Origin of the sequence: Dankookia sp. GCM10030260, from assembly GCF_042666655.1 — a bacterium.
Taxonomy (GTDB): domain Bacteria; phylum Pseudomonadota; class Alphaproteobacteria; order Acetobacterales; family Acetobacteraceae; genus Paracraurococcus.
On the sequence record NZ_JBHTDE010000003.1, the window covers coordinates 228,189 to 340,328 of the forward strand.

The 112,140-nt window shown below is 73.1% G+C and carries 99 protein-coding genes (1 of these 99 cut by a window edge); 49 read left to right on the forward strand and 50 right to left on the reverse strand.

The annotated features are described in order from the left end of the window. The 4 genes from aroB to ACFQS7_RS12640 form a co-directional block, all read left to right on the forward strand. On the forward strand, positions 1–1,628 hold the 3' portion of the coding sequence (gene aroB / locus ACFQS7_RS12625) for a 3-dehydroquinate synthase (RefSeq protein ID WP_380067430.1). Its footprint begins 148 nt before the window's first position; only the last 1,628 of its 1,776 coding nucleotides appear in the window; its start codon lies beyond the left edge, outside the window; its stop codon occupies positions 1,626–1,628. 66 nt (positions 1,629–1,694) lie between these two features. After that, positions 1,695–3,599 carry a primary-amine oxidase gene (locus ACFQS7_RS12630; protein WP_380067431.1) on the forward strand — a complete coding sequence of 635 codons (1,905 nt, stop codon included), beginning with the start codon at positions 1,695–1,697 and terminating at the stop codon, positions 3,597–3,599. 119 nt (positions 3,600–3,718) lie between these two features. Next, a complete protein-coding gene (locus ACFQS7_RS12635) occupies positions 3,719–5,710 on the forward strand; it encodes an HWE histidine kinase domain-containing protein (protein WP_380067432.1) in 1,992 nt (663 codons plus the stop codon). Positions 5,711–5,961: 251 nt separating this feature from the next. Further along, a complete protein-coding gene (locus ACFQS7_RS12640; RefSeq protein WP_380067433.1) occupies positions 5,962–8,034 on the forward strand; it encodes an HWE histidine kinase domain-containing protein in 2,073 nt (690 codons plus the stop codon). Between the two features lie 121 nt (positions 8,035–8,155). Here the strand turns inward: ACFQS7_RS12640 and ACFQS7_RS12645 are convergent, their stop codons facing one another. Then, entirely contained in the window at positions 8,156–9,931 is a 1,776-nt protein-coding gene (locus ACFQS7_RS12645) for a PAS domain-containing protein (RefSeq protein WP_380067434.1), read from the reverse strand. 293 nt (positions 9,932–10,224) lie between these two features. On the opposite strand from ACFQS7_RS12645, the gene ACFQS7_RS12650 reads away from it, so the two are divergent. Then, positions 10,225–10,839: a DUF2889 domain-containing protein gene (locus ACFQS7_RS12650; RefSeq protein ID WP_380067435.1), complete on the forward strand. Its 615-nt coding sequence runs from the start codon at positions 10,225–10,227 to the stop codon at positions 10,837–10,839. A gap of 135 nt (positions 10,840–10,974) precedes the next feature. Here ACFQS7_RS12650 and ACFQS7_RS12655 read toward each other — a convergent pair whose 3' ends face one another. After that, a complete protein-coding gene (locus tag ACFQS7_RS12655; protein WP_380067436.1) occupies positions 10,975–12,096 on the reverse strand; it encodes an anhydro-N-acetylmuramic acid kinase in 1,122 nt (373 codons plus the stop codon). A gap of 69 nt (positions 12,097–12,165) precedes the next feature. Between ACFQS7_RS12655 and tyrS the strand changes: the two genes are divergently transcribed. Next, positions 12,166–13,413: a tyrosine--tRNA ligase gene (tyrS, locus tag ACFQS7_RS12660; protein ID WP_380067437.1), complete on the forward strand. Its 1,248-nt coding sequence runs from the start codon at positions 12,166–12,168 to the stop codon at positions 13,411–13,413. A gap of 105 nt (positions 13,414–13,518) precedes the next feature. Here tyrS and ACFQS7_RS12665 read toward each other — a convergent pair whose 3' ends face one another. Further along, positions 13,519–17,115, reverse strand: a complete 3,597-nt coding sequence (locus tag ACFQS7_RS12665) for an AsmA-like C-terminal region-containing protein (RefSeq protein WP_380067438.1) — start codon at positions 17,113–17,115, stop codon at positions 13,519–13,521. Positions 17,116–17,132: 17 nt separating this feature from the next. Between ACFQS7_RS12665 and ACFQS7_RS12670 the strand changes: the two genes are divergently transcribed. Both ACFQS7_RS12670 and bcp read left to right on the forward strand, forming a co-directional pair. After that, positions 17,133–20,126, forward strand: a complete 2,994-nt coding sequence (locus tag ACFQS7_RS12670) for a bifunctional [glutamine synthetase] adenylyltransferase/[glutamine synthetase]-adenylyl-L-tyrosine phosphorylase (RefSeq protein WP_380067439.1) — start codon at positions 17,133–17,135, stop codon at positions 20,124–20,126. After that, on the forward strand, positions 20,123–20,599 hold the full coding sequence (gene bcp, locus ACFQS7_RS12675; protein ID WP_380067440.1) for a thioredoxin-dependent thiol peroxidase: 477 nt from the start codon (positions 20,123–20,125) through the stop codon (positions 20,597–20,599). The genes ACFQS7_RS12670 and bcp overlap by 4 nt, the downstream gene beginning before the upstream one ends. A gap of 12 nt (positions 20,600–20,611) precedes the next feature. On the opposite strand, the gene ACFQS7_RS12680 is transcribed toward bcp, so the two are convergent. The 3 genes from ACFQS7_RS12680 to ACFQS7_RS12690 are packed head-to-tail and all read right to left on the reverse strand — an operon-like array spanning position 20,612 to position 24,476. After that, positions 20,612–22,195: a M48 family metalloprotease gene (locus ACFQS7_RS12680; protein WP_380067441.1), complete on the reverse strand. Its 1,584-nt coding sequence runs from the start codon at positions 22,193–22,195 to the stop codon at positions 20,612–20,614. Continuing rightward, the gene (locus ACFQS7_RS12685; protein WP_380067442.1) at positions 22,192–22,560 is read right to left on the reverse strand and encodes a hypothetical protein; all 369 of its coding nucleotides are present in this window, start codon (positions 22,558–22,560) and stop codon (positions 22,192–22,194) included. Before ACFQS7_RS12685 ends, ACFQS7_RS12680 begins: the two co-directional genes overlap by 4 nt. Before the next feature lie 11 nt (positions 22,561–22,571). Beyond that, positions 22,572–24,476 (reverse strand): CHASE2 domain-containing protein, encoded by a 1,905-nt coding sequence (locus ACFQS7_RS12690; protein ID WP_380067443.1) that lies wholly within the window; start codon positions 24,474–24,476, stop codon positions 22,572–22,574. Positions 24,477–24,824: 348 nt separating this feature from the next. Here ACFQS7_RS12690 and ACFQS7_RS12695 point away from each other — a divergent pair, with 348 nt between their 5' ends. After that, on the forward strand, positions 24,825–25,034 hold the full coding sequence (locus ACFQS7_RS12695; protein ID WP_380067444.1) for a hypothetical protein: 210 nt from the start codon (positions 24,825–24,827) through the stop codon (positions 25,032–25,034). Between the two features lie 393 nt (positions 25,035–25,427). Here the strand turns inward: ACFQS7_RS12695 and ACFQS7_RS12700 are convergent, their stop codons facing one another. The 3 genes from ACFQS7_RS12700 to ACFQS7_RS12710 form a co-directional block, all read right to left on the reverse strand. Further along, positions 25,428–25,736: a hypothetical protein gene (locus tag ACFQS7_RS12700; RefSeq protein WP_380067445.1), complete on the reverse strand. Its 309-nt coding sequence runs from the start codon at positions 25,734–25,736 to the stop codon at positions 25,428–25,430. A gap of 31 nt (positions 25,737–25,767) precedes the next feature. Next, entirely contained in the window at positions 25,768–25,986 is a 219-nt protein-coding gene (locus tag ACFQS7_RS12705) for a DUF3126 family protein (RefSeq protein ID WP_380067446.1), read from the reverse strand. Positions 25,987–26,088: 102 nt separating this feature from the next. Then, the gene (locus tag ACFQS7_RS12710; protein ID WP_380067447.1) at positions 26,089–26,370 is read right to left on the reverse strand and encodes a BolA family protein; all 282 of its coding nucleotides are present in this window, start codon (positions 26,368–26,370) and stop codon (positions 26,089–26,091) included. 105 nt (positions 26,371–26,475) lie between these two features. Here ACFQS7_RS12710 and ACFQS7_RS12715 point away from each other — a divergent pair, with 105 nt between their 5' ends. The 8 genes from ACFQS7_RS12715 (at position 26,476) to ACFQS7_RS12750 (ending at position 37,105) form a co-directional block, all read left to right on the forward strand. Beyond that, positions 26,476–27,090 carry a J domain-containing protein gene (locus ACFQS7_RS12715; protein ID WP_380067448.1) on the forward strand — a complete coding sequence of 205 codons (615 nt, stop codon included), beginning with the start codon at positions 26,476–26,478 and terminating at the stop codon, positions 27,088–27,090. A 98-nt stretch (positions 27,091–27,188) separates the two neighbouring features. Next, positions 27,189–28,199: a cobaltochelatase subunit CobS gene (gene cobS, locus ACFQS7_RS12720; RefSeq protein ID WP_380067449.1), complete on the forward strand. Its 1,011-nt coding sequence runs from the start codon at positions 27,189–27,191 to the stop codon at positions 28,197–28,199. A gap of 129 nt (positions 28,200–28,328) precedes the next feature. Beyond that, a complete protein-coding gene (gene cobT / locus ACFQS7_RS12725) occupies positions 28,329–30,197 on the forward strand; it encodes a cobaltochelatase subunit CobT (protein ID WP_380067450.1) in 1,869 nt (622 codons plus the stop codon). 7 nt (positions 30,198–30,204) lie between these two features. Continuing rightward, entirely contained in the window at positions 30,205–31,194 is a 990-nt protein-coding gene (locus ACFQS7_RS12730; protein ID WP_380067451.1) for an esterase-like activity of phytase family protein, read from the forward strand. A gap of 273 nt (positions 31,195–31,467) precedes the next feature. Beyond that, complete coding sequence (locus tag ACFQS7_RS12735) at positions 31,468–31,608, forward strand: hypothetical protein (protein WP_380067452.1); 141 nt, start codon at positions 31,468–31,470, stop codon at positions 31,606–31,608. A gap of 18 nt (positions 31,609–31,626) precedes the next feature. Continuing rightward, positions 31,627–34,101 carry a nitrite reductase large subunit NirB gene (gene nirB, locus ACFQS7_RS12740; protein WP_380067453.1) on the forward strand — a complete coding sequence of 825 codons (2,475 nt, stop codon included), beginning with the start codon at positions 31,627–31,629 and terminating at the stop codon, positions 34,099–34,101. 14 nt (positions 34,102–34,115) lie between these two features. After that, complete coding sequence (gene nirD, locus ACFQS7_RS12745; protein WP_380067454.1) at positions 34,116–34,448, forward strand: nitrite reductase small subunit NirD; 333 nt, start codon at positions 34,116–34,118, stop codon at positions 34,446–34,448. Beyond that, positions 34,445–37,105: a molybdopterin-dependent oxidoreductase gene (locus tag ACFQS7_RS12750; RefSeq protein ID WP_380067455.1), complete on the forward strand. Its 2,661-nt coding sequence runs from the start codon at positions 34,445–34,447 to the stop codon at positions 37,103–37,105. Before nirD ends, ACFQS7_RS12750 begins: the two co-directional genes overlap by 4 nt. Positions 37,106–37,331: 226 nt before the next feature. On the opposite strand, the gene ACFQS7_RS12755 is transcribed toward ACFQS7_RS12750, so the two are convergent. Further along, positions 37,332–38,315: a Bug family tripartite tricarboxylate transporter substrate binding protein gene (locus ACFQS7_RS12755; RefSeq protein ID WP_380067456.1), complete on the reverse strand. Its 984-nt coding sequence runs from the start codon at positions 38,313–38,315 to the stop codon at positions 37,332–37,334. A 128-nt stretch (positions 38,316–38,443) separates the two neighbouring features. Here ACFQS7_RS12755 and ACFQS7_RS12760 point away from each other — a divergent pair, with 128 nt between their 5' ends. Both ACFQS7_RS12760 and ACFQS7_RS12765 read left to right on the forward strand, forming a co-directional pair. Continuing rightward, positions 38,444–39,769, forward strand: coding sequence for an MmgE/PrpD family protein (locus ACFQS7_RS12760; RefSeq protein WP_380067457.1), 1,326 nt, complete (start codon positions 38,444–38,446; stop codon positions 39,767–39,769). Between the two features lie 37 nt (positions 39,770–39,806). Next, the gene (locus ACFQS7_RS12765) at positions 39,807–40,574 is read left to right on the forward strand and encodes a hypothetical protein (RefSeq protein ID WP_380067458.1); all 768 of its coding nucleotides are present in this window, start codon (positions 39,807–39,809) and stop codon (positions 40,572–40,574) included. 106 nt (positions 40,575–40,680) lie between these two features. On the opposite strand, the gene ACFQS7_RS12770 is transcribed toward ACFQS7_RS12765, so the two are convergent. From ACFQS7_RS12770 to ACFQS7_RS12780, 3 genes are all read right to left on the reverse strand, one after another. Beyond that, the gene (locus tag ACFQS7_RS12770) at positions 40,681–41,313 is read right to left on the reverse strand and encodes a flavin reductase family protein (protein WP_380067459.1); all 633 of its coding nucleotides are present in this window, start codon (positions 41,311–41,313) and stop codon (positions 40,681–40,683) included. Between the two features lie 29 nt (positions 41,314–41,342). Beyond that, positions 41,343–41,753 carry a group II truncated hemoglobin gene (locus tag ACFQS7_RS12775; RefSeq protein WP_380067460.1) on the reverse strand — a complete coding sequence of 137 codons (411 nt, stop codon included), beginning with the start codon at positions 41,751–41,753 and terminating at the stop codon, positions 41,343–41,345. 99 nt (positions 41,754–41,852) lie between these two features. After that, a complete protein-coding gene (locus ACFQS7_RS12780; protein WP_380067461.1) occupies positions 41,853–43,067 on the reverse strand; it encodes an MFS transporter in 1,215 nt (404 codons plus the stop codon). A 149-nt stretch (positions 43,068–43,216) separates the two neighbouring features. Between ACFQS7_RS12780 and ACFQS7_RS12785 the strand changes: the two genes are divergently transcribed. From ACFQS7_RS12785 to ACFQS7_RS12815, 7 genes are all read left to right on the forward strand, one after another. Continuing rightward, positions 43,217–44,482 (forward strand): glutamate-5-semialdehyde dehydrogenase, encoded by a 1,266-nt coding sequence (locus tag ACFQS7_RS12785; RefSeq protein ID WP_380067462.1) that lies wholly within the window; start codon positions 43,217–43,219, stop codon positions 44,480–44,482. Positions 44,483–44,549: 67 nt separating this feature from the next. Further along, positions 44,550–45,194: a nicotinate-nucleotide adenylyltransferase gene (locus ACFQS7_RS12790; RefSeq protein ID WP_380068014.1), complete on the forward strand. Its 645-nt coding sequence runs from the start codon at positions 44,550–44,552 to the stop codon at positions 45,192–45,194. A gap of 96 nt (positions 45,195–45,290) precedes the next feature. Continuing rightward, positions 45,291–46,352 carry a ribosome silencing factor gene (gene rsfS, locus ACFQS7_RS12795; protein ID WP_380067463.1) on the forward strand — a complete coding sequence of 354 codons (1,062 nt, stop codon included), beginning with the start codon at positions 45,291–45,293 and terminating at the stop codon, positions 46,350–46,352. 61 nt (positions 46,353–46,413) lie between these two features. Continuing rightward, positions 46,414–46,857, forward strand: a complete 444-nt coding sequence (locus tag ACFQS7_RS12800) for a 23S rRNA (pseudouridine(1915)-N(3))-methyltransferase RlmH (RefSeq protein WP_380068015.1) — start codon at positions 46,414–46,416, stop codon at positions 46,855–46,857. Between the two features lie 98 nt (positions 46,858–46,955). Further along, positions 46,956–47,636 carry an NnrU family protein gene (locus tag ACFQS7_RS12805; protein ID WP_380067464.1) on the forward strand — a complete coding sequence of 227 codons (681 nt, stop codon included), beginning with the start codon at positions 46,956–46,958 and terminating at the stop codon, positions 47,634–47,636. A gap of 265 nt (positions 47,637–47,901) precedes the next feature. Continuing rightward, positions 47,902–48,654 (forward strand): DUF4410 domain-containing protein, encoded by a 753-nt coding sequence (locus tag ACFQS7_RS12810; RefSeq protein WP_380067465.1) that lies wholly within the window; start codon positions 47,902–47,904, stop codon positions 48,652–48,654. A 94-nt stretch (positions 48,655–48,748) separates the two neighbouring features. After that, complete coding sequence (locus ACFQS7_RS12815) at positions 48,749–49,672, forward strand: manganese catalase family protein (RefSeq protein ID WP_380067466.1); 924 nt, start codon at positions 48,749–48,751, stop codon at positions 49,670–49,672. Between the two features lie 130 nt (positions 49,673–49,802). Here ACFQS7_RS12815 and ACFQS7_RS12820 read toward each other — a convergent pair whose 3' ends face one another. The 5 genes from ACFQS7_RS12820 to ACFQS7_RS12840 form a co-directional block, all read right to left on the reverse strand. After that, positions 49,803–50,627 (reverse strand): ABC transporter permease, encoded by an 825-nt coding sequence (locus ACFQS7_RS12820; RefSeq protein ID WP_380067467.1) that lies wholly within the window; start codon positions 50,625–50,627, stop codon positions 49,803–49,805. Continuing rightward, positions 50,627–51,565, reverse strand: a complete 939-nt coding sequence (locus ACFQS7_RS12825) for an ABC transporter permease (protein ID WP_380067468.1) — start codon at positions 51,563–51,565, stop codon at positions 50,627–50,629. Before ACFQS7_RS12825 ends, ACFQS7_RS12820 begins: the two co-directional genes overlap by 1 nt. A gap of 147 nt (positions 51,566–51,712) precedes the next feature. After that, a complete protein-coding gene (lspA, locus tag ACFQS7_RS12830; protein ID WP_380067469.1) occupies positions 51,713–52,237 on the reverse strand; it encodes a signal peptidase II in 525 nt (174 codons plus the stop codon). Next, a complete protein-coding gene (gene ileS, locus ACFQS7_RS12835; protein WP_380067470.1) occupies positions 52,234–55,047 on the reverse strand; it encodes an isoleucine--tRNA ligase in 2,814 nt (937 codons plus the stop codon). The genes lspA and ileS overlap by 4 nt, the downstream gene beginning before the upstream one ends. Before the next feature lie 193 nt (positions 55,048–55,240). After that, positions 55,241–55,858 carry a hypothetical protein gene (locus ACFQS7_RS12840; RefSeq protein WP_380067471.1) on the reverse strand — a complete coding sequence of 206 codons (618 nt, stop codon included), beginning with the start codon at positions 55,856–55,858 and terminating at the stop codon, positions 55,241–55,243. Positions 55,859–56,591: 733 nt separating this feature from the next. Between ACFQS7_RS12840 and rph the strand changes: the two genes are divergently transcribed. The 4 genes from rph (at position 56,592) to ACFQS7_RS12860 (ending at position 59,849) form a co-directional block, all read left to right on the forward strand. Continuing rightward, positions 56,592–57,314: a ribonuclease PH gene (gene rph, locus ACFQS7_RS12845; RefSeq protein ID WP_380067472.1), complete on the forward strand. Its 723-nt coding sequence runs from the start codon at positions 56,592–56,594 to the stop codon at positions 57,312–57,314. After that, the gene (locus tag ACFQS7_RS12850; RefSeq protein ID WP_380067473.1) at positions 57,314–57,931 is read left to right on the forward strand and encodes a non-canonical purine NTP pyrophosphatase; all 618 of its coding nucleotides are present in this window, start codon (positions 57,314–57,316) and stop codon (positions 57,929–57,931) included. The genes rph and ACFQS7_RS12850 overlap by 1 nt, the downstream gene beginning before the upstream one ends. Before the next feature lie 75 nt (positions 57,932–58,006). Then, a complete protein-coding gene (locus ACFQS7_RS12855; RefSeq protein WP_380067474.1) occupies positions 58,007–59,137 on the forward strand; it encodes an endonuclease/exonuclease/phosphatase family protein in 1,131 nt (376 codons plus the stop codon). Between the two features lies 1 nt (position 59,138). Beyond that, positions 59,139–59,849, forward strand: a complete 711-nt coding sequence (locus tag ACFQS7_RS12860) for a hypothetical protein (protein ID WP_380067475.1) — start codon at positions 59,139–59,141, stop codon at positions 59,847–59,849. Positions 59,850–59,872: 23 nt separating this feature from the next. Here the strand turns inward: ACFQS7_RS12860 and ACFQS7_RS12865 are convergent, their stop codons facing one another. Then, the gene (locus ACFQS7_RS12865) at positions 59,873–60,247 is read right to left on the reverse strand and encodes a hypothetical protein (RefSeq protein WP_380067476.1); all 375 of its coding nucleotides are present in this window, start codon (positions 60,245–60,247) and stop codon (positions 59,873–59,875) included. Between the two features lie 89 nt (positions 60,248–60,336). Here ACFQS7_RS12865 and murJ point away from each other — a divergent pair, with 89 nt between their 5' ends. Then, positions 60,337–61,941 (forward strand): murein biosynthesis integral membrane protein MurJ, encoded by a 1,605-nt coding sequence (murJ, locus tag ACFQS7_RS12870; RefSeq protein ID WP_380067477.1) that lies wholly within the window; start codon positions 60,337–60,339, stop codon positions 61,939–61,941. A gap of 60 nt (positions 61,942–62,001) precedes the next feature. Next, positions 62,002–63,003 carry a tryptophan--tRNA ligase gene (gene trpS / locus ACFQS7_RS12875; RefSeq protein ID WP_380068016.1) on the forward strand — a complete coding sequence of 334 codons (1,002 nt, stop codon included), beginning with the start codon at positions 62,002–62,004 and terminating at the stop codon, positions 63,001–63,003. A gap of 148 nt (positions 63,004–63,151) precedes the next feature. Here trpS and ACFQS7_RS12880 read toward each other — a convergent pair whose 3' ends face one another. The 15 genes from ACFQS7_RS12880 to ACFQS7_RS12950 form a co-directional block, all read right to left on the reverse strand. After that, positions 63,152–64,135: a DUF808 domain-containing protein gene (locus tag ACFQS7_RS12880; RefSeq protein ID WP_380067478.1), complete on the reverse strand. Its 984-nt coding sequence runs from the start codon at positions 64,133–64,135 to the stop codon at positions 63,152–63,154. A 90-nt stretch (positions 64,136–64,225) separates the two neighbouring features. Further along, positions 64,226–64,957: a M48 family metallopeptidase gene (locus tag ACFQS7_RS12885; RefSeq protein ID WP_380067479.1), complete on the reverse strand. Its 732-nt coding sequence runs from the start codon at positions 64,955–64,957 to the stop codon at positions 64,226–64,228. A gap of 172 nt (positions 64,958–65,129) precedes the next feature. Beyond that, positions 65,130–65,471, reverse strand: coding sequence for a cupin domain-containing protein (locus ACFQS7_RS12890; protein WP_380067480.1), 342 nt, complete (start codon positions 65,469–65,471; stop codon positions 65,130–65,132). Next, entirely contained in the window at positions 65,468–66,406 is a 939-nt protein-coding gene (locus tag ACFQS7_RS12895; RefSeq protein WP_380067481.1) for a dihydrodipicolinate synthase family protein, read from the reverse strand. The genes ACFQS7_RS12890 and ACFQS7_RS12895 overlap by 4 nt, the downstream gene beginning before the upstream one ends. After that, entirely contained in the window at positions 66,403–66,906 is a 504-nt protein-coding gene (locus tag ACFQS7_RS12900) for a YcgN family cysteine cluster protein (protein ID WP_380067482.1), read from the reverse strand. Before ACFQS7_RS12900 ends, ACFQS7_RS12895 begins: the two co-directional genes overlap by 4 nt. Positions 66,907–67,052: 146 nt before the next feature. After that, entirely contained in the window at positions 67,053–67,754 is a 702-nt protein-coding gene (locus tag ACFQS7_RS12905) for a lipid-binding SYLF domain-containing protein (RefSeq protein WP_380067483.1), read from the reverse strand. Then, a complete protein-coding gene (locus ACFQS7_RS12910) occupies positions 67,754–68,569 on the reverse strand; it encodes a lipid-binding SYLF domain-containing protein (RefSeq protein WP_380067484.1) in 816 nt (271 codons plus the stop codon). Before ACFQS7_RS12910 ends, ACFQS7_RS12905 begins: the two co-directional genes overlap by 1 nt. A 152-nt stretch (positions 68,570–68,721) precedes the next feature. Then, positions 68,722–69,360, reverse strand: a complete 639-nt coding sequence (locus ACFQS7_RS12915; protein ID WP_380067485.1) for a histidine phosphatase family protein — start codon at positions 69,358–69,360, stop codon at positions 68,722–68,724. Positions 69,361–69,531: 171 nt separating this feature from the next. Next, entirely contained in the window at positions 69,532–70,380 is an 849-nt protein-coding gene (locus tag ACFQS7_RS12920) for a peptidase (protein WP_380067486.1), read from the reverse strand. Between the two features lie 63 nt (positions 70,381–70,443). Then, complete coding sequence (locus ACFQS7_RS12925) at positions 70,444–71,367, reverse strand: allantoinase PuuE (RefSeq protein WP_380067487.1); 924 nt, start codon at positions 71,365–71,367, stop codon at positions 70,444–70,446. Continuing rightward, positions 71,367–71,840 carry an ureidoglycolate lyase gene (locus ACFQS7_RS12930; protein WP_380067488.1) on the reverse strand — a complete coding sequence of 158 codons (474 nt, stop codon included), beginning with the start codon at positions 71,838–71,840 and terminating at the stop codon, positions 71,367–71,369. The genes ACFQS7_RS12925 and ACFQS7_RS12930 overlap by 1 nt, the downstream gene beginning before the upstream one ends. A gap of 2 nt (positions 71,841–71,842) precedes the next feature. Then, a complete protein-coding gene (locus tag ACFQS7_RS12935) occupies positions 71,843–72,664 on the reverse strand; it encodes an ABC transporter permease (RefSeq protein WP_380067489.1) in 822 nt (273 codons plus the stop codon). Beyond that, positions 72,657–73,544, reverse strand: coding sequence for an ABC transporter permease (locus tag ACFQS7_RS12940; RefSeq protein ID WP_380067490.1), 888 nt, complete (start codon positions 73,542–73,544; stop codon positions 72,657–72,659). The genes ACFQS7_RS12935 and ACFQS7_RS12940 overlap by 8 nt, the downstream gene beginning before the upstream one ends. Further along, entirely contained in the window at positions 73,541–74,563 is a 1,023-nt protein-coding gene (locus ACFQS7_RS12945) for an extracellular solute-binding protein (protein WP_380067491.1), read from the reverse strand. Before ACFQS7_RS12945 ends, ACFQS7_RS12940 begins: the two co-directional genes overlap by 4 nt. Positions 74,564–74,565: 2 nt before the next feature. Beyond that, positions 74,566–75,672 (reverse strand): ABC transporter ATP-binding protein, encoded by a 1,107-nt coding sequence (locus tag ACFQS7_RS12950; protein WP_380067492.1) that lies wholly within the window; start codon positions 75,670–75,672, stop codon positions 74,566–74,568. 161 nt (positions 75,673–75,833) lie between these two features. Here ACFQS7_RS12950 and ACFQS7_RS12955 point away from each other — a divergent pair, with 161 nt between their 5' ends. From ACFQS7_RS12955 to ACFQS7_RS12990, 8 genes are all read left to right on the forward strand, one after another. Further along, positions 75,834–76,691 (forward strand): urease accessory protein UreD, encoded by an 858-nt coding sequence (locus ACFQS7_RS12955; protein ID WP_380067493.1) that lies wholly within the window; start codon positions 75,834–75,836, stop codon positions 76,689–76,691. A gap of 42 nt (positions 76,692–76,733) precedes the next feature. After that, positions 76,734–77,036, forward strand: coding sequence for an urease subunit gamma (locus ACFQS7_RS12960; RefSeq protein WP_380067494.1), 303 nt, complete (start codon positions 76,734–76,736; stop codon positions 77,034–77,036). A 61-nt stretch (positions 77,037–77,097) separates the two neighbouring features. Further along, positions 77,098–77,403, forward strand: coding sequence for an urease subunit beta (locus tag ACFQS7_RS12965; RefSeq protein ID WP_380067495.1), 306 nt, complete (start codon positions 77,098–77,100; stop codon positions 77,401–77,403). Then, positions 77,403–79,115 carry an urease subunit alpha gene (gene ureC / locus ACFQS7_RS12970; protein ID WP_380067496.1) on the forward strand — a complete coding sequence of 571 codons (1,713 nt, stop codon included), beginning with the start codon at positions 77,403–77,405 and terminating at the stop codon, positions 79,113–79,115. Before ACFQS7_RS12965 ends, ureC begins: the two co-directional genes overlap by 1 nt. Next, positions 79,115–79,621, forward strand: coding sequence for an urease accessory protein UreE (locus ACFQS7_RS12975; protein ID WP_380067497.1), 507 nt, complete (start codon positions 79,115–79,117; stop codon positions 79,619–79,621). Before ureC ends, ACFQS7_RS12975 begins: the two co-directional genes overlap by 1 nt. Continuing rightward, a complete protein-coding gene (locus ACFQS7_RS12980; protein ID WP_380067498.1) occupies positions 79,599–80,297 on the forward strand; it encodes an urease accessory protein UreF in 699 nt (232 codons plus the stop codon). The genes ACFQS7_RS12975 and ACFQS7_RS12980 overlap by 23 nt, the downstream gene beginning before the upstream one ends. Beyond that, on the forward strand, positions 80,294–80,917 hold the full coding sequence (gene ureG, locus ACFQS7_RS12985; RefSeq protein WP_380067499.1) for an urease accessory protein UreG: 624 nt from the start codon (positions 80,294–80,296) through the stop codon (positions 80,915–80,917). The genes ACFQS7_RS12980 and ureG overlap by 4 nt, the downstream gene beginning before the upstream one ends. Further along, on the forward strand, positions 80,917–81,453 hold the full coding sequence (locus ACFQS7_RS12990; RefSeq protein ID WP_380067500.1) for a HupE/UreJ family protein: 537 nt from the start codon (positions 80,917–80,919) through the stop codon (positions 81,451–81,453). The genes ureG and ACFQS7_RS12990 overlap by 1 nt, the downstream gene beginning before the upstream one ends. A 33-nt stretch (positions 81,454–81,486) precedes the next feature. Here the strand turns inward: ACFQS7_RS12990 and cynS are convergent, their stop codons facing one another. The 9 genes from cynS to ACFQS7_RS13035 all read right to left on the reverse strand — a co-directional run bounded on the left by cynS (position 81,487) and on the right by ACFQS7_RS13035 (position 91,138). Then, positions 81,487–81,969 (reverse strand): cyanase, encoded by a 483-nt coding sequence (gene cynS / locus ACFQS7_RS12995; protein ID WP_380067501.1) that lies wholly within the window; start codon positions 81,967–81,969, stop codon positions 81,487–81,489. 33 nt (positions 81,970–82,002) lie between these two features. Further along, positions 82,003–82,860, reverse strand: a complete 858-nt coding sequence (locus ACFQS7_RS13000) for an ABC transporter ATP-binding protein (RefSeq protein ID WP_380067502.1) — start codon at positions 82,858–82,860, stop codon at positions 82,003–82,005. Continuing rightward, positions 82,857–83,705, reverse strand: coding sequence for a nitrate ABC transporter permease (gene ntrB, locus ACFQS7_RS13005; protein WP_380067503.1), 849 nt, complete (start codon positions 83,703–83,705; stop codon positions 82,857–82,859). The genes ACFQS7_RS13000 and ntrB overlap by 4 nt, the downstream gene beginning before the upstream one ends. 4 nt (positions 83,706–83,709) lie before the next feature. Further along, entirely contained in the window at positions 83,710–85,071 is a 1,362-nt protein-coding gene (locus ACFQS7_RS13010) for a CmpA/NrtA family ABC transporter substrate-binding protein (RefSeq protein ID WP_380067504.1), read from the reverse strand. A gap of 166 nt (positions 85,072–85,237) precedes the next feature. Beyond that, positions 85,238–85,675 (reverse strand): acyl-CoA thioesterase, encoded by a 438-nt coding sequence (locus tag ACFQS7_RS13015; protein ID WP_380067505.1) that lies wholly within the window; start codon positions 85,673–85,675, stop codon positions 85,238–85,240. Between the two features lie 69 nt (positions 85,676–85,744). Then, complete coding sequence (locus tag ACFQS7_RS13020; protein WP_380067506.1) at positions 85,745–86,452, reverse strand: ribonuclease activity regulator RraA; 708 nt, start codon at positions 86,450–86,452, stop codon at positions 85,745–85,747. 99 nt (positions 86,453–86,551) lie between these two features. After that, complete coding sequence (locus ACFQS7_RS13025) at positions 86,552–87,058, reverse strand: gluconokinase (RefSeq protein WP_380067507.1); 507 nt, start codon at positions 87,056–87,058, stop codon at positions 86,552–86,554. After that, a complete protein-coding gene (gene gnd / locus ACFQS7_RS13030) occupies positions 87,055–88,032 on the reverse strand; it encodes a phosphogluconate dehydrogenase (NAD(+)-dependent, decarboxylating) (protein WP_380067508.1) in 978 nt (325 codons plus the stop codon). The genes ACFQS7_RS13025 and gnd overlap by 4 nt, the downstream gene beginning before the upstream one ends. Before the next feature lie 178 nt (positions 88,033–88,210). Then, a complete protein-coding gene (locus ACFQS7_RS13035; RefSeq protein ID WP_380067509.1) occupies positions 88,211–91,138 on the reverse strand; it encodes an FAD-dependent oxidoreductase in 2,928 nt (975 codons plus the stop codon). Positions 91,139–91,148: 10 nt separating this feature from the next. On the opposite strand from ACFQS7_RS13035, the gene dapA reads away from it, so the two are divergent. From dapA to xdhB, 5 genes are all read left to right on the forward strand, one after another. Next, entirely contained in the window at positions 91,149–92,072 is a 924-nt protein-coding gene (gene dapA / locus ACFQS7_RS13040) for a 4-hydroxy-tetrahydrodipicolinate synthase (protein WP_380067510.1), read from the forward strand. Between the two features lie 17 nt (positions 92,073–92,089). Continuing rightward, positions 92,090–92,920: an ABC transporter substrate-binding protein gene (locus ACFQS7_RS13045; RefSeq protein ID WP_380067511.1), complete on the forward strand. Its 831-nt coding sequence runs from the start codon at positions 92,090–92,092 to the stop codon at positions 92,918–92,920. 9 nt (positions 92,921–92,929) lie between these two features. Continuing rightward, on the forward strand, positions 92,930–93,619 hold the full coding sequence (locus ACFQS7_RS13050) for an amino acid ABC transporter permease (protein WP_380067512.1): 690 nt from the start codon (positions 92,930–92,932) through the stop codon (positions 93,617–93,619). A gap of 78 nt (positions 93,620–93,697) precedes the next feature. Then, positions 93,698–95,086 carry a xanthine dehydrogenase small subunit gene (locus ACFQS7_RS13055; protein WP_380067513.1) on the forward strand — a complete coding sequence of 463 codons (1,389 nt, stop codon included), beginning with the start codon at positions 93,698–93,700 and terminating at the stop codon, positions 95,084–95,086. Next, positions 95,083–97,362 carry a xanthine dehydrogenase molybdopterin binding subunit gene (gene xdhB / locus ACFQS7_RS13060; RefSeq protein ID WP_380067514.1) on the forward strand — a complete coding sequence of 760 codons (2,280 nt, stop codon included), beginning with the start codon at positions 95,083–95,085 and terminating at the stop codon, positions 97,360–97,362. The genes ACFQS7_RS13055 and xdhB overlap by 4 nt, the downstream gene beginning before the upstream one ends. Positions 97,363–97,524: 162 nt before the next feature. On the opposite strand, the gene ACFQS7_RS13065 is transcribed toward xdhB, so the two are convergent. The 3 genes from ACFQS7_RS13065 to mutS form a co-directional block, all read right to left on the reverse strand. Beyond that, positions 97,525–97,839 carry a hypothetical protein gene (locus tag ACFQS7_RS13065; RefSeq protein WP_380067515.1) on the reverse strand — a complete coding sequence of 105 codons (315 nt, stop codon included), beginning with the start codon at positions 97,837–97,839 and terminating at the stop codon, positions 97,525–97,527. 107 nt (positions 97,840–97,946) lie between these two features. Then, complete coding sequence (locus tag ACFQS7_RS13070; protein WP_380067516.1) at positions 97,947–100,772, reverse strand: [protein-PII] uridylyltransferase; 2,826 nt, start codon at positions 100,770–100,772, stop codon at positions 97,947–97,949. A gap of 20 nt (positions 100,773–100,792) precedes the next feature. Continuing rightward, on the reverse strand, positions 100,793–103,450 hold the full coding sequence (gene mutS, locus ACFQS7_RS13075) for a DNA mismatch repair protein MutS (protein ID WP_380067517.1): 2,658 nt from the start codon (positions 103,448–103,450) through the stop codon (positions 100,793–100,795). 217 nt (positions 103,451–103,667) lie between these two features. Between mutS and ACFQS7_RS13080 the strand changes: the two genes are divergently transcribed. From ACFQS7_RS13080 to ACFQS7_RS13095, 4 genes are all read left to right on the forward strand, one after another. Then, complete coding sequence (locus ACFQS7_RS13080; protein ID WP_380067518.1) at positions 103,668–105,980, forward strand: NADP-dependent malic enzyme; 2,313 nt, start codon at positions 103,668–103,670, stop codon at positions 105,978–105,980. Between the two features lie 114 nt (positions 105,981–106,094). Beyond that, positions 106,095–106,622: a DUF488 family protein gene (locus tag ACFQS7_RS13085; protein WP_380067519.1), complete on the forward strand. Its 528-nt coding sequence runs from the start codon at positions 106,095–106,097 to the stop codon at positions 106,620–106,622. A gap of 14 nt (positions 106,623–106,636) precedes the next feature. After that, a complete protein-coding gene (locus ACFQS7_RS13090) occupies positions 106,637–106,930 on the forward strand; it encodes a hypothetical protein (protein ID WP_380067520.1) in 294 nt (97 codons plus the stop codon). 384 nt (positions 106,931–107,314) lie between these two features. Continuing rightward, a complete protein-coding gene (locus tag ACFQS7_RS13095; RefSeq protein WP_380067521.1) occupies positions 107,315–108,265 on the forward strand; it encodes an FkbM family methyltransferase in 951 nt (316 codons plus the stop codon). A 147-nt stretch (positions 108,266–108,412) separates the two neighbouring features. On the opposite strand, the gene ACFQS7_RS13100 is transcribed toward ACFQS7_RS13095, so the two are convergent. The 4 genes from ACFQS7_RS13100 to ACFQS7_RS13115 all read right to left on the reverse strand — a co-directional run bounded on the left by ACFQS7_RS13100 (position 108,413) and on the right by ACFQS7_RS13115 (position 112,086). Then, positions 108,413–109,405, reverse strand: coding sequence for an SAM-dependent methyltransferase (locus tag ACFQS7_RS13100; RefSeq protein ID WP_380067522.1), 993 nt, complete (start codon positions 109,403–109,405; stop codon positions 108,413–108,415). Next, positions 109,405–110,388: a Bug family tripartite tricarboxylate transporter substrate binding protein gene (locus ACFQS7_RS13105; RefSeq protein WP_380067523.1), complete on the reverse strand. Its 984-nt coding sequence runs from the start codon at positions 110,386–110,388 to the stop codon at positions 109,405–109,407. Before ACFQS7_RS13105 ends, ACFQS7_RS13100 begins: the two co-directional genes overlap by 1 nt. A gap of 52 nt (positions 110,389–110,440) precedes the next feature. Then, on the reverse strand, positions 110,441–111,352 hold the full coding sequence (locus tag ACFQS7_RS13110; RefSeq protein WP_380067524.1) for an AEC family transporter: 912 nt from the start codon (positions 111,350–111,352) through the stop codon (positions 110,441–110,443). A 173-nt stretch (positions 111,353–111,525) separates the two neighbouring features. Next, positions 111,526–112,086: a hypothetical protein gene (locus ACFQS7_RS13115; RefSeq protein ID WP_380067525.1), complete on the reverse strand. Its 561-nt coding sequence runs from the start codon at positions 112,084–112,086 to the stop codon at positions 111,526–111,528. Positions 112,087–112,140: the final 54 nt, after the last annotated feature.

Below are 112,140 nucleotides of genomic sequence, written 5' to 3' on the forward strand. Positions count from 1 at the left end.
GCAGCGTCGTGCTCGTCGGCATGCCGGGGTCGGGCAAGTCCTCGATCGGCCGGCGGCTGGCGCTGCGGCTGGGCCTGCCCTTCCTGGATGCGGATACCGAGATCGAGGCCGCGGCCGGCCTGCCGATCACCGAGATCTTCTCCCGCTACGGCGAGCCGCATTTCCGCGACGGGGAACGCCGGGTGATCACCCGGCTGCTGGCCGGCCCGCCGGTGGTGCTGGCGACCGGCGGCGGCGCCTTCGCCGATGACCGCACCCGGGCGGCGATCCGCCGGTCGGGCGCCATCTCGCTCTGGCTGCGCTGCCGGCTGCCGGTGCTGATGCGCCGCGTCGCCGGGCGCGACCATCGGCCGATGTTCCTGAACGCCGATCCCGCGGAGGTGCTCCAGCGGCTGATGACGGCGCGCCATCCCCTCTATGCCGAGGCCGATCTCGTGATCCAGTGCACCGATGAAAGCCCGGATTCCACCACGCGCCGGGTGCAGGAGGCGCTGCAGGGCTGGACGCCGCCGGCCCGGCTGCCGGTGACGCTGGGCGAGCGCAGCTACGACATCGTGGTCGGCGAGGGCCTGCTGGAACGCGCCGGCGCCCTGCTGGCCCCGGTGCTGCCGGCGCGGCGGGTGGTGGTGGTGACGGACGAGAACGTCGCGCCGCTGCATTTGCCGGCGCTGCGGGCGGGGCTGGAGGAGGCGGGCTTCGCCACGCTGGCCGAGATCATCGTCCCGGCCGGCGAGGCGAGCAAGGATTTCGCCGTCCTGCAATCGGTGCTGGAGCAGATGCTGGGCGCCGGCGCCGACCGCCGCACCACGGTGGTGGCGCTGGGCGGCGGCGTGGTCGGCGACCTGGCCGGCTTCGCCGCATCGGTCGCGCTGCGCGGCCTGCCCTTCGTGCAGGTGCCGACCAGCCTGCTGGCGCAGGTGGACAGCAGCGTCGGCGGCAAGACGGGGATCAACCTGTCGCTCGGCAAGAACCTGGTCGGCGCCTTCCACCAGCCGCGCATCGTGCTGGCCGACATGGCGACGCTGCGCACCCTGCCGCCGCGCGAATTGCGCGCCGGCTACGGCGAGGTCGCCAAGCACGGGCTGCTGTCGGGCGAGACGCTGTGGCGCTGGTGCGAGGCGCATGGCGCGGCGCTGGTCGCCGGCGACGCCGCGGCCCAGGCGCATGCCGTGCTGGAAAGCTGCCGGCTGAAATCCGCGGTGGTGGCGGGCGACGAGCGCGAGGAGAGCGCCGAGGGCGGCCGCGCCCTGCTCAACCTCGGCCATACCTTCGGCCATGCGCTGGAATCCGAAAGCGGCTATGGCGGGCTGGTCCTGCACGGCGAGGCGGTGGGCGTCGGGCTCGGCCTGGCCGCGGCGCTGTCGGCCCGGCTCGGCCAGTGCAGCCAGGAATTGCCGGGGCGGGTGATCTCTCATCTCGAGGCCTGCGGCATGCCGGCCCGCATCCGCGACCTGCCGCGGAAATATTCGACCGCGGCGCTGCTGGGGCGGATGCGCAAGGACAAGAAGGTGCGCGACGGCGCCCTGCGCTTCGTCCTGCTGCGCGGCCCGGGCGAGGCCTTCACCGCCGGCGACGTGCCGGTGGCGCTGGTCGAGAGCCTGCTGCGCGACGAGGGGGCGGAGGCCTGAGCGGCCTTACCCGGCGCCCGGCAACCGCGTAGCCTCCCGCCCGATCCTTCGCGCGAGAGCCCCCGCATGACCGCCACCCACCCGCTCGACCCGCTGACCCCCGACGAGATCCGCCAGGCCGCCGCCCTGGTGCGCGGCGCGCACGACCTCGGCGCGGGGATGCTGTTCGAGACCATCTCGCTCGACGAGCCGTCGAAGGACATCGTCGGCGGCTTCCGCCCGGGCGATCCCATCCCCCGCCGCGCCTTCGTCTGCGCCTTCGACCGCACCGACGGCCGGGTCTTCGAGGCGCGGCTCGACCTCGTCGCCGGCACGGTGCTCGACTGGCGGCACATCCCCGGCGTCCGCCCGCGCATCCTGCTCGACGACGTCCTGCTGGTCGGCCGCGTGGCGCGGGCCGATCCGCGCTTCGTCGCCGCCCTGGCGAAGCGTGGCATCACCGATATCGACAAGGTCCAGGTGGACCCCTGGTCGGCCGGCAATTACGGCCTGCCGGACGAGGTGGGGCGGCGCATCTCGCACACCTTCTGCTGGTACCGCTCCTCCCCCGACGACAACGGCTATGCGCATCCGATCGAGGGGCTCTGCGCGGTCATCGACCTCGACCGCGCCGAGGTGCTGCGGATCGACGACTATGGCGCGGCGGAAGTCCCGATGACGGACCGCAACTACGCCGCCAAGTTCCGGACCGAGTTCCGCGACGACATCAGGCCGCTGGAGATCATCCAGTCGGCCGGCTCCAGCTTCACGGTGGAGGGCAACGAGGTCGCCTGGCAGAAATGGCGCTTCCGCGTCGGCTTCAACGCCCGCGAGGGCCTGGTGCTGCACGCCCTGGGCTACGAGGATGCCGGAAGGCTGCGCCCCGTGCTGCACCGCGCCGCGCTGTCCGAGATGGTGGTGCCCTACGCCCATCCCGGCGGCGGCCATTTCCGCAAGAACGCCTTCGACGTCGGCGAGTACGGCATCGGCGTGCTGGCGAATTCGCTGACTCTGGGCTGCGACTGCCTCGGCGTCATCCGCTACTTCGACGCCTGGCTGGCCGACAGCAAGGGCGATCCCTACTGCATCAAGAGCGCGGTCTGCCTGCACGAGGAGGACCACGGCATCCTCTGGAAGCACACCGACCTCTTCACCGGCAAGGTCGAGGTGCGCCGCGCGCGACGGCTGGTCGTCTCCTCGATCTCGACCATCGGCAACTACGAATACGGCTCCTTCTGGTACCTGCACCAGGACGGCTCGATCCATTTCGAGATGAAGGCGACGGGCATCATGAACACCGCCGCGCTGCTGCCGGGCGAGGCACCGCGCTTCGGCAGCATCGTCTCGCCCGGCGTCCAGGCCCACTACCACCAGCACGTCTTCTGCATGCGGCTCGACCTGGACGTGGACGGCACCGCCAACCGGGTGGTCGAGGTCGATACCGTCGCCTTGCCGGAAGGCGAGGAGAACCCGCACGGCAACGCCTTCACCCTGGCCGAGACGGTGCTGGCCAGCGAGCTCGGCGCCCGGCGCAACGTCGACTTCGCCGCCGCCCGCGGCTGGCGGATCGAGAGCACGGCGGCGCGCAACGCGCTCGGCCAGCCGACCGCCTACCGGCTCGCGGTGCAGAACCCGCTGCCCACCTTCTCCCGGCCCGAGGCCAGCGTCACCCGCCGCGCCGCCTTCATGACGAAGCAGCTCTGGGTGACGGCCTTCGACCCGGAGGAGATGCACGCCGCCGGCCGCTACCCGAACCAGAGCAGCGGCGGCGACGGGCTGCCGGCCTGGACCGCCGCCGACCGGCCGCTCGACGGCGCCGACCTGGTCGTCTGGCACAGCTTCGGCCTGCACCACATCCCCCGCCCGGAGGACTTCCCGGTACAGCCGGTCATAACCTCCGGCTTCGCGCTGCACCCGGAAGGGTTCTTCGCCGAGAACCCGGCGCTCGACGTGCCGCCGGCCCGCAGCGCAATGAGTTGCTGTGTGGATTGATCGGCAGCGGCAAGACCCTGGCAAGCCTGCGGCCCGACCTTGTGGCCGCCGGCGACCTGTCGAATCCGTGTTTTGCCGTGGCGTTGACGCGCTGCTGCCGGCCAGCATCTAGGGTTGGTATGGCCGATACGATTCCGGAGCATCTTGGTACAAGTCGTACGCCATCGACCGCCGCCTTCCTGGCGGGCGGCGGCGGGATGGGCGCCCAGTTCCGGACCCATGACTGGTCGGGCACCCCGCTCGGTCCGCCCGGCGCCTGGCCGCCCGCGCTGAAGACCCTGGTCGCCGTCCTGCTCGGTGCCCGCCAGCCGATGTTCGTCGCCTGGGGGCCGGAGCGGACCATGCTCTACAACGACGGCTACGCCACGGTGCTCGGTGCCCGCCACCCGGCCGCGCTGGGCCGGCCTTTCCGTGAGGTCTGGTTCGACATCCTCGACGATATCGGCCCGATCCTGGAGCGCGCCTTCGCCGGCGAGGGCACGCATATGGACGACATCGCCCTGACCATGACCCGCCACGGCTACCTGGAGAAGACGTATTTCAGCTTCTCCTACACGCCGGTGCGGGACGAATCCGGGGCCGTCGCCGGGATGTTCTGCGCCTGCCGCGAGATCACCGGCCGGGTGATGGCCGGGCGCGCGCAGGAATTCCGCCTGGCGCTGGAAGCCCGGCTGCGCGACCTGGCCGAGCCGCGGGAGGTGCTGGCCGAAGCCGCCGCGGCGCTCGGCCGGCACCTCGGCTGCGACCGTGCCGGCTATGCCGAGGTCGCGGCCGACGACGCGCATTTCGTGGTCGAGGGCGAGTGGTGCGCCGCCGGCATGCCGAGCCTGTCCGGCCGCCGGCGGCTGGAGGAGTTCGGCCCGTCGCTGATCGCCGCGCTCCGCGCCGGCCACACGGTCCCCTTCGCCGACGCCTTGGCGGAGCCGCTGACCGCCGGCGCCGCCGCGGCCTTCGAGGCCGCCGAGGTCTGTGCCGCCATCACCGTGCCGCTGATCCAGGCCGGCCGCCTCGCCGCCGGCCTCTTCGTCCATCACCGCACGCCGCGGCGCTGGACGACGGCGGAGGTGGCGCTGGTGCAGGAGGCGGCGGAACGCACCGCGGCCGCGGTCGGCCGGGTCCGGGCCGAGGCCGCGCTGCGGGCGAGCGAGGCGCGCTGGCGCGGCCTCTTCACCCGGATGCAGGAGGGCTTCGCGCTCTGCGAGATGGTCCCGGCGGCGGATGGGCGCCCGCTGGATTTCCGCTACATCGAGGTCAATGCCGCCTGGGAGCGGCTGACCGGTCTGCCCGCCGCGCAGGTGGTCGGCCGGCTGGTCACCGAGGTCATCCCGGACATCGAGCCCTTCTGGGCCGAAACCTATGCGGGGGTGGTCGAGACCGGCGAGCCGGCCCATTTCGAATACCGCATCGCCGCGCTGGACCGCTGGTTCGAGGTCCTGGCCTACCCCACCGAGCCGGGCCGCTTCGTCGCGGTCTTCCTCAACATCACCGACCGCAAGCGGGCCGAGGCGCGGCAGGCGCTGCTGGCGCGGGAGGTCGAGCACCGGGCGAAGAACGCGCTGGCGGTGGTGCAGTCCGTGCTGCGGCTGACCCGGGCGCCGGACATGGCGGCCTATGTCCGCGCGGTGGAAGGGCGGGTCGCCGCCCTGTCCCGGGCGCAGACCCTGCTGGCCAACGACCACAGCGAGGGCGCCGAGCTGCACACCCTGCTGGCCGGCGAGCTGGCGCCCTTCCTCGCCGGCCAGCGGGTCGAGCTGGACGGGCCGCCGATGCTGCTGCCGGCGGTGGCGGCGCAGCCGGTGGCCATGGCGGTGCACGAGCTGGCGACCAACGCGGTGAAGCATGGCGCGCTGTCGGTCCCCGGTGGCCGGCTGGCGGTGCGCTGGAAGGTGCAGCCGGCCCGGCTGCTGCTGCGCTGGGCGGAGGCGGGCGGGCCGGCCGTGGCGGGGGCACCGGCGCGCCGCGGCTTCGGCAGCCGGGTGCTGGACGGCACGGTGCGCGGCCAGCTCGGCGGCACGGTGGTGCTGGACTGGGCGGCATCCGGGCTGGTCTGCGACCTGGACGTGCCGCTCGGCGGCCCGCCGCCGCCGCCGGACCTCGCCACGCCGGGATGACGCCGGCGGCGTGGTCGCACCGCGGGGGCCGCCGGCATGATCGCGGCGGGGTCGGATCGCCGGGGGCCGCACCGGCCGGGCAAGGCCGGGACCGGGTGCCCGGTGCCGAGGCCGCAGCCGCTGCCCGCGCACGGGGATGCGACAATTCCTGTGATATCGGACCGGGAAGAGGTTAAGCGGGTATTTCATTACCGTTAGGGTGTTCCGTGCGGCGCGCGCTGACCGGTGCCGGACGGAGGCCAAGGCCCGCCATGACGATCACGCTCCCCCTCGGCGCGGTGCTGGCTGCCGGCGCGTTCATCTCGACGCTGTCCATGCTGCTGCTACTGGGCACCTGGCGGGCCGCGGGCCGGCCGGCCTACCTGGCGGCCTGGGCCGGATTCTGCGGCCTCGGCACGATCGCCGTCCTGCTGCACGCGCTGCGCGGCCAGGTGCCGGAGGCCTTGCTCATCCTGGTGGCGACGCCGATCTATATCCTGGCCATGGCGCTGTTCTGGGCCGGCGCCCGGCGGCTGCGCGGCGCCGTGGCGCCGGGCTGGGCGGTCGCCCTCCCGCTGCTCCCCTGGTATGCCGGCTGCGCCGTCCCGGCGGTCTATGCCGCGGTGGATGCCCGCGTCGCGCTGGGCACCGTGATCTTCGCCGCGCTGGGGACGGCCGGCGGGGTCGAGCTGCTGCGGCTGCGCGGCAGCGCCAGCCTGCGCCGCGTGGCGCGGACAGTGGCGATCGTCGTCCTGTTCTCGAACAGCCTCCCCGTCTGGCGCGCCGGGCAGGCGCTGCTTGGCCTGCCGGTCAGCTTCAGCGGGGCCGGCTACCTGCTCGGCACGCTGCTGTTCGTGACGACCGGCTTCGCCGGCCTGGCACTGGCCAGCGTCCAGGCCGGCGAGCGCGATGCCGGCCTGGTCGCCGCCGCGGCGCAGCGCGAGGCCGCGGCGCTGGCCGCCGGCCGGGCCGAGATCGAGCGCCTGCTGTCCGGTCTGCCGGTCATCGTCTTCCTGCGCGACGTCGCTGCCGACGGGTCCTCCCGCCTGGTCTACCGCAACGGCGACACCGAGACGGTGACCGGCTGGCCGCCCGCGGAGATCCTGCCGCGCGACCGGGTGTGGCATCTGACCGGGCCGGAGAGGCAGGATTTCTCCGAACTCGCCAGGACCATCCTGCGGGACGGCGAGGGCAGGCTGGAATGGCGCCTGCGGCGGCCGGACGGCCGCTGGACCTGGCTGCGGTCGCATGGCCGCCGCCTGGCACTGCGGCCCGACGGCGGCAGCGAGGTGGTCGGCTACGTGGTCAACATCGACGCCGAGCGGGAGGCGGTGGCCCGCATCGGCGCGGCCGAGGCGGCGCGGGAATACGCGGCGGCGACCTTGCGGGAGAGCGAGGCCCGCTGGCATGGCCTGTTCTCCCGCATGCAGGAAGGCGTCGCGCTGTGCGAGCTGGTCGGCGGCGGCCCAGGGCCGCCCGCGGATTTCCGGCTGCTCGAGGTCAATGCCGCCTGGGAGGCACTGACCGGCCTGCCCGCCGCCGCGGCGGTCGGGCGGCTGTTGACCGAAGCGGTCCCGGAGCTCGCGCGGGGCTGGATCGACAGCTACGCGCGGGTGGCCGAGACCGGCGAGCCGGCGCGTGCCGAATACCGGCTCGCCACGCTGGACCGCTGGTTCGAGGTCCTGGCCTACCGCACCGAGCCGGGCCGCATCGCCCTGCTCCTGCTCGACGTCACCGACCGCAAGCGGGCGGAGGCGCGCCAGGCGCTGCTGGCACGGGAGGTCGACCACCGCGCCAAGAACGCCCTGGCGGTGGTGCAGTCCGTGCTGCGGCTCACCCAGGCACCCGATCTGCCGAGCTTCATCCGGACGGTGGAAGGGCGGGTCGCGGCGCTCGGCCGGGCGCAGTCGCTGCTGGCCAGCACCCGCTGGGATGGCGCCGACCTGCGCGCGCTGCTGGAGGGAGAGCTGGCGCCCTTCCTCGGCGGCCAGCGGCTGGAGCTGCGCGGGCCGCCGGTGGTCCTGCCGGCGGTCGCCGCCCAGCCGGTCGCCATGGCGGTGCACGAGCTGGCGACCAATGCGGTGAAGCATGGTGCGCTGTCGGTGCCGGGCGGGATGCTGGCGGTGCGCTGGACGGTGCGGCCGGCCCGGCCGACCCGGCTGCGGCTGCGCTGGGCGGAAGCCGGCGGACCGCCGGTGGCGGGGGCACCGGCCCGGCGCGGCTTCGGCAGCCGGGTGCTGGAGGGCACGGTGCGCGGCCAGCTCGGCGGCGCGGTCGAGCTCGACTGGGCGGCATCCGGGCTGGTCTGCGAGCTGGACGTGCCGCTCGAGGGCCAGGCTGGCTGAACCGGCCTCAGGCCAGCGGCCACGTGCCATGGCCGCCGGCCTGCCTTGCCCCGCGGCCAGGCGCCATTCGGCGCCGCGGCGGGCCTTGCCTGCCGCAGGACACGCGATGCGGGCCTTGGTATCACCCCGCTCTCGCCACCGCGGCCTCCAGCCCCAGCCGCAGCGTCACCCGCGTGCCCCGGTTCGCCGCGCTTTCGCTCGCCAGCTCGGCGCCGATCTGCTTCGCCAGCGCGCGGATCACCGTCGCCCCTAGCCGGCCGGCAGAGCTGTCGTCCGGCAGGCCGATGCCGCCATCGGCGACCGAGACCACCAGCCGGCCGCTCTCGGCCTGCGCCTCCAGCACCACCGGATGCGCCGCGCCCTCGGCCCGCTCGTGCCGCAGCGCATCCGCCACCAGTTCCGACAGGATCAGCGCCAGCGGGATCGCCCGCTCGGCATCCAGCGTCAGCCCGTCGGGCGCGGCGATGCGGATATCGGTGCCCGGCTGCTGCACCGAAGCCCCCGCCGCGAGCTCATGCAGCATGTCGGCAAGCCGCACGCTGCGCAGATCGGGGCTCATCTGCAGGGCGCGGTGCGCCTCGGCCACCGCCTGGACCCGGGCGGTCGCCGCCTCCAGCGCCTCGCGCGCCGCCGGCTCCTCGACCCGGCCGGCCTGCAGCCGCAGCAGGCCGGCGACCAGCTGCAGGCTGTTCTTGATGCGGTGCTCGGCCTCCCGCAGCAGGCGTTCCTGCGCCGCCACCGCCTCGCGCAGCGCTTCCTCGGCCTGGTGGCGTTCCTCCACGTCGGTGCAGGTTCCGACCCAGTGGCGGATGCGGCCGCCGGCATCGCGCACCGGCGCCGCCCGCAGCCGGTGCCAGCGATAGCCGCCGGCGGCGGTGCGGATGCGCGCGTCGGCGTCGTATTCCCCGCCCGTCGTCAGCGCCGCCGTCCAGGCCGTCTCCAGCCGGGCGAGGTCCTCCGGGTGCAGCGCCGCCATCCAGCCGCGGTCGGCCACCGCGCTCAGCCCGAGCCCGGTCAGCGCCCGCCAGCGGCGGTTGAGGTATTCCGGCCGCCCCGCCGCATCGGTCTGCCAGACCAGGTGCGGCATCGCCTCGGCCAAGGTGCGGAAGCGGTCCTCGCTGGCCCGCAGGCCCTGCTCGGCCTGGCGCCGCGCCTCGATGTCGGTGTTGGCGCCGACCCATTCGAGGATCCGTCCCGCCGCATCCCGCCGCGGCACCGCCCGCGCCGCGGTCCAGCGCCAGCCGCCGTCCGGCCGCTGCAGGCGGTACTCGACCTCGTAGGTCTCGCCGCTGGCCATCGCCGTCAGCCAGCGGTGCTGCACGCCGGCCTGGTCGGCCGGGTGGATCGCCGCCAGCCAGCCGAGGCCGGTGGACTGGGCATCGGTCTGCCCGGTCAACCGGTTCCACGCCGTGCTGTCGCGCAGCGCGCCGTCCGGCCCGGCGATCCAGACCGCCAGCGATCCCGCCTCGACCAGGGCGCGGTAGCGGGCCGACTGCGCCTCCCGCCCGGTGACGTCGCGCAGCAGCAGCAGGATGCCGGCGATGGCACCGCCGCTGCCGCGCACCGCGGAAGCCTCGGCATCCCAGAGCGGCGCCCCGCAGCCGGCGGCATGCGGCCCGAGCGCCAGGGCGACGGCATCCACCCGGCAGGCCTCGCCGGTGCCATGCACCTGGTCGAGCGACGCCAGCCGGTCGGCGCCGAGGCCGGGGAAGGCGTCCGCCAACCGTTGGCCGAGCAGCGCCGTCTCCTCCCGCCCGGTGGCGGCGAGGAAGGCAGGGTTGACGTAGCGGATGCGGTGTGCCGGCCCCTGCAGCACCACGACCGCCATGGGCGAAGCGCCGGCGAAGCCGCGGATGCAGTCGATATCGGGCAAGGCGGGCCGGCCATCATCGGGCATTGGAAATTCCCCCGGCTATGGCTTCGGTGAGGGGAACCATTAGCGGATCGCATATCTTCCTACGATGGGAGACCGGTCGCATCCCGATCACAGGGCAGCGAATGCGGCGCGACATTCGCGGCTCCGCCGCGGGACACGGACTTGCGGCTCCGCCGTTTGGTATGGACTTGCGGCTTCACCGTTTGGCATGGACTTGCGGCTCCGCCGCGGGGCTGCCCCCCGCCCGGCGGTGGTTCAACGCCGGTCGAAAGCAGGCTAGCAGTTGGTCGACCGTCCTGCCGGAGCCCGACCGCATGCCCCTTTCGCCGCCCGCACCGCGTGACATGCTGCATCGCCGCGAGATCGATATCCGCGGCTGGCGGCGCGCGGACGGCCTCTACGACATCGAGGCCCATCTGAAGGACAGCAAGGCGCATCCCTTCGAGAACGACGACCGCGGCACCATCCAGCCGGGCGAGCCGCTGCACGGCCTGTGGCTGCGGCTGACGGTGCGCGAGGACATGGAGATCGTCGCCACCGAGGCCGCCTCCGACCACACGCCCTATGCGGTCTGTCCCGCCGCCGCGCCGAATTTCACCCGGCTCGCCGGGCTGAGGATCGGCCCCGGCTTCGTCCGCGCGGCGAACGAGCGGGTCGGCGGCATCCATGGCTGCACCCATCTTCGGGAGATGCTGGGGCAGATGGCGACGACCGCCTTCCAGACGCTCTATCCCGTCCGCGCGGCGCGCGAACGGGCGGAGACGGCGCGCATCCTGGCCGGCGGCGGCACGGTGGCGAAGCGCCGGCCGGCCATGCTGGGCACCTGCATCGCCTATGCGCCGGACAGCCCGGTGACGCTGGCCCGGTGGCCCTGGCTGAAGGATGCCGCGCCGGCCGAGGTCGCCGCCGCGGAGGTCGTGGTGGAGTGATCCGGCGGCGCTGTCAGTGCCGCGGGCCGGAGGCCGGGCTGCCGCCGGGTCGCGGCGGCGCGTCGGCGGCCGCTGCTCCGGTCGCCACGCAAGGGGCCGCGGCGGCGCGGCGCTCCAGCAGGGATGCCACCCGCCTCAGCACCCCCGCCCGCTGATCCGCCCGCCGCCGAGCGGCCGCGGCGCGCCGGTGGTGCCGGGGAAGGTCAGCGGCAGCCCGTGCCAGCAGCGCGCCGCCAGCACGCCGAAGGCCTGCGCCTCCAGCGCGTCGCCGTTCCAGCCGACGCGTTCGACCGGCCGCACCGGCGCTTCCAGCGTGCCGGCCAGGGCCCGCATCATCGCCGGGTTGCGCCGGCCGCCGCCGGCCACCAGCCATTGCAGCGGCGGGTCGGGGAAATGCCGGGCGGCGGCGGCGACGCAGACCGCGGCGAAGGCGACCAGCGTCGCCGCGCCATCCCGCGGCGAGAGATCCTGCGCCCCGGCCTCCCGCAGCGCCCGGTCGAAATCCAGCCGGTCGAGCGATTTCGGCGGCGGCGCCGCCAGGTACGGGTGCGCCATCAGCCGGCCCAGCACCGCGCCGTCCGGCTGCCCGGCCAGGGCCAGCAGCCCGTCCACGTCGTAGTCGGTCTGCGCGTGGCGCCGCGCCCAGTCGTCGAGCGGCCCGTTGGCCGGGCCGGTGTCGAAGCCGAGCAGCCCGCCATCGCGGCCGATCCAGGTGACGTTGCCGACCCCGCCGAGGTTGAGCACCGCCAGCGGCTTGGGCAGCGCCGCCGCCATCACCGCATGCACCACCGGCACCAGCGGCGCGCCCTGGCCGCCGGCGGCGACGTCGGCGCTGCGGAAGTCGTGCGCGACGGGCAGGCCGATGCTGCGGGACAGCCAGGCGGCGTCGCCCACCTGCCAGGTGCGGCCCGGCGTCGTGTCCCCGGGGCGGGCCGGGCGGTGCAGGATGGTCTGGCCGTGGAAGCCGACCAGGTCGGCATCCTCCCCCAGGGTCCGCGCCACCTCGGCGCGCAGCGCCGCCACCGCCTCGGCATGCCGGACGGTGAGGCGGCGGACGCAATCGGCCAGGAAGGGGTCGCCTTCCGCGGTGCCGGCCGCCATATCGAGCAGCCTCCGCAGGTCGCGGCGCAGCGCGGGTTCGTAGGGCAGGGTCAGGGCCGGGCCGAGCCGCCCGATCGTCGCCCCGTCCGTTTCCACCCAGGCGGCATCCACCCCGTCGAGGGAGGTGCCGCTCATCAGCCCGATGGTTCTAAGCATGCGGCGGCCATGCTAGGGGAGCCGCCCCGGCGAAGCCAGCCGGGCCACGGTTAGGATCGAGTATTGGCGATGAGCGGCCCCGAGAGCGAGTTCCTGCGCGAGGCGCAGGCGCGCGGCTATATCCACCAGGTCACCGACGCGGCGGGGCTGGATGCGACGCTGCGGGCGGGAGCCGTCTCGGGCTATATCGGCTTCGACTGCACGGCGGACAGCCTGCATGTCGGCAGCCTGCTGCAGATCATGCTGCTGCGGCTGATGCAGCGCACCGGCCACCGCCCGGTGGTGCTGATGGGCGGCGGCACCACCAAGGTCGGCGACCCCTCGTTCCGGGACGAGGCACGCCCGCTGCTGGACGACGCCGCGATCGAGCGCAACAAGGCCGGCATCCGCCGCGTGTTCGACGCCTTCCTGAGCTTCGGGGAAGGCCCGACCGACGCGATCATGCTGGACAACGCCGAATGGCTGGACCAGCTGCGCTACATCCCCTTCCTGCGCGAGGTCGGCCGGCATTTCTCGGTCAACCGCATGCTGACCATGGACAGCGTCAGGCTGCGGCTGGACCGCGAGCAGAATCTCTCATTCCTCGAATTCAACTACATGCTGCTGCAGAGCTACGACTTCGCCGAGCTGCGGCGGCGCTACGGCGTGACGCTGCAGATGGGCGGCTCCGACCAGTGGGGCAACATCGTCATGGGGGTGGAGCTCTGCCGCCGGATGGCCAAGGGGTCCGAGGATGCCGAGGCCTTCGGCGTGACCACGCCGCTGATCACCAGCGCCTCGGGCGCCAAGATGGGCAAGACCGCGGCCGGCGCCATCTGGCTCAGCGCCGACAAGCTCAGCCCCTACGACTACTGGCAGTTCTGGCGGAACACCGAGGACGCCGACGTGGCGCGCTTCCTCGCCCTGTTCACCGAGCTGCCGATGGCGGAGGTCCGCCGGCTCGGCGCGCTGGAAGGCGCCGGGATCAACGAGGCGAAGAAGGTCCTGGCGACCGAGGCCTGCGCCCTGCTGCATGGCCGCGCCGCGGCCGAAGCCGCGGCCGAGACCGCCCGCCGCGCCTTCGAGCAGGGCGAGGCGGCCGACACCCTGCCCAGCCTGGCGCATGCCCTGCCGGCGCCGCTGGCCGACCTGCTGGTGGCGGCGAAGCTGGTCGCCAGCAAGGGCGAGGCGCGCCGGCTGGTGGCGCAGAACGGCGTCCGGCTGAACGATGCCCCGGTCGGCGACCCGCAGCTGGTGGTGGGCGAGGCCGACCTGCGCGACGGCGCCGCCAAGCTCTCGCTCGGCCGGAAGCGGCATGTGCTGGTGCGGGTGGGCTAGCGCCGCCTACCGGTCGCGCAGCGCCGCGCGGCCGGCCGGGCGGTTGCCGTTGCCGCCCTGCCGGCCGCGGTGGTCCACCGCCGGGTCGCGATAGGGCATGCCGCGCTACCGCTGCGCCGGCGTGCCCAGGCCGAACAGCCCGCGCAGGAAGCCCGGCGTCAGCGCCGCCAGCGGGTTCACCGAAACCTGCGGATCATCCAGCGGCCCCTGCACCCGGTAGGTCGCGGCGAAGACCCCGCCGCCCGCCTCCGGGCTGAACAGCCGGCCGAGGATCGGCAGCTTGCCGAGCAGGGTGTTGAACACATAGGCCGGCACGATGGTGCCCTCGATCGCCGCGATCCGCTTCTCCCGCAGCAGCTGCCCCTTGGCGGTCAGCCCCAGCGAAGCCGAGAAGGCCCGCGCATCGGTCAGCGTCAGCGCCTCCGGCGTCAGCACGAAGGGCGCGACCAGCCGGGTGAAGACCAGCCCGCTGCCGCCCCGGATCGCCTCCACCAGCCCGTACAGCGTCATCGCCTGCAGCAGCTTGGCCAGGGCCGGGGCGTCGCGCAGGACGAATTGCTCGAGCTCGGCGGTGCCCGCCAGCGCGGCGCCGGCGCGCAGCTGGTCGTAGTTGCCGCTGACCGAGAGCCGGCCGCCGCGGATCGAATCGGTCAGGTCCATCGCCTGCAGCAGGGCGCCGCCATCCGCCGCGGTCAGCCGCAGCAGCCGGTGCTGGCCCTGTGGTGCCAGGGTCAGGTCGAATTCGGCACCCGCGGTGCCGCCGGTGCGGCCGGTCGCCCGCAGCTCCCGCAGCAGGCCGGTGGCATCGCTCCGCACCCGCGCCTGGGTGGCGAAGACGTTGCGGCCCTCGCCCATGGTCATCCGGTCGAACCGCAGATCCAGCTGCAGCGGCAGGCCGTTCTCGTCCGGCGCGGTGGCCGGCGGCGGCGGCTGCCCCGGCGTGCCGAGCACCGGCCGCAGGTCGAGCACCGGACCGCGCAGGTCGGCCTGCCAGGGCCCGCCGGCGTGCTCCGGCCGGCGGACCTCGCCGCCGAAGCGGGACAGCCCCAGCCGGCCCTCGGCCAGCTCGAAGCGTTCCAGCCAGCCGCGCGGGCCGAACACGCCGCGGCCCTTCAGCGCCAGGTCCAGCGTCTCCAGCCGCATTGCCTCCATGCTGCCGAGCGTCTCGCCCTGCAGCCGCAGCGTGCCCTCGAAGCTCCCCGGCGTGCCGGGCGGCTTGGCCCAGCGCAGCGCCTCCACCCCCAACCGGGCGTCGCGCAGGTCGCCGCGCAGCGCGACGCTGGCCTGGCCGTTGCGGCGGCGCTCGTAGCGGGCGTCGAGCCCGACATGGCCGTCGAGCACCCGTCCGGTCTCGACGCCCAGCGCATTGACCTGGGCCGCGGTGAAGCGGCCGCCCAGCGTGCCGCGCTCGGTCACCTGGGACTGGCCGCCGTTGCGGAAATCCATCTCCAGGCCGAGCTTCACCGGCGCGCCGGCCCAGACCGCATGGCCGTTCAGCTTCAGCCCCTCGGTGTCCACCGCGAAGTCGAGGTTGCCGCGCTCCACGTCGCGCTCGACCAGCGCGCCGGGCAACCGCGCCTCGGTCACGCGGCCACGGGCGGCGATCTTCAGCAGGTCCATCGGCAGGTCGGCCAGCAGCGGGAAGCTGACCTCCAGCCGCGCCTCGGCCTGGCCGCCGGCGGCCTCGGCCTTCAGCTTGCGCTTCTCGAACAGCTTGAGGCGCGGGTGGCGCAGCAGGGCGAAGATCTCGGGCAGGGGCCCGGTGGTCAGGCCGGTGATCTCCGCCTGCTCGCTGTCGCTGTCGAGCCCGGAGAAGCGGACGGTGGCCTCCTTCACCTCGATCCCGCCCGGCCGGCCGTCCGGCAGCGCCTGGCGGCCGCCGCGGCCGCGCAGGATGACCTCGGCCGGGCCGAATTCGGCGGTGCCTGAGACGCCCAGGACCGGCGGCACCGGCCGCAGCCAGTGCACCGTCGCATCCACCATGTCGATCGTGCCGCTGAGATCGGTGACGGCGATGCGGTCGAGCGTCGCCGGGGCCTCGGCCGTCACCTGCCACCGGCCGTTGCGGATCTGCCCGGCGGTGAGGTTCTGCACCAGCCAGTCGCGGGTGTTGAAGGCCAGCCCCTTGGGCCAGTAGGCGTCGAGCTCCGCGGCGGCGAGGGCATCCAGCCGCAGCCCGGCCTGCAACAGCCAGCGGGCATCCCGCAGCCGCGCCTCGCCCGCCGCGGTGATGCTGGGCGGGACGCTGCCGGGGCCGGCGGCCTGCGGCCGCAGCAGCAGCCGGTCCAGCCGCAGCAGGCCGGGGGTATAGCTGGCGGCCAGCTCCGCCGTCGCCACCGCGACCCGGCTCCCCTGGCCGAGGTCGACCACCGCCCGGGTCAGGCCGAGGCCGAGCCGGGCGCTCTCCAGCACCACCGCATCGAGCGTCGGCGCGACCGCGAGGTCGAGCCGCGCCCGGGCGTCCTCCAGCAGGCCGGCGGGCAGGCTGCGCAGCGCCAGGGCGCGGGCCTCCGGCGCCAGCTCGGCCGGCCAGAGGAAAGGCAGCTCGGCGGCCTGCAGCGACCCGGCGGTGAGGTCGAGCCCGGCCTGCCAGGCGCCGTCGCGCTGCAGCACCTCGCCCTTCGCGGTCAGCACCGGGCCGGGCTGGCCGAGACGGCCGGGCAGCCGCAGCGATGCCTCCCGCACCGTCAGGGCCCGGCTGCTGCCTTCCACCGTGGCGACCAGCCCGGCCAGCGGCAGGCGCTGGCCCGGTGCCAGGACCAGGGCGCCCGGGCCCGCTTCCAGCCGTGCCTGCATCCGGTCCGGCCGGGCATCGGCGTCGAATTCGGCGCGCCCCGCGAGCGTCACCGGCGCATCCAGCAGTGCCAGCGGCGCCAGCGGCGGCCAGATGGTGGCAAGCTCCGCCGGCCGCAGCGCCGGCAGCAGCAGGCCGACCGAGAGCCGCATCGGGGTGCCGCGCGCCTCGCCCGAAAGCCGCACCGGCACGCTGACCGCGCCGGCCCGCAGCACCGCCTCGCCCTCGCCCGCCAGGCCGCCATCGGCGGCGCGGCGGAGGTCGATGCGCGGCTCCAGCAGGGTCCAGGTCAGGCCGGCGGCCGGGTCGGCCAGCACCGCCTCGCCGCCGCTGATCCGGATGCGCCGCAGCGCGGCGAAGGCGTCGCGGTCGGAGGCCGGCAGCATCAGGCCGGCCAGCAGCGTCGCCGGGTCGGTCTCCGTGGCCGGGGCGGCTTCGGCGGAGGCGCCGAGGCCGAGGGCGATGCCGCCATCGGTCAGCGTCGCGTGCAGCCGCGGGCGGCGCAGCTCGATCGTCGCCGGGGCGACGACGCCGCGCAGCAGGGCGCGGAAGGACAGGGTCAGCGCCGCCTCCGGCAGCTCGATCTCGGTGCCCGCGCCGCTCAGCCGTACCGCCCGCAGCCGGATGTCGAGCGGCGCGGCGGTCCCGCCGCGGAAGCCCTCCCAGGCAATGGCGGCCTGGCCGATGGACAGCCGCGGCCCGTCGGGGCGGGCATTGACCGTCGCCTCGATCCGGCGGGCGAGTTGCGGCAGGTCGAGCGGCTTCTCCGCCAGCCGCCAGGCCAGCAGGCCGAGCCCGGCCAGCGCCAGCACGACCGCGGCGAGGACCACCGCGACGCAGCGATGCGTCCAGCGCCAGGCCCAATGCGCACCGGGTGCGCGCGGCGCTTGACCTGGGGCCGTGGTCACGCCTTCCCTCGCGCAGCATGACCCAACCCGCATTCACGCCGGACCGCCTGCCGCGTCCCTACGACCGGGCGGCGGCCGACCGCCTGCTGCAGCATTTCACCGAGGGCGATGCCGCCGCCCGCGCCGTCGTGGCGCTGCCCGGCGGGCCGGCGCTGCTCGGCGCGCTGGGCGGCCACAGCCCCTATCTGGCCGAACTCGCCCAGCGTGCGCCGGCGCTGCTGCTGCGGCTGGCCGAACGCGGCCCGGACGAGGCCTTCGACCTGGCCCTGACCCCGCTGCACCATGCCGATCCGGGGGCCGCGCGCGACGTGGTCGGCGCGATGCTGCGGCGGGTCAAGCGGCAGGCGGCGCTGGTCGTCGCGGTGGCCGACCTCGCCGGGCTCTGGCCGCTCGACCGCATCACCGGGGCGCTGTCGGAACTGGCCGACGGCACCATCGACTTCGCCTGCGCCCACCTGCTGCTGGCGGCCGGGGAGCGCGGCGAGCTGCGCGTCGCCCGGCCGGCCAACGGCGCGCGGCCGGACCCGAAGGCCATCGCCAAGGGCAGCGGCCTCAGCGTGCTGGGCATGGGCAAGCTCGGCGGGCGGGAGCTGAACTACTCCTCGGATGTCGACCTCATGGTGCTGTACGACCCGCTGGCGGCGGCCACCAACCCGGACCGTGCGGCCGCCTGCTACGTCCGCCTGGCGCGCGACCTCGTGCGCCTGCTCGATGAACGCACGGCGGAGGGCTACGTCTTCCGCACCGATCTGCGATTGCGCCCCGATCCGGCGGCGACGCCGCTCGCCGTCTCGATCAACGCGGCGATCGTCTACTACGAGAGCATGGGGCAGAACTGGGAGAGGGCGGCGATGATCAAGGCCCGGCCGGTGGCCGGGGATCGTGCGCTGGGGGACCATTTCCTGCGCGAGATCCGCCCCTTCGTCTGGCGCCGTCACCTCGATTTCGCCGCCGTGGCGGATATCCATTCCATCAAGCGGCAGATCCATGTCCACAAGGGCGCCAAGGGCGCCGGCGCCACGATTGCCCTGGCCGGGCACGACGTGAAGCTCGGCCGGGGTGGGATACGCGAGATCGAGTTCACCGCCCAGGTCCTGCAACTGATCTGGGGGGGACGTGATCCTGGGCTGCGCGACCCGACCACCCTGGGGGCGCTGGCGGCGCTGGCCGCGGCCGGGCGGCTGGACCGCCGGGCGGCGGCGGACCTCGCCGATGCCTATGTCTTCCTGCGCAACCTGGAACACCGGCTGCAGATGGTGGCCGACCGGCAGACCCACCGGCTGCCCGAGGACGCGGCCGGGCTGGCCCGCATCGCATCCTTCATGGGCTTCGCCGGCGGGGAGGAATTCGCCGCCGCCTTCCTGGGGCATCTCGGGCGGGTCGAGCGCCACTACGAGAGCTTCTTCGAGACCGCGCCGTCGCTGAGCGTCGAGGGGCCGGACGGCGCCGGCACCGGCAACCTGGTCTTCACCGGGGTGGACGACGACCCGGGGACGCTGGCGACGCTGAAGCGCCTGGGCTTCGCCGACCCGGCCTCGGTCGGCGCCATGGTGCGGGCCTGGCACCACGGCCGGCCGCGCGCCACCCGGTCCGAGCGGGCGCGGGAGCTGCTGACCGCCCTGATGCCGATGCTGCTGGCCGCCTTCGGCCGGCAGTCCAACCCGGACCAGGCCCTGCTGCGCTTCGACATGGTGCTGACCCGGCTGCCGGCCGGCGTGCAGGTGCTGTCCCTGCTGCACCGCAACCCGGCGCTGCTCGACCGCGTGGCCTTCCTGCTCGGCGCCGCGCCGCAGCTGGCGGAACACCTGGCGCGCAACCCGGCGGCGCTGGACGGGCTGCTGACCGGCGGCGGCATCGCGCCCAGCGCGGCCGACCCGGCGGCCGGGCTGCCCGCGCTGGTCAAGGATGCCCGCCACCTGGAGGAGGCGATGGACGCCGCCCGAAGGCTGGCGACGGCACGGAAATTCGAGATCGACGCGGCGGCGCTGGAAGGCGCCATCGACGCCGACACCGCCGGCGAATTGCGCGCCGACCTGGCCGATGCCGCGATCGCCGCGCTGCTGCCGCGCATCCTGGCCGACTTCGCCGAACGCTACGGCCGCGTCCCCGGCGGCGCCCTGGCGGTGCTGGCCATGGGCAAGCTGGGCAGCCGGGAGATGCTGCCGGGCTCCGACCTCGACCTGGTGCTGCTCTATGACCACGATGCGGAGGCGACCGGCAGCGAGGGCGGCCGGCGGTCGCTGGCGCCGTCGGAATACTTCGTCCGCCTCGCGCCGCAGGTGGTCAGCGCCATCACCGCGCCGGGCGCCGAGGGCCGGCTGTGGGAGGTCGACATGCGGCTGCGCCCGTCCGGCAACAAGGGGCCGGTGGCGGTGCGGCTGTCGACCTTCGAGCACTACCACATGACGGAGGCCTGGGGCTGGGAGCGCATGGCGCTGACCCGGGCGCGGCCGATCGCGGGGCCGCCGGCGCTGCGGCGGCGGATCGCCGCCTTGCTGCGCGCCGCCATCACCCGGCCGGGCGCGGCGGAGACGGCGCTGACCGATGCGGTGGCGATGCGGCAGCGGATGCTGCGCGACCTGCCGCCGGAGGGACCCTGGGACCTGAAGGCGATGCCGGGCGGGCTGATCGAGGTGGAGTTCGTCGCCCAGGCCCTGCAGCTGCGCCACGCGGCGGAGAACCCGAAGATCCTGGCGACCTCCACCCGGCTGGCGCTGGCCCGGCTGCGCGAGGCCGGGCTGCTGCCGGCCGAGGAGGCCGCGGCGCTGATCCGCGCCGACCAGCTGTGGCGGACGGTGATCGGGCTGGTGCGGCTGACCCACGGCAAGTCGCGCGACCCGGCGCTGCCGGCCCCGGCCGCCGCGGCGCTGCTGCGGGCCACCGCGCCGTTGCTGCCGGCGCCGGCGGTTGACCTGGCCGGGCTGCGCACACAGATGGCGGAGACGGCCGAGGTGGTCCGCACGATCTTCGAGCGGCGGATCGGCACGCTGGGCATGGGGGCGGGGGCATGAGCGAAGCGGGACCGATCGAGGGCGCGGCGGCGCCGGCCTTCTCCATGCCGGCGAGCGGCGGCCGGACGGTGAGCTCCGCGGCGCTGAAGGGGCAGCCCTACCTGCTGTACTTCTACCCGAAGGCGGACACGCCCGGCTGCACCAAGCAGGCCTGCGGCCTCCAGGAAGCCCTGCCGCAGCTGGGCAAATTGGGCCTGACGGTGATCGGGGTGAGCCCGGACAAACTGCCGCCGATCGAGAAATTCGCCAGGAAATTCAACCTGGAATTCCCGCTGGCCTCGGACGAGGACCATGCGGTGGCCATGGCCTATGGCACCTGGGTGGAGAAATCCATGTACGGCAAGACCTACATGGGCATGGAGCGCAGCAGCTTCCTGGTGGATGCCGAGGGCAAGGTCGCCCGCGTCTGGCGCAAGGTGAAGCCGGAGGCGCATGCCGCGGCGGTGCTTGAGGCCGCCGCGTCGCTGCGATAGCCGGCAGGCGCGTCAGCCGGCACTGGCCTTCATGCTCGCCTCGCAGGCTTCGAGCAGGCTGCGGTCCTTGGCCGCGCATTGGGCCAGGACGCGGGTGGCCGCGTCCTTGCGCCCCGCGCGCGCGAGCAGCCCGGCCCGGGTCGGCAGGAAAAGCTCGGCGTTGTTGAAGCGCTGCGCGCCCTGGTCCAGCACGCGCATCGCGGCATCCACCTGGCCTTCCCCGGCCAGCATGGCGGCATATTCGGCGAAGGCGGCGGAGGGCGCGGTCGGCAGCCGGGTCGCCTGCTCGTATTCCTGGGTCGCCTGGGGGATTCTGCCTTCGGCCAGGTAAATCTTCGCCTGCAGCATCCGGTGGGTCGCCGGGAACAGCCGCTGGACGCGACCCTGCGCGAGGATGCCGCGCGCCCGCGCGGTGTCCTGGTCGACCAGCGCCGTGCTGACCTCCCCCGCCGCGGTGCGTGCGGCGACCCATTGGTCGACCTCGCGGCCCAGCGCCCCGGCGCGGAACGGGTTGGGCTTCGAATCCGGCGGATCGTCCAGGTTCCAGAATTTCTGGTCGTATTCCGTCATCGACGTGCGGCGGGTCAGCGCCGCGTCGTGCCGTTCGGCCAGGCCGGCCGAGGTCGCCACGCTCGTCGTCATCTTCTCGATCATGCCGCCGAACATCGTGAGGCCGAGCGGCACGTACTGCTGGTAGGCGGAGGGCGCGAACTGGGTCAGGCCGGTGCCGAGCATCGCGATGCCGCTCTGCACCGTGCCGCGCAGGTTGGCCTCCGTGGCCGCCCGGTTCCCGTCGCCGCGGCGGAGGTTGTCGAGCGAATCGGCGGCGCCGGTCGGGCTGTAGCCGGCGCGGACCGCGAGGTCGAAGCCGAGGCGGTCGGCCTCGGTCTCCTGCCCGCGGGCCCAGCCCGGGTCGAACAGCTCGTTGGCCAGGCCGCGCAGCAGCGTGGTGCCCGCCATGACCGAGACGATGACGACCCGTTTGGTGCCGGAGGTGGCACCCGGCGTGAGCTGCGCCGCGGTGCCGCCCGAGACGGCGAGCGAGGTGCCGACGAGCGCGGCATTGGCGGCGAGCTGCGAGGCGGCGGCGCTGCGCTGCGCCTCGGCCCGGCGTTCGAGGTTGTGGCCGAGCAGGACGTGGGAGATCTCGTGGCCGAGCACGAAGGCGATCTCGTCCTCGCTGCCGGCGTCGCGCAGCACGCCGAGATTGACGAAGACCCGGCGTTCGGTCGAGGCATAGGCGGCATAGTCGAGCACGGGCGAGATGAAGACGCCGAGCTGCGGCAGCGGCGTCTCGGTCCAGCGGGCCAGCATGCCGTTGGCGATGCGCTGGATCTCCCGTTGCAGCGCGGGGCTGGTGACCGGCTCGAATTCGGTCTGCAGGACGGCGGGCAGCAGCGCGTCGCGGCCGTCGAAGGACAGCAGCGCGGCGCCGCCGACGGGCCGGTTGCCGGCTTCCCGCGCGATGCGGGCATGGATCTGCGGGTCCTTCGAGAGCCGCTGCGTGGCCTGCGGCGTCCCGCAGGTGACGAGCAGCGGCAGCGCAAGGGTGGCCAGCAGGATGCGGCGGGCCGGCCGGGCCACGGCGCGCCTCACCGGCCGGGCGCCGCGGGGCGGGGGCAGCCGGCGCCGAGGCCCATCCGCCCGGCGGCTTGCGTCGCCGGCTGGCCGAGCGCGTCGCAGCTTGGCGCCGCGGCCGCGGTCTGGCTCAGCCTCACGTCCGGACGGAACAGGAAAAGCGATCCGGTGTCCCGGCGGATCTCGAGCCAGTTCGAGTTGCTGCTCGGGGAGGCCTGTAACGGCAGCTTGGGCAGGTCGCTGGCCGGCATGCGGGCCGTCGGTCCCTCCAGCTTGGTGCGCACGCGGATTTCGGGACCGGTAAAGCCATCGATCTGCTGGGCGACGGCGGCACCGGCGAACAGCGTCAGTGCCGCAGCGACGGACAGGACGAGTTTCTGCATGACGGTCTCCTCTATTTTGCTGGTCGGGGTGATCCGGAATCGATGTCGGGCAGGATTTGCCTGGGCACCGGGACGCTCAACAGGGCCGCCGCGATGCTGAGGCTGAGCAGCGCGACCTTCAGCGGATCGGCCGGCGTGAGCTGGCCGCCGGTCGGATCCAGCCGGTAGGCGAGCCAGAGCACCGCCAGCGTCAGGCCCAGCATGACGATGCGGAGGATCCACGGCACGTACCAGGCCTCACCCCCGGGCGAGCCGGATGGCGCGATCCAATTCCGCCTGACGATGGCAAGCCCTGTCGCCATGCCGATCAAGAGGACGGTGAACAGATATTCCACCCAGCCGCTTCCGGGCTGCCCGGCACGGGGGTGGTCGGGGCCAAGGCGCAGGAGCGTCTCCAGCGCGACCGCATGCAGCACCACGCCGGGCACCGTGGCATGCAGCGGCGAGGCGACGCGATCGGGGCTGCCGAGGGTCGCGTCGCCGATCAGCACGAAGCGGCCCTGCAGCAACGCCCTTGCCGCCATGGCGAGGTTCTGGTCGTCGCTGACGACGGCGGACGCGCTGATGACCGGGAAGGGCAGGCAGGGCTCCCGGTAGTGACCCTTCCAGTGCTGCTCGCTGGCGGTGAAATCCGGCAGCAGCGGCTGGTAGTCCGGCGCGTTCGGCGACTGGATCAGGTCGCCCAGCGCAAGGATCCAGCTGTCCGGCACGCCGACCGCGCTGGCCAGGATGGCGGCCTGCACGATCCGATCGTTCCACCCGGCCGCGCCCGCCCGGTAGATGGTGCACCGCGTCCCGAGCGCCGGGTGGGCGACATACGGCTGCATGGCATCGGCGCGCAGCGCCCAGCGTGGCTGCAGGCCATAGCCTTGCGTAAGCCCCTCCTCGCCCTGCAGCCATCTGCGGTCCCGCCCGCACCATGCCGGCTTCGGCCCGTCCGGGTGCTCGCAGGCCAGGGTGGCGAGCACCACCGCCGGCAACCGGGTCTCGACCGGCATGAGGAAGTTGCTCGGCACGGTCGGGCGCGTCCTGGGCAGGCAGAGCACGGTGCCGTCGTCCTGCTTGAACGGGCGGCCGAGACAGGCTGACAGGGGATAGGTGCGGTCGTCGTCGGCGTCCACTGGCCAGTCGATGACGGCCAGGGACTCGGCGGCGCAGGCGAGCTCCTCCAGCACGGCGGTACGGCGCGCGAGCCCCCGCGGGCTGCGCTCGGGGCAACGGGTGTTCATCCCGTCATGGCCGGCTGCCGCGGCCCGGCCGCTTTCGGCGAGGACGACGCGCATCGGCGACGCCGGGCCCGGCGGCTGGTTGGCGCGGGCATCGATCGCGCCCGCCAGGTCATCCAGATCGCTGGGCGAGCCGCGTTCGACCCCGAGCACGACATCGATGAAGACGGCCTTCGGCTGCGCCGGCCGAAGGCTCTCCAGCAGCCGGGTCCAGGCGTCGAGCCGGGGCGGCCAGTGGCTGCCGAGGGCCTCCATCGCCGGCTCGTCCATCAGCAGCACCGCGATGCCCGGTGCCGCGCTCGGCGTTTCGGAGACCGCGGCGAGGCGGCTGTAGAACAGGCGGGAGGCCTGCAGGGTGGCCGACTGCCAGCCGAAGGGGTTCACGACGACCAGGGCAAAGGCCGCGAGCGTGGCGCTGCGCAACCTGGAGCAAAGGCGGCAGGTGAACTCGTTGCGCCATCGGTGGTCCGGGTTGCTGTCGTAATCCGAAAAGAACCATCTTGGGTGCAACAGGCAAATCATCAAGCGCCCGATCAGGGTCGGGCCGAGGGCATTCGATGCACGCCATGCTAACCGATTCAGTTTCTTCGGGATCGGTTCTGCCGCAGGAAGGCGGTTCCGGGTCGAGGCATCTTGTTGGCCGGAACCGCCGTCTTCGCGTGCGCCTTCCTTGTCTGAGGTGTCAGGCATGGAGGCTGGATCTCGAACAATGCGATGCTAGAACCTTAAGACGACCGATAATCCGAATAAAAGTATTTTTTAGACGGTATTTCGGCTTCGAATATTAGCGCGTTGGTTGATCTTGCCGTTTCGGGATTCTGCCGGTGAGGGTGCCTCGACCCTGGCGGTCATCCCGCGAGGCAATGACGCGGCAGCCGCACCGGGGCTTGGCGCGGCGCGGATGCCGGCGCGCAGCCCCACGCCGTTCGCGCAGGCCAATACCTGGAAGGTGATACCGTCCGCCCCCAGGCTAGTCGGTTCGTTCGCCACCCTTTTCCATCCCGCGCGTTCCGCTGCCGGACTGTCAGGGAGAACATCATGTCGCGTATCGTTGTTGTGGCGCTGCTCAGCCTCGCCCTTGCCGGATGCGGCCAGAGCGCGGGCGGCCGTGCCGTTTCCGGCGGGCTGCTCGGTGCCGGCGCCGGAGCGGGCGTGGGCGCGCTGACCGGCGGCAGCGTCGGCACCGGGGCGCTGGTGGGCGGCGGGATCGGCGCCGCGGGCGGCGCACTGACCGCGCCGCGCCGCTGACACGCGGTCCGGCCCCGGCAAGCCCCCCCGGCGCATCCGTGCCGCCTGCTGCCGGGTCTGCCTGGCGGCGCGGGTCCGATCGGTGTCGGGGCCGGCGCCGCCGCGGCGCCGCCGCGGCGCACCGCCCGTCCGGCGGGAGAACGAACGCAGCCGCCGCGACGACGAAGGCTGACGCGCGGCCGCGTCGCGCCGGCACGAATGCTCTGGCGCGCCACCGGCACGACCGCGACCGGCGGTCGGCCTGGCACCAGCGCAACGGGAAGGCGGAGCGCGGGGCCCGGCGATCCGGAGCAGCGCTGATACCGTCACGCCGGCGACGCCCGGCGGCGCACGGCCGCCCCGCTATCGGGACGCCGGTGCATCCGCAAGCGTCCCGGCCGGCGGGGAAATCCCCTAGCGGCCCGGCGGCGGCCGCAGCGGCGCGAAGTCCTCGGTTTCGATATCGCGGCCGAACTGGCCCTTGTCCTCGGGCAGCTTGCCACGCTGCGGGTCGGCGGCGGCGTCGACCGGCGCCGGCATGCTGCCGCGGGGGGCCTGCCCCAGGGTGCCCTCCACCAGGTCCAGCGGCAGCGCCCGCTCGGCGGTGCAGGAACAGACGACGGAGCCGTCCGCCAGCTGGTTCGGCATGGTCACCTGGTCGCAATGCGGGCAGCGCACGGCGTCGAGGCGCAGTTGTTCGGGACGGGGGTCGGTTTCGGTCATGCAGCCATGACGCGGCGCGCCCCGTCCGGGTTCAGTTGAGCTGCGACAGGTCTTCGGACAGCACCACGATCTGCACGCTGTAGGAAACCTCGCCATCCTCGGCGTCGCGGTGGACGGTGCCGACGAATTCGCTGCCGACAAACAGTTCGACGGACGCGTTCTTGCGGTTCGGGGTCGAGAGCTTGATCGTCTCGTTGCCCAGCAGCCGGCGCAGATGGGCCTGCACGGCGGCGAGTTCGGCTGGGGTCATGTCTTGGTGTCCTGCTCGGAAAGTGCGGTCCCATAGCGGCGCGGCGGGACGAGGGCTAGGCCGGGGCAGGATTTCCCGCAACCCAGGTCGTTGCAGGAGGCGTCAGGCCTGCCCGGCTTCCTCGGGGGTCTGCAGCTTCAGCGCCAGCGCATGCAGGCCGCGGCCGAATTCCGCTTCCAGCACCGCATGCACGGCGCGCGACCGGGCCACCCGGTTCATCCCGGCGAAGGCCGGGCTGATGGCGAGCACGCTGTAATGCGTCTCCCCGCCCGGGGCGGCGCCGGCATGGCCGGCATGCTGCTGGCTGTCGTCCTGGACCTCGATCCGGGCCACGGGGAAGCTGGCTTCGAGGATGCGGCGGATGCGGTCGGTGCGTGTCGGCATAAGCGTTATTTCAACGGTTTCGCGGCGTCAGGCAAGGCCGGGCCGCGGCCGACCGGACGGTGCGCTTGCCTTGCACCACCGCCGGCCCACGCCCATAAAGCGACGATGCCCCCCCGCCGCGGCCGCAAATCCGAGCCCGATCCGGCCCAGCCGCTGCGTCCCTGCGACGCGCCGGGCTGCACCGCGGCCGGCGAATTCCGCGCGCCCCGGTCACGTTCCGCCCTGAACGAATACGTCTGGTTCTGCCTGCCGCACGTGCGGGAGTACAACTCGGCCTGGGACTACTACAAGGGCATGGGCCCGGCCGAGATCGAGGCCAACCTGCGCCAGGACACCGGCTGGCAGCGGCCGACCTGGCCGCTCGGCCGGCTCGGCGGGTCGAGCCGCTTCGCCCCCGAATTCATGGCCGATCCGCTGGGCATCCTGCGCGACACCCCGCTGCACGCCCAGCGCACCCGGCCGCGCGAGGAGAAGCGCGAGGCACCGCCCGAACTGCGCGCCGCGCTCGACGTTCTGGCCCTGGCCTGGCCGCTGGACATGACGGCGCTGCGCGCCCGCTACAAGGAACTGGCCAAGCAATTGCATCCCGACCTGAACGGCGCCGACCGCGTCGCGGAGGAACGGATGAAGGACGTGAACCGCGCCTACAGCCTGCTGCGCCAGAAGCTCGGCGGCGGCCGGGCCGCGGCGCCGGCGGAACCGGCCGAAGCCGCCCCCTGACCCCTGCCGGCCCGACAGGTTGGGAATTCGCCCGACCCCGGGTAGCCTGCCGCCGAACCCTGGCCTAGTCTCCCCCCAAGAACCCTGAGCGGATGCCGATGAACAAGGTCGCCACCCTCGCCGAAATCCGTCCAACTTCGGCGATCAACACCCCCGACATCACCGTCAGCGCGCGCGAGGCCTTCGGCCTCGACATCGACCTGCAGGTGCCCGCCTTCTCCCTGCGCACGGAACACGTGCCGGAGGTGGACCACACCTACAAATTCGACCGCGAGACGACGCTGGCGATCCTGGCCGGCTTCACCAACAATCGCCGGGTGATGATCCAGGGCTACCACGGCACGGGCAAGTCCACCCATATCGAGCAGGTGGCGGCCCGGCTGAACTGGCCCTGCATCCGGGTGAACCTGGACAGCCACATCAGCCGCATCGACCTGATCGGCAAGGATGCGATAGTCCTGAAGGACGGCAAGCAGGTGACGGAGTTTCGCGAGGGCATCCTGCCCTGGGCGCTGCAGCACCCCTGCGCGCTGGTCTTCGACGAATACGACGCCGGCCGCCCGGACGTGATGTTCGTCATCCAGCGGGTGCTGGAGGTCGAGGGCAAGCTCACCCTGCTCGACCAGAACAAGGTGATCCGGCCGCACCCGATGTTCCGGCTGTTCGCCACGGCGAACACGGTGGGCCTGGGCGACACGACCGGGCTCTATCACGGCACGCAGCAGATCAACCAGGGCCAGATGGACCGCTGGTCGGTGGTCGCCACGCTGAACTACCTGCCGCATGCGCAGGAAACCTCGATCGTCCTGGCGAAGATGGGCTCGGACGGCAGCGACCCGAAGCAGAAGAAGCGGGTGGAAGCCATGGTCGCGCTGGCCGACCTGACCCGCGCCGGCTTCATCGCCGGCGACATCTCCACGGTCATGTCGCCGCGCACCGTCATCACCTGGGCCGAGAACGCCAAGATCTTCGGCGATGTCGGCTTCGCCTTCCGCCTGACCTTCCTCAACAAGTGCGACGAGGCGGAGCGCAGCACGGTGGCCGAATACTACCAGCGCTGCTTCAACGAGGACCTGCCGATGGGCACCTCGCTGAAGAAGGCGGGCTGAGGTCGCGGGATGCCCGGGCGCGGCCCGGGCATCCCGCCCCCGCCATGGCGCGCGCGCGACGGCGCGTCGCCGGCCACCCTTCCCGGCATGCGCCACCAGGGCTGACGAGACCCCAGGGCTTACGAGACAATGTCCAAGCAAGACCTGACCCGCCAGGAAGAATTCAAGCGCGCCACCGCCGGCACGCTGCGCGCCATCGCGCATGCGAATGCCGAGGTGCAGGTCGCCTTCCAGCCCGGCCCGGGCGGCGTCTCCGGCAAGCGGGTGCGGCTGCCGCTGCCGACCCGCGCCCTGCCGGCGACCGAGATGGCCAAGCTGCGCGGCGCGGCGGATGCCGCGGCACTTCGCATCCGGCACCATTCGGAGACGGTGCACAGCGCCCGCCTGCCCCAACGCCGGGAGGCCAAGGAGGTCTTCGACGCGCTCGAGGACGTCCGGGTCGAGGCCGTGGGCAGCAAGCACATGGCCGGCGTCGCCGCCAACCTGCGCGCCCGGCTGACCGACCAGTGCGAGACCGAGGGCTATGACCGCATGACGCGGAAGGACCAGCTGCCGCTGCCGGCGGCGCTGTCCCTCCTCGCCCGCGAACGCATCTCGGGCGAGCCGGCCCCCGAGGCCGCCCGCCGCGTGCTCGACCTGTGGCGCGACACGATCGGCGAGCAGGCCGACACCGCCCTGGCCGAGATGGCCGGCACCACCGACGACCAGGACGCCTTCGGCCGCGCCGCCCGCAAGCTGCTCACCGCACTCGATTTGGCCGAGGCCGAGGTCGAGGCGGAATCCGAGGACCAGGAGGACGGCGAGGAGAGCGGCGAGCAGTCCAGCCAGCAGGACCAGTCCGGCGAGGGCGAGGCCCAGGCGCAGGACCAGGAGAGCATGCTGGGCGCCCAGCCCGAGACCATGCAGGGCGAGGCCTCCGACGAGGAGGTCGAGGAGGCGGAGGAGGAAGGCGCCGCCGCCGAGGGCGACGACAAGCCGGGCGGCCCGCAGCAGCGCCGCGAGGTGCCGCAGACCGACGATGCCAGCCGCTACCACCCCTTCACCACCGCGCATGACGAGATCGTCGAGGCCGACGAGCTCTGCGACCCGGAGGAGCTGGGGCGGCTGCGCCAGCAGCTCGACCAGCAGCTGTCCCACCTGCAGGGCGTCGTCTCCAAGCTGGCCAACCGCTTGCAGCGCCGGCTGCTGGCGCAGCAGCAGCGCGCCTGGGAATTCGACCTCGAGGAAGGCACGCTGGACGCCGCCCGGCTGTCCCGCATCATCGCCAACCCGCTGCTGGCGCTGACCTACAAGCGGGAACGCGAGGCCGATTTCCGCGACACCGTGGTGAGCCTGCTGATCGACAATTCGGGCTCGATGCGCGGCCGGCCGATCACGGTCGCCGCCATGTGCTCCGACATCCTGGCCCGGACGCTGGAGCGCTGCGCGGTGAAGACCGAGATCCTCGGCTTCACCACCCGCGCCTGGAAGGGCGGCCAATCGCGCGAGAAATGGGTGCAGGACGGCAAGCCGCGCAACCCGGGCCGGCTGAACGACCTGCGCCACGTGGTCTACAAGGCGGCCGACGCGCCCTGGCGCCGCGCCCGCAAGAACCTCGGGCTGATGCTGCGGGAAGGCCTGCTGAAGGAGAACATCGACGGCGAGGCGCTGGAATGGGCCTACAAGCGCATCCGCAACCGCCCCGAGCACCGCCGCATCCTGATGGTGATCTCGGACGGCGCGCCGGTCGATGACAGCACCCTGTCGGTGAACCCGGGCAACTACCTGGAACGCCACCTGCGCAAGGTGATCGGCGAGATTGAGGGCCGCGGGGACGTCGAATTGATTGCCATCGGCATCGGTCATGATGTTACCCGCTACTACCGGCGGGCCGTGACCATCGTGGACGCCGAGGAGCTTGGCGGGACCATGATGAAGAAGCTGGCCGAATTGTTCGACGAGGACGCCGCCGAAGCCTGGCAGCGGGCCGCCACGGAACGCGCCGCGCTCGTCGCCTGACCCTGCCATGGTGACCTTTCCCGGCGGCCGCTGGCGCCGCCGGTCGGTGCTGGCGGCCGGCTTCGGCGCGCTGGCCGCCACCGCCTGCGCCCAGGGCGGCTTCGCCCAGGGGATGCCGGCCAAGCCCCTGGCACTCGGCCCGCTGCCGCCCGGCGGCCGGCTGGAACTGCTCGGCGGCCTGCAGCTCGACGACGAGGCGCTGGGCTTCGGCGGCCTGTCCGCGCTGCATCTGGATGCCGACCTCCAGGTCACCGCGATCAGCGACCTGGCGAATTGGATGACCGCGCGGATCGTGCTGCGGGACGGCCGGCCGACCGGCCTCGCCGGGCTGCGAACCGGCCCGCTCGGCGACGGCGCCGGGCAGCCCTTGCCGCGCGGCTTCGGCGGCGATGCCGAATCCCTGGCCCGGCTGCCCGACGGTACCTGGCTGGTGGGCTTCGAGCGCTGGCACCGCATCCGCGCCTACCAGCGGCTGGACGGGCCGGGCCGCTATGTCCCGGCGCCGCCGGGGCTGGAGAAGGCGGGCGGCAATGGCGGGCTGGAAGCGCTCGCCGCGCTGGCCGATGGCCGCCTGCTGGCGATCACCGAGGCGATGAGCGTGCACGACCAGCCGGGCGTGGTGCGCGCCTGGCTCCGCGGCGCGGCGGGCGAATGGATGCCGCTGGCCTACCGGCCGGGCGAGGGGCTGAGCCCGTCGGATGCCGCGCCGCTGCCGGATGGCGGCGCGCTGGTGCTGGAGCGAAGCTTTTCCCTGTTCGGCGGCTTCGGTGGCCGCCTGATGCGCATCCCCGCCGCGGCGCTGCACGCGGCCGGGCCGGGGACGGTGCTGGAAGGCGAGGAGATCCTGCGCATCGCGGCACCGCTGCCGGTGGACAATTTCGAGGGCGTCAGCGCGGTTCGGGTGGGTGGCCGGACGTTGGTGGCGCTGGTCTCGGACGACAACCAGAACCTGCTGCAGAAGACCCTGCTGCTGCTGTTCGTGCTGGCGGACGACTGAGCGCGGGCTTTTCGCGGGCAGGAAGCCCGTTTTATGAGCGGTTCGGTGCATTTTTTAGGCACAAAGTTCAAGATGGCCTGAATAGGCCAGAAAAGCGGCATTGATCCTGGCCTGGGCAGCCTGCTATCCATCCGGTGCCGGAGCCGGCGGGCCAGCCCCGCTCCCAGGATACCGGCCCTGGTTCCCCCCAATGGCGGGTGGGGCCAAGCCGCGGGACGGCCCCGTGCCCTCCCAGTGCAGGACCTGCGGGCCAAAGGCGGCCCGCGCGCGGAGATGCGCTCCGCGGAGACCTCCACCGTGTACCAGGGCTTCCCGAAGGCCGGGCCGCTGCCCGACCGCATCGCCGCACCCGCTGCCGTCGCCCTGACCGGGCGCGCCGCCCGGGGCGCCGCCGTCGCCGCCATGCGCATCTGACGCCGAAGAATCATCCCCATGAACATGATGTCCCCCCAGCGTCAGCGCCTGGTCGTGATCGGCAACGGCATGGCCGGCATGCGCACGGTCGAGGAACTGCTGAAGCGCGCGCCGCAGCGCTACGAGATCACCGTCTTCGGCGCCGAGCCGCATCCGAACTATGACCGCATCGCGCTGTCCTCGGTGCTGGCCGGCGAGAAGACGCTCGAGCAGATCGTCATCAACAGCCGCGCATGGTACGCGGAGAACGACATCCGGCTGATCGCCGGCGACCCGGCCGTCGGCGTGGACCGGCTGGAACGCACGGTCACCTCCGCGTCCGGCATCACCGTCGGCTACGACCGGCTGCTGCTGGCGACGGGATCGAAGCCGCTGGCGCCGCCGATCCCCGGCCTCGGCCTGCCCGGGACCTGCGCCTTCCGCGACATCAACGATGTCGAGCAGATGCTGGCCGCCGCCGCGACCCACAGGCGCGCCTGCGTCATCGGCGGCGGCTTGCTCGGGCTGGAAGCCGCCTGGGGCCTGAAGCGGCGCGGGATGTCGGTGGCGCTGGTCCACCTGATGCCGACCTTGATGGAGCGGCAACTCGACGTCGCCGCAGGCACCCTGCTGCAGCGCGACCTCGACCGGCGCGGCATCGCCTTCTTCACCAACGGCCAGACCGAGCAGATCACCGGCACCGACCGCGCCACCGGCGTGAAGCTGGCCGATGGCCGCGAGATCGAGGCCGACCTCGTCGTCGTCGCCATCGGCATCCGGCCGAACATCGATATCGGCCGCGCCATGGGCCTCGAGGTCAACCGCGGCATCGTCGTCGACGACGGCATGCGGACCAGCGAGGACCCCAACGTCTTCGCCGTCGGCGAGTGCATCGAGCACCGCGGCGCGGTCTTCGGCCTGGTCGCGCCGATCTGGGAACAGGCGAAGGTCTGCGCCGCGCAGCTCGCCGGCGACGAGGACGCGGCCTACGTGACGCCCGCGCTGTCGACGCGGCTGAAGATCACCGGCATCGACGTCTTCTCGGCCGGCGCGCTGAACGCGGCGGACGAGGCCGACGAGGAGATCACCTTCGCCGACGCCGCCCGCGGCGTCTATCGCAAGCTGGTGCTGCGGGAGAACAAGGTGGTCGGCGCCGTCATGTACGGCGACGTCGCCGATGGCGGCTGGTACTTCCAGCTGCTGCGCGAGGCGGCGGACATCTCCGCCATGCGCGACACCCTCATCCTCGGCCGCGCAGTGGCGCTGGCCTCGCTCGGCGCCGCGGCGCCCGACCCGCACGCCGCGGTCGCGGCACTGGCCGACAGCGCCGAGATCTGCGGCTGCAACGGGGTCTGCAAGGGGACGATCGCCGCGGCGATCGCCGGCAAGGGACTGGCGACGCTCGACGCGGTGCGGGCGCATACCAAGGCCAGCGCCTCCTGCGGCTCCTGCACCCCGCAGGTGGAATCGCTGCTGGCGATCGCCCTCGGCGACGGGTTCCGGAAGGCGGCCGGCGAGAAGCCGATGTGCAAGTGCACCAGCCACGGCCACGACTTCGTCCGCAAGGCGATCGTCGAGCAGGAGATCAGGTCGATCCCCGCGGCGATGCAGCGCCTCGGCTGGGAGAAGCCGGAGGGCTGCGCCTCCTGCCGCCCGGCGCTGAACTACTACCTGCTCTGCGCCTGGCCGGGCGACTACGTGGACGACGCGCAGTCCCGCTTCGTCAACGAGCGCATGCACGCCAACATCCAGAAGGACGGCACCTATTCCGTCGTCCCGCGCATGTGGGGCGGGCTGACCTCGGCGAAGGAACTCCGCGCCCTGGCCGACGTGGCGGACAAGTACGACGTGCGCGAGGTGAAGGTCACCGGCGGCCAGCGCATCGACCTGTTCGGCGTGAAGCGGGAGGATTTGCCGGCGGTGTGGCGCGACCTCAACGCCGCCGGGATGGTCTCGGGCCACGCCTATGCCAAGGGGCTGCGGACGGTGAAGACCTGCGTGGGGTCCACCTGGTGCCGCTTCGGCACGCAGGACAGCACGGCGATGGGCGTGAAGCTGGAGAAGATGACCTGGGGGTCCTGGCACCCGCACAAGGTCAAGCTCGCGGTCTCCGGCTGCCCGCGCAACTGCGCCGAGGCCACCATCAAGGATTTCGGCGTCGTCGCGGTGGACAGCGGCTGGGAGCTGTCGGTCGGCGGCAACGGCGGCATCCATGTCCGCGCCACCGACAAGCTGTGCAAGGTGGAGACCGAGGCGGAGGTGCTGGAATACTGCGGCGCCTTCCTGCAGCTCTACCGGGAGGAGGCGCGCTACCTCGAACGCACCGCCCCCTGGGTGGAGCGCGTCGGGATCGCCTACGTGAAGGCGCGGATCGTCGAGGACGCCGAGGGCCGCCGCGCGCTGCACGCGAAATTCCTCCACGCCCAGACCTTCGCGCAGGTCGATCCCTGGGCCGAGCGCGCCGCCGGCGGCGAACTGGCCGCGCCCTTCAAGACCCTGGTTCCGGCGGAGTGACCGGGATGGACGGCATGACCCAGGCATCCCGCTGGACCGTCATCGGCCGGCTTGGCGACATCCCGCGCCAGGGCGCGCGCGTCGTCGCCACCGCGGTCGGCGACGTCGCGGTCTTCCGTGCGCTCGACGACAGCGTCTTCGCGGTGGAGGACAGCTGCCCGCACAAGGGCGGCAAGCTCAGCCAGGGCATCGTGCATGGCCATGCCGTGACCTGCCCGCTGCACAACTGGGTCATCGACCTGCAGAGCGGCGAGGCCGCGGCGCCCGATATCGGCTGCGCCCGGCGCTTCGCGGTGAAGCTCGAGGACGGCCGCGTGCTGCTGTCCATCCCGGGCGCCGCATCATGACGGAGGCCGTCCGGACCACCTGCCCCTATTGCGGCGTCGGCTGCGGGGTGTTGGCCCGGCCGGACGGCACCCTGCGCGGCGACCCGGCGCATCCGGCCAACAGGGGCCGCTTGTGCGTGAAGGGCGCGGCGCTGGGCGAGACGCTGGACGACGCCGGGCGGCTGCTGCACCCGATGGTGGGCGGCGAACGCGCATCCTGGGATACGGCACTCGACCTGGTCGCCGCGCGCTTCCGCGCCACCATCGCCGCGCACGGCCCGGATTCGGTCGCCTTCTACGTCTCCGGCCAATGCCTGACGGAGGACTACTACGTCGCCAACAAGCTGATGAAGGGCTTCATCGGCAGCGGCAACATCGACACCAACTCGCGCCTCTGCATGGCGTCGTCCGTCGCCGGCCACACCCGCGCCTTCGGCGCCGACGTGGTGCCCGGCGTCTACGAGGACCTGGAGGAAGCCGACCTCGTCGTCCTGGTCGGCAGCAACCTCGCCTGGTGCCACCCGGTGCTGCATGGAAGGCTGCAGGCGGCGCGCGGCGAGCGCGGCACGAAGATCGTGGTCATCGACCCGCGCGGCACCGCGACCTCCTCCGGCGCCGACCTGCACCTGGCGCTCGCGCCGGGCTCGGATGTCGCGCTCTTCGCCGGGCTGCTCGCGCATCTGGCCGGCATCGGCCGCATCGACCAGGCCTGGGTCGCGGCGCATGCGACCGGGCTGGAGGCCGCGCTCGCCGCGGCGCGCGGGACGGCGCCGACCCTGGAACGCGTCGCCGCGCTGTGCGGCCTCGCGCCCGAGGACATCGCCCGCTTCTACGCGCTGTTCGCCGCGACCGAACGGACCGTCACCGTCTACAGCCAGGGCGTGAACCAATCCGCGGCGGGAACCGACAAGGTCAACGCCATCCTCAACTGCCACCTGGCCACCGGCCGCATCGGCCGCCCCGGCATGGGGCCCTTCAGCATCACCGGCCAGCCGAACGCCATGGGCGGGCGGGAGGTCGGCGGCCTGGCCAACCAGCTTGCAGCCCACATGCGCTTCGACACGCCGGGCGCCCTCGACCGCGTCCGCCGCTTCTGGAATGCGCCGAACCTGGCGACCCAGCCCGGCCTGAAGGCGGTCGAGCTGTTCGAGGCGGTGCGCGACGGCCGGGTCAAGGCCGTCTGGATCATGGCGACCAACCCGGCCGACAGCCTGCCGCGCGCCGGACGGGTGCGGGAGGCCTTGGCGGCCTGCCCCTTCGTCGTCGTCGCCGACTGCTGGGAGACGGACACGACGCGCCATGCCGACGTGGTCCTGCCGGCCGCCGGCTGGGGCGAGAAGTCCGGCACCGTCACCAACTCCGAACGCCGCATCTCCCGCCAGCGGCCCTTCCGCGCCGCACCGGGCGAGGCCCGCGCCGACTGGTGGATGCTGGCGGAGGTCGGCCGCCGCATGGGCTGGGCCGAGCACTTCGCCTGGGAAAGCCCGGCCGCGGTCTTCCGCGAGCATGCCGCGCTCTCGGCCTTCGAGAATGGCGGCACCCGGACCTTCGACATCGGCGCCATGGCCGCGCTGGACGAGGCCGGCTACGAGTTGCTCGCGCCCTTCCGCTGGCCGCTGCCGGCGGGTGCCGCGCAGGAAGGCGGCCGGCTCTTCGCCGCGGGCGGCTTCCCCACGCCGGATGGCCGCGCGCGCCTGGTGCCGACGCCGTTCCGCGGCCTCGCCGCCGCGCCGGACGCCGCATTCCCGCTGCTGCTGAACACCGGGCGCCTGCGCGACCAATGGCACACCATGACCCGCACCGGCCTGGTGCCGCGGCTGTCGGACCACGCGCCGGTGCCCGCCGCCGTCCTCGCCCCCGCCGATGCGGCGCGGCTCGGCGCCGAGCCGGGCGGGCTGGTGCGGCTGGCCTCGCCGCACGGGGAGTGCGTGCTGCGCGTCGCCACCGATGCCGGCCAGCGGACGGGCGAGGTCTTCGTGCCGATGCACTGGACCGACGCCTTCACCTCCGCCGGCCCGATCGACCGGCTGGTCGGCGCCGCGGTCGACCCCGTCTCCGGCCAGCCCGAGCTCAAGGCGACGCCGCTGCGGGCCGAGGCGCTGCCGGTGCGCTGGCGCGGCCTGCTGCTGCACCGCCGTGCCCTGCGCCCGGCGGAGCCCGGCCTGCACTGGTCGCGCGCCCCGGTCGCGGCCGGCCATGTGCTGGAACTCACCGGCGCCGCGCCGCTGCCGGCCGAGATCGCGCCGCTGGTCGACCGCCTGCTCGCCGCCCCCGCCGGGGCCGAGCGGATCCACATCGCCGATCCCGGCCGCGGCGCCTGGCGCTTCGCCACGCTGGTCGATGGGCGCGTCGACTCCTGCCTCTTCCTGCTGCGCGAGGGCAGCCGCGCCAGCCTGCCCGCCGGCGCCGCGCTGGCCGCGCTGCTGGACGGCATCGTGGCGGAGGCCGCGCGGCCCGGGCTGCTCGCCGGCCGCGCGCTGGCCACGGAGCCCACCGGACGCAACGTCTGCGCCTGCTTCGGCGTCGGCCTCGCCAGCATCCGCGCGGCGATCCTCGACCGCCGGCTGACTTCCGTCGCCGAGATCGGCGCGGCGCTCAGCGCCGGCACCAATTGCGGCTCCTGCGTGCCCGAGCTGCGGGAGATCCTGCGCGACGCCCATGCCGATGCGGCGGCCTGAGGCGGCGCGGCGCGGGCCGCGCGTAGAGCGGATCGCGGGAGGGCGCGCGCGCCCGGACGCGTAAATCCGATCCTGAAACAAAGGGCCACGGCGGTGCCGCGTCCAGTGTCGAACGCACGCCGCCGTGGCCCGGCACCCAGCCGATCGGCGCGGCGGAACGCCCGCCGGTCGACCATGCCGAGACCGTGCTCGTCCCTTTGATCGGCGACGATGCCGTCCCCCCGCGTCACTCCAGCGTCAGGTTCAGCCGGCCGATCACCTCCCGCAGCACCGCGGCGCCCGCCTGCTGCCGGGCGCGGAATTGCTCCGGCGATTCCGGCGCCGGCGGCACGCCCTGGCCGATCAGCCAGTCGCGCATGGCGGGTTCGGCGATGATGCGGCCGATCTCCTCGTTCAGCCGGGCGATGATGGCGGGTGGCGTGCCGGCCGGGGCGAAGACGCCGAGCCCTTCCTCCAGCCACACGCTGCCCAGCCCGGATTCCGCCAGGGTCGGCACCTCCGGCAGGGTGGCGAAGCGGGTCGGCGCGGCGACGGCCAGCGGCCGCAGGGTGCCGCCCAGCACATGCGCCTGCGCCAGGGACCAGGAGGCGAACATGGCGTCCAGCCGCCCGGCCAGCAGTTCCGGCACCGCCTGGCCGCCGCCGCGGAAGGGGATATGCGTCATGCTGACGCCGGCCGCGGCGTTGATCTGTTCCAGCGCCAAATGGAAGGAGGAGCCGACGCCGATGCTGGCGAAGTTCAGCGTGCCGGGCGCGGCCCGCGCCCTGGCCAGCAGCCCCTGCACCGAATCCACCCCCAGCGAGGGCCGGGTCAGCAGCAGCACGGTCAGCGCGCCGACCGGCGAGACCGGCACCAGGTCCCGCTCCGGGTCGAAGTCCAGCGGCCGCTGCGCCGCCGCGGCGATGACCAGGCCGGAGGTGGCGCAGAACAGCAGGCTGTGCCCGTCCGGCGCCGCCTTGGCGATCGCCGAGGCGGCGATGTTGCCGCCGGCGCCGCCGCGGTTCTCCACCACCACAGGCTTGCCGAGCGCCGCGCCCAGCTTCTCCCCCAGCCGCCGGGCGATGGCATCCGTGCTGGCGCCGGGCGGGAAGCAGACGGTGAGGGAGACGGGGCGGCCGGGGTATTGCGCCCGCGCCGCGGGTGCTGCCAGCAGCAGCGCGGCGGCCAGCGCGAGGCTGCGGCGCCTCCATCCATTCCGACCCGGCCGCATGCGGCGTTCCTCCCCGTTTGCCGGCCAGCCTAGGGTCGGCCCGCCGCGTCGCCAAGCCGGTCGCCCGACTTGTCCCCGGCCGCCGCTGCCGACATAGTCGGGGCCGGGGAAGAGGAAGGGTCCGAGCCATGGCCGCAGGCCTGACGGAGCGCATCTGCGACCTGGCCGCGCAGCCGCCCGCGCTGTCCGCCGCGGACCAGGACGACATCCTGCTGGCCTTCGCCGACACGCTGGCCTGTGCCCATGCCGGCTGGGCCGAGCCGGTGACCCGCGCCGTGGCCGGCGCCTTCCGCGGCGGCGCGGTGCCGCTGCTGGACGGCGGCATGGCACCCAGCGCCGAGCACGCCGCGCTGGTCACCGCCACGGCGGGCCATGCGCTCGACTACGACGACGTGCATCTCGACAGCACCACGCATCCTTCCGTCGTCATCGTGCCCGCCCTGCTGGCGGTGCAGGCCGAACGCGGCCTGGATGCGGCGCGGCTGGCACCGGCCTTCGCGGTGGGCATCGCGGTGAATGCGGCGCTCGGCCGGGCGATGGGCTTCGCGCATTACCGCCGCGGCTGGCACGCGACCTCGACCATCGGGCCCTTGGCCGGGGCGGCGGCGCTGGCGCATCTCATGCGGCTCGACCGCGCTTCGACGCGGCATGCGCTGGCGCTCGCGGCGGCGCAGTCGGGCGGGCTGCAGCGGAATTTCGGCGCCATGGCCAAGCCGGCCCAGGCGGGGTTCGCCGCCGCGGCCGCGGTGCGGGCGGCGACGCTGGCCGCCGCCGGGGTGACCGCGGATGCCGATGTCCTCGGGCCGGGCGGCTTCCTCGACCTCTACGGCGGCGACGCCGAGGCCACCGCCCGCGGCGCCACGGTGGCGCTGGAGGCGCGGCCGGGCAGCATCGCCCGCAAGCTCTACCCCTGCTGCTATGCGACGCACCGGCTGATCGCCGCCGCGCTCGACGCCCGGGCGCAATGGGGCGGGCCGCCGCCCGGCGCTGCCGCGCTGACCCTGCATGTCCCGGCCGGCGGGATGCAGCCGCTCCGCCGCACCCTGCCGGGCACCGGGCTGGAGGCGAAATTCTCCGCCGAGTACACCGTGGCCGCGGCGCTCTGGCAGGGCCGGCTGGGCCTGGCGGATTTCGAGGATGCCGCGGTCGCCCGCGCCGGCGGCCGGATGGCGCGCGTCACCGTCATCGAGGAGCCGGTGCCCGCCGATGGCGCGCAGGGGCTGGAACACGGCGCGGCGCGGCTCGAGGTGCGCTACGGCAACCATGTGGTCGAAGGCCGCGCCGCGGCGATCCCCGGCTCCCCGGCCCGGCCGGCGACGCGGGCGGAGATGGACGCGAAGATCGCCGACTGCCTCGCCCGCCATGCCGCCACCGGCGCGTCGGTGCCGGGGCCGGCCGCCTTCATGGCCGGGCTCGGCCGGCTGCTCGCGCCGCCCGTCGCCGTCGCCGCCTGACGCGGCCCGCGCATCACGCCAAGGAAGGGAGTAGCCCATGCCCGTGCTCGCACCCGGCGAGGCCGCCCATGCCAGCCGCCGCGCCATCGTCTCCAACGGCGTCCATGCCCACCTGACCACCTTCATCGGCGCCAACCGCTACGTGGCCGGCACCGCGCCGCCGCCGGGGCCGGAGGCGGTCTACCCGATGGCCTTCCTGGTGGAGCAGCCGGCGGGATCGGTCGTGGATGCCCATTTCCACGAGGCCAACCAGTTCCAGCTCGTCGTCGCCGGCAGCGGGACGCTCGGCACCCATGCGGTGCGGCCGATCGCGGTGCACTACAGCAACGCGTACAGCGCCTATGGCCCGATCACCGCCGGCGCGGACGGGCTGCACTACCTGACGCTGCGCAACGGCTACGACCGCGGCGCGCGGTACCTTCCGGCGGCGCGGGAGGAATTGCGCGGCGTGCGGCGCCGCTTCCGCGCGGCGGTGGCCGATGCCGCGCCGCCCGGCGCCCCGGCGGCGGAGCCGATGACGGAGACGCTGCTGGCCGGGACGCCGGACGGGCTCGGCGCCTGGCGCCACCGCCTGCCGCCCGGTGCGGCGCTGCAGGGGCCGGACCCGGCGGGCGGCGACGGCCAGTTCTGGGTGGTGACCGCGGGCGCCCTGCAGGCGGCGGATGGCGCCACCCTGCCGGCGCTGTCCTGCGCCTTCGTCGGGCCGGCGGAGCCGCCCTTGGCGGTGACGGCCGGCGCGGCGGGGCTGGAGGTGGTGGTGATGCAGTATCCGCGCGGGCGGGACCACGTGGCAGGCCAGGAATAAGGCAAGGCCAGGGAGGAGGTATCCTCCCTGGACCCACCTCCATTCGCCTGGGTCGGCACGGCGCCGCGCGGCACCGTACCGGGGTCAGCCTCCGGCTTCTCCTGCCTCAGCGGTCCTTCTGGCCCGCCGCGTAGGCGCCGGCGTCGGTCGGGCGCAGCGCCTCGAACAGCTCGGTCACCGTGGCGTAGTCGCGGTAGCCGCAGCGGGCCAGGGGCTGCGCCGCGGCGGTGTCGAAGCGGCCGTCGCGGAGATAGGCCTCGTCGATATGCACGCCGACGACCTGGCCGATGATGATCCAGCCCTGCAAGGCCACGCCGTCCACGTCGTGCAGCCGCATCGAATGCACCACCCTGCATTCCAGCGCCGCCGGCGCGGCGGCGACGCGCGGCGCCTTCACCACGCGGCAGGGCGCCTCCTCCAGCCCGGCGGCGGCGAATTCGCTCTCGCCCTCGGCCAGGGCGCCGGAGGAGACGTTCATCGCGTCGAACAGCGGGCGGGTGCAGAGGTTGAAGACGAACTCGCCGCTGGCGATGGCATTGGCCGCGCTGTGCTTCATGGATTCGGACGTGAAGGCCAGCATCGGCGGGCTGGAATGCACCGCGTTGAAGAAGCTGTAGGGCGCCAGGTTCGGGCGGCCCTGCGCGTCGAGGCTGGAGATCCAGCCGATCGGCCTTGGTGCGACGATCGCCTTGAAGGGGTCGTGCGGCAGGCCGTGGCCGTTGCGGGGTTCGTAGAACATCAGCGGGTAGGGGCCTTCGTGGTGGGAGGTTATTCGGGCGGCGTCCAGGCGGCATCCTCGCGGTTCCGCATGTGCCGCGCCAGATGCTCGACCTGCGGCAGCACCGCCGCGCCCAGCGCCGCGTCCTGCACCGTCTCGGCCCAGGCCTGGCGGAAGCACAGCAGCCAGCCCTCGATCTCCGGCCCGGCGATCGGCGCGTGCAGGTGGCGGCGGCGCAGCATCGGGTGGCCGTGCTTCCGCACGTAGACCGGCGGGCCGCCGAGCCAGCCGGTGAGGTAGTCGAACAGCTTCGCCTCGGACCCCGCCAGGCTCGGCGGGTGGATGGCGCGGCAGGCGGCGGCTTCGGGGAGCGTATCCATCAGCGCGTAGAAGCGGCTGGTGAGGCGGCGGACGCCGGCCTCCCCGCCGATGCGATCATAGGGCGTGGGCGCTTCGGTCATGGGGTCATCGTCCGGTGAGTCGGCGCTGGCCGCACAGCGGGTGCCAACCCACAAAGATAGAGGTGGGGCCTGGGGAGGATACTGCCTCCCCAGCCTTTCTCAGGCCGGCACCGGCTCCGCCCTTTTTTGCAGCCGCAGCCACCCCACCGCCAGGACCGCGACCGCCAGCAGGCCGAAGGAGTACCAGTTCAGCGGGTACCAGCCCTGCCGTTCGTGCAGGAAGCCGGCGAGGAAGCTGGCGCTGGCGGTGGTGCCGAAGACCAGGAAGTCGTTCAGCGCCTGGGTCTTGCCGCGCTCGTTCGGCCGGTAGCAGGTGGTGACCAGGGTGGTCGCCCCGACGAACAGGAAATTCCAGCCGAAGCCGTTGAGCGTGAGGGCGATGCGGAAATGCCAGTCCGTCACGCCGGCCAGCCCGGCGGCGATGCCGGCGCCCATGATGAGGATGCCGGCGATCATGATGTTGGTGGTGCCGTAGCGGGTGATCAGGTTGCCGGTGAAGAAGGACGGCACGAACATGCCCATCACGTGCAGGAAGATGACCCAGTGGGCTTCCGTGTGCGGCAGGCCGCAGGCGACGATCGCCAGCGGCGAGGCGCTCATCAGGAAGGACATCATCCCGAAGGCCGCCATGGCCGAGGCCACGGCGACGATGAAGCGCGGCTGCGCGGCGATCTCCCGCAGCGGCCGCGGCGGGGCGATGGCGGCGGCCCCGGCGACGGCGGGCGGCGGCGCCATCGACGGGAAGCGGATGAAGGACATGATGGTGAAGACGGTCAGGTGGATGCCGACCATGGCGCCATAGGTCGCCAGGTAGAGCGGCACGACCTGGTCGTGGGTGATGCGCACCAGGGACGGGCCGATGACCCCGGCGACCACGCCGCCGGCGGTGACCCAGGAGATCGCCTTCGCGCGGTAGGCCGGCGGGGCGAGCTCCACCGCGGCGAAGCGGTACATCTGCAGGCTGGCCACCGCATAGCCCAGGATCAGCCCGCCCAGGCACATCAGCAGGAAGATGCCGGTCAGCAGGCCGAGCCCGACGACGCTGGCGCCGACCATGCCCATGACCGAGCCGAGCCGGAAGCCGAAGCCGCGCCCCATCCGCTGCATCAGCAGCCCGGCCGGGAAGACCGACAGCATGACGCCGAGATGCTGCAGGGTGATCGGCAGCGTCGCCAGCTCGCGGTCGGGGAAGAAGGTGACGACCGACAGGGCGGTGGCGGCGAACATCATGGTGTTGCCGGCCTGGCCGATCGCCTGGCAGCAGGCCAGGAGAAAGAGGTTGCGCCGCATGGCGCCGTCGAGTTGCTGCTGCATGGACCTATGGGCGTTTCCGGTGGCGATCATTGCCGCCAGGGAAGGCGGGGGCAAGGGAGCTGGTATGTCACCGGCGCAGGCCCGCCCTGCGGCCCGGCTTGGCCGGGCCGGCGGAAACCGGCTATGGCTCGGGGTCCTGGAGCCCCGCCATGAACGCCATCGCCGCTGAACCCGCCCGCCTGCTCGAGACCGCCGCCCGCGCCGCCCGCGCCGCTGCGGCAGACCTCGCGCGCGCGCCGCGACCGGCCAAGGATGCGGCGCTGCTGGCCGCCGCCGCCGCGCTGCGCGCCCGGGCGGCCGAGATCCTGGCGGCGAACGAGGCCGATGTCGCCGGCGCCCCGGGCCTCAGCGCCGCCTTCAAGGACCGCCTGACCCTGACCCCCGCCCGGATCGAGGCGATGGCCCAGGGGCTGGAGGAGGTCGCCGCCCTGCCCGACCCCGTGGGCCGGGTGCTGGCGGAATGGGAAAGGCCGAACGGGCTCCGCTTCCGCCGCGTCGCCCAGCCGCTCGGCGTCATCGGGATGATCTTCGAGAGCCGGCCGAACGTCACCGCCGATGCCGCCGCCCTCTGCCTGAAATCCGGCAACGCGGTGATCCTGCGCGGCGGGTCGGAAAGCACCCGCAGCGCCGCCGCGATCCATGCCTGCATGGTGGATGGCCTGCGCGCGGCCGGCCTGCCGGAGCAAGCGGTGCAGGTCGCCCCCACCGCCGACCGCGCCTTCGTCGGCGCCATGCTGCGCGCGGCGGGGCTGATCGACCTCATCATCCCGCGCGGCGGCAAGGGGCTGGTGACCCGGGTGCTGGAGGAGGCCCGGGTCCCGGTCCTCGCCCATGCCGAGGGGCTCTGCCACACCTACATCCACGCCGCCGCCGACCCGGCCATGGCGCGGGAGATCCTGGCGAACGCCAAGATGCGCCGCACCGGCGTCTGCGGCGCGACCGAGACGCTGCTGATCGATGCCGCCATCGCGCCTGCGCTGCTGCCGGTGCTGGTGGCCGACCTGGCGGCGCTGGGCTGCGGCTTCCGCGCCGATGCCCGGGCGCGCGACATCTGCCCGGCGCTGCCGGCGGCCTCGCCTGAGGATTTCTCCACCGAATGGCTGGATCAGGTGCTGTCGGTCGCCGTGGTGGACGGCGTCGATGCCGCCCTGGCCCATATCCGCCGGCATGGCTCGGAGCATACCGAGGCGATCGTGACCGACGATGCCGCGGCGGCGCAGCGGTTCCTCGATGGCCTCGACAGCGCGGTGGGGATGTGGAACGCCTCCACCCAGTTCTGCGACGGCGGCGAATTCGGCTTCGGCGCCGAGATCGGCATCGCCACCGGCCGGCTGCACGCGCGCGGGCCGGTGGGGTTGGAGCAGCTCTGCACCTACCGCTACCATGTGATCGGGACCGGGCAGACCCGGCCCTGAGGGACACCAGGATGCGCCAGGAAGGTCCGGCCGCCCATCGTCGGCGCAAGCGTCCCGTGAGCCGCCGCTGAAACCCCCGCCCAGCCGCCCCGGTCGGGGCGGCCCCAATCCGGGCGTCTGGGGCGACGACCGCCGGGTGCGGATCGGCCTGCTCGGCGGCAGCTTCAACCCAGGCCATGCCGGCCACCGCCACGTGGCGGAGGTGGCGCGGCGGCAGCTCGGCCTGGACCAGGTCTGGCTGCTGGTCTCCCCCGGCAACCCGCTGAAGCCGCGCCGCGGCATGGCGCCCTTCGCGGAAAGACTGGACAGCGCCCGCGCAATCGCCCTAGGGCGCCGCATGGTGGCGACGGATATCGAGGCACGCCTCGGCACCCGCTACACCGACGACACGCTGGCGCGGCTGCGCCGGCGCTTCCCCCGGGCCCGCTTCGTGCTGGTGGTGGGGGCGGACAACCTCAGCCAATTGCCCCGCTGGAAGCGCTGGCGGCGGATCGCCCGGACCACCCCGATCGCGGTCGTGCCGCGGCCGGGGGAGACGCGGCCAGCCCTGCATGGCCAGGCGGCGCGCGCCCTGGCGCGGCACCGGCGGCGCCCCGGGGCGCTGTTGGCTGGCCCCGTGCCGGCGCATGCGCCCTGGTGCCTGCTGCCGGCGCGGGAACATCCGGCCAGCGCCACCGCCATCCGTGCGGCACGGGGCGAGGGTTTCGTGTAAGCTTCGGCCGGCAACGGCCATCGATAACAGGAGGCGCAGATCGCGCGCACCCCGAAGGCCCCCGAGGGGGGCAAGTCCACCCCGCGGAGCCGGTCGATGACCGGCCCGTCCAAGCCATCCGCGTCCAAGCCGCGTTCGACCCGGCCGGCCGCCGCGCGCCCCGAGGCGGCGGAAGCGCCCTCCCGCGCGCCGAAGCGGCTGGCCGCGAAGCCGGTGCCGCGGCCGGAGCGGCAGCCCGGCGGCGATCGCGCCCGCGGCGCCAAGCCGGGGACCCGCGGCGGCGCCGCCCCGCGCGCCGAGCGCCCGGCCGCGGCCAAGCCGGCCGCGCCGCGTCATGCGGACGGCAGGCCGCCGAAGCGCCCCGACCGGTCGGCGGCGTCCGCGACCCCGCGTTCGCCGCGGGGTGCCGCCGGCCCTTCGCGCAGCGCCGAGCGCCCGGAAGGCGCCGAGCGTCCGCGTTCGGCGCGCCCGCCGGCGCGCACCGCCGCCGGCCCGTCGCGCAGCGCCGCACCGCGCGCCGAGCGCCCGGCCGCCCCCGAGCGGCCGCGCTCGGCCAAGCCCGCCGCCGGCAAGCCGGCGAGCAAGCGGCCGAAGCCGACCCGCGCCCTGGCCGGCGCCCCGGCCCCCCGCCCCAAGGCGCGGAAGCCGGTCGTTCCCGGTCCCGCCCAGGTGCGCGCCACCCCAACGGCCAGGCCGAAGCCGGCGCCGAAGGCCAAGGCCGAGCCGGCGACCCTCGGCAAGCGCCAGGTCGCCGCCGGCCCCGACGCCGCGCCGAAGCGCCCGCGCAAGGTGAAGCTGGCGCCCGACCGGCTGGAGGAGCTGGTCGCCGTCGTCCGCGCCAGCCTGGAGGACGACAAGGCCGAGGAGATCCTCGTGCTCGACGTCACCGGGCGGTCCGACGTCACCGACCGGATGATCCTCGCCACCGGCCAGGTGGAGCGGCAGCTCCAGGCCATGGCGGCGCATCTCGAGGACGCGCTGGAGAAGGCCGGGATGAAGGTGCGGCGGAACAAGATCGAGGCCTCCCCCGACTGGGTGCTGATCGATGCCGGCGACCTGCTGATCCACCTGTTCCGGCCGGAGGCGCGCGTCACCTACGGGCTGGAACGGATGTGGGGCCCGGAGAGCCCGGCCCCGGAAGGCCCCACCGAGGCCTGAGCTTGCGCCGCCCGGACGATCCCGGCGGGAGGGCAAGCTGAAGCCCCCCCGCCTGCTGGCCATCGGCCGGCTCAGGCCGGGGCCGGAAGCGGCGCTGTTCGAGCACTACAACGCCCGGCTGCGCCCGCCCCTGGCGGTGATGGAACTGCCCGAGGCGCGCGGCAGCGCCGCCGAGGTGCGGCGGCGCGAAGGTGCCGCCCTGCTCGCCGCCCTGCCGGAGGGCGCGCTGCTGGTCGCCATGGACCTCGGCGGCAAGGCGCCGACCAGCGAGGCCCTGGCCGGCCTGGCCGAGCGCTGGGAGGCGACCGCCCGGCCGCTGGCCTTCGCCATCGGCGGGGCGGAGGGGCTGGACCCGGCGGTGCTGGCGCGCGCCGACCACCTTCTCTCGCTCGGCCCGCTGACCTGGCCGCATTTCCTGGTGCGCGGGCTGCTGGCGGAACAATGGTACCGGGTGCAGGCGATCCGCGCGAACCACCCCTACCACCGGGCCTGGCGGCCAGGGTGAGGCGGCCAGTGTGAGGCGGCCAGTGTGAGGCGGCTGGGCGGTGGACAGCGGCCCGGCGCCGGGCCGACACTCGCCGCCGAACTGGACGGGAACCCCGCATGACCTGGCTGCTGCTCGCGGCGCTGCTGTGGATCTTCGTGCATGTCGGGATCTCCGGCACCGGCCTGCGCGGGGTGATCGCGGGCCGGATCGGCGAGGGCGCCTTCCGCGGCGTCTTCTCCGGCCTCTCCTTCGTCTCGATCGCCCTGCTGGTGCGGGCCTGGGGCGCGGCGGAGACCACGCCGCTGTGGTCCGCGCCGAACGCGCTGCGCTGGGTGCTGGCGCTGCTGATGCTGCCGGCCTTCATCCTGTTCGTCGCCGCGGTGGCCAGGCCGAACCCGACCGCGATCGGCGGCGAGCGCGAGCTGGGCGCCGAGCCGCGCGGCATCCAGCGCGTCACCCGCCATCCGATGCTGTGGTCCTTCGCGCTCTGGGCCTTCGTGCACCTGATGGGCAACGGCGACACGGCCTCCCTCGTCTTCTTCGGCGCCTTCCTGGTGACGGCGCTGGCGGGGATGCCCTCGATCGACGCCAAGCTGGCGCGGCGGGCGCCGGGGCCCTGGGCGAGGCTGTCCGCCACCACCTCGATCCTGCCCTTCGGCGCCATCGCCGCCGGGCGCAACCGGCTGGTCCTGGCCGAGATCGGCTGGATCCCGCCGGTGGTCGGTCTCATCGCCTGGGCGGCGCTGCTGCATTTCCACCGCAGCCTCTTCGGGGTGGCGCCGGTCCTGATGGGGTGACCGGACGGGGCCCGGCACGGACCGGATCGACGCGGCCATCCCTAGCAGGGCCTCGATCGGGGCGCGGCGGCGCGGCGGCACCGCAGGGACGGGATCCCCGACCCGCCGGCCGGGCGGACTCCGCGGTCCTTCCCGCGGCGGCGAGGCGGAGCGGGCGGGCGCGGCGGTCACAAGCGCGTGGCGCTGCTGCCGCATCGATGCCTTCGGCAGGCTGAACCGATACGGTTTCCGCCAGGTCGCGCGACGCGGCCGGAGGAGGCTTCGGATGGCTCCCATCCCGGCATTCGGCCGTCGTCCCGCGCTGCGCGCCGCGGCGCTGCTGGCCCTGCCCATGGCCGGCTGCGGCAAGGCGACGGTCGTCGAGGAGCAGGCCTATGCCGGCCCGCGCCTGCCGTCGCCGAGCCGCATCCTGGTGCGCGACTTCGCCGTCTCCCCGGCCGACGTGCAGCTCGACCAGGGCATCCGCGGCCGGGTGGAGCAGGCCCTCTCCGCCGCCAGCCCGGACGACCAGCGGCTGGCCGCCGCCCGCACCGCCGCCTCGGCCCTGGCGGAGGCGCTGGTCCAGGCGCTGCGCGCCTCCCCCGACCTGCCGGTGGAGCGCACCCCGCCCGACGCCGCGCCGATGTCCGGGCGCAGCCTGCTGGTGACGGGCAGCCTGCTGGCGGTGGAGGAGGGCAACCGCACCCAGCGGACGATGATCGGCTTCGGCCGCGGCCAGGCGCGGATGGAGGCCGAGGCCGTGCTCCATTGGCTGGAGCCCGGGGCGGCGCCGCGCCGGCTCGCGGCCTTCGACGGCACCACCGACAGCGGCAGCGCGCCGGGGATGGCGGCCTCGCTCGGCGTCGGCGCGGCGGCGCGGCGGCTGGCGACCTCGGCCGCGGTCGGCGGCGGGGCGCATGGCGCGATCGAGGGCAGCCGGGCCGACGACGTGGACGAGGCACGGCGGATCGGCACCGCGCTTGGGCAGAAGGTGAGGCAGTTCTGCGTGGCGCAAGGCTGGGTCGCGGCGCGCGGCTGAACGGAGCGGTTGAATGCCGCTGCCCGGTCCGTCGGGTAGGCAACTCCGCGGCGCTCCGGCCCGTTGGGATATCAACCCCGACGGAGATATCCCCATGTTCCTGCGCGTCAACAAGCTGCAGACCGAACTGCCTGCGCCCAAGCGCCGCGATCCCAATGCCGCAGCGGCGTTGCAGGAATTGCTCGGCGGCAAGTACGGCGAGATGTCCACGCTCGGCAACTACATGTTCCAGAGCTTCAACTTCCGCAGCAAGTCCAAGCTGCAATCCTTCTACAGCCTGGTCGCCTGCATCACCGCCGAGGAGCTCGGCCATGTCGAGCTGGTGAGCAACGGCGTCGCCATGCTGAACAACGGCCCGGACGTGCCCGACGCCGATGCCGCGGACGGCGGCGACATCTCCGCTGCGCAGATGGAGATGATGAAGGACGTCCGCAACGCCGCGGGGTTCTACTCGCATGCCGGCGGCGCCGTGCCGGCCGACAGCAACGGCCTGTCCTGGAACAAGGACTTCATCACCACCACCGGCAACGTGGTGTTCGACCTGCTGCACAATTTCCACCTGGAATGCGGCGCCCGGCTGCACAAGCTGCGGGTCTACGAGACGCTGTCCGACCCGACCGGCCGCGAGGTCTGCGGCTACCTGCTGGTGCGCGGTTCGGTCCATGCGCATGCCTATGCGCTGGCGCTGAAGCACCTGACCGGCGTCGAGATCGAGAAGATGCTGCCGACCCCGAACATCCCGCTCGGCAACATCCCGGAATGCCAGAAGTACCTGGACGAGGGCTCGCACCGCCGGCTCTATACCTTCAGCCCGAGCGACTACAAGGATATCGCCGGCATCTGGGGCGGTGGCGAGATGGCGCTGCCGGGCGACCCGCCGGGCGAGCTGCAGGTGGTGAACGGCATGCCGGAAGGCGGCAAGATCCACGAGCTGGTCGGCCAGCCGAATGTCTTCACCCCGGACTATGCGCCGGAGGAGATGTTCGAGATCGCCGCCAAGCTGACCAAGAAGATGTAGTGAGATTGGGGAGGGAAAGGTGTTCCCTCCCTGCCTTCTTGCAGGCCTGGCACCCGCCGCACGGCGAATGCCAGACTCCCGGAAATAGAGGAGGGTCCAGGGAGGATACCTCCTCCCTGGCCTTGCCTTCCTACCCAGCCCTCCGCCGCACCCCATCCGCCACCAGCGTGCACCCCGCGACCGCGAGCAGGATGGCGAGCCCCGGCCAGACCGCGGTGAGCGGCGCCGAGAACACCATCTCCTGCGCATTCGACAGCATGTTGCCCCAGGACGGCGCCGGCGGCTGGATGCCGAGCCCGAGGAAGGACAGCGTGCTCTCCGCCAGGATCGCGCCGGCGACCGACAGCGCGGTGGCGACCGCGATCGGTGCGGCGATGTTCGGCAGCACGTGCCGCGCCAGCACGCGGGCTTCGCCGGCGCCGGCGACGCGGGCGGCCGCGACATAGTCGAGCGAGAGTTGCCCCAGCGCCGCGGCGCGCGCCAGCCGCGCCACCGCGACCCAGCCGAAGATCACCAGGATCGCCGCGATGCGGACGATGTCGGACAGCGCCTCGCCGCGCGGCAGGCCGAGCCTGCCGGTATCGACCGCCGCCAGCACCACCAGCAGCGGCAGCGCGGGCAGCGCCAGCAGGCCGTCGGCCAGCCGCATCAGCACCGCTTCCGTCCAGCCGCCGGCCCAGGCCGCGAGCAGCCCTATCGCGGTGCCGAGCCCGGTCGCCCCCAGCGCCACCGCGAAGGCGACGGCGAGCGAGACGCGGGCGCCGTAGAGCAACCGCAGCAGGATGTCCCGGCCGAGGTCGTCGGTGCCCAGCGGGTGTTCCAGCGACGGCGCGCCGAAGCGGTTGAACAGGTCCGGCGTGAAGGGGTCGTGCCCCAGCCATGCCTGCGCCCAGGGCGCCGCGACGGCGCCGAGCAGCAGCGTGCCCAGCACGGCAAGGCCGAGCCAGAGCCGCATCAGCGCGTGAGCCTCGGGTCGATCAGCCGCTGCGCGATGTCGGCGGCGAGCGTCGCCAGCATGGTGACCAGCGCCGCCAGCAGCAGCGCCAGCAGCGCCAGGTTGTAGTCGTTCCCCATGATGGCGTCGTAGATCAGCTTGCCCATGCCGGGGCGGGCGAAGATCGTCTCCGTCACCAGGGCGCCGGAGACCAGCCCGCCGGCATCCAGCGCCAGGACCGTGACCACCGGGATCGCCGCGTTGGGGAAGGCGTGGCGCCAGAGGATGGCGCGCTCCGACAGCCCCTTCATCCGCGCGGTGCGGATGTGGTCGGTGCCGAGCTCGGCCTGCAGCGCCGCCATGGCATGCCGCGCATAGGCGGCGAGGTTGACGATCGCCAGGGTCGCCACCGGCAGCACCAGGAAGCGCGCCGCCTCGACCGGCCCGGGCGAGTCGGCCGCGCCGCCGGCCGGCAGCCAGCCGAGCGTGACCGCGAACAGGATCACCAGCAGGATGCCGAGCCAGAAGGTCGGCGTCGATTGCGCCAGGATGGCGACGCCATCGACCAGCGGCGCCGCCCCGCGCCGCGCCGCGCCCCAGGCGCCGAGCAGCACGCCGAGGCCCGCCGCCAGCAGCAGCGACCAGCCGAGCAGGACGAGCGTGGAGCCCAGCGCCGGCCAGAGCACCTGCGCCGCCGGCACGGCAAACAGGCGGGAATGGCCGAATTCGCCGCGCAGCACGGCGCCGGCCCAGGCCAAATAGCGGGCGTGCAGCGGCTGGTCGAGCCCGTGCAGCGCCCGCAGCCGCGCCGCATCGGCGGCGGTGAGCTGCGGGTCCGCCATCAGCGCGAGGTCGACCGGGTCGCCCGGCATCGACCCCATGGCGAGCCAGGTCGCGGCCGAGACCAGGACGAGGGTGACCGCGATCTGCACCAGGCGGCCGAGGATGAGGCGGAGCATCCCGGCGAGGCTACAGCGGATTGCGTCCGGAAGTGAACGCGGCACCGCTGCGGCGTCCCGCTTTCAGGGCGGGGTCAGGCGTCCGGGCACGCGCGCCCTCCCGCGATCCGCCCGCGCCGAATGGCGCGCGGGCGGGATCGGGCGGCGTCAGCCTTGCGCCGGCTTGCGCAGCACCGCATCCGCCAGCAGCACGACGACGCCGCAGACGATGCCGGCATCGGCGATGTTGAAGACGTACCAGTCCCAGCCCCAGGCATGCGCGCGGAGGAAGTCCACCACCGCGCCGAAGCGCAGGCGGTCGATGACGTTGCCGACGGCGCCGCCGATGACCGCGCCGAGCGCGGCCGCGACCAGCCGGGTTTCCGCCCTCGCCAGCCAGCGCAGCAGGAAGCCGGCGATGGCGGCGGCGACCACGGCGAGGATGATGTGGTTCAGCGGCCCCTGGCCCGAGAGCAGGCCGAAGGTGACGCCGTAATTCCACACCATGGTCAGGTCGAGCCCGAAGGGCCCGGCGCTGAAGACCGGGACGTTGCGCAAGCCCGGCAGGTCCAGCCCGTAGAGGATCCACCACTTGCTCGCCTGGTCGGCGACGAGCAGCAGCAGCGCGACGGCGAGGCCGAGGCCGAGCCCGGCGCGGGCCGGCAGCGTGCCGGCGGCCGTGGCGGCGCTCACTGGCCTTCGACCACCGCTTCGCAGCGGCGGCAGAGGGTGGGGTGCTTCGCCGACAGGCCGACCTCCTCCAGCACGCGCCAGCAGCGGTCGCATTTGCGGCCGGGGGCGGCCTCGGCGACGACGGTGACGTCCTCGGCCGTCTCCAGCGTGACGCCGCTGGTGATGCAGACCTCCGCCCAGCCCTCGGCATCCAGCAGCCCGGCATCGGCCGCCGGCAGCGCCAGGCGCGGCGCCGCCTGCAGCGAGGCGCCGATCAGCCCGTCCCGCCGGGCGCCTTCCAGCACGCCGGTGACCGTGCCGCGGATGGCCCGCACCCGCTGCCACTTCTCCGCCAGCGCCGCATCCCGCCAGCCTTCCGGGATGAAGGGGAAGTCGGTCAGGTGGATGCTGCCCGCCTCGTCCGGGAAGCGCGCCAGCCAGGCTTCCTCCGCGGTGAAGACCAGCACCGGGGCGAGCCAGGCGCAGAGGCAGCGGTGCAGCACGTCCAGCACCGTGCGCACGCTGCGGCGGCGGTGGCTGTCGCGGGCGTCGCAGTAGAGCGCGTCCTTGCGGATGTCGAAGTAGAAGGCCGAGAGGTCGGTGGCGCAGAAATTGTGGATCTCCGGCACCACGCCGGCCCAGTCGTAGTCCTCGGCCGCCTTCCGGATGCGCGCATCCAGCTCGCCGAGCCGGTGCAGCACCCAGCGTTCCAGCTCCGGCAGCGCGGCGTAGGGGACCGTCTCGCCTTCCTCGAAGCCCGCGAGGTTGCCCAGCAGCCAGCGCAGCGAGTTGCGGATGCGGCGGTACAGCTCGGCCTGCTGCTTGAGGATCTCCTTGCCGATCCGCAGGTCCTCGGCGGTGTCGGAATTCATCACCCAGAGCCGCAGGATGTCGGCGCCGTACTGCGTCATCACCTCCTGCGGGGCGATGACGTTGCCGAGCGACTTCGACATCTTGCGGCCCTGCTCGTCGAGCACGAAGCCATGCGTCAGGATCGCCTTGAAGGGGGCGATGCCGTTGGTGCCGACCGATTCCAGCAGGGAGGAATGGAACCAGCCGCGATGCTGGTCGGAGCCCTCGAGGTAGAGGTCGGCCGGGAAGGGCAGGCCGTGGTCGGGCAGCACGAAGGCATGGGTCGAGCCCGACTCGAACCAGACATCGACGATGTCCATCACCTGCTCATAGGCCGCCGGGTCGCGGCCCTCGCCCAGGAAGCGGGCCGCGGCGCCCGGCTGGTACCAGGCGTCCGCCCCTTCGACCCGGAAGGCCTCGACGATGCGGTCCATCACCGCGGGGTCGCGCAGCGGCTGGCCGGTGGCCTTGTCGACGAAGACGGCGATCGGCACGCCCCAGGCGCGCTGCCGGCTGATGCACCAGTCCGGCCGCGTCGCCACCATGCCGCCGATGCGGTTGCGGCCCATGTCGGGGACGAAATGCGTCGCGTCGATCGCCGCCAGCGCCTTGGCGCGGATCCGGTTGGCGTCGTCCATGGCGATGAACCATTGCGGCGTGGCGCGGAAGATCACCGGCTTCTTCGACCGCCAGCTATGCGGGTAGCTGTGGGTCAGCTTCGCCTTCGCCACCAGCGTGCCGGCCTTCTCGGAGGCGGCATAGATGGCGTCATGCGCCTTGAAGACGTGCAGCCCCTCGAAGCCTGGCGCCCAGCGGGTGAAGGTGCCGTCGTCGGCCACCGTCTCCGGCACCGGCAGGCCGTGCGCCTTCCCGAGGTTGAAGTCGTCCTCGCCATGGCTCGGCGCGATATGGACGAATCCGGTGCCGGCCTCGGTCGTCACGAAGTCGCCCGGCAGCAGGGGGACGTCGAAGTCGTAGCCGGCGCCGCGCAGCGGATGCGCGGCGATGGCCCCGGCAAGCTCCGCGCCCTTCAGCACCCGCCTGATGCTGTGCGCGCCGAGCTTCGCGTCCTTCTCGAATTGCGGCAGCAGCGGCAGGGCGACCAGCAGCGTCTCCCCCACCACCAGGTGGCTGCCCTCGGCCAGGCCCTCGACATGCACCAGCGCGTAGTCGATCTCGGGCCCATAGGCGACGGCGCGGTTGGCCGGGATGGTCCAGGGCGTCGTCGTCCAGATCACCACGGAGGCGCCGACCAGGTCGGCCGCCGCCGCCGTCTGCACGCGGAACCGCGCCCACAGGGTCGGCGAGACATGGTCGTGGTACTCGATCTCGGCCTCGGCCAGCGCGGTCTTCTCGACCGGGCTCCACATCACCGGCCGCAGGCCGCGGTAGAGCGAGCCGTTCATCAGGAACTTGCCGATCTCCCGCACGATCGCCGCCTCGCTCGGCAGGTCCATCGTCGCGTAGCGCCGCTCCCAGTCGCCCAGCACGCCGAGCCGCTTGAACTCGTCGCGCTGCACGCCCAGCCAATGCGTCGCATAGGCGCGGCACTCCGCCCGGAATTCCAGCACCGGGACGTCGTCCTTCTTGCGGCCGCCCTGGTACTTGCCCTTGGGGTCGCGGTACTCCTCCTCGATCTTCCATTCGATCGGCAGGCCGTGGCAGTCCCAGCCCGGCACGTAGTCGGCATCCTTGCCCGCCATCTGCGCCGCGCGGTTGATCACGTCCTTCAGAATCTTGTTCAGCGCGTGGCCGATATGCAGCGGCCCGTTCGCGTAAGGGGGGCCGTCGTGCAGCACGAAGGTCTCCCGCCCCTTCGACTGCGCCCGCAGCCGGTCGCGCAGGCCGAGCCGTTCCCAGCGGGCCAGCCAGTCCGGCTCGCGCTTCGGCAGGTCGCCGCGCATCGGGAAGGGGGTGTCGGGCAGGAAGACGGTGCCGCGGTAGTCGCGGGGGGCGGTCTCGGCGGGGCTATCGGTCATGGTCTGGTTCCTGGCCACGCTGCGGCGCGGCGGCGGAGCGATGGAAGCGCGCGGTCGGGTGCCCGGCCCTCAGGCGAGGACCGGGCCCATAATCGAGCCGGCCAGGCGGCCGAGGCCGCGGCGATGCGTCCAGCGCTGCATGGCGCGGTTATGCGGAGCCGACCGGGGCCGGGTCAAGCGCCCCGGTTGCGGCTCAGCGCAGCAGCGCCGCGCGGCAGTCGCGCGGCGCCGGGGCGCCGTCCGCCGCCTCGGCCAGCAGGGCGCAGAGCAGCCCGGCGCGGAGCGGCCATTGCTCGGCCGCCGGCGGTGGCGCGCCGGCCAGGATGCGCGGCGCATCGCCCAGCGCCGCCGCCGCCGCCACCCCGGGCCAGGCTGCCGCCGCCAGGGCGACCGCCCCGGCCGGGCCGAGCCCGAGGACGACCAGCAGCCCCGCCCCGGTTTCCACCCGCAGCCGGTCCAGCGCCGCGCGCAGCGCCGCGGGATAGGCAGGCAGGGACAAGGCCGGATGGGGCCGCAGCGCCGGCAGCATGGCCCAGGCGGCGAGGGGGTCGAGCTCGACCACCACCGCCTCGGCCGCCAGCAGCGCCTCGACCAGGCGGCGGCGCGGCGCCGCCGGCCCGGCCGGGTCGGGCAGCAGGACCACGGCGGCATCGCCCGGCTGCCAGCCGAGCGGCAGGGCCAGCAGCACCGGGAAGGGCGCATCGGCCCCGGGCGGCTGCAGCCAGAGCGGCTCGTGCCAGACCGGGTCCGTGGCCCGGGCCGGGACGGCGAGGAGGCAGGCCAGCAAAGGGAGCCAGCGGGGGATCGGCATACGGGCCTCCGGTAGCCGTTCCGGTTGCGGCTGTACGGAAGAAGCCCTGGGGTGGGGTATTGTTGCGCGGGTCGGGCGGGGTGAGGGGCGGGATGTGCCGAGGCGCACACCGCGCCGGCCTCGGCCGCCGAGGATGGGTCGTCGCGCCTGGCGTCCCGTCTTCCGCGTTCGACCGCCGCCGGGCGCGGCCGACCGTTCCAGGCTGCATCCGCGGCGGACGATGGCGCGCCAAGGCCCGGCGGCGTCGCGCGACCGGCCGCCGCGCAGCGCAACAGGGCCGGGACAGGCGGGGCGGGCGGTTTCGCTGGACTTGGCGCGATGTGCGTGATAGGAAATATATCCTCGTTCTTTGACTTTTGAATCCGTCCCCGTCCGGCCTCCGCCAAAGCGGGGCGAGGCCACCGCGCGGCCGAAACCGCCCTGGGGCCCCGCACCAGGATCGCCCCCGGGCTTTGTCCGAAAAGGCCTTCCGCGGGCCGCCCTCAAGTCGATTATTCGCTGAAATCCTCAAGCGCCATCGGGCCGAACCCCTTGCCCGGGCTGGTTTTCCCGCCCTGCGCGCCACCGGGCGCCTGAGCCGGATCGAGCCGCCTTGAGCCGGCTCCAACCCGCCCCGGCACCTGGCCCGCAATTCCCAGCCCAAGGGTTCCCAAGGCCTTGCGGCCCTTGGCGGGAAGCCGGGGAAGGGCAGCGCCCTTCCCCGGCTTCCCGCCCCCATGGTAACCCCCGCGGCATGAACCGCCCCTCCGGCCGCGCGCCCGATGCCCTGCGCCATGTCGTCCTCGAACCCCATGTCGCCCGCCATGCGGAGGGCTCCTGCCGCATCCGCGTCGGCGTGACGGAGGTGCTCTGCACCGCCTCGATCGAGACCCGCGTGCCGCCCTTCCTGCGCGGCACCGGCCAGGGCTGGGTCACCGCCGAATACGGCATGCTGCCGCGCGCCACCCATACCCGCGGCGACCGCGAAGCCGCGCGCGGCAAGCAGTCCGGCCGGACCCAGGAGATCCAGCGGCTGATCGGCCGCAGCCTCCGCGCCGTCACCGACCTGAAGGCGATGGGGGAGATGTCGATCACCCTCGACTGCGACGTGCTGACCGCCGATGGCGGCACCCGCTGCGCCAGCATCACCGGCGCCTGGGTGGCGCTGCACCTGGCCTTCCGCCACTGCCTGACGATGAACGTCATCGCCACCATGCCGCTGAAGGACCAGGTGGCCGCCGTCTCCTGCGGCATCTGGCAGGGCGTCCCGGTGCTCGACCTGGATTACGAGGAAGACAGCAAGGCGCAGACGGATGCCAATTTCGTCCTGACCGGCCGCGGCGGCATGGTCGAGATCCAGGGCACGGCAGAGGGCGAGCCCTTCTCCGAGCCGCAGCTGCTCGACCTGCTGAAGCTCGCCCGGCACGGCACCGACGCGCTGTTCCGTGAGCAGCGCGCCGCGGTGGGCATCGCCTGATGCCGCACCGGAGGCTCGCCCCCGGCCGGCTGGTGCTGGCCAGCCACAATGCCGGCAAGCTGCGGGAGGTCGCGGCGCTGGTCGCGCCGCATGGCATGCAGGTGGTCTCGGTCGGCGAGCTCGGCCTGCCGGAGCCCGCCGAGACCGAGAACAGCTTCCTCGGCAACGCCACGATCAAGGCGCTGGCCGCGGCGCGCGCCGCCGGCCTGCCGGCGCTGGCCGACGACAGCGGGTTTTCCGTGGCATCGCTCGGCGGCGATCCCGGCGTGCGCACCGCCGACTGGGCCGAGCTGCCGGGCGGCGGCCGCGACTATGCCATGGCGATGGCCAAGGTCGCGGCGCTCGCCGAACCCCATGCCGACCGCCACGCCTGGTTCACCTGCGCCCTGGTCCTCGCCTGGCCCGACGGCCACACCGAAGGCTTCGAGGGCAAGGCGCACGGCACCTGGGTCCACCCGCCGCGCGGCGACCGGGGCTTCGGCTACGACCCGATGTTCGTCCCCGATGGCCGGGCCGAGACCTTCGGCGAGATGGACCCGGCGGAGAAGCACCGCATCAGCCACCGCGCCCGGGCCTTCGCTCTGCTGGCCGCGGCCTGCCTGCCCGCCATCGGCTGACACGCAACGATCATTCCCTGTCCGCCGTCGATGGGTCCAGGCTGCCGCCGGACCCAGGCAGCAGGGAGGATCGCCATGCGGCTCGCCTCGTTCAACGTGGAGAACCTGTTCTCCCGCGCCCGCGCGCTGAACCAGGAGACCTGGGCGGAGGGCCGGCCGGTGCTCGACGCCTTCGCCCGCTTCGGCGCGCTGATCGCCAAGCCGGTCTACAGCGCGGCCGACCGGGCGACGCTGGTGGCGCTGCTCGGCGAACTCGGCCTGGCCAGGTCGGACGACGCCGCCTTCGTCCGGCTGCGCCGCAACCGCGGCGAATTCCTGGTGCGCCGGCGCAGCGGCCCGGTCGAGATCGTCGCGGCCGGGCGCGCCGCCTGGAACGGCTGGCTGGAGCTGGAGCGCGAGCCGGTCGACGATACCGCCATGCGGCTGACCGCCCGGGTGATCCGCGACCTCGATGCCGACGTCATCGGCATCGTCGAGGCGGAGAGCCGCCCGGCGCTGAAGGCCTTCTCCGAGACCATCCTGCCGCGGGAGCAGGCGGCGCCCTACCGGCATGTCATGCTGATCGACGGCAACGATTCGCGCGGCATCGACTGCGCGCTGATGACCCGGGCGGCGCACCCGATCCTGACGATGCGGTCGCATGTCGACCTGGCTGATGCCGCCGGGCCGGTCTTCAGCCGGGACTGCCCGGTCTTCCAGCTGGAGGCGCCGGGCGGCGGCCTGGTCGTCCTGGTCAATCACTTCAAGAGCAAGGGCTTCGGCACCCCGGCCGCGAGCGATGCCCGGCGCCGCCGGCAAGCCGAGGCGGTGGCCGGGATCTACCGCCGCCTGCGGGCGGAGGGGGCCGAGCGCATCGCGGTGCTGGGCGACCTCAACGACACGCCGCCGGGCGCGGCGGCGGACCCGCTGCACCCGCTGCTGGCGGGGACCGACCTGCGCGACATCTCGACCCTGCCGGGGCACGACGACCAGGGCCGGCCCGGCACCTACGGCGGCAGCACCGCGGCCAACAAGATCGACTACATCCTGCTGTCGCCGGCGCTGCGGCAGCGGGCCGGCGCCTCCGGCATCTTCCGCATGGGCCAGTGGCCGGGGGTGCGGCCGAGGAAGTGGGAGGTCTATCCCGAGATCGACCCGGCGCAGGGCGGCGCGGCCGCGCATGCCGCCTCGGACCATGCGGCGCTCTGGGTCGAGCTTGACCTCTAGGATGCGCCAGGCCGGCCGCCGCCTGTTGCTGCCGCTGCCGGCGCTGCTGCTGCCGCGGACCGCCCTGGCCGAGGGACGGGTGTTCCGCCCGGCGCCGGGCGGCCTGCGGGGGCCGGAGGCCGCCGCGGGCGCGCTGGTCTGGGCGCATGCCCACTACGCCGAGGGCGCCCCGCCCGACCCGCCGCCCTGCCTCGACCGGCTCACCGGCTGGGATCGCTGGCGGCTGGACCGGGAGGGGGCGCGCGACCCGCTGGAGGCCGGCGCCGCGGCACTCATCGCCGGCTGCGCCCGGCTGCGCGCCGCGGGCTACGGCCAGGTGGCGGTGGTGGGGGAAAGCCGTGGCGCCTTCGTCGCGCTGCTGGCGCTGCGCCAGCCCGGGCTGGCGGAGGCGATGCTGCTGCTCGCCCCCGCAGCGCATGGCACCCGGCCGGAGCGGCGGGCGGAGGCGCTGGCCGCCTTCGAGGCCGCCTGCGCCGCGGCGGCACCCGGCGCGGTGCGGCGCGGCGGCCTGGTGCTCTTCGCCGGGGACCCCTACGACCCCGACCCGGCGGCGCGGGCCACGGCCTTCACCGCCGGCATGGCCCGGGCCGGCGCCGGGTGCCTGGTGATCGACCGCCCGCCCGAGCCGACCGGCCATGGCGCGGCGCGCGACGCTGCCTTCGATGCGCGGTTCGGCGCGCGGCTGGCGGCTTTCCTCGGCGGGCCGGGCTGAGGCGGCGGGCCGGGTCGGCCGGCTCAGCCCCGCGCCGCGAGCAGCGCCCGGCCGCGCGGGGTAGCGGAGACCTGCAGCCCCTCCGGCCCGCCCGGGCCGAGGGCGACGAAGCCGCCATCGACCGCATCCTCCCAGACCGTGAGGCGGGGGCATGAGGTGCGCCAGGCCTCCATCACCTCGCGGTAGGGGCGGGGCTCGGCGGCGACCCAGGCGACCAGGTCGCGGACCAGGGGAGCGATGATCGGGGCAGGCAGGTCGGACACCGGGTTCTCCCTCCTCATGGCGCCGCTGCCGGCCGCCCGCCGCGGTCGGCGGGCCGGTCCGGCGGCGGCGCCGGGCACCGGGTGGAAGCTGGCCACACCTGCCAGGGTCCGGTCCAGCCCGGTGGTTCGGTCCACCCTGGCGCCGCAGCACGACAAGCTGGTGGCATGTCCCGGCGCCGGCCCCCATGGCGCAGCGCCGCCGTTCCGGGTTAGACCCCGGCCCCATGCTCAAAGGCGTCCTCACCGTCGGCGGCTGGACCATGGCCAGCCGTGTCCTCGGCTTCGCGCGCGACATGCTGATCGCCTCGCGGCTCGGCGCCGGGCCGATGGCCGATGCCTTCTTCGTCGCGCTCAAGCTGCCCAACCTGTTCCGCCGCCTGTTCGGCGAGGGCGCCTTCAACGCCGCCTTCGTCCCTGCCTTCGCCGGCACGCTGGCCGTCCAGGGCCCGGCGGTGGCGCGGCAGCTGGCCGAGCGGATGGCGGCGCTGATGACGCTGTGGCTGTCGCTGCTGGTGATCCTCGGCATCATCGCCATGCCGCAGCTGATGTCGGTGCTGGCGCCGGGCTTCACGGGCGACCCCGCCAAGTTCCAGATGGCGATCGAGCTGACGCGGATCACCTTCCCCTACCTGCTGCTGATCTGCCTGACCGCGCTGGTCTCCGGCGTGCTGAACGGGCTCGACCGGTTCGCCGCCGCCGCGGCCGCGCCGATCTTCTTCAACCTGCTGTCCATGGCGGCGCTGCTGGTGCTGACGCCCTATGTGGCGACGCCGGCGCATGCGCTGGCCTGGGGCGTCACCGTCTCGGGCGCGGTGCAACTGGGCCTGGTCTTGTGGGCCTGCGCCCGGGCGGGGATGCCGCTGCAATTCCTCAAGCCGCCAAGCCTGGCGCCGGAGGTGCGGCAGGTGCTGCGGCGGATGGGCCCGGGGATCATCGGCGCCGGCGTCACCCAGCTCAACCTGGCGGTCGACGTCATCATCGCCTCCTTCCTGCCGGCAGGCGCGGTGTCCTATTTGTACTATGCCGACCGGGTCGGGCAGCTGCCGCTCGGCGTCATCGGCGCCGCGGTCGGCACCGCGATGCTGCCGCTGCTGTCGCGCCAGGTGCGCTCGGGCGAGACGCTGTCGGCCCACCGCACCATGAACCGGGCGATGGAGCTGTCCCTGCTGCTGTGCCTGCCGGCGGCGGCGGGGCAGGCGGCGGCGGCCTGGCCGATCGTCTCCGTGCTGTTCCAGCGCGGCGCCTTCGGGGCGGAGGCGGCGGCGCTGACCGCCGCGGCGCTCTCCGCCTATGCGCTGGGGCTGCCGGCCTATGTGCTGGTGAAGATCTACGCGCCGGGCTTCTTCGCCCGCGGCGACACCGCGACCCCGGTGAAGGTCGGCTTCGCCGCGGTGGGGCTGAACATCGCGCTCAACCTGCTGCTGATCCCGTGGCTCAGCCATGTCGGCGTGGCGCTGGCCACCGCGCTGTCCGCCTGGTTCAACGCCGGTATGCTGGGCTGGCTGCTGAACCGGCGGGGGCAGATGATCCTGGATCGGCGGCTGAGGCGGCGCATCCCCCGGCTGCTGCTGGCGGCGGCGCTGATGGCGGGCGCGATCCTGGCGCTGCGGATGGTGCTGTTCCCGATGGAGGGGCCGCCGCGCTTCGTCGTGCTGGGCGTTCTGTTCTCATTGGAGGGACCGCTGCGCTTCCTGGCGCTCGCGGCCTTGGTCGCGGCGGGTGGCGCGGTCTATTTCGGCGTCGCCCAGGCGCTGGGGGCGATCGACGTGCGGGAGGTCAGGGGGATGCTCCGCCGGCGGCGCAAGACCGCCCCCGCCACCACCGCTTGACCTGACCGCGCCGAGGGGCAATCACCGCAGCCCTTCACACCGCAGATGGTCTCCACCCCCATGCAGCGCGTCTTCTCGGGCATCCAGCCCTCCGGCATCCCGACCCTCGGCAACTACCTCGGCGCCATCCGCAACTGGGTGCCGCTGCAGGACACGCACGACGCGATCTATTGCGTGGTGGACCTGCACGCCATCACCGCCTGGCAGGACCCCCGGGAACTGCAGACCCAGACGCGGGAGATGGCGGCGGCGCTGATCGCCTGCGGGCTCGACCCCAAGCGCTGCATCCTGTTCGTGCAGAGCCACGTCCACGCGCATGCGCGGCTGGCCTGGATCTTCAATTGCGTGGCGCGGCTCGGCTGGCTGAACCGGATGACGCAGTTCAAGGACAAGGCCGGCAAGGACAGGGAGGCAGCGTCGAGCGGCCTCTATGTCTATCCGAACCTGATGGCGGCCGACATCCTGGCCTACAAGGCGACGCTGGTGCCGGTCGGCGACGACCAGAAGCAGCACCTGGAACTGGCCAACGACATCGCCGAGAAGTTCAACCACGACTACGGCGTGCCGGACTTCTTCCCGCATATCCAGCCGCTGATCCAGGGCGTCGCGGCGCGGGTGATGTCGCTGCGCGACGGGACGAAGAAGATGTCGAAGTCGGATGCCTCCGACCAGTCGCGCATCAACCTGACCGACGACCGCGACGCGATCGCCCTCAAGATCCGCCGGGCGAAGACCGACCCGGAGCCCTTGCCGGAGCACATGGCGGGGCTCGAGGGCCGGCCGGAGGCGCGCAACCTGGTCGGCATCCTGGCCGCCGTCGGCGGCACCCTGCCGGAGAACGTGCTGCGCGAGCATGGCGGCAAGGGGTTCGGCGCGTTCAAGGAAGTGCTGGTGGAGGCGCTGGTCGACCACCTCTCGCCGATCCAGGCGGAGATGCAGCGGCTGCTGTCCGACCACGCCGCACTGGACGCGGCGCTGCGGCTGGGTGCGCAGCGGGCGGCGGCGATCGCCGAGCCGATCGTCACCGAGGCGGAGCGGGTGGTCGGCTTCCTGCCGCGCTGAGGCAAAGGCCGGGGGAGAAGGTATCCTCCCCCGGACCCCCTCATCTATTTCCGTGAGTCGAGACCTGCCGCGCGGCGAATGCCAAGCCCACAAAAAGGAAGGGTGGGGTTTGGGGAGGGAATACTTTTCCCTCCTCAACCTTTTCCTTTCAGGCGTGCTGCGCCGCGCCCTTCGCCGGCCGCAGCCGGCGCGCCAGCGGCGCGACCAGGTACTCCACCACCGGGATCAGCGCCCCGCCGACCACCAGCCCCACCACCGCCGAGGCCAGCGCGCCGACCAGCCAGGCCACCGCCCCGCCGACCGCCGGGACCACCTGGCCGGCCACGGCGGCTGCCTCGTGCAGCAGATGGCCGGGCGCGGTGATGCCGTATTCCTCCAGCCCATGCAGCAGGATGCCGCCGCCGACCCAGAGCATGGCGGCGGTGCCGACCAGGCCCAGCAGCTTCAGCAGCCAAGGCATGCCCAGCACCAGGCCGCGGCCGAGCGCCCGGACCGGCGCCGGCCCGCCGCCGGCGGCCAGCGCCACCCCGGCGTCGTCGGCCTTCACCAGCAGGGCCACCGCGCCATAGACTGCGATGGTGATGCCGATCCCGACCACCGCCAGCACCGCCGCCTGGGTCCAGAAGGAGGCCTCCGGCACGGTCGAGAGGGTCAGCGCCATGATCTCGGCCGAGAGGATGAAGTCGGTCTTGATCGCCGAGGCGATCCGCGCCTCCTCGAAGGCGGCGGGGTCCTGCGCGGCGCCGGTCTTCGCCTCATGCGCCTGGGCGGCATGCGGCCAGATCGCCTCGTAGATCTTCTCGGCGCCCTCGTAGCAGAGGAAGGCGCCGCCCAGCATCAGCAGCGGGGTGATGGCCCAGGGGGCGAACAGGCTCAGCGCCAGGGCCACCGGCAGCAGGAAGACCAGCTTGTTCTTCAGGGAGCCCTTGGCGATGCTCCAGACGATGGGCAATTCGCGGCTGGCGGCGAAGCCGACGACGTAGCGCGGGGTGACCGCGGCATCGTCGATCACGACGCCTGCCGCCTTCATGCCGGCCCGGCCGGCCTGGGCCGCGACGTCGTCGAGCGAGGCGGCGGCGACCTTGGCCAGGGCGGCCACGTCGTCCAGCAAGGCGATCAGGCCGGTGCTCAAGGCGGAATCCTTCGGTTGCGGCGGCAGGCGGTTCCAACCGGCGAGGCGTCGTTGCGTTCCGGCAGCCCCGAGCACATGTCGGAAGCGGGCCTAGCCCACCCGGAGCAGCGCCGGGCCGTTCGCCCGCAGCCAGTCCACCGCGGCATCGCGGTGCGGCGTCAGCCGCCGCACCTGCGCCCAGAATTTCGGGCTGTGGTTCAGTTCCTTCAGGTGGGCGACCTCGTGCGCCACCACGTAGTCCAGCACCCAATCCGGCGCCATCACCAGCCGCCAGGAGAAGGCGAGCGTCCCGTCCGGCGCGCAGGACCCCCAGCGGCTGCGGGTGTCCTTCAGCCGGATCGTCCCCGGCGTGACGCCGAGCAAGGCGGCATGGCCGGTGGCCAGCACCCGGATGCGCCGCTGCGCCTCGGCCTTCAGGAAGGCGGCGATCTGGCGCGGCAGGGCGGCTTCCGGCCCGCCGGCGACGATGGCGCCGGCGGCCAGCAGCACGCCGGGCGCGGCCGCGGGGTCGTGCCGGATGACATGCGGCAGGCCGCCCAGCGGCACTTCCGACCCTGGGGCCAGGGCGATGTGCGGGGCGAGGGCCGCCAGCTTCTCCCGCACCCAGGCGGCGTGGGTGGTCAGCAGCGCCATGCCGGCGCGGCGGTTGGCCCGGGGCGGCAGGGTCACCACCACGGCGCCGGCGCGGGCGTCGATCCGCAGGCTGACCCGCGTGGCGCGGGTGGACCGGCGCCAGCGCACCGGGCAGGCCATGGTCTCCGCCGCCATGCCCCCGGGCATCCGGCCAGGGAGGGCAACTGTCTCCGCTTCGGTGTCGTCCATGGCCCCACCATGCGGCGGCGGAGGGGTCGGGTTCAACCGGTTGACACGACTCGTTGCGGAACGGCCGGGTGACGGCGGCGGCAACGGCGGCCGGGAAAGCCCGGCCGCGCGCCACTTGCCCAGGAATTATGCATTTGCGTGAAATTCCTGGTCGAGCCCCGCAACCCAGGCGTCAGCCCGGCAGGGCCTTGAGCTCCGTCTCGACGAAGGACAGCGGCGCGGTCCCGGCATTGACCACGTTGTGCTCCACCCCGGCGTCGCGGGTGTAGGCGAGGCCGGCGGTCAGCGTCGCCGTCGCCGTTTCCCCGCCCGGCAGTTCCAGCAGCAGGGTCCCGTCCGTCACCGGGACCACCACGTAGAGCCAGCCATGCCGGTGCCAGCCGGTCTCCGCGCCGGGGTTGAAGTCCCAGCGGGTGACACGGACATGCTCGTTGTCCAGCTGGACGGTGCCGGTCGCCGGTTCACGGCAGCGCAGCGGGCCGCCTTCGACCGGCACGCCTGAGGTCGTGCTCATTCGGCCGCCTTCGCCGCGGCGAAGCCCGGCAGCGGCAGGGCGCCGGCGGCGCCCCAGGCGGCCCAGATCGCCTCGCCCTGCGCCGCGGTCAGCTTCAGGTGCGGCGGGCGGATGGTGCGCCAGCCGTCGTCGCCGGTGCTGCGGGCAATGATCTCTCGCAGGCCGGGGATCAGCGGGACGGAGACGGCGGCCTTGCGGGTCGCGGTCAGCATGGCCTGGGCCGCGTCGGCCTCGGGCCCCGTGCGCTTCGCATAGACGATGCCGCCCCAATGGCTGTTGCCGTTGGAGGCCGCGGTGATGCAGCCGGCGCCGCCCTCGGCCAGGATCTTCTGCAGGAATTCGTCGGAGCCCGAATAGACCTCGAACCCGTCCTTGGCGAAGTTGTCGACCATCGCCTTCATGTTGGCATAGTCGCCGCCGCTGTCCTTGGCGCCCTTGACCACGCCCGGATAGGCGGAAAGCAGTCGGCCGATCAGGTCGATGCTGAAGGGCAGCGCCGATTGCTGCGGGAAATTGTACAGATAGAGGGCGATGCCGCCGCCGACCCGCTGGATGACCTCGGAGAAATAGGCGAACAGGCCGTCGTCGCTGACGCCCTTGTAGTAGAAGGGCGGCAGCAGCAGCACGCCGCGGCAGTCCTGCGCCTTGGCGTGCAGGGTGAGTTCGACCGTGTCCGTCAGGCTGGCGCAGCCGGTGCCGGGCATCATGGTGCCGGCCGGCACGCCATGAGCGATCAGCCCTTCGAGGATCGCCTTCCGCTCATGCAGGCCGAAGCTGTTGGCCTCCCCAGTCGTGCCCAGCACGCCGAGGCCGTTGCAGCCATTGGCCAGCAGCCACTTGGCATGGCCGGCCATGCGCGCCGGGTCGGGCGTCAGGTCGGCCTTCATGGCGGTGAGCACGGCGGCGTTCACGCCGCCGAACAGGGCGTTCTTCATGGGTCCTCGTTTCCCTCGGGCTTGTCGGTGGGGGGCTTGGCGCGCCTGCCGCGGGGCGGCTGCCCGGGCCAGCGGACGATGTGGTCCTCGAAGGCGCCGGCATCGCGTTCGCGCACCGCCTTGCCGCGGACCGAGACGCCGGCCTGGTGCACCGTCTCCGGATCGCCGGAGACCAACGGGTGCCACCATTCCAGATCCTTGCCCTCGGCCACCAGGCGGTAGCCGCAGGTCGGCGGCAGCCAGTCGATCTGCTTCAGGCGCTTCGGCGTCAGCTTGACGCAGTCCGGCACCCATTTGCGGCGGTTGTCGTAGTCGGCGCAGCGGCTGGTCTCGATCGTCAGCAGCCGGCAGGCGACATTGGTGAAGGCCAGCTCGTTGGTGTCCTCGTCCCGCAATTTGTGCAGGCAGCAGCGGCCGCAGCCGTCGCACAGGGATTCCCACTCGGCGCGGCTCATCGCGTCGAGCGTCTTGGTCTTCCAGAAAGGGTCGGTGGGGGACACGGCGGCACCCTAGCCGCGATGGCCGATCGGCGGAACTCCCGCCGCCGGGGCATGATGCGTTCGGCGTCGCCCACGCGGCACGCCCCGGCTTCCGTCGGGTCGTCCGATGCGGGCATTCCGGCGATGCCGCCCCAGGCCATCCCGCGTCAGGGCGGGGAGCCGTAGCGCATCAAGGCCGCCCGCAGCGGGTCCGCCCCCGGGTTGTGCGCCTGCATCGCCACCACCACCTGCCGCGGCGAGGCCTCCTGCCCGTAATAGGCGCGGTTCCAGTCGCTGCGGTTGGTCAGCAGCGAGCCTTCCAGCGCCAGCCCGGCAAACAGCCCGCGCGCCCGGGCGAAGGTGACGATGTCGGCGCCGCCCGCCGCGGTGGTCGAGCCTTCGAGGCCCGCCCCCATGCCGGCGACGGCGACCGAGGCATCGGCGCCGAGCTTGAACTGGCTGTCCATCAGCGCGGTGAGCCCGGCATCCGACATGACCAGCATCAGCACCTGCATGTCCTGCACGCCGAATTGCAGGCCGAGGCTGCCGGAGGCGAGCCCGTAGAAGGCCGGCGAGGACCAGGACCCGGCGGCGTCGCGCGCCACCAGGGCGCAGCCGCCGCCCTCCCCGCCCAGGATGAAGCCGGCGCGGAAGATGCGCGGGCAGACCAGCACGGCGCGGGCGCGGCGCAGCATCCCCTGCATGTCGGCGATCGCCGCGGCGTCGCCGGTGGTGAACATCTCCTGCACCGCCAGGGTGCTGCTATCGACCAGCGTCTGCGCATCCCCGCGGTCGTCGGCCCAGGCCGGCGGGCTTGCCGCCAGCAGCAGGGCCAGGGACAGGACCCAACCGGCGAGGAGCGCCCGCATCAGCGCAGCGGCGGCAGGGTGGACTGCTGCACCGGCCCGCTGCCGAGCGTGTTGCCCTGGGTGAAGCCGGCCGGGTTGTCCCTGGCCGCAGCCGGCGCGGCGGCAGCCCCGCCGCCGCCGGCGCTGCCGAAGCGCATCATCACCGCGCGCAGCGGGTCGGCGCCCGGGTTGTGCGCCCGCATCGCCACCACGATCTCCCGCGGGCCGACTTCCTGCTGGTAGTAGTTGCGGTTCCACTCGCTCCGGGCCGAGAGCAGCGAGCCTTCGAGCGTCAGCCCGGCGAACAGCCCGCGCGCCCGGGCGAAGGCGACGATGTCGCCGCCGACCGCGGTGGTGGTGGCGCCCGAGAGCGAGCCGCCCAGCGTGGCGACCGCCAGCGAGGCATCGGCGCCCAGCTTGAGCTGGCTGTCGAGCATCGCGTTCAGCGCGCGGTCGTTCATGATCAGCATCAGGATCTGCAGGTCCTGGATGCCGGCCTGCAGGCCGAAGCTGCCCGAGCCCAGCGTGTAGAAGGCCGGCGAGGACCAGGACCCCGCGGCATCGCGGCCGACCAGGACGCAGCCGCCGCCCTCGCCGCCGAAGAAGAAGCCGGCGCGGAAGATGCGCGGGCAGATCACCGCGGCGCGGGCCCGGCGCAGCACGCTCTGGGCGTTCATCTTGTCGTTGCCCTCGCCCAGGATTTCCTGGACCGAGAGGGTGGCGCGGTCGACCAGGGCCTGCTCCTCGCCCAGCCCGGGCTTGCCGCCGCAGCCGGCCAAGGTCGCCAACGCCAGCCCCAGCGCCGCCAGCCGACCCGCGATAGGTCGCCGCGTCATGAGATGCCGCATGAAGCCCCCCTGCCAAACCCTGGAATTGGTGTAAGATTACGCGGTTACGACAGGGCTGTCCAAGGGCGGAATGCCGATGCGGCCGGCATTCGTTCCGCTTTTCCGCGCCAGCCGCGGGGCTGCCGATCAATCCCGCGGCATCACTCCCAGTCGGGTGGGGACCAGGGTTCCTCGTTCACCGACGAGATCCGCCAGTCGGGACCGATCTTCTCCAGCCGGGTCAGGCCGAGGTTGCGGATGGAGAAGGCCAGCGCCTGATGGCCGCTCAGCCCCAGCGCATGGGCCAGCGCGGCGCGGATCGACCCGCCATGCGCGACGATGACCACGTCCTGGCCGGCATGCGTCCCGGCGATCCGTTCCAGCACCGCGCCGACCCGGGCCTGCACCTGGGCGAAGCTTTCGCCGCCGGGCGGCTGCTCCTCGGCGGCATGCGGCCAGAAGGGGTGGGGCGGGTGGCGCAGGCGCTCGACCAGCGCCTCATGCGCGATGCCCTGCCACTCGCCGAGGAATTGCTCGGCCAGGTCGGGCTCGATGGCCAAGGGCTGGTCGGGGTAGCCGGCAGCGAAGATGGCGGCGGCGGTGGCGCGGGTGCGCGCCAGGTTGGTGCAGATCCAGGCGGCCGGCCGCGGCAGGCGAAAGGCCAGCCAGCGGTACAGCGCCGCTTCCTCCTGCAAGGCGAGGCCGCAGAGCGCGACATCCATGCTGCCGTAGAAGGTGGCGCGGGCCGAAGGCTCGACGAGCGCGTGGCGGATCAGGAAGAGGCGGGTGGGGTCGGTCACGCGGGCGGTGTAGCAGGGCGGCGCGCCGGGGCCAAAGAGCGGCTGTCCGTCTAACGGGCAGGGCAAGGCCAGGGAGGAAGTATCCTCCGGTTGGACCCGGTGCGTCCAACCGGAGGGAATGCGTTTCCCTCCCCAACCTTGCCTGCCTGAGCGATCCTCCCGCGCGGGCCCTCAGGCCGGCACCAGCCGGGTGATCCGGTTCGGCGTCTGCTCCGCCAGGTAGATCACCCCGCTGCCCGCATCCCGCCACATGCCATGCGCGCCGTTCAGCACCGGGCGGCAGCGGCCGAGCAGCTTGCCGTCGCCGCCGAACCAGGACAGCCGCGGCACCTGGTCGGTGACGTAGAAGCTGCCCTCCGGCCCGCCATGCACGTCCATCGGCTTGTGCAGGTCGAGGATGTCGCGCTGATGCGCGCCCTCCGCGCTGAAGACCTGGACGCGGTTGTTCTCCCGGTCCGCCACCAGCACGCGGCTGTCGGGCAGCACCCAGACCGAATGCGGCGTGGAGAATTCACCGCCGCGCCGGCCCGGGCCGCCGAAGGCGCCGAGGTAGTCGCCGCGCGCGCCGAACCGGTGCACCAGCGAATTGCCGTAGCCGTCGGCGACATAGGTCGTGCCGTCCGGGGCGAAGGCGACGTCGCAGGGGGCGTTGAACGGCGCCCCCGGCACATGCCGCTGGCCGAGCGCGCCGATCCGCCGCCCGTCCGAGGCGAAGATCGTCACCTCATGCGCGTCGCGGTCGACCACGAAGACCCGGCCATCGGGGTGCACCGTGGCCATGTGCCCGTCCGCCACGGATTCGCCCCAGGCGGCCAGGCGCTCGCCCTCTGCCGAGAGCACGACGATGCCGGGGGAGGGCGGGTCGACCGAGGGGTCCGTGCGGAACTGCACATAGACGCGGCCCGCGGCATCGCAGGCGACGTCGCTGATACGCCCCGGCCCATCGGGCAGGTGGCCCCAGGGCCGTTCGACGCTGTAGCGATGTGGCCCGAGGGCGACCTGAAGGGTTTCTCGCGGCATGGTGCAGCCTTCGCCTAACAATGCAACGATGCGGCCTGCGGGTGGCCAGGGCAAGCCGTGCCGCTACTCGTTCAGCCCCTTGCCCGGATAGGGGTGCGTCTTCACCCAGTGCTGCGCGATGTCGACGCGGCGGGTGATCCAGACATCCTTCCGCTGCATCATGTGGTCGAGCAGCCGCTGCAGGCCGACCGCGCGGGCCGGATGGCCGATGAGCCGCATATGCAGCCCGACCGACATCATCTTCGGCTGGGTGGCGCCTTCGGCATACAGCATGTCGAAGGCGTCGCGGATGAAGCTGAACCACTGGTCGCTGGTGCCCATCCAGCCGGCGTATTTCCCGTCGTTGTTCACCAGCGAATAGGGCACGACGAGCTGCGGCTTGCGGTCCACCGTCAGCCAGAAGGGCAGCTCGTCGCCGTAGTAGTCGCTGTCGTACAGGAACCCGCCGTGCTCCATGACCAGGCGGCGGGTGTTCTCGCTGGGTCCGTAGCGGCAGTACCAGCCTTCCGGCTTGCGGCCGATCGTCCGCTCGATGCTGGCGACGGCGCGGGCGATGTGCTCGCGCTCCTCGGCCTCGGACAGCTCGAAATGCTTCACCCAGCGCCAGCCGTGCGAGCAGATGTCGTAGCCGGCGGCGCGGATGGCGGCGACGGCTTCCGGGTTGGCCTCCAGCGCCAGCGCGCAGCCGAAGATCGTCAGCGGCAGGCCGCGTTCCTGGAACAGCCGGTGCAGCCGCCAGAAGCCGACGCGGGAGCCGTATTCGAACATCCCCTCGGCCGCCAGGTCGCGGCCGGACTTGAGCTGGTTCAGCCCGTGCGATTCGGTCAGGCCCGTCTCGGTGACGCCGTCACCCAGGGCGTAGGAGGGCTCCGACCCCTCCTCGTAATTGATGACGAAATTGACCGCGAGACGGGCGCCGTTCGGCCAGCGCGGGTCGGGCGGGCTGGCGCCGTAGCCGCGGAAGTCGCGCTGCACCTCGTAGGGCATCAGGGAATCTCCACGCTGAATTCGGGGACCTCGACGAATTCCTCGTCCCCCCGGGTGCCGTCGCGCCACATGAAGATGACGAAGCGCGCCTCCCGGTCGAGCACGGTGAAGGGGTGGTGCCAGACATTGGCGCCGTAGGTCACGCCCTGGTCGGGCCGGCAGAGGAAGGCCCGGGCCCGCGCCATGTCGGGGCCGCCATCCTTGGCATGCGGTGCCACGATCGCCAGCCAGCGGCCGGCCTCCTGCGGGACGAAGGACTGGGAGGAGAATTCGTGCCGCTCCATCGTGGTGGAGCGCAGCGGCAGCGCGGTGAGCGGCGCCTTGACCGTGAGCGAGATGCTGCCGCGCGCCCTGGGCCGCAGGTTGGACAGCGCATCCTCGAAATAGGTGCGGCCGGGCATCGCCGGGCATTCGATGACCTCGCCATAGGGCAGGAAGGCGGCGGAGGTCAGCGGTTCGGCTTTCAGGAACATGGTCAACCCCGCATGCGGCGCGTGAGGCCGGTGAGCCGCTCCATCACCAGCATGAGCAGGAAGGCCACCAGGATGAGCGTGCCGGAGACGGCGGCCACCCGGACGTCGAGCGTGCTCTCCATCATGCCCCACATCCGGATCGGCAGCATGTCCGTCCGCGCCGAGGAGAGGAAGAGGGAGACCGGGACATTGTCGACGGACGCCATGAAGGCCAGGAAGCCGCCGGCGGCGATCCCCGGGGCGATCAGCGGCAGGGTGACCCGCCGGAAGGTGCGGATCGGCCCGGCGCCGAGGCTGGCCGAGGCATCCAGCAGGGCCGGGTCGAGCTGCGAGAGCGAGGCGCCGACGGTCCGCAGCACGAAGGGCGCGACGACCACCAGGTGGCCGGCGATGATCAGTTCCAGCGATGGCCGGAAGCCCAGCAGGGTGAAATACATCAGCGCGGCCAGCCCGAAGGCCAGGCCCGGCAGCACCAGCGGCGACATGAAGGCGGCATCCGCCAGCCGCCCGGCCTTGCCGGCGACGCGGGAGATGCCGAGCGCCGCCGCGGTGCCGCCCAAGGTCGCCAGGCCGGCGGCGAGGAAGGCGACGTGCAGGCTGTTGCCCACCGCGCGGTGGATCTGCCGGGAGCGCACCTCGTCCAGCAGCAGCTCGTACCAGCGGACGGAGAAGCCCTGCGGCGGGAAGCGGATGGACCGGCTGTCGGTGAAGGAGGTCGCCAGCACGATCAGGATCGGCCCGATCAGGATGACCAGGGCGAGCACGGCCAGCGTGCCGATCACCAGGCCGTAGGACAATTCGCTCGCGCTGCGCCGCCTAGCCATGGATGCGGCCCCCCGCGACGCGGCCGGCATAGGCGATGACGGCGATGACGGCCGAGACCGAGACCAGCAGCGCGATGGCCGCGGTGGCGGCGAAGGGCCAATGCGCCGCGATCATCGCCTGCTGCCAGATCATCGAGGGCAGGTAGACCAGCCGCCCGCCGCCGATCACCGACTGGCTGATGAAGGCGGTGGTGGCGGAGGCGAAGACCAGCAGGCAGCCGGCAGCCAGGCCCGGTGCGGCCAGCGGCAGGATCACCCGGAACAGCGTCCGCCACGGCGAGGCGCCGAGCGAGGCGGAGGCATCCATCAGGTTCGGATCGATCCGCGCCATGACCGACAACAAGGGCAGGAGCAGCAAGGGCATCTCGATCTGGGTCAGCGAGATCACCAGGCCGAGCTCGGTCTGCAGCAGCCGCAGCGGCTCGGCGGCCAGGCCGAGGCCGATGACCAGCTGGTTCACCACGCCTTCGCGGCCGAGGATGACGATCCAGGCGAAGGTGCGCACCACCACGCTGGTCAGCAGCGGCAGCACCACGACGAACAGCAGCACCCGCTGCCAGCGCGGCGCGGCGGCCCGGTAGACCAGCGCCAGCGGGAAGCCGAGCAGCAGGGTGGCGGCGACCGTCTTCAGCCCGAGCAGCAGCGTGTCGGCGATGACCTTCCAGTGGAAGGCATCGAACAGGAAGCGCCGCCACTGGTCGAGCCCGAAGCGGGTCATCTGCTCATCGGCGTAGAAGGACACGGCGAACAGCATGAACAGCGGAGCGGCGAAGAAGGCGGCATAGGCGAGGCCCAGAGGCGCGGCCAGGCCCCAGGCGGAGAACGCCGGCGCGGCGGCCCCGCGGGCGCGCGGCGCCGGCAAGGCCGCCGCGGTGCTCATTTCGCCATCTCGCGGTTGAAGCGGTCGATCCAGGCGCCGCGGAGCGGGTTGATCTTCGACCAGTCATGCGTGACGAACTTGGACATCTCGTCCAGGCTCCGCATCGGCAGGTCGCGGCCCAGCGCCACGTCCTTGTTCACCGGGATGAAGTTGTAGGGCGCCTTCTGCAGCGCGTCCTGCACCCCCTTGCTGACCACCGTGTCGATATACTTGTAGGCCGCGTCCATGTTCTCGCAGCCGCGGGCGATGTGCAGGGTCGTCAGGAAGGTGGTCGCCCCCGTCTCCGGCACCGCGAATTCGATGTCGACGCCGCGGTCCTTCAGCGTCGTCACCGTCTGGGTGTTGGTATAGGTGACGTCGCACTGGCCCTGCTGGAACAGGCCGGGCAGTGCCGCCGGGCTGCTGACGGCGGCGACCTTCGGCAGCACCTTCTTCAGCTCGGCGAGCGCCGGGTCGATGTTGGTCTCGCTGCCGCCGAAGATCTTGGCGATCTCGATCAGGCTGACGGTGCCGAAGGTGGTGCCGAAGCCGGTCAGGCCGAGGCGCGACACCCAGGGTTCCTTGAACAGGTCGGCATAGCCGGCCGGCTTCGGCAGCTTCTTCGGGTTGTAGGCGATGCCCACCACCTGCGCGTTGCAGCCGATGCCCCATTCGTCGATCAGCGCGGCCGGGATGGCGGCGCGGTTGGCCAGCTTCGAGGCGTCGAATTTCTCGAACATGTTGCGCCCGGCGGCGGTGGCGCGGGGCCCGGGGTCGAGCACGAAGCAGTCGAAGGGCGGGGCGCCGCGGCTGGCGGCGAATTTCGCCACCTGGTCCACCGCGAACAGCGCCTGCATCTCCAGCTCGATGTTGTGGGTCTTCTTCAGCGCCGGTGCGACCAGGTCGCGGAAGGCTTCCTCCCAGGCGCCGGGATAGATGGCGGCGGTGACGCTGCCGGCTTTCTGCGCGCGGACGATACCGGGCGTGGCGAGCACGGCGGTGCCGGCCAGCAGGGCGCGGCGGCTGAGGCTCGGGGACATGGTCATTCCTCCTCGGTGGTCGGGCGTGGAAAGAGCGCCGGACGGGCGCCGGGGGCGAGGGCGCAGAAGGCCCGCGCGCCAAGGTCGCGGATCGCGCCGAGCCGCGGCTCGGTCAGCCGGATCGGGGTGCCGTCGGCCAGCCGCGCCTCCCGCACCGTCTGGCCGCCGAGCGGCAGGGCGAGGCCGAGTTCGACGGGGAAGCAGCCCGGGCCGGCTTCGTCGCGCAGCATCAGTTGCTCCGGGCGCACCGTCAGCAAGGCGGGGCCGGGCGCGGCATCGGCCGGCGCCGGCAGCGCGGTGCCGTCCGCCAGCCGCAGCGAGCCCATGCCGTCCACCACGCAAGGCAGCCGGTTGGTGGTGCCGATGAAGCCGGCGACGAAGAGCGTGGCGGGGCGGTCATAGACCTCGACCGGGGTGCCCAACTGCTCGATCTTCCCGCGCCGCATGACGGCGATGCGGTCGGCGACGCTCATCGCCTCGTCCTGGTCATGCGTCACCAGGATGGCGGTGAGGCCGAGCTGGCGTTGCAGCCGCTTGATCTCGATCTGCATGTCGAGCCGCAACGAGCGGTCGAGCGCGGCGAAAGGCTCGTCCAGCAGCAGGATGGAAGGCTCGATCGCCAAGGCGCGGGCCAGCGCCACCCGCTGCTGCTGGCCGCCGGACAGCTGGCCGGGGCGGCGGTCGCGCAGCGGGCCGAGCTGCACCATCTCCAGCAGCTCCGCCACCCGCGCCTTGGTGCGCGGCGCGGCTTCGCGCCGGGCCTGCAGGCCGTAGGCGACGTTCTCCGCCACGCTCATATGCGGGAAGAGCGCATAGTTCTGGAAGACGATGCCGACGCGGCGGCGGTTGGGCGGCAGGTCGTCGATCGCGGTGCCGTCGATCAGCACGCGGCCGGCGGATTGCCGCACGAAGCCGGCGACGGTCCGAAGCAGGGTGGTCTTGCCGCAGCCGGAGGGGCCGAGCAGCGCCAGCACCTCCCCGGCGCGAACCGAGAGATCGACATTGTCCAGCGCGGTGAAACCGCCATAGCGCACGCCGAGGCCGAGCACGTCGAGCGTGTGGCCGCGCAGCGAGGCGGTTTCGGTCGCTGTCGAGGGGCGGGTGAGCACACGCGTCTCCGGTTTGGGCCAGGCGTTACGCAACCACCATGCCATGCGCGGCATCGGGCGGCGTGGCGTGGCTGCGGGTCCCATCGCTGGTCATTATCGCAGCAGGCTGCCCGCCCGCGCGGCACCCGGCCGGGTGGTTCCGCGCGGCCCCGTCGCATGCCATGCTGGGAACGATGCCGCGCGACACGCCGCCCCTGCCGAGCCGCCACCAGCGGGCCGACGGCGCCTTCGATTTGGTCTTCGGGCGGGCGGCACGCGGCACCGTGCTGCGCGATCTCTACCAGCAGGCGCCGCTGCGCATCCTGTTCCCGACGCCCGAACCCGGCGAGCCGCCCACCGCCGCCCTGCTGAACTGCGCCGGTGGCCTGGCGGGCGGCGATGCGCTGCGGCAATCGGTGCGGCTGGAATCCGGGGCGCAGGCGACGCTGTCCACCGCCGCGGCGGAGAAGGTCTACCGCAGCCTGGGGCCGGAGACGCGGGTCGAGACCCGCATCCTGCTCGACGCCGGCGCACGGCTGGAATGGATCCCGCAGGAGACCATCCTGTTCGACGGCGCCCGCTTCCTGCGCGGCATGCGGGCGGAGATCGCCCCCGGCGCCATGCTGCTGGCGGCCGAGACGCTGGTCTTCGGCCGCGCCGCCCGCGGCGAGACGATGACCCAGGGGCTGATTCGCGACCGCTGGCGGCTGCATGGCCCCGGGGGCCTGCTCTGGGCCGATGCGTTGGCGCTGGAGGGCGACTTGGCCGCGCCGCTGCTGAACCCATTCGGCTTCGCCGGCGCCGAGGCGCTGGGCACGCTGCTGCTGGCCGGCGGCGATGCCGCGGCCGGGCGCGACCTGCTGCGCGGCCTGCCGGAGGCGGCACCGGGTGCGGCCTCCATCCCCCGCCCCGGCCTGCTGCTGGCGCGCTGGCTGGGCCGGGCGGCGGCGGTGCGGGAAGCGGTGGGGGCGGCGATCGTCGCCTTGCGTGCCGCGCAGCTCGGCCTGCCGGCGCGGCTGCCGCGGCTCTGGACGACCTGACGTGACCCACCGCATGATCGCTGGAACGCACCGAGGCCCCGCATGAACCTGACGCCCCGCGAGAAGGACAAGCTGCTGATCGCCATGGCCGCGCAGGTGGCGCGGCGGCGGCTGGAACGCGGCGTGAAGCTGAACCACCCCGAAGCCATCGCCCTGATCACCGACTACGTGGTTGAAGGCGCGCGCGATGGCCGCAGCGTGGCGGAGCTGATGCGCGACGGCGCGACGGTGCTGACGCGGGACCAGGTGATGGAGGGCATCCCCGAGATGGTGCACGAGATCCAGGTGGAGGCGACCTTCCCCGACGGCACCAAGCTGGTGACCGTGCACGAGCCGATCCGATGACATCCGATCGCGGAGGACCGCAGCGCAGCGAGGACCGGAGCGTGAATCGGATGGCCAAACAATGATCCCGGGCGAGGTCTTCCCGGCGGCTGGCGAGATCGAGCTGAACGCCGGCCGCGACGGCGTCGAGCTCGAGGTCGGCAATACCGGCGACCGGCCGATCCAGGTCGGCAGCCACTACCACTTCGCCGAGACCAACCCGGCGCTGGCCTTCGACCGCGCCGTGGCGCGCGGCCGGCGCCTCGACATCGCCGCCGGCACCGCGGTGCGGTTCGAGCCGGGGCAGACCCGCAAGGTGCGGCTCATCCCCTATGCCGGGGCGCGCATCGTGCACGGCTTCCGCGGCGAGACGGAAGGACCTGTTTGATGCCGTCACGGATCTCGCGCAGCGCCTATGCCGGCATGTACGGCCCGACCACCGGCGACCGGGTGCGGCTGGCCGATACCGACCTGATCATCGAGGTGGAGAAGGACTTCACCACCTATGGCGAGGAGGTGAAGTTCGGCGGCGGCAAGGTGATCCGCGACGGCATGGGTCAATCCCAGGTCACCCGCGCCGAGGGGGCGGTCGATACCGTCATCACCAATGCGCTCATCCTCGACCACTGGGGCATCGTCAAGGCGGATGTGGGCCTGCGCGACGGCCGCATCGCCGGCATCGGCAAGGCCGGCAACCCGGACACCCAGCCGGGCGTCACCATCGTCATCGGCCCAGGCACCGAGGTGATCGCGGGCGAGGGCCGCATCCTCACCGCCGGCGGGCTCGACGTGCATATCCACTTCATCTGCCCGCAGCAGGTGGAGGAGGCGCTGGCCGCCGGCGTGACGACGATGTTCGGCGGCGGCACCGGCCCGGCGCATGGCACGCTGGCCACCACCGTCACGCCGGGCCCTTGGCACATGGCGCGCATGCTGCAGGCGGCCGAGGGCCTGCCGATGAATCTCGGCTTCCTCGGCAAGGGCAACGTCGCGCTGCCGGCGGGGATCGAGGAGGTGGTGCTGGCCGGCGCCTGCGGCCTGAAGCTGCACGAGGACTGGGGCACCACGCCGAAGGCGATCGACACCTGTCTTTCCGTCGCCGATGCGCTCGACGTGCAGGTGGCGATCCATACCGACACCCTGAACGAGAGCGGCTTCGTCGAGAGCACCATCGCGGCGATCGCCGGCCGCACCATCCAGGCCTTCCACACCGAAGGCGCCGGCGGCGGCCATGCGCCGGACATCCTGCGGGTGGTGGGAGAGCCCAACTTCCTGCCATCCTCGACCAATCCGACCATGCCCTACACGGTGAACACCGTGGACGAGCACCTGGACATGCTGATGGTCTGCCACCACCTCGACCCGCGCATCCCGGAGGACGTGGCCTTCGCCGAAAGCCGCATCCGCCGCGAGACCATCGCCGCCGAGGACATCCTGCACGACATCGGCGCGATCAGCATGATGTCGTCCGACAGCCAGGCGATGGGCCGGGTCGGCGAGGTCATCATCCGCACCTGGCAGACCGCGCACAAGATGAAGGCCCAGCGCGGCCGGCTGCCCGGCGAGACCGGCGACAACGACAACCTCCGCGTCCGCCGCTATATCGCCAAGTATACGATCAACCCCGCGATCGCCCAGGGCATCAGCGCGCATGTCGGCAGTGTCGAGCCCGGCAAGCTGGCCGACCTGGTGCTGTGGTCGCCGGCCTTCTTCGGGGTGAAGCCGGACATGGTGCTGAAATGCGGGTCCATCGCCATGGCGCCGATGGGTGACCCCAATGCCTCGATCCCGACGCCGCAGCCGATGCACTACCGGCCGATGTTCGCCAATGTCGGCCGCGCCCTGCAGGCGAGCAGCGTGACCTTCGTCTCCAAGGCGGCGCTCGGGCATGGCATCGGCGACCGGCTCGGCCTGCAGAAGACGCTGCTGGCGGTGGAGAACTGCCGCGGCGGCATCACCAAGCGCGACATGGTGCTGAACGGCGCCCTGCCGCGGATCGAGGTGGACCCCGAGACCTACGAGGTCCGCGCCGATGGCGAGCTGCTGGTCTGCGAACCCGCCAAGGTGCTGCCGATGGCGCAGCGGTATTTCCTCTTCTGATGAGCGGGACCCTGCCCCGCGCGACTCAGGTCCTGCCCAAGGGCGGCTGGGTGGAGCGCACCGCGAAGCATGTCGTCACGCTCGACTTCGACGACCGCTTCCGCCGGCGGCGGCGCTACGTGGCGGAAGGCGGCTTCGCCTTCCTGCTGGACCTGGAGGAGGCGATCCCGCTGCGCGACGGCGACGGGCTGCTGCTGGAGGCGGGCGGCGTCATCCTGGTGCGCGCCGCGCCGGAGCCGCTGGTGGAGGTGCGCGCGCCGACGCCGGAGCGGCTGATGCGGCTGGCCTGGCATCTCGGCAACCGGCATTTGCCGACCGAGATCCAGGCCGAGCGGCTGCTGATCCGCGACGACCACGTCATCGTCGCCATGCTGCAGGGGCTGGGCGCGGAGCTGAAGCGCGTGGACGCGCCCTTCAACCCCGAGGGCGGCGCCTATAGCGAGCACAACCGCCAGCCGGGACACCACCATCATCACCACGGCGATGACGACCATCACCACCACTGACGGCGCCGCGCTCTATCGGCTGCTGGCCTGGCTCTCGCCGGCCTATCCGGTGGGCGCCTATACCTACAGCCACGGGCTGGAGACGGCGGTGGAGGAGGGCCGCGTCACCACGCGCCCCGCTCTGGTGGACTATGTCACGACGGTCCTGCGCGCCGGCGCCGGCCGTATCGACGGCGCGTTGCTGGTCGCCGCCTGGCGCGCCGCGGTGGCCGGCGACGACGCGGCGCTCGACGATGTGGCGCTGCTCGCCGCCGCCTGGCGCGGCACGGCGGAGACGGCGCTGGAAAGCATGGCGCAGGGCACCGCCTTCACCGGCGTGACGCAGTCCGCCTGGCCGGATGCGCGCTTCGCGGCCTTCGCCGCGCGGCATCCGCGGCAAGTGGCGCATCCGGTGGCCTTCGGCGCCGCCGCCGGGTTCCACGCCATCCCGCTGCGTCCCGCCGTCGCCGGCTGGCTGGCGGCCTTCGCGGCCAACCTGGTCTCGGCCGGCGTCCGGCTGGTGCCGCTCGGCCAGACCGATGGGCAGATCGCCACCGCCGCGCTGCATCCCGTGGTGGAAGCGGCGGCCGATGCGGCGCTGTCCGCCGATCCCGACGCGCTCGGCACCGCCGCGCCGATGCTCGACCTGCTGTCGATGCGGCACGAAACCCAGTACACGAGGCTCTTCAGATCATGAGCAATGGGCCATTCAGGGTGGGAATCGGCGGTCCCGTCGGTTCCGGCAAGACCGCGCTGACCGAACGGCTGTGCCGCCACCTGCGCGACACGTACGACATCGCCGTCATCACCAACGACATCTACACCAAGGAGGATGCGGAATTCCTCACCCGCGCCGGTGCGCTGGACCCGTCGCGCATCGCCGGGGTGGAGACGGGCGGCTGCCCGCATACCGCGATCCGCGAGGATGCCAGCATCAACCTGGCGGCCGTGCACGACATGGTGCAGGCCTTCCCGCAGCTGGAGGTGCTGTTCATCGAAAGCGGCGGCGACAACCTGGCCGCCACCTTCAGCCCGGAACTCGCCGACCTGACGATCTACGTCATCGATGTCAGCGCCGGCGACAAGATCCCGCGCAAGGGCGGCCCCGGCATCACCCGCAGCGACATGCTGGTGATCAACAAGATCGATCTGGCGCCATTGGTCGGCGCCGATCTGTCCGTCATGGACCGCGATTCGCGCCGGATGCGCGGCGCGCGGCCCTTCATCTTCACCAACCTGAAGGAGAACCAAGGCGTGGCCGAAATCGCGGACTTCATCCTGGCCCAGGGCGGCATCGCGCCGCGGCGGGCGGCGTGATGCGCGCCCCCCTGCTTCTCGGCGCGGCGTTGCTGCTGCCGCTGCCCGCCTTCGCCCATGTCGGCGACGGCCTGCACCACGGGCTGCTGGCCGGGTTCCTGCACCCGCTCGGCGGGGCGGACCATCTGCTCGCCATGGTGATGGTCGGGCTCTGGGCCGGGCTTTCGGGCGGGGCGGCGCGGCTGGCGCTGCCGGGCGCCTTCCTCGGCGCCATGCTGGCCGGCTTCGCTTTGGCCGCCGCGGGCCTCGCCCTGCCCGGCGTGGAGGCGGGAATCCTCGCCTCCGTCGTCGTGCTCGCGGTGCTGGCGCTGTTCGCGGTGCGCGTGCCGGTCGTGGCCGCGGCCGGTCTCGTTGCGCTGGCCGGGCTGCTGCACGGCCAGGCGCATGGGATCGAGATGGTGGGCGGCGCCGCCCCCTACGCCGCCGGCTTCCTGGCCGCGACCGCGGCGCTGCATGCGGCCGGCCTCGCGCTCGCCGTGCCGCTGGCGCCGTTCAGCCGCCGGCTCGGCGCGATCCTGGTCGGCCGCACGGCCTGACCGGCGGCGGGGCGCGGCCGCGGCCGCGCCCCGTCATTCCTCCTTGAAGCCGTAGGCCGGGATGCCCTGCTCCGCGCCGTAGTACTTGTAGGGCAGGAACTTGCCGGTCATCTCGATCTTCACCCGGTCGCCCTTCTCGTGCGCCATGCGCTCGAACTGGAAGTCGAAGTCGATGGCGGACATGATGCCGTCGCCGAACTCCTCCTCGATCAGCGCCTTCCAGGCCGGGCCGTTGACCATCACCATCTCGAAGAAGCGGTAGATCAGCGGGTCGGTCGGCGGCATCGGCGTGCCGCGATAGGGCACCTCGTTCAGCATCCGCTGTTCGGCCTCGGTCAGGCCGAACAGCGCCGCGGCCTTGGCCGCCAGCGGCTTCACCAGCTTCATCTGGCCGAGCAGCGCGCCGACGATCAGCGTGTCGGACATGCCGCCGATCTCGCCGCAGATGTATTTCCAGGTCCAGTCCTTCTCGCGCTTGATGTCGAGGATCTTCTCGGTGAGCTGGGCGCGGGTCATGGCGTTCGGTTTCCCTCGTTGGTCAGGAAAGGCTCATTCCGCCGCGGCGGGCAGCGGTGCCGCGGCGGGCCGCACGGCCGGCGGCGCCTTCGGGTCCCAGTCATCCGGCCGCGTGCCGGCCAGCGTCCGGCTGCGGGTCAGCAGGAATTCCAGGATATGGTCGCGCAAGGCGTGGTAGCCCGGCAGCTTGTGCAGGGTGGCGCGGTTGCGCGGCTTCGGCAGGGTGTTCACCACGACCTCGGCGCAGCGGGCATCCGGGCCGTTGGTCATCAGCAGGATGCGGTCGGCGAGGAGAATGGCCTCGTCGACGTCGTGGGTGATCATGAAGGCGGTCTGGTTGGCCTCGGCCACCAGCCGCGCCACCTCGTCCTGCAGGGCGCCGCGGGTCAGCGCGTCCAGCGCGCTGAACGGCTCGTCCATCAGCAGCATCTTCGGCTGCAGCGCCAGCGCCCGGGCGATGCCGACGCGCTGCTTCATCCCGCCCGACAGCATCGAAGGCTTGCGCTGCGCGGCATCGGCCAGCCCCACTTTCCCCAGCGCCTCGCGCGCCGCCTCGCGCAGCTTCGCGCGGCCCCAGTCGCGGTGGCGGCAGGACAGCGCAAAGGCGACGTTGGCCTCCGCCGTCATCCAGGGCATCAGGGCATGGCCCTGGAAGATCACCGCGCGGTCGAGCGACGGCCCGTCGATCGCCTGGCCGTCGACGATGACCGCGCCGGCATTCGGCGCGTCCAGCCCGGCCAGGATGTTCAGCACCGTGGTCTTGCCGCAGCCGGAATGCCCGACCAGGCAGACGAATTCGCCGCGGTTCACCCCGAACCAGAGATCGCGGAAGACGACATGGCCGGGATAGGCGCGCGTCACGCCCTCGACCGAGACATAGGCGTGGGTCATTCCTGCCAGGCCACCAGGTTCGCCACCGCGCCCAATGCGCGGTCCAGCAGCAGGCCGACCACGCCGATCAGCAGGATGGCGATGACGATGTCGGCGAGCGAGAGGTTGTTCCACTGGTTCCAGACCCAGTAGCCGATGCCGGTGCCGCCGACCAACATCTCGGCCGCGACGATCACCAGCCAGGCGATGCCGATCGAGATGCGCATCCCCGTCAGGATGGTCGGCGCGGCGGCCGGCAGGATGACGCGGAAGGCGGTCTTCCAAGTGCCGGCTTCCAGCGTCCGCGCCACGTTCAGCCATTCCCGCCGCACCGCGCCGACGCCGAAGGCGGTGTTCAGCAGCATCGGCCAGAGCGAGCAGATGAAGATGACGAAGACCGCAGAGATCGCGCTGTCCTTGATGGTGAAGAGCGCCAGCGGCATCCAGGCCAGCGGGCTCACCGGCCGCAGCACCTGGATGAAGGGGTTCAAGGCCGCCGACAGCAGCGGCGACATGCCGATCAGGAAGCCGAGCGGGATGGCGACCACCGCCGCCAGCCCGAAGCCGGCCGCCACCCGCACCAGGGAATAGGCGATCTGCACGCCGATGCCCTGGTCGTTGGTGCCGCGCACGTAGAAGGGGTCGCGCAGCAGTTCCCACAGCCGCAGGCCGATATCGGACGGCTTCGGGAAGGGCGTCTGCCCGCCCGTCGCCGCCGCCTGGCCGAGCAGCGCGGCATATTCCGGGTCGACCGCCGGGCCGCTGCCGGCCCCGCTGCCCGAGGCGAGCTCCCAGCCGCCGAGGAACAGCGCCAGCAGCAGGCAGGACAGCAGCGCCGACTGCCAGACGGGTACCGTGCGCCCCATGGCGTCAGGCGCCGCGGATCGCGCGGTCGGCCCAACCCGCCGGGTTCGCCGGGTCGAAGCTCCGGCCCATGATGGTCTCGCCCCGCGTCGCACTCGCCGGCACCGCCAGCCCCATCTCCCGCATCGCGCGGCCGGCATCGAGGGCGAGGAAGACCTGGGCGGCCACCTGGGCATAGTCGAGCTCGGTCTTCACCTGGCCCCAGCGGCGCATCTGCGTGAGGATCCAGATCGCCATGGACTGCCAGGGGAAGGGGTCGAAGCCGATGCGGTTGGGCACTCGCTGCACCGCGCCGAGACCGTCGGCGAAGGTGCCGGTCAGCACCTGCGCCACCACCGTCTCCGGCTGGTTCAGGTAGTTCTGCGCGCTGATCGCGGTTGCCACCTCCTTGCGGTTCTCGGGCTTGGCGGCATGGGCGGTCGCCTCGACGATGGCGCGCAGCAGCGCGCCGAAGGTATTCGGCGTCTCGCTGATCATGCTGCGCGGCACGGCGAAGGCGCAGCACGGGTGGCCGTCCCACAGCTCCTTCGTCAGGACATGGATGAAGCCGACGCCGTCGAAGACGGCGCGCTGGTTGAAGGGGTCGGGGCCGAGGAAGCCGTCGATATTGTCGGCCCGCAGGTTGGCGACCATCTCCGGCGGCGGGACGGAGCGGATCTGCACGTCCTTGTCCGGGTCGATCCCGTGCTCCGCCAGGTAGTGGCGCAACAGGTAGTTGTGCATGGAGAAGTCGAAGGGCACGGCGAAGCGGAAGCCCTTCCAGTCCTTCGGGTCGCGCCGGTCCTTGTGCCTGTTCGCCAGGGTGATGGCCTGGCCGTTGGTGTTCTCGATCGCCGCCACCGCCCAGGGGATCGGCGCGGCGACGCCGACGCCGAGCGACATGGCCAGCGGCATCGGCGAGAGCATGTGGGCGGCGTCGTATTCGCGGGCGATCGACTTGTCGCGGATGACGGCCCAGCCGGCGGTGCGGATGACCTCCACGTTCAGCCCATGCCGCTGATAGAAGCCCATCGGATGCGCCATGATGATCGGCGTGGCGCAGGTGATCGGGATGAAGCCGATCTTCAGGTCCTTCTTCTCCGGCGTGCCGGTCGCCTGGGCCATGGCTTCGCGCGCCGCGCCGAGCGGGAAGACGGAGGCGAGCGCGCCGGCGACCGCGGCGGCGCCGAAGCGCGTCAGCAGGCCGCGGCGGGTCGCGTCATCCGGGAAGACGGCGCGGAACACCGCCTGTTCGGCGGCCTCGCCATGGGCGCCGGTGCCGTCGGCGGGCGGCGGTGCGTCGCAGGCCAGGCCGGCATGGTCCTGGCCGCAGGCGCAGGCACCCAGGCGCGCGGAAGCATCGAGCGGATCGGCGAAGAGGCGTGGCACGGCGGTTTCTCCCGGCAGGCGAGGCCGTCCCACGAGGCAACGGCCATGCCAGAGCCCCGCAACCGCCGGCCGGTGCCCGAATCCGACCACCGTGCCCGGGCATCGTGGCCCGCTGCCTGCACCGCGCCCAGCGCTGCCCGGGAAACGGGCAGCCAGGCGGGCCGGCTCAGGCGGCCTCGTCGGCCGGGGCGAAGGCCGCGAAGCCGGACCGCAGCGCCGCCGGCATCTCCGCCGGCCGGCGCGTCTCCCGGTCCAGCATCACCATGACGCCGCGCGAGGTGGCGAAGCATACCTCGCCCTGGAACAGCGCCTGTTCCACCGTGATGCTGCTGCGGCCGATGCGCGCCACGCAGGTGCCGATCCGCACCCGGCCGGGGTAGTGGATCTCCCTGATGTAGTCGATCTCGACCCGGGCGACCGCCATGCCGACGGCGCGCGTCTCCGGCGGGCCGGCGACGGCCTGCATGATCTCGGCGCGGCCGGCCTCGCAGAAGGCGCCGATGGCGCCGTTGTTGATGTGGCCGTTCATGTCGGTGTCGGCGAGCCGCAGCTTCTCCTCGGTCCAGAAGGGGAAGCGTGCGGGGGATGCGGGCGGCGGCGCCATGCCTCGGGGTTCTCCATAGCCTTGGAGGCGAGGGTCCGGGCGCCGCCGCCCGTCGTCAAGGCGCGGGCGTTACTGGCCCTTCTCGGCCTCGTAGCGCGCCTTGTTCTCGGCGTTGGGCGGGTATAGGCCGGGCAGCGTCTCGCCCTGCTCGACCTTGCCGACGATCCAGGCTTCCAGGCGTTCCTGTTCCTGCCCGCCGGCCAGGACCTCGGCCAGGAAGGCCTTGGGGATCACCACCGCGCCGTCGTCGTCCACCACGATGATGTCGTCCGGGAAGACCGCGACGCCGCCGCAGCCGATCGGCTCCTGCCAGCCGGTGAAGGTCAGGCCGGCGACCGAGGGCGGCGCCGCGCCGCCGCGGCACCACACCGGCATGCCGGTGCCGGTCACGCCGGCGACGTCGCGGACGCAGCCATCGGTGACGAGCGCGGTGACGCCGCGCTTCATCAGCCGGGCGCAGAGGATGTCGCCGAAGATGCCGGCATCGGTGCAGCCCATGGCATCGGCCACGGCGATGACGCCTTCCGGCATGGCCTCGATCGCCGCGCGGGTGGAGCGGGGGGAGGACCAGCTCTCCGGCGTCGCCAGGTCTTCCCGCGCCGGGACGAAGCGGAGCGTGAAGGCCGGGCCGACCATCCGCTTGCCCTTGGCCGTCGGGGTGAAGGGCTGCGGGCCGCGCATCCAGATGTTGCGCAGGCCCTTCTTCAGGAGAAGCGTGGTGATGGTGGCGGTGGAGATGGTCTCCAGCGTCGCGCGGTCGGCAGCGGATAGGGACATGGAGCGGCGTTCCTCCTGGGATGGGGCGAGGCGCCGGCGGCGCGGCGTCCCGGCCTGTCTAGCCCAGCAGGTCCCGGCCGGGGAGGTGCCCCGCGGCGGTCAGCCCGCCTCGCCGAGTGCCGCGAGGGCGGTGGCGACGATCGCCTCGGGCAGCGGCTCGACCGACAGGGTGATGACGCCCTCCGCCTCGCCCGGCACCTCCAGCGTGGCGAACTGGCTGGCCATCAGGCTGGCCGGCATGAAGTGGTCCGGCCGCACCGCCTGCCGCGCCGCGATCAGCGCCGGATCGCCCGCAAGATGCAGCAGCCGCACCGCTGGCCGGCCGGCCAGCAGCCGTTCGCGGTAGGCGCGCTTCAGCGCGGAACAGGTGACGACGCCGCCCTCGCCGGCCGCGGCGCGGGCATCGAGCCAGGCGCCGATCGCATCCAGCCAGGGCCAGCGGTCGGCGTCCACCAGCGGCTCGCCGCGGGACATCTTCGCGATGTTGGCCGGGGGGTGGAAGGCATCGGCATCGGCGAAGGGGGCGCCGAGGCGCGCGGCGAGCAGCGTCCCCACCGTGCTCTTGCCGGCGCCGGAGACGCCCATGACCAGGACCAGATGGGTCACGGCTTCGCCGGCTCCAGATGCCCGCCGAAGCCCTTCCGCTGGGCCGAGAGCACCTTGCCGGAGAACCGCGCCTCGTCCCGGCTGGCGAAGCGGGCATAGAGCGCGGCGGACAGCACCGGGGCCGAGACCGCCGTCTCCACCGCCGCCTGCACGGTCCAGCGGCCTTCCCCGCTGTCGGAGACATGGCCGGAGAAGCTTTCCAGCTCCGGGTCCTGCGCCAGCGCCTGCGCCGTCAGGTCGAGCAGCCAGGACGCCACCACGCTGCCGCGCCGCCAGGCCTCGGTGACGTCGCCGAGGTTGAGGCTGAGCCGGTGGTCCTCGGGCAAGGCCGCGCTGTCGGCGTGCTTGAGGATGTCGAGGCCCTCGGCGAAGGCCTGCATCATGCCGTACTCGATGCCGTTATGGACCATCTTGGTGAAGTGCCCGGCGCCGTTCGCCCCGGCATGGACATAGCCCTGCGCCGCCCGCGGATCGCCGGCGAAGCCCGGGGTGGGCGGGGCGGCGGCCTCGCCCGGGACCAGCGCGGCGAAGATCGGGTCCAGCCGGCGGACCACCGCATCCTCCCCGCCGATCATCAGGCTGTAGCCGCGGGCCAGGCCCCAGACCCCGCCCGAGGTGCCGATGTCGAGGAAATGCAGGCCCTTCTCCCGCAGCATGGCGCCGCGGCGGACGCCGTCCTTCCAGAAGCTGTTGCCGCCATCGATCAGCACGTCGCCGGGCGAGAGCAGGCCGGCCAGCGTCACCAGCGCCTCCTCGGTCGCCGCACCGGCCGGCAGCATGACCCAGATGGCGCGCGGGGCGTCGAGCGCGGCGACCATCGCCGGCAGGTCGGCGACCGCCACGGCGCCCTCGGCGGCCAGTGCCGCGCCGGGGGCCGGGTCGCGGTCATAGGCGACGCAGTGATGCCCCGCCCGCAGCAGCCGCCGCACGATGTTGCCGCCCATCCGGCCCAGGCCGACCATGCCGAGTTGCATCGCTTGCGTTCCCCCTCCGTGTTGCCTCGGCCAAGAAAGGTTGGGGAGGGGAAAGTATTCCCTCCCCAGACCCCACCCTTCCTTTTTGTGGGCTGGGCATTCGCCGCGCGGCCGGTGCCGACCCACAGAAATAGATGAGGGGTTCGGGGAGAATACCTTCTCCCCGACCTTCCCTTGCTTACCCAAATCTCGCCAGGGTGAATTCCGGCGGCACCGCCGCCCGCCCCAGCACCGCCTCCGCCGTCATCCGCCCGGCGATCGGCGCCAGGGTGTAGCCGTTGCTGGTGACCGCATGGAAGAGGCCCGGGATGCCCGGCGTCTCCCCCAGCAGCGGCGCCCGGTCCACCTCCACCGCCAGGCCGGTCCAGGCGCGCAGCGCATGCATCCCGGCGATCCCCGGCAGCACCCGGCCGGCGACCCAGAGGTTGCCCTCGATCGAGCGCCGCAGGTTGCGCGGCGTGCCCCGGCCGTCCAGCACCCCCGGCCAGCCGCCGCCGACCAGCAGATGGCCGCCATCGCCCTGCTTGAGCGAGAGGTGCCGCCCGGCATGGGCGACCAGGTGCCGCATGGCGGGCGCCGCCGCCTCGGTGGCGATCACCTGCTGGACGGTGCCGAGGACCGGCAGCGCGAGCCCCAGCATGCGGCCGATCCGCCCGGCATGGGCGCCGGCGCAATTCACCACCCGCCCGGCGCGGATCGGCCCGCTCGCGGTCTGCACCCGGAAGCCGGCGCCGTCCCGGGCGATGGCCTCAACCTCCACCCCCTGTTGCAGCCGGGCGCCGGCGCGCTCGGCCAGGCGGCGCAGCGCATGGGTGCCGCGCAGCGGGTCGATCTGCCCCTCCGCCGGGGAGAAGCAGGCGCCGATGAAATCCGGGCCGAGATAGGGGGCGACCGCGCGCAGCTCGTTGGCGCCCAGCAGGTGGCTTTCCAGCCCCTTGGCCCGTTCCACCGCCACCTTGGCGCGGGCCCAGGCGAATTCCGCCGCGGTCTCCACCAGCATCAGCCCGCCCTCGGTGCGGATGCCCAAACCTTCGCCGGCTTCCGCCGCGATCTCCCGCCACAGCGCGATGCTTCGCGGGCCGAGCGGCAGGCGGTCGATCGCCGGGCCGCGGTCGCTCTCGCCGTCGAAGTCGTAGGTGAGGAGCTGGACATGCAGGCTGCCGGCATTGGCGGTGCTGGCGCCCATGCCGGCCTCGCCGCGTTCCACCACGAGCACGTCCACGCCCTCCCGCGCCAGGTACAGTGCGGTGGAGAGGCCGAGCGCGCCGCCGCCGATCACCAGCACGTCGCAGGCAGGCGGCGGCGGGGCGGTGGGGTGGGTGTTGCGGGCGTTGTAGCCGGGCGCGGCGAAGACCGGGCCGGCCGCCTCCGCCTCCGGCAGTTCCAGCATCAGCGCCGCGGCGGGCACCGGCTTCACCGGGGCGCGCGGCGCGGCGAAGCCGGCCTCCTCGGTGGCGCCGCACAGCCGGGCGAGGGTCGCGCCGCACAGCCGCCCCTGGCAGCGGCCCATCCCGGCCCGCGTCGCCTTCTTCAGCGCGCCGAGCGAGGCCGCGCCCTCCGCCTGCGCCCGGCGCAGCGTGCCCGCCGTGACCTCCTCGCAGCGGCAGAGGATGGTGCCGTCGGCGATGGCGGCGACATCGAAGGGGGGCGCCGCAAAGATCCGCCAGAGCGCCGCCTGGAAGTCGAGCGCCCGGCGCAGCGCCGCCCGCGCCGCCCGGTCGTCCGGCGCCACGAGGCCGAGGTCGCGCGCCGCCGCCAGCCCGGCCAGCCGGCCGCGGGCGAGCGCGACGCGGGCACCGCCGATCGCCGCGCCGTCGCCGATGGCGAAGACCGCGGGGAGGGAGGTGCGGCCGTCGGCGTCGGTCACCGTCTCCAACCGGCCGAGCCCGTCATCGACGAAGCGGTGCGCGGCACCCAGCGCCCGGGCCAGGCCGGTCTCCGGCTGGAAGCCGAGGTTGAGGGCGCAGGCATCCGCGTCGATCCGCGCCTCGCCCGCCGGCGTCGCCAGGACCAGGGTGGCGAAGCGGTCCTCGCCCTCGCAGGCCAGGGGCGTGCAGCCCCAGAGCACCGGGACGCCCGCGGCGCGCAGCGTCCGCAGGTAACCGAGCCCGTCCCAGGCCAGGTCCGCCCCGGCCCGCAGCAGCGCCGCCGCCTGCCGCCACTGCGCCAGCCCAGGCCTCGGTGCCGCTTCCGCCACCGCCGCGACCGCGACCCCGCCGGCGAGCAGTTCGCAGGCAAGCTGCAGGTTCAGCGGGCCGTTGCCGGCGATCACCACGCGCTCCCCCGGCGAGACGCGGTTGGCCCGCGCCAGGGTCTGCATCCCCCCGGTGGTCATGACGCCGGGCAGGGTCCAGCCGGGGATCGGCACCGGGCGTTCATGCGCGCCGGCCGCGATGACCAGCCGGCGCGGGCGGAAGGTGACGGCGGTATCGCCCACCAGGGCGCCGATCTCGCCCGCCGAGGAGCGGCTTTCATCCGGTGCGGAAAAGGCCCCCCAGGCGGTGGCGCCGGTCAGGATCTCCGCCCCGGCCGCCCGCGCCGCGGCCCGCAGCGCGTCGCCCTGGCGGAACTGCCGGTCCGGCGCGGCATGGGCATGGCTGGCGGCGAGCGGCTTGAGGTATTGCCCGCCGGCCTCGCCGCGCTCGTCCAGCACCACCACCCGGGCACCGGCCGCGGCGGCGGCCTCGGCCGCGGCCAGCCCGGCCGGGCCGGCGCCGATGACCAGCAGGTCGCAGGCGCGGTCCGCGATCGCCGCCGGGGCCGGGGCGAGGGGCAAAGGCGTGGCGGGCGGCGCGCTTTCCACCACCATGCCCACCTGCGCCTTCACCAGGCAGGCGCGCTGGTTGGCCTTGCCGTCCACCGTGACGAGGCAGTCGAAGCAGGCGCCCATGCCGCAGTACAGGCCGCGCGGCGCGCCCTTCTCCGTCCGGCGGAAGGCCAGGATGCCGGCGGCCGAAAGCGCCGCGGCCAGGGTCTCGCCCGGCAGCGCCGCCACCGCCGTGCCGTCGAAGCTGAGGCGGACGGGCTCCGCCGCTCGCTGGATATCGGGGTGGCGGAGGCGCATGCCCTTGCCGCGTGGCAGGGAATGGGGAAGGGTTTCGCTCATCGCTTCCAGCATGAACGGGCCCCTCATCGTGCAAAAGCCCTTCCGCGGCACCTATACCGTCCTGATCACGCCTTTCACCGCGGATGGCGCCGCGGTGGACCTGGCGGCGCTGGCGCGGCTGGTGGAATTCCAGATCGCCGAGGGCATCGACGGCCTCATCCCGCTCGGCTCCACCGGCGAGTTCCTGTCGGTGAGCCGAGAGGAACGCACCGCGATCACCGAATGCGTCGTGCGCACCGCCGCCGGCCGCGTCCCTGTGCTGATGGGCACCGGCGCCGAGGATACGCGCGAGGTGGTGGCGCTGAGCCGCGAGGCCGAATCGCTTGGCGCCGACGGCGTGATGATCATCCCGCCCTACTACAGCGTGCCGACCGAGGACGAGCTCTACCACCACTACAAGACCGTCGCCGACGCCATCGGCATCCCCATCATGGTCTACAACAACCCGGCGACGGCCAATGTGGACCTGCTGCCCACGACCCTGGCGCGGCTCTCGACCATCCCGAACTGCCGCTACGTCAAGGAGAGCACGCTGGAGGTCACCCGCGTGCGCGACATCGTCGCGCTGTGCGGCGACCGGATGGAGGTCTTCGCCGGCGTGCTCGGCTATGAAAGTGCCTGGCTGGGGGCGATCGGCTGGGTCGCCGTCTGCAGCAACGTGGCGCCGCGACTGTCGCGCGACATGTTCGCCGCCGCCTTCGAGGCCGACCGGGAAAGGGCGCTGCCGCTCTACCGTCGCCTTGCCCCGCTGCTGCCCTGGGTCGGCGGGCCGCGCTACGTCTCCGGCACCAAGGCGGCCTTCCGGCTGATGGGGATGGAGATGGGCGCGCCGCGGCCGCCCCGCCTGCCGCTGCCGGAGCGCGACCTGCCCGCCCTGGCGCGGGTCTTGCAGGACATGGGCGTCATGCCTGCCGGCCGCGCCGCGGCGGAATAGAGGGGATCCTGGGGACCATGATTCGCCGCCTGCTGTTCGGCGCCGCGCTTGCCGCGGCGGCCATGCCCGCATCCCTGTCCGCTTGGGCCCAGACCTGCGCGCCGCGCGTGCCGGACAGCGAATTGGTCAAGCCGCGCACCCTGACGCTGTCGACCAACCCGACCCTGCCGCCGATGCAATACGTCAACGCGCAGGGCCAGCTGGTCGGCATGCGGGTCGAGCTCGGCGCCGAGATCGCCCGCCGCCTCTGCCTCTCGGTCGAGCATGTGCGGGTCGAATTCGCGGCGATGATCCCGGGCCTCGCGGCGCGGCGCTGGGACATGATCAACACCGGCATGTTCTATACCGAGGAGCGCGCCAAGCTGATGTACCTCGTGCGCTACGAGGAACAGGCGATCAGCATCAGCGTGCCGCGCGGCAACCCGCGCAGGATCACGAAGTTCGAGGACCTCGCGGGCCTCACCGTCGGCGTCGAGCAGGGCGGCTTCGAATTCCGCCGCACCCAGGACATCGCCCGCGCCCTGGAGGAGAAGGGGCTCAAGCCCATCACCATCCGGCCCTTCGACAATTTCGCGGTGAGCTTCCAGGCGCTGCGGGTCGGCCAGCTCGACGCCGCCGTCTCGATCGACAGCACCGGCAAGGAATACGACGAGCGCGGCGACTTCACCCGGGCGCTGAGCGGCCTGTTCGGCACGCCGATCAATTTCGGCCTGCGCAGCAAGGTGCTGGCCCAGGCGGTGGCGGTGGTGCTGGGCGAGATGAAGACGGATGGCAGCTTCGGCGCGCTGCTCGACAAGTATGGCGTGAAGGCCTTCGACGGGCCCTTCGACGTGGTGGGCCCAAGCTAAGCCCCAGCCATGCAGGTCTGGCGTTGGGACGGGTTCCTCGACTACCTCTTCAACGCCTATCTGCTCGAGGGGGCGCTGATCTCGGTCGCGCTGACCGCAGGGTCGCTGGTCTGCGGGCTGGTGATCGGGCTCGGCATCGCCGTGCTGCGGCTTTCGGGCAATGCCGTGTTGCGCGGCTTCGCGGTCTTCTACTGCTGGATCTTCCGCGGCACGCCGCTGCTGGTGCAGCTGCTGGTGATCTATACCGGCCTGCCGCTGTTCGGCCTCCGCTTCTCGGTCTGGGAAGCCGCGCTGATCGGCATTTCCTTGAACGAGGCCGCCTATCTGTCCGAGATCCTGCGCGCCGGCATCCAGTCGGTGCCGAAGGGGCAGCGGGAGGCGGCCCTGGCGCTCGGCCTGCATCGCGGGCAGGTCTTCCGCCTGGTGACCTGGCCGCAGGCGTTGCGCGTGGTCATCCCCCCGCTCGGCAACAGCGTGAACGGGCTGCTGAAGACCACCTCGGTCGCCAGCGTCATCAGCGTGGACGAGTTGCTGCGGCGGACCCAGGTGCTGATCCAGGAACGCTTCATGGTGCTGGAGCTCTTCCTGGTCGCGGCGCTCTACTACCTGGTGCTGACCACGCTGTGGGACCTGGTGCAGCGCCGGCTGGAACGCCGCTTCGGCCGCGGCTACGCGAACGAGTCGGCGGATCGGCGATAGCCCGGGCTACCCGTCTACGTTGTACGGCACGCGCATCCTTCATCCCAGGCTGGCGCGGCGCTTGCTAGCCTCCCGGGCATGACCGATCGCATCATGCTCGTGCTGAACGGCACGCCGGTGACCCTGCCGCCCGGCATCTCCCCCACCATGACCCTGCTGGACTGGCTGCGCGGCCCGGCGGCGCTGACCGGCACCAAGGAAGGCTGCGCCGAGGGCGATTGCGGCGCCTGCACCGTGGTGCTGGAACAGCCGGACGGCCACCGCGCGCCGATCAATGCCTGCCTGGCGATGCTCGGCCAGCTGCACGGCATGGCGGTGCGCACGGTGGAGGGCCTGCGCGGCGCGGAGGGCGGCGCGCATCCGGTGCAGCATCTACTGGCGGAGGGCGACGCCACCCAATGCGGCTTCTGCACGCCGGGCATCACCATGTCCGCCTGGGCGCATGCCCGCGAGGGCGGGGCGGTGCACGAGGCGCTGGCGGGCAACCTCTGCCGCTGCACCGGCTACCGCCCGATCGTCGAGGCCTTCGCGCGGCTCGAGGACGACGGCGCCGCGCCGCCGGCATTGCCGGCCCCCGCGAGCGCGACCTTCGCGGCCGAGGGGCAGGTGTTCCACCGCCCCGCCACGCTGGCGGAATTGCTTGCGCTGCGCGCCGAACATCCGCAGGCCATGCTGCTCGCCGGCGGCACCGATCTCGGCCTGCTTGTCAGCGAGCACCGGCAGCGCCCGGCCACGGTCATCGGCCTGCTCGGCGTGCCGGAGTTGCAGGCGCTGACGGCGGACGCCGCCGGCATCGGCATCGGCGCCGCTGCGCCTTATGCACGGCTGCTGCCGCTGCTGGACGGCGCGCTGGCGCCGCTGGCGGCGATGATGACGCGGCTGGGCTCGCGGCAGATCCGCGCGCTGGGCTCGCTCGGCGGCAACCTCGGCACCGCCTCCCCGATCGGCGACGCGCTGCCGCCGCTGCTGGCCCTCGGCGCCTCGCTGCGCATCGCCTCGGCGCGCGGCGAACGCTGCACGAGCGTCGAGGATTTCCTGCTCGGCTACCGCAAGACCACCCTGGCGCCGGACGAGGTCATCGTCTCCGTCCATCTGCCCCGGCCGTCGAAGGGTGCGGTGCTGGCCTGCGAGAAGATCTCGAAGCGGCACGACCAGGACATCTCGGCGACCAGCGCCGGCTTCCTGGTGCGGGTCGAGGCGGGCCGCATCGCCGAGGCGCGGCTGGCCTTCGGCGGCATGGGCCCGATGGCGGCGCGGGCCAAGCATGCCGAGGCGATGCTGCGCGGTGGGCTGCTGGCGCCGGCCTGCTTCGCCGATGCGGCGGACGAACTCGCCAAGGACTTCGCGCCGCTGTCGGACTGGCGCGGCAGCGCGGCCTATCGGCTGGCCGCCGCGCAGGGGCTGCTGCGGCGGCTGTACTGGCGGGTCGCGCGACCTGACCTGGCGGCGGAGGTGCACGCGCTGTGAACCAAGTCACCACCGCCCGCGGCATGGGCGCCTCGCTGCGGCACGACAGCGCGCTGAAGCACGCCACCGGGGAGGCCCGCTTCCTCGACGACATCGCGGAGCCGCCGGGGCTGCTGCATGCGGCGCTGTGCCTCTCCCCCGTCGCGCATGGCCGGCTCGCGCCGATCGACCCCGCGCCGGCCCGCGCCGTGCCCGGCGTGGTGGCCGTGCTGCTGCCGGGCGACGTGCCGGGGCTGAACGACATCGCCGCGGCCGGATCCGGCGAAGCGATGCTGGCCGACGGCCTGGTCGAATTCGCCGGCCAGCCTTTGGCCGTGGTGATCGGCGAGACGCGCGACGCGGCGATCGCCGGTGCCGCCGCGCTGAAGCCCGAGATCGCCCCCCTGCCGCCGGTCCTCAGCATCGAGGACGCCATCGCGCGCGAGGCCTGGGTGATGCCGCCTCAGGCCATCACCCGCGGCGATCCCGGCACCGCCCTGGCCGCGGCGCCGCTGCGCCTGTCCGGCGAATTGCGCGCCGGTGGGCAGGAGCACTTCTACCTCGAAGGCCAGATCGCCATGGCGGTGCCGGGGGAGGACGGCGACATGCAGGTCCATTCCTCCACCCAGCACCCGACCGAGGTGCAGCATGTCGTCGCCCGGGTCCTGGGGTGCGAGTATAACCGGGTGATGGTCACCACCCGCCGCATGGGTGGCGGCTTCGGTGGCAAGGAGAGCAACGCAAGCTGGGTCGCCGCCGCCGCGGCGCTGGGCGCGCGGCGGCTCGGCCGGCCGGTGAAGCTGCGGCTGTCGCGCAAGGCGGACATCGCCGCGACCGGGAAGCGGCATCCGTTCCTGTACCGCTGGACCGCGGGATTCGATGCCAGCGGCCGCATCCTGGCGCTGGATGCGACCATGGCCGCCGATGCCGGCCATAGCCTCGACATGACCGGCGGCGTGATCTTCCGCGCCATCACCCATGCGCTCAATTGCTGCGACGTGCCGGCGTTGTCCGTGCGCGCGCTGGCCTGCAAGACCAACACCGTCAGCAACACCGCCTTCCGTGGCTTCGGCGGGCCGCAGGGCCTGCTGCTGATGGAGGATGTGGTCCACCGCGTGGCGAAGTCGCTCGGCCTGCCGCCGGAAGATGTCCGCGCGCGCAATTTCGCCGGCGGCGGGAACGGCGCCGAGACGCCCTACGGGCAGGAATTGGAGGGCGATCTCATCCGCCGCGTCTGGGCGGAGGTGAAGGCCGACAGCAACTGGGACGCCAGGCGGGCCGAGATCGCCGCCTTCAACGCGCAGCACCCCTACCTGCGGCGCGGCCTCGGCAGCATGGTGCTGGCCTTCGGCGTCTCCTTCGGCCAGATGCACATGAACCAGGCCGGCGCGCTGGTGCATGTCTACACCGACGGGTCCATCCGGCTGAACCATGGCGGGACGGAGATGGGGCAGGGCCTCTTCGTCAAGATCGCCCAGGTGGTCGCCAGCGTCTTCGGCGTGGATGTCGGGAAGATCGGCATCACCGCGACCAGCACGGCGGAGGTCCCGAACACCTCCCCCACCGCCGCCAGCACCGGCAGCGACCTGAACGGCTGGGCGGCGCATGCCGCGGCGGTGGCGATCCGTGGCCGCATGGCCGAGGTCGCGGCGGAGGAATGGGGCATCGCGCCAGGCGACGTCGAATTCGTCGAGGGCCGCGTCACCGGCGGCGGCAACCGGGCGATGGAATTCGGCGAACTCGCCAAGCTGTCCTACATGAAGCGCGTCTCGCTTTCCGCCACCGGCTTCTACCGGACGCCCGACATCCACTGGGACCGCGCGACGATGCGGGGGAAGCCCTTCTTCTACTTCTCCTACGGCGCCGCGGCGGTGGAGGTCGCGGTCGACACCATGACCGGCGAGCATCGCTGCCTCGCGGCCCATCTGGTGCAGGATTGCGGCCGCAGCCTGAACCCCGGCATCGATATCGGCCAGGTCGAGGGCGCCTTCGTCCAGGGGATGGGCTGGCTGACCTGCGAGGAATTGTGGTGGGACGGGGAAGGGCGCCTGCGCACCCTCGGCCCCGCCACCTACAAGATCCCCGGCAGCCGCGACGTGCCGCCGGTGCTGAAGACCCGGCTGCTGGAGAATGCCCCGGCGCGGTCGGAGACGATCTTCCGCTCGAAGGCGGTGGGCGAGCCGCCGCTGATGCTGGCGACCGCGGTGTGGAACGCGTTGAAGGATGCGATCGGCACCGACCGGCTGGACGCGCCGGCGACGCCGGAACGGGTGCTGATGGCGATCCGCGGCGGATAGAGCAGGTCGCCGGAGGGCGTGGATGCCCGGACGCGTGACCCTGTTCCGAAAACAGGGATCGCCCGCGGTGCCGCGCTCGCTTGCGAACGCAAGCCACCGTCGCCGCACGCCTGCGGCGGGTGCGCCGGGGCGGCACCCGCCCGCCGCCCTAGGGGCGAGGCATCATGCGTCCGGCAGGCCGGATGCGTCGCGGCTGCCGCCGCCTGTCGCCCGGTCCTCGGTCTGGCCCGCCGCCTGCGGTCCGCTGTCGTCCGGCTTGTTGTCCTTGACCTTGATGTTGACCGGACCCGAAGGCGCCGCCGCGTCCTTGCGGTTCACCCCGACCTCGCGCTCGGCCTTCGGATAGGCCGATTCCGGCCGTGCATCGCGCGGCAGCGGGGCGGGGCCGTCCGGCCCATCGTTGCCGGCGGTGGTCAGGGCGTAATCCTCGCCCGGATTTTTCGACTGGTCGGGGCGCATATTGGGTTTTTCGGCCATGGCCTTGCTCCGGAAGCGGCTGGCGGAGCGGATTCACGTCTGTGGGCGATGCCGCCCTTCGCCGATCCGCTCCGGTCCCCCGTGCAACGCGCCAGGCCGGCTGGGGATCACGCCCTTTCGGCGGCGGCCCGCGGGGCCGGCATCACCGCGCCGCCACCCTCGCCCGGCGGCGCGAGCGCCGCCTCCATCGCCACCCGCAGCGCGCCGAGCTTGCGCTCGTTCTCGACCTTCAGGCCGAAGACGTCCTTGACGTAGAAGACGTCCACCGCCCGCACGCCGTAGGTGGTGATGTGGGCCGAGGCGATCTGCAGCCCCTGGTCGCTGATCGCCGCGGTCACGTCGTGCAGCAGGCCTGGCCGGTCGCGGCCATTGACCTCAATGACCGTGTGGCTGTTGGAGGCATGGTTGTCGAAGACCACCCGTGGCGGCACGGTGACCGCGCGCAGCCGGGCGGGCTCCCGCCGCACCTTCCTGATCTCGTCGCGCAGCCGCAGCCGGCCGGACAGCGCCTGCTCGATCAGCACCGCGAGGCGCGCCAGGCGGTGCGGCTGGTCGAAGGCGCCGCCGGAGGCGTCCTGCACCCAGAAGGTGTCGAGCGCCATGCCGTTGGTCAAAGTGTGGATGCGGGCATCGACGATGCTGGCGCCGGCGACGGCAAGGGCACCGGCGATGCGGCTGAACAGGCCGGGATGGTCGGCGGCATAGACGGTGATCTCGGTCACCGCGCGGGATTCCAGCACCCGCGTCTTCACCGTGAGCGGCGCCTTGGTCGAATCCGCTTCCCGGATCAGCGTCGCGTGGCGGGCGTGGGTCTCGGCATCAAAGGAGAGCCAGTAGCCGGGATAGCCGAGCGTGAGGAATTTCTGCCGGTCCTCGTTCGACCAGCCGGCCAGCATGGCCGCCGCCGCGTCGCGGGCGCGCGCGACGCGCACGTCGCGTTCCGGCACCGAGAGCCCGCCGGCCAGGACTTCCGCGACGCGCCAGTAGACCTCGCGCAGCAGGGTCGCCTTCCAGCCGTTCCAGACCTTCGGCCCGACCGCCCGCATGTCGCAGACCGTCAGCACCAGCAGCAGCCGCAGGCGTTCGGGCGACTGCACCAGGTCGGCGATGTCGAGGATGGTCTTGGGGTCCTCGATGTCGCGCTTGAAGGCGGTCTGGCTGACCAGCAGGTGGTGCAGCACGAGCCAGGAGACGGTCTCGGTCTCCTCCGGCGTCAGGCCCAGCTTGGGGCCGATCTCGGTGGCGATGCGGGCGCCGAGTTCCGAATGGTCGCCGCCGCGGCCCTTGGCGACGTCGTGCAGCAGCGTCGCCATGTAGAGCGCGCGGCGCGACTGCAATTGGCCGATGAGCTCGGAGGCGACGGGAGCGGCCTCGCCCAGGTCGCCGCGCTCGATCTGCTGCAGCACGCCGATCGCCTCGATCGTGTGCTCGTCCACCGTGTAGACATGGTAGGTGTCGAACTGCATCAGCCCGACGATGCGCGCCCAGTCGGGGATGAAGCGGGAGAGGAACCCCGTCTCGTTCATCAGCCGCAGCCAGGTGGCGGCGTCGCGGCCGGTCAGCAGGTCGAGGAAGAGGCTGTTCGCCTCGTCGGTCCCGCGCAGGCTGGCGGCGTGGTGGGCGTTGCGGATCAGCGCCCGGATGGCCAGCGGGTGGATTTCCAGCTTGCGGTCCCGCGCCGCCTTGAGGATCCGCAGCATCAGGATCGGCTCGCGGGAGAAGTCGCGGTTCGGCGGCGCCGCCACCAGCTTGCCGTCGGCAAAGGCCAGGCCAGCTTCGGCCAGCGCCGCATCGCCCTGCCGCCTTGTGGCGGGGGGGCCGAGCGCCGCGCGCTCGATCGCCGGCTCCAGCACCCGGGTCAGCCGCAGCACGTCGCGCACCGTCAGGAACAGGTGCTTCATGAAGCGCTCGACGCCGTCCTGCCGGCCGCGCGGCGTATAGCCCATGCGGGCGCCGACCACCGGCTGGAAGTCGAAGGTCAGCCGGTCCTCCGCCCGGCCGGCGACGTAGTGCAGGTGGAAGCGGACGGTCCAGAGGAAGTCCCAGGATCGCCTTATGGCGCGCGCCTCGTGCTCGCTCAGCAACCCGCCGCCGGGGCTGTCCGGCCCTACCAGGTCGGGCATCCGCTGGGTGCCGAAGGCGTAGCGTGCCAGCCAGTACAGGGTCTGCAGGTCGCGCAGGCCGCCGCGGCCTTCCTTGATGTTGGGCTCGACCAAATAGGGACTGTCGCCGTAGCGCGCATGCCGCCCGGCGCGTTCCGCCCGCTTGGCGGCGAGGAAGTGACCGAGGCCACGCTGCTGCCGGGTGCGGGTGAAGACCTCGGTGAAACGCTCGTAGACCGGCTTCTCCCCGGCGAGGAAGCGGGCATCGACCAGGGCGGTCAGGATGGTCGCGTCCTTGGCGCTCTCGTCCATGCAGTCGCGGATCGAGCGCGTGGCGTGGCCGACCTTCAGGCCAAGGTCCCAGAGCAGATAGAGGACGAACTCCACCACCCGCTGCGACCGCGGCCCGGCCGCCTGGTCGGTGAGGAAGAGCAGGTCGATGTCGGAATAGGGCGCCAGCACGCCGCGGCCATAGCCGCCGGTGGCGACCAGGGCGAAGGGCGCTTCCGCCGCCTCCGCCGCGCCGCGCGGCGGGACCATCGCCAGGGCATAGTGGTGGATGGCAGTCATCAGCCCGTCGCTCAGCGCCGCCAGCCAGCGGGCGGCGGCGAGGCCGGAGAGCTCATGCGCCTCGAACCCGTCCTGCACGGTGGACTGGATGCGCCCGAGATGGCGGCGGAGCAGGTCCAACGCATCTTCCCGGCGGATCGGGCCGCCGCCGGCTTCGCCGGACAGCTCGGCGATCAGGTCGGGGATGACGGCCGGCATCTCGGCCAGCGCAGGGTGGCGCTGGGCGTTGGCCCGGGCGGGAAAAGCGGCGGCTGCGGTCATTCCCACCAGAATACCCCCAGTCAGCCGCCGGGGACAGCACCATCCAACAAGGTTTTCAGCCGATAAAGCGCCTCCTGCGCCTCCCGCGGGGAGAGCGCGTCGGGGTCGAGCGCCGCCAGGGCGTCCAGCGCCGGGTGCAGGCCGGGGGCCGGCGCGGCCGGGCGGGCGAACAGCGGCAACTCGTCGGACAGCGGGTCGAGCCCGCGGGCGCGCTCCTCGAGCGAGGCGAGGACCTGGGCGGCCCGGGTCAGCACCGCGCGCGGCACCCCGGCCAGCTTGGCGACATGCAGGCCCCAGCTGCGCTCCGCCGTGCCGGGGCCGACGGCGTGCAGGAAGACCACCTCGCCCTTCCATTCGCGCACCCGCATGGTGGCGGGCGTCATCTCCGGCAGCTTGCCGGCCAGGGCGGTGAGTTCGTGGAAATGGGTGGCGAAGATGGTGCGGCAGCGGGTGCGGTCGTGCAGCGCCTCCAGCGCCGCCCAGGCGATCGCCAGCCCGTCCCAGGTGGCGGTGCCGCGGCCGACCTCGTCCAGCACCACCAGGGACCGTGGGCCGGCCAGGTTCAGGATGGCGGCGGTCTCCGCCATCTCGACCATGAAGGTGGACCGCCCGCCGGCCAGGTCGTCGGAGGCCCCGACGCGGGAGAACAGGCGATCGACCAGGCCGAGCCGGGCGCTCTCGGCCGGCACGAACAACCCGGCCTGGGCGAGCACCACCAGCAGGGCGTTCTGCCGCAGGAAGGTAGACTTGCCGGCCATGTTCGGCCCGGTCAGCAGGCAGATCCGCCGCCCCGGCGAAAGGTCGCAGTCGTTCGGCACGAAGGCCGGGCCGCGGCTGCGGGTCAGCGCCGCGGCGACCACCGGGTGGCGGCCGGCCGCGATGCAGAAATCCGCCCGCTCGGTGAGGTCCGGCCGGCACCAGCCGCCCGCATTGGCCAGTTCGGCGGTGGCGGCATGCAGGTCGATCTCGGCCAGTGCCTCGGCCGCATCGGCGATGCCGGGGGCGGCGGCAAGGCAGAGGCCGCGCAGGTGGCGGGCGATGGCCTTCTCCCGCCGCGCGGCCTCCTCGGCCGCCTCCGACAGCCGGCGGTCGAGCGCGGCCAGCGCGGCGCAGGTGAAGCGGACGCCGTTGGCCATGGTCTGGCGGTGGATCGGCGCGAAGTCGCCGGTCGCCCTGGGCGGCGGGTTGCGCAGCAGGGTCTCGGCCGGGGCCGGCGGCAGTTCGGCGAGATAGCCGAATTGCTGATGGTGGCGGACCTTCAGGCTGGCGACGCCCCAGGCCTGGGCGAGATCCAGCTGCAGCGCGGCGATGGCGCCGCGGGCATCGTCCCGCAGCCGCCGCAAGGCGTCGAGCTGGCCGTCATAGCCCGCCGCCACGATCCCCGGGTCGTCGAGCCGGGCGGGCAGCGTCTCGGCCAGCGCCCGGCCCAATGCGGGGGCCGGGTCCTCGGCCGGACGCAGCGCCCGGGCGCTGTCGGCCAGCAGGGGCGGGATGGCGGCCAGCCCCTCCGGCCGTTCCAGCGCCGCGGCGATGGCCGCCGCCCGGCCCAGCCCGTCGCGGATCGCCGCCAGGTCGCGCGGGGCGAAGCGGTCGAGCGCCAGGCGGCCGAGCGCGCGCGCCATGTCCGGCGCGCCCTTCAGGCTGGCCCGGATGCGCGCCCGCAGCGCCGGGTCGGCCAGCAGGGCGGCGACCGCGTCGTGCCGGGCGGCGATCGGGCCCGGCTCGGCCAGCGGGCAGCCGAGCCGGTCGGCCAGCAGCCTGGCCCCGGCCGCGGTCACCGTGCGATCGACGGCGGCGAGCAGGCAGTCCTTCAGGCCGCCGCGCTCGCTGCGCAGGATCTCGAGGCTCCGCCGGGTCGCCGCATCCATCTGCAGCACGCCGCGGCCGCCGCGCGGCACCGGGCGGGTCAGGTGGGCCAGGGTGCGGCCGGACTCGGCCTTCTGGGTGGCGCGGACATAGTCGAGCGCCATGGCGGCCGCGGCGGCCTCGCCGGCGGAGAAGCTGCCGAAGCCGTCCAGGGTGGCGACGCCATAGGCCTCGGCCAGCCGGCGGGCGCCGTCGCGCGGCACGCCGGCCTCGACCGCGCCGGGCAAGGCGAGCGTGGCGGGGGCCAGCATCTCGGCCGGCTCCAGCCGGGCCAGCAGGGCGGGCAGGTCCCCGGGCGCCAGGGCCTCGGTCTCGAAGGCGCCGGTCGAGAGGTCGAGCCAGGCGGCGCCCAGCCGGTCGCCATCCGGGGCGAGGGCCAGCAGCCAGGCCGGCCGCGAGGCCTCCAGCAGCGTCTCCTCGGTGACCGTCCCCGGGGTGACCAGCCGCACGACATCGCGCCGGACGGCCGGGGCCTTCCGGCGCTTGGCTTCCTCGGGCGTCTCCATCTGCTCGGCGATGGCGACGCGGAAGCCGCGGCGGATCAGCCGGGCCAGGTAGCTTTCGTGGCTATGCACCGGCACGCCGCACATCGGCACCCGGGTGCCCTGGTGCTCGCCCCGGTAGGTCAGCGCGATGTCGAGCGCCTCCGCCGCCGCCTCGGCATCGGCGAAGAACATCTCGAAGAAGTCGCCCATGCGAAAGAACAGGATGGCGTCCGGATGCGCCGACTTCAGCGCGAACCACTGCGCCATGGCGGGGGAGGCGCCTTCGGCGGTCAGCACGCGGGCGGCGGGAGCGGAGGCCTGGTCCATGCCGGTCTGTAGCCCGTTCGCGGGGGCGGCGGCAGTCCCACCGTTTCGGAGGACGGTCGCCCGACCGCGGCTTTTCCGCGACCGAACCTTCACCGAACCTTCGCAGCCGCGAAGCCAGCGACTTCACGGCAGGCCCCGCAGCGGCGTAAATGACGGACAAGGGAGGGGAGGCCAAACAACAGGCCCCCTCGGCAGGCGCGCGAAGGGACCAGTTGAGATGGACGATCTACCGAAGGCCGGGCTCGCCGGCGCGCTCGTCGATGGCCGCACCGCCCGCGTCACGCCCGAGGAAGCGCTGGCGCTGCATGCCGAGGGCCGCCCGGGCAAGCTGGAAATCCGCCTCACCAAGCCGCTGATCACCGCGCGCGACCTGTCCCTGGCCTACTCCCCCGGCGTGGCCGAGCCCTGCCTGCACATCCACCGCGACCCGAGCCTGGCCTACGACTACACGGCGAAGGGCAATTTCGTCGCCGTCATCTCGAACGGCACCGCGGTGCTGGGGCTCGGCAATCTCGGCGCGCTGGCGTCGAAGCCGGTGATGGAGGGCAAGGTCGCCCTATTCAAGCGCTTCGCCGATGTCGACGGCATCGATCTCTGCATCGACACCGAGGATGCCGACGCCTTCGTAAACGCGGTGCGCTACCTCGGGCCGTCCTTCGGCGGGATCAACCTCGAGGACATCAAGGCGCCGGAGTGCTTCATCATCGAGCAGCGCCTGCGCGAGCTGATGGACATCCCGGTCTTCCACGACGACCAGCACGGCACCGCCATCGTCGCCGCCGCCGGGCTGATCAACGCGGCGCACCTGACCGGGCGCGACCTGGCCGCGACCAAGCTGGTGATCAACGGCGCCGGCGCCGCCGCGGTGGCCTGCGCCGAGCTGCTGCGGGCCATGGGCATGCGGCCCGAGAACATCATCATGTGCGACACCAAGGGCGTGCTCTGGCGGGGCCGCGCCGAGGGCATGAACCAGTGGAAATCGGCCCATGCGGTCGAGACCCGCGCCCGCACCCTGACCGAGGCGCTGGACGGCGCCGACGTCTTCTTCGGCCTCTCGGCCAAGGGCGCGGTGACGCAGGACATGATCCGCGCCATGGCCGACAAGCCGATCCTCTTCGCCATGGCGAACCCGGACCCGGAGATCACGCCGGAGGAGGCCAAGGCGGTCCGCCCCGACTGCATCATCGCCACCGGCCGGTCGGACTATCCGAACCAGGTCAACAATGTCCTCGGCTTCCCCTTCATCTTCCGCGGCGCGCTCGACGTCCGTGCCAGCACGATCAACGACGCGATGAAGATCGCCGCCGCCCGCGCCCTGGCCCTGCTGGCGCGGGAGGACGTGCCGGAGGAGGTGAACACCGCCGGCGCCGGCAAGTCGCTGCGCTTCGGCCCCGAATACATCATCCCCAACGCCTTCGACCCGCGGCTGATCTCCCGCGTGCCGGTCGCGGTGGCCAAGGCCGCGATCGAGAGCGGCGTCGCCCGCCGGCCGATCACCGACCTGCCGCGCTATGCCCGCAGCCTGACCGGGCGGCTGGATGCGACGGCGAACGCGCTGGAGCTGATCACCGAACGGGTGCGCGCCAATCCGCGCACCGTGGTCTTCGCCGAGGGCGAGGAGGAGAAGGTGATCCGCGCCGCCATCGCCTTCCACAATGCCGGCTACGGCACCGCGGTGCTGGTGGGGCGGGAGGACCGCATCCAGGCGACGATGCGCGGCATCGGCGTGCCGCTGCCGGACGGCATCGTCATCCGCAACGCGCGGAATTCGGACAGCAACCGCCGCTTCGCCGAATATCTGTACGAGAAGCAGCAGCGGCACGGCTTCCTGTTCCGCGACTGCCAGCGGCTGGTCAACCAGGACCGCAACGTCTTCGCCGCCTGCATGGTGGCGCTGGGCGACGCGGATGCCATCGTCACCGGCGTGACCCGCAGCTATTCGGTGGCGCTGGAGGGGATCACCTCGGTCATCGACCCGGCGCCGGGCGGGGTCATGTTCGGCCTGACCCTGCTGCTGGCCCGCGTCTCCGGCACCGTCTTCGTCGCCGACACGGCGATCCACGAGCGCCCGGACGCGGCGACGCTGGCCGAGATCGCCATCCAGTCGGCGGCCGCGGCGCGCCGGCTGGGGCATGAGCCGCGCGTCGCCTTCCTGTCCTTCTCGACCTTCGGCGACCCCAAGGGCTCGATCCCCGGCAGTATCCGCGAGGCGGTGAAGCTGCTGGACCAGCGGCAGGTGGATTTCGAGTACGACGGCGAGATGGCGGCCGACGTGGCGCTGGACCCGGCGCTGCGGGCGCACCTTTACCCCTTCTGCCGGCTGACCGGCGCGGCCAACGTGCTGGTGATGCCCGGGCTGCATGCCGCGCATATCCTGACCAAGTCGGTCCCCCGCCTGACCAGCGGCACGGCGATCGGGCCGCTGCTGATGGGGCTGTCGAAGCCGGTACAGATCGTCCCCGTCGATGCCAGCGTCACCCAGCTGCTCGACATGGCCTGCCTGGCCGCGCATGCGGCGATCGCGCGGTGACAGCGTCCGATCGTCCCGGGCCGTCTTCGGGCCCGGGGCGTGAATCGGCCGCGCGGTGACAGCGTCCGATCGTCCCGGGCCGTCTTCCGGCCCGGGGCGTGAATCGGCCGCGCCATGACAGCGTCCGATCGTCCCGGGCCGTCTTCGGGCCCGGGGCGTGAATCGGCCGCTTCTGCCAGCTCGGAGAGCTCCCTCTTCACCATCGGCTACGAGGGGGCGACGCCGGACCGGCTGATCGAGACCCTGCGCGCGGCCGGCGTCACCACCCTGGTCGATGTGCGGGAACTGCCGAACAGTCGCCGCCCCGGCTTCGCCAAGCGGGCGCTGTCGGAGGCATTGGCGCGGGCCGGCATCGGCTACCGCCATGTCCGCGCGCTCGGCACCCCGCCGGAGGGCCGCGCCGCGGCGAAGGCCGGCCGGACCGGCGAGATGAAGCGGATCTTCGGTGCCCGGCTGGCCGGCACCGAGGCGCAGGCGGCGGTCGCGGCGCTCGCCGCGGAAGCGCCGGCGGCACGGCTCTGCCTGCTTTGCCTGGAGGCGGATCCACGACAGTGCCATCGCACGCTGGTCGCGGAGGCTGTTGCAAGCGCAGGCGATATTGCCATTGTCCATCTGCATACGGCCGGTGATCTCCCGGCCTGACCACGGGGACCTGCATGCCGCTCAGCCTGATCCTGCACGACCTCTCAGCGCTCGAAGCGGATGACGAAAAACGCTTCTTCGAATCGATTTTTCAGATCGCCCCGGAGCACTGGCAGGTCTCGAAAAGTGCAACCCTGGCGGAAACCGGCGTTTCACCGGCCTATCTGCGCGATCACCTGGTCCGGACCTTGCCGGTGCCGATGCGGGCGGTGACCCAACTGTTCGTCACCCATGTCTCCGCCGATGCGGCCTGGAACATGCTGCCGGCGGTTGGCGAGCAATGGGTGCAGGATGCACTGGCCCCCTGACGGTGGCGTGGAACGGTTGATCGCGTAAAAGTGAATTATGGATGAGGTGGCTAGCGGCCGCGCATGTAGCGCCGTTCCGGCCGGTAGAGGACCCAGCGGCGAAGCCGGTCGAGGAGGCGCTGCAGCATAGGCGGCTTGATCCTGTGGCTCTGGGATGACCGCCGCATAACGCCACGGGATTATGGAACGGTTACGGCCTCCCTCGCCGTGCCGCGGCCATGATCGCCTTGTGAAGACCATCTTCCCCGCCGCGTTCTTGGTGAAGCGTCAACCCGTCCCGCGGCAGCCTGGGCCGGCGGCAGCGGGCCGTTGGTTTGCTCCCCTGGCGGGCGCGTGATAGGCGGCGCGGATGGCTGACGGCGAAGCGGGACGGATATAGGCGCGATGCTGGCCCGTCTGGCGCAGATCCTCCGCAGCCTGTGGTGGCGGCATGGCTTCGGTGCGCGGCGCACGCCGCCCGGCGGCCTCGTGCATCTGGGCCAGATCCGCAGCGACCCGCGCTACGTGCTGGAATGCCGCGTGCGCAGCCTCACCGGTGCGGTCTATCTGGGCGACAGCCAAGCGCTCTGCCGCGTGCTCGGCCGCTACAAGATGTTCGTCGACACCCGCGACCGCGGCCTCGGCAGCCACCTGCTGCTCGACGGCTACTGGGAGATCTGGCTCACCCGGCTGATCGCCCGCGCGGTGCGGCCGGGCATGGCCTGCGTCGATGTCGGCGCCAATCTCGGCTACTACGCGCTGCTGATGGCCGACCTGGCCGGGCCGCGGGGCCGCGTCCTGGCGATCGAGCCCAACCCCGCGGTGGCGCGGCTGCTGCAGGCCAGCCTCGACGTGAACGGCTATGGCCCGCGCGCCGAGGTCATGGCGGTGGCGCTCGGCGACGGCAGCGACGGCACCGGCTTCCTCGCCATCCCGCACAACGAGCCGAAGAACGCCGCGCTGGTCGCCGGCGCCGCGGCGGGCCATTTCGCCGCCCACGCCGCGGTGGTGGAGGTGCCGGTGCTGGCCTTCGACAGCCTGGCCGAAGCCTGGCCGCGGATCGACCTGGTGAAGATCGACGCCGAGGGGGCGGAGGACGCGATCCTGCGCGGCATGGCGGCGATGCTGCGGCGCGACCGGCCGCTTCTGATCCTCGAGTTCAACCATGCCCGCCCCTATGACGGTGCCGCGGTGCTGGCCGAATTGTTGGGGATCTACGGCGCGGTGCACCGGCTCGACAGCGCGCATGGCGTGCTGCCCAGCTCGATCGCCGCGGTGCTCGCGGCGACGGATGGGGAGGACCAGCTGCTGGTCTTCGGCGATGCCGCCCGGCTGCATGGCATCGGCGGGCCGTAGGCCAGGAAAGGAAGGTTGGGGAGGCAAAGGTATTCCCTCCCCAACCTTCCCTTCTGTGGGCCTGGCACCTGCCGCGCGGTAGGTGCCAACTCAGAGAAATGGAGGTGGGTCCAGGGAAGATACGTCCTCCCTGGCCTTGCTGGCGTCTCAGCCCCCCGCCCGCAGCACCAGCCCCAGCGACGTCACCTGGTAGCCCGCATGCGCCATCCGCAGATGCGGCGGCTCCACCGTGCCCCGCGCCCGTTCCGCCAGCGTCTGGTAGGGCGGCAGGTCGACATAGAGGTCGAGCGGGCTGGGCGGCGGCTGGGCCAGGCGCGGCAGCAGGGCATGCCCTGCCGCCGCGGCGCGCGCCGCCAGCGCCGCGAGATGGCGGTCCTGCAGCAGCACCGTGGTGCCGGCCTCGATCGTCGGGCCCTCCGCCACCAGGTTGTATTCGGTCGTGTGCACGGCGATGCCGCCCGGCTTCAGGCAGCGCATCGCCCGCAGCAAAAAATCCAGCGTCGCCTCGATCGAGCCCAGATGCTCGACCGCGCAGACCGACCAGAGGAAGTCGAAGCCGCCATCGGCCAGGTCGGGCGGCAGCGCGTTCATGTCGACCGGGCGGAAGCGGACCCGGGTGTCGAACGCCGTCCGCGACAGCAAGGCGGGGCGGTAGAGCGCATCGAGCCCGGCGGCATGCTGCGCGGTGTCGCGCCAGACTTCCGCCTTGGCGTCCTCCGCCGCCAGGTCGGTCGCCAGGATCTCGGCGCCCTCGGCGGCGAACAGCGCCGGCAGCGCCTCGGTCCCGACCGCGAAGCCCAGGCCCCGGCGGCCGGGAGCCAGCATCCCGGCCTCCCACAGCATCTGCACCACCCAGGCGTCTTCCCAGACCTTGCGGTGGTACAGCGGGGCGAGCCCCAGCCGGCCGCACCAGTGGTGCAGCCAGGGGCTCTCGATATCCGCCTGGCAGCAGGCACGGCTGCCGATTCCGGCCGGCACCGGGGCGGCCGGCATCGGCGGGCCGCCCTGCCGCGCCGCATAGGCCTGCATCGCCAGCGCCGAGCCCAGCGCCTTGACGTTCCAGCGCAGCATCGCCGCTTCCCGCCCGGACCGGCCGCGGTGGCGCCAAGCGGCGCGCAGGCGCTGCAGCACGGGCGGCATCAGCCGTCCAGCCGGATCCCCAGCTCGCGGATCAACGGCCGCCATTCGGCATTCTCGCGCGCGACGAAGGCCTGGAATTCGGCCGGGCTCAGCGGCGCGCTCTCGATGCCGAGCGTCTTGTAGCGGTCCTGCACGTCGGGCGCGGCGACGCCGGCCTGCAGCGCCTCGGCCAGCTTCGCCACCAGCGGTGCCGGCACCGCGGAGGGGATGCTCATGCCCTGCCAGCCATAGGCGACGGCCCTGTCGAAGCCGAGCTCGCGGAGCGTCGGCACCTCCGGCGCGCGTGGGCTGCGCGCCTCGGAGAAGACACACAACGTCTTCACGCGACCGCCGGTGATGAAGGGGATGCCGGTGGCGCAGTCGATCACCACGCTGTCCACGTTGCCCGCCAGCAGGTCCTGCATCGCCGCCGGCCCGCCGCGATAGGGCACGTGCACCGCGTCCAGCCCGGTGCGGCGCTTGACCATCTCCATCGCCAGGTGATGCGGCGAGGCGACGGCGGGCGAGCCGTAATTCGGCGCCTTCAGCTTCGATTGCGCGACGAAGTCGGCGAAGTCCTTCACCGGATGGTCGGGGCGGACCACGATGAACAGCGGGAAGCGGCCGATGAAGCCGACGCCCTGGAGGTCCTTGTCCGGGTCGAAGGGCAGCCGGGCATAGAGCGCCGGGTTGTAGACCAGGATGCCGTTGTCGACATGCAGCATCGTGTAGCCGTCCGGCGCGCTGCGGACGACCGCCTCGCTGGCGACCACCGCGCCGCCGCCGGGACGGTTTTCCACCACCATGTTCTGGCCGAGCGTCCTGGCCATGTGGCTGCCGATCAGGCGCGCGAAGGTGTCGCTGGCGCCGCCCGGCGGGTAGCCGACGATCCAGCGCAGCGGCCGGTCCGGCCACGATGCCGTGCCGCCCTGGGCCTGCGCGCCCGTCGCGCCGGACAGCGCCGCCGCCCCGATCCCTGCCACAATCCCGCGCCGTCCCAGCATGGCATCCGCTCCGCCTCTCTGCCCAGCATCTACCGGAAAGATGAGGGTCTCGTCACGACCCCAGCAACAGGATCCACAGCGGCAGGGTCAGGATCGCCACCAGATGCTCCAGCGTGGTCAACGCCGCCATCAGCGGCGCGTCGCCGCCCATCGCGCGGGCCATCACATAGCTGGTCGTCGCCGTCGGCAGCGCCATGAAGACCAGCGCCGCGGACAGGGCCAGCGGTTCCAGCCCCAAGGCGCGGCCGAGCAGCAGCACCATGGCCGGTACCAGCACCAGCTTGATGACGCAGGTGGCGAGCTGCAGCGGCAGCCGGTCCCGCATCGCCCCCAGCGACAGCGCGGCGCCGACGCAGAGCAGGCCCAGTGCCACCGAGGCCTGGCCGAGCGCGCGCCCCAGCGGCGCGATCCCCGGCGGCAACCCGCCGGCCAGCGAGACGGCGAAGCCGGCGAGGCAGCCCAGCAGGAGCGGGTTCAGCGCCAGTTGCCGCGCCGCCCGGCCCGGCGAGAAGCCGCGGCCGCCGCCGAGGGCGAAGACCAGCGTGGTCATCAGCTGGACGAAGGGCACGATCAGCCCGGTGGCGACCGCGCCGAGCGAGGTCCCGGCGGCGCCGAACAGCCCGGCCATCACGGCGAAGCCCATCAGGTTGTTGAAGCGGACGCCGCCCTGGAAGACCGAGGTCCGCGCCGGGTGGTCGATCCCGGCCGCCCAGGCCAGGGCCAGGCTGAGCCCCGCCCCGCCGAGCAGCGCCAGCCAGATGGCAATGGCCATCCCGCCGATCGGCAGGGTCGCCAGGTCGACCGCGCCGATCGCCGAACACAGCAGCGCCGGCATCAGCACCCAGAAGACCAGGCGCTCGATCCCCGCCCAGACCGTATCGTCCCGCAGCAGGTGCCGGCGCAGCAGGGCGCCGAGCAGCAGCAGGCCGAAGGGTGGCACGAAGACGTCGAGGTAAAGGATCAAGGATGAGGGCCCAAGGCTGGGAGGGTGTGTGCGATAGGGGGTGCGGGGCGGCTTTCGTCCAGCGCCAAAGCGCCGCATGCCGGGGCGGGATGCATGGGCCCCTCGCCAGTCCGGCCTTCGATGCGTGGCGGCAGCTGATCGCGCCGGGAAAGGCCGGGGTCGCGGGCCGCGGCTCAGATGCCCTGGTCGGCTACCCGCACCGCCGGGCCACCCGACGCCGGGACCCGGTGCCCGTCCTGCGCCGCGGCGATCTCGCCCAGGCAGGCGGCCTCGGTGCGCGGCTCGGCGCCCTGCGCCCGGGCCGCGGCATGCGCCACCGACAAGCCATGGCCCGCGGGATAGAGGATGACGTCGAGCGCGCAGCCCGCCCCGGCATAGAGCCAGACCTCGGCGCCGCCCTCCGGCCGGCGCAGCACCGGCTCGCCCAGCCAGCGGCGTAGCGTCTCCGGCCCGGCGCCGAGCAGTTCGGCGGCGCTCGCCGGGCGGGTGCCGGCCGCGTCGAACCGGGCAGCGGTCGGCGGGCGTTCGTGCCGCGGGATGGGCTGCTGCGGCAGCGGGCGTGCCGCGCCGCCGACCAGGACCAGGGGCACGGCCGGCGATGCCGGCGGCGCAACCGCCGCCAGGCTGGCCTGGCCGCTTTCCAGCGCCGCCCGCATGGCGACGGCTTCCCGCTCGCCCGGCGCGGCGCAGCCGGCGGGCAGCAGCAGCAGCAGGAGGCGGAGGCGGGGCGCCATGGCCGCGCGGTCTCCGGAACGGGTGCCGCCGCGGCGGGCCCGGGGCCAAGGGTG

Excerpts from the sequence above, each read along its gene's own strand:
- ACFQS7_RS12825 (WP_380067468.1), bottom strand. The coding sequence starts at position 51,565 with ATGCTCCGCCTCATCCTCGGCCGCCTGGTGCAGATCGCGGTCACCCTC.
- ACFQS7_RS13085 (WP_380067519.1), top strand. The coding sequence starts at position 106,095 with ATGACAGCGTCCGATCGTCCCGGGCCGTCTTCGGGCCCGGGGCGTGAA.
- ACFQS7_RS12975 (WP_380067497.1), top strand. The coding sequence starts at position 79,115 with ATGAGCGGGACCCTGCCCCGCGCGACTCAGGTCCTGCCCAAGGGCGGC.
- ACFQS7_RS12885 (WP_380067479.1), bottom strand. The coding sequence starts at position 64,957 with ATGGACGACACCGAAGCGGAGACAGTTGCCCTCCCTGGCCGGATGCCC.
- ileS (WP_380067470.1), bottom strand. The coding sequence starts at position 55,047 with ATGACCGATAGCCCCGCCGAGACCGCCCCCCGCGACTACCGCGGCACC.
- ACFQS7_RS12760 (WP_380067457.1), top strand. The coding sequence starts at position 38,444 with ATGGCCGCAGGCCTGACGGAGCGCATCTGCGACCTGGCCGCGCAGCCG.
- rph (WP_380067472.1), top strand. The coding sequence starts at position 56,592 with ATGAACCGCCCCTCCGGCCGCGCGCCCGATGCCCTGCGCCATGTCGTC.
- ACFQS7_RS12990 (WP_380067500.1), top strand. The coding sequence starts at position 80,917 with ATGCGCGCCCCCCTGCTTCTCGGCGCGGCGTTGCTGCTGCCGCTGCCC.
- ACFQS7_RS13070 (WP_380067516.1), bottom strand. The coding sequence starts at position 100,772 with ATGACCGCAGCCGCCGCTTTTCCCGCCCGGGCCAACGCCCAGCGCCAC.
- ACFQS7_RS12960 (WP_380067494.1), top strand. The coding sequence starts at position 76,734 with ATGAACCTGACGCCCCGCGAGAAGGACAAGCTGCTGATCGCCATGGCC.
- ACFQS7_RS12630 (WP_380067431.1), top strand. The coding sequence starts at position 1,695 with ATGACCGCCACCCACCCGCTCGACCCGCTGACCCCCGACGAGATCCGC.
- ACFQS7_RS12855 (WP_380067474.1), top strand. The coding sequence starts at position 58,007 with ATGCGGCTCGCCTCGTTCAACGTGGAGAACCTGTTCTCCCGCGCCCGC.
- ACFQS7_RS12890 (WP_380067480.1), bottom strand. The coding sequence starts at position 65,471 with ATGAGCACGACCTCAGGCGTGCCGGTCGAAGGCGGCCCGCTGCGCTGC.
- ACFQS7_RS12840 (WP_380067471.1), bottom strand. The coding sequence starts at position 55,858 with ATGCCGATCCCCCGCTGGCTCCCTTTGCTGGCCTGCCTCCTCGCCGTC.
- ACFQS7_RS12945 (WP_380067491.1), bottom strand. The coding sequence starts at position 74,563 with ATGTCCCCGAGCCTCAGCCGCCGCGCCCTGCTGGCCGGCACCGCCGTG.
- ACFQS7_RS13035 (WP_380067509.1), bottom strand. The coding sequence starts at position 91,138 with ATGAGCGAAACCCTTCCCCATTCCCTGCCACGCGGCAAGGGCATGCGC.
- nirB (WP_380067453.1), top strand. The coding sequence starts at position 31,627 with ATGAACATGATGTCCCCCCAGCGTCAGCGCCTGGTCGTGATCGGCAAC.
- ACFQS7_RS13000 (WP_380067502.1), bottom strand. The coding sequence starts at position 82,860 with ATGACCCACGCCTATGTCTCGGTCGAGGGCGTGACGCGCGCCTATCCC.
- cobS (WP_380067449.1), top strand. The coding sequence starts at position 27,189 with ATGAACAAGGTCGCCACCCTCGCCGAAATCCGTCCAACTTCGGCGATC.
- ACFQS7_RS12785 (WP_380067462.1), top strand. The coding sequence starts at position 43,217 with ATGAACGCCATCGCCGCTGAACCCGCCCGCCTGCTCGAGACCGCCGCC.
- ACFQS7_RS12940 (WP_380067490.1), bottom strand. The coding sequence starts at position 73,544 with ATGAGCACCGCGGCGGCCTTGCCGGCGCCGCGCGCCCGCGGGGCCGCC.
- ACFQS7_RS12775 (WP_380067460.1), bottom strand. The coding sequence starts at position 41,753 with ATGACCGAAGCGCCCACGCCCTATGATCGCATCGGCGGGGAGGCCGGC.
- ACFQS7_RS13080 (WP_380067518.1), top strand. The coding sequence starts at position 103,668 with ATGGACGATCTACCGAAGGCCGGGCTCGCCGGCGCGCTCGTCGATGGC.
- cobT (WP_380067450.1), top strand. The coding sequence starts at position 28,329 with ATGTCCAAGCAAGACCTGACCCGCCAGGAAGAATTCAAGCGCGCCACC.
- ACFQS7_RS12935 (WP_380067489.1), bottom strand. The coding sequence starts at position 72,664 with ATGGCTAGGCGGCGCAGCGCGAGCGAATTGTCCTACGGCCTGGTGATC.
- ACFQS7_RS13100 (WP_380067522.1), bottom strand. The coding sequence starts at position 109,405 with ATGCCGCCCGTGCTGCAGCGCCTGCGCGCCGCTTGGCGCCACCGCGGC.
- ACFQS7_RS12695 (WP_380067444.1), top strand. The coding sequence starts at position 24,825 with ATGTCGCGTATCGTTGTTGTGGCGCTGCTCAGCCTCGCCCTTGCCGGA.
- ACFQS7_RS12770 (WP_380067459.1), bottom strand. The coding sequence starts at position 41,313 with ATGTTCTACGAACCCCGCAACGGCCACGGCCTGCCGCACGACCCCTTC.
- ACFQS7_RS12700 (WP_380067445.1), bottom strand. The coding sequence starts at position 25,736 with ATGACCGAAACCGACCCCCGTCCCGAACAACTGCGCCTCGACGCCGTG.
- trpS (WP_380068016.1), top strand. The coding sequence starts at position 62,002 with ATGCAGCGCGTCTTCTCGGGCATCCAGCCCTCCGGCATCCCGACCCTC.
- ACFQS7_RS12670 (WP_380067439.1), top strand. The coding sequence starts at position 17,133 with ATGACCCAACCCGCATTCACGCCGGACCGCCTGCCGCGTCCCTACGAC.
- ACFQS7_RS12730 (WP_380067451.1), top strand. The coding sequence starts at position 30,205 with ATGGTGACCTTTCCCGGCGGCCGCTGGCGCCGCCGGTCGGTGCTGGCG.
- ACFQS7_RS12755 (WP_380067456.1), bottom strand. The coding sequence starts at position 38,315 with ATGCGGCCGGGTCGGAATGGATGGAGGCGCCGCAGCCTCGCGCTGGCC.
- ACFQS7_RS12920 (WP_380067486.1), bottom strand. The coding sequence starts at position 70,380 with ATGCCGCGAGAAACCCTTCAGGTCGCCCTCGGGCCACATCGCTACAGC.
- ACFQS7_RS12650 (WP_380067435.1), top strand. The coding sequence starts at position 10,225 with ATGCCCCTTTCGCCGCCCGCACCGCGTGACATGCTGCATCGCCGCGAG.
- ACFQS7_RS12750 (WP_380067455.1), top strand. The coding sequence starts at position 34,445 with ATGACGGAGGCCGTCCGGACCACCTGCCCCTATTGCGGCGTCGGCTGC.
- ACFQS7_RS12705 (WP_380067446.1), bottom strand. The coding sequence starts at position 25,986 with ATGACCCCAGCCGAACTCGCCGCCGTGCAGGCCCATCTGCGCCGGCTG.
- tyrS (WP_380067437.1), top strand. The coding sequence starts at position 12,166 with ATGAGCGGCCCCGAGAGCGAGTTCCTGCGCGAGGCGCAGGCGCGCGGC.
- ACFQS7_RS13050 (WP_380067512.1), top strand. The coding sequence starts at position 92,930 with ATGCAGGTCTGGCGTTGGGACGGGTTCCTCGACTACCTCTTCAACGCC.
- ACFQS7_RS12715 (WP_380067448.1), top strand. The coding sequence starts at position 26,476 with ATGCCCCCCCGCCGCGGCCGCAAATCCGAGCCCGATCCGGCCCAGCCG.
- ACFQS7_RS12905 (WP_380067483.1), bottom strand. The coding sequence starts at position 67,754 with ATGCGGGCGCTCCTCGCCGGTTGGGTCCTGTCCCTGGCCCTGCTGCTG.
- ACFQS7_RS13015 (WP_380067505.1), bottom strand. The coding sequence starts at position 85,675 with ATGGCGCCGCCGCCCGCATCCCCCGCACGCTTCCCCTTCTGGACCGAG.
- ACFQS7_RS12850 (WP_380067473.1), top strand. The coding sequence starts at position 57,314 with ATGCCGCACCGGAGGCTCGCCCCCGGCCGGCTGGTGCTGGCCAGCCAC.
- ACFQS7_RS12955 (WP_380067493.1), top strand. The coding sequence starts at position 75,834 with ATGCTGGGAACGATGCCGCGCGACACGCCGCCCCTGCCGAGCCGCCAC.
- dapA (WP_380067510.1), top strand. The coding sequence starts at position 91,149 with ATGAACGGGCCCCTCATCGTGCAAAAGCCCTTCCGCGGCACCTATACC.
- ACFQS7_RS13020 (WP_380067506.1), bottom strand. The coding sequence starts at position 86,452 with ATGTCCCTATCCGCTGCCGACCGCGCGACGCTGGAGACCATCTCCACC.
- ACFQS7_RS12640 (WP_380067433.1), top strand. The coding sequence starts at position 5,962 with ATGACGATCACGCTCCCCCTCGGCGCGGTGCTGGCTGCCGGCGCGTTC.
- ACFQS7_RS13095 (WP_380067521.1), top strand. The coding sequence starts at position 107,315 with ATGCTGGCCCGTCTGGCGCAGATCCTCCGCAGCCTGTGGTGGCGGCAT.
- ACFQS7_RS12805 (WP_380067464.1), top strand. The coding sequence starts at position 46,956 with ATGACCTGGCTGCTGCTCGCGGCGCTGCTGTGGATCTTCGTGCATGTC.
- ACFQS7_RS13090 (WP_380067520.1), top strand. The coding sequence starts at position 106,637 with ATGCCGCTCAGCCTGATCCTGCACGACCTCTCAGCGCTCGAAGCGGAT.
- ureC (WP_380067496.1), top strand. The coding sequence starts at position 77,403 with ATGCCGTCACGGATCTCGCGCAGCGCCTATGCCGGCATGTACGGCCCG.
- cynS (WP_380067501.1), bottom strand. The coding sequence starts at position 81,969 with ATGACCCGCGCCCAGCTCACCGAGAAGATCCTCGACATCAAGCGCGAG.
- rsfS (WP_380067463.1), top strand. The coding sequence starts at position 45,291 with ATGACCGGCCCGTCCAAGCCATCCGCGTCCAAGCCGCGTTCGACCCGG.
- mutS (WP_380067517.1), bottom strand. The coding sequence starts at position 103,450 with ATGGACCAGGCCTCCGCTCCCGCCGCCCGCGTGCTGACCGCCGAAGGC.
- ACFQS7_RS12735 (WP_380067452.1), top strand. The coding sequence starts at position 31,468 with ATGCGCTCCGCGGAGACCTCCACCGTGTACCAGGGCTTCCCGAAGGCC.
- ACFQS7_RS12710 (WP_380067447.1), bottom strand. The coding sequence starts at position 26,370 with ATGCCGACACGCACCGACCGCATCCGCCGCATCCTCGAAGCCAGCTTC.
- ACFQS7_RS13045 (WP_380067511.1), top strand. The coding sequence starts at position 92,090 with ATGATTCGCCGCCTGCTGTTCGGCGCCGCGCTTGCCGCGGCGGCCATG.
- ACFQS7_RS12690 (WP_380067443.1), bottom strand. The coding sequence starts at position 24,476 with ATGCCTGACACCTCAGACAAGGAAGGCGCACGCGAAGACGGCGGTTCC.
- ACFQS7_RS12765 (WP_380067458.1), top strand. The coding sequence starts at position 39,807 with ATGCCCGTGCTCGCACCCGGCGAGGCCGCCCATGCCAGCCGCCGCGCC.
- nirD (WP_380067454.1), top strand. The coding sequence starts at position 34,116 with ATGACCCAGGCATCCCGCTGGACCGTCATCGGCCGGCTTGGCGACATC.
- ACFQS7_RS12815 (WP_380067466.1), top strand. The coding sequence starts at position 48,749 with ATGTTCCTGCGCGTCAACAAGCTGCAGACCGAACTGCCTGCGCCCAAG.
- ACFQS7_RS13105 (WP_380067523.1), bottom strand. The coding sequence starts at position 110,388 with ATGCTGGGACGGCGCGGGATTGTGGCAGGGATCGGGGCGGCGGCGCTG.
- ACFQS7_RS12645 (WP_380067434.1), bottom strand. The coding sequence starts at position 9,931 with ATGCCCGATGATGGCCGGCCCGCCTTGCCCGATATCGACTGCATCCGC.
- bcp (WP_380067440.1), top strand. The coding sequence starts at position 20,123 with ATGAGCGAAGCGGGACCGATCGAGGGCGCGGCGGCGCCGGCCTTCTCC.
- ACFQS7_RS12980 (WP_380067498.1), top strand. The coding sequence starts at position 79,599 with ATGACGACCATCACCACCACTGACGGCGCCGCGCTCTATCGGCTGCTG.
- murJ (WP_380067477.1), top strand. The coding sequence starts at position 60,337 with ATGCTCAAAGGCGTCCTCACCGTCGGCGGCTGGACCATGGCCAGCCGT.
- ACFQS7_RS13115 (WP_380067525.1), bottom strand. The coding sequence starts at position 112,086 with ATGGCGCCCCGCCTCCGCCTCCTGCTGCTGCTGCTGCCCGCCGGCTGC.
- ACFQS7_RS12925 (WP_380067487.1), bottom strand. The coding sequence starts at position 71,367 with ATGCCCTACGAGGTGCAGCGCGACTTCCGCGGCTACGGCGCCAGCCCG.
- ntrB (WP_380067503.1), bottom strand. The coding sequence starts at position 83,705 with ATGGGGCGCACGGTACCCGTCTGGCAGTCGGCGCTGCTGTCCTGCCTG.
- ACFQS7_RS13065 (WP_380067515.1), bottom strand. The coding sequence starts at position 97,839 with ATGGCCGAAAAACCCAATATGCGCCCCGACCAGTCGAAAAATCCGGGC.
- ACFQS7_RS12635 (WP_380067432.1), top strand. The coding sequence starts at position 3,719 with ATGGCCGATACGATTCCGGAGCATCTTGGTACAAGTCGTACGCCATCG.
- ACFQS7_RS12780 (WP_380067461.1), bottom strand. The coding sequence starts at position 43,067 with ATGCAGCAGCAACTCGACGGCGCCATGCGGCGCAACCTCTTTCTCCTG.
- ACFQS7_RS12820 (WP_380067467.1), bottom strand. The coding sequence starts at position 50,627 with ATGCGGCTCTGGCTCGGCCTTGCCGTGCTGGGCACGCTGCTGCTCGGC.
- ACFQS7_RS12910 (WP_380067484.1), bottom strand. The coding sequence starts at position 68,569 with ATGACGCGGCGACCTATCGCGGGTCGGCTGGCGGCGCTGGGGCTGGCG.
- ACFQS7_RS12860 (WP_380067475.1), top strand. The coding sequence starts at position 59,139 with ATGCGCCAGGCCGGCCGCCGCCTGTTGCTGCCGCTGCCGGCGCTGCTG.
- ACFQS7_RS12895 (WP_380067481.1), bottom strand. The coding sequence starts at position 66,406 with ATGAAGAACGCCCTGTTCGGCGGCGTGAACGCCGCCGTGCTCACCGCC.
- ACFQS7_RS12930 (WP_380067488.1), bottom strand. The coding sequence starts at position 71,840 with ATGTTCCTGAAAGCCGAACCGCTGACCTCCGCCGCCTTCCTGCCCTAT.
- ACFQS7_RS13055 (WP_380067513.1), top strand. The coding sequence starts at position 93,698 with ATGACCGATCGCATCATGCTCGTGCTGAACGGCACGCCGGTGACCCTG.
- ureG (WP_380067499.1), top strand. The coding sequence starts at position 80,294 with ATGAGCAATGGGCCATTCAGGGTGGGAATCGGCGGTCCCGTCGGTTCC.
- ACFQS7_RS12810 (WP_380067465.1), top strand. The coding sequence starts at position 47,902 with ATGGCTCCCATCCCGGCATTCGGCCGTCGTCCCGCGCTGCGCGCCGCG.
- ACFQS7_RS12685 (WP_380067442.1), bottom strand. The coding sequence starts at position 22,560 with ATGCAGAAACTCGTCCTGTCCGTCGCTGCGGCACTGACGCTGTTCGCC.
- ACFQS7_RS12965 (WP_380067495.1), top strand. The coding sequence starts at position 77,098 with ATGATCCCGGGCGAGGTCTTCCCGGCGGCTGGCGAGATCGAGCTGAAC.
- gnd (WP_380067508.1), bottom strand. The coding sequence starts at position 88,032 with ATGCAACTCGGCATGGTCGGCCTGGGCCGGATGGGCGGCAACATCGTG.
- ACFQS7_RS12655 (WP_380067436.1), bottom strand. The coding sequence starts at position 12,096 with ATGCTTAGAACCATCGGGCTGATGAGCGGCACCTCCCTCGACGGGGTG.